This window comes from Paenibacillus sp. 79R4 (genome assembly GCF_013393165.1).
Classification (GTDB): Bacteria; Bacillota; Bacilli; order Paenibacillales; family Paenibacillaceae; genus Fontibacillus.
In genome coordinates this window covers 1-112,719 of record NZ_QJOT01000014.1, presented here as the reverse complement: position 1 = coordinate 112,719, position 112,719 = coordinate 1, and the positions used below count along the sequence as shown (strand labels likewise).

Below are 112,719 nucleotides of genomic sequence, written 5' to 3'. Positions count from 1 at the left end.
GGACCAAGGAACCGTGGTGGCGTATGCAAACCAATCATCAGTGGCGGCTTCTGTTGCTAATGATGTTAAGGGTGGAGCTGCTGACTCTGGATTGTTAATTACAGATGGCGTGGCGAAGTGGAAGGGGACAGAGAGCCAATGGGCATCGGATTCAGCAAGCGACGAGGCCTTTCAGCAGACGATCCGCGAAGCTGTATTCCCCTTGCTGCTGCCCAAGCTGCCTTTTGAGGCAACTCATCGCGCCGTAAACAAGATTGCCGCCCCCTTCGATTTATATCAGATGGTGTATGCCAATGAACAGCTGGGAATACAGCTGGTGCTAGGGCAGTCCAATTCGAAGGTAACTTCCGAACCGGAAGGGAAGAAGGGGCCTAAGCTTGAGAATGGTGCCCGCGCCTGGATTCAAGGAAATGACGGATTCAGTGCCATTTACTGGCGGCATGACGGGTATACGTATAGCTTGCTATCCTATAAAACGGATGGTAGCAAGCTCGTCCCATTGTATGATACTGATAAGCTGGTGGAAATTGCCAATAGCCTTCAATAAAATAAACAGTGTGATTTAGCGGTTAATTCGCGGATCACACTGTTTTTTATTTGTACCCTATTATGGTGTTTATTGCGCCATATATTTAGCCATATTGCGCAGGCTTGGCCATATCGCCGGAAATTCTCCGCCGATATGCCAGTAGGCAAATCCAGCGATTCCCCGCTCTGAAGCCATTTTATATTTCTGAGAAAGTGAACGGGTCTCCTCTAGCCATAGCTGATGGGCAATCCCATTGGCCTGATAAACCGCCTTATACTGTCCCAAATCCTCTTTCCAATTTAACCCGGCACCGTACTTCTGAATCCGTGTATTCTGCTCCGTTAGTGTTACATCCTCCGATGTAACTCCTCCGTTCTTGCTGTTGACGGTCCAATCCCGGTTGTACAGCGGCACTGCCAGAATGACCTTGGCAGCAGGGACCTTCTTCAATAAGGTATCAAGCCCATGCTCCAGCCAAGGCAGGGAGGACACAGATCCAGGGATAGGCGACCCCGACCAATGCTCGTCATAGCCCATCAGAACGATGTAGTCTGCGCTGCTGCCCAGGCTGGCGTAATCAAAAGCTTCCGTCCAGTCTGTATTCCAATCCGGGGAGACGTTGACAGACAGCTTGGCGCCAATGCTGTGCAATTGCATGGCCAGTTCGGACGTGAAAGCGGTCATTGCTTCCCGGTCCTGCGGAGCTACATTTTCAAAATCAAGATTGATGCCTTCCAAGCCGTAATTCACAACAGCCGCCTTAAGCTGGGCAATGAAATTTGTGGCCTCCTGCTTTGAGCTCAGCATCGCATGCGTGTTCTCTTGCAGAGAGCGATTGCCGACCATCGCCCATATCTGTTTGTTGTTCTGTTTTGCCCAGCTGATCAGAGAGGTATCAACATGACTCGCCATCGAACCGTCCTGGTTAAGGAAGAACCAGCGGGGCGAGAGAACATTAATGTTGGACTTGCTAATCGAGCGCTCATATTCTTCCGTAGTCTGACCGTATTGCCAGCCAAGCTGGATCGAAGCGGGGACTTTCGAATGAATGATTTGCTGCCACTTTTCATTCTGGAGGACTCGGTACAGCAGCATGGCCGCTTCCTGCCGGGTCAGTGCTTGCTTAGGGTGGAATGCCCCATCGCTACCTTCCATTAGGCCAAGCCCTGCTGCAGTGGCCACGTAGGGTTGCGCCCATTCGGCGATAGAGGAACGGTCTTTGAAACCGCTAAGTCCATAGGCTCCCGTTTGTTCCTTCAAGGCGCGTATAAGCAGGGCTGCCGCTTCCTGTCTGGTGATTGAATGTGCCGGAGAGAATGTGCCATTTCCGTTCCCGGTAACGAGGCCAAGCTCGCTAGCAGCCTGGATGGTTTCATAATACCAGGCTTGCTTCTTCACATCTGTATAGGTTGGTACGGCCGGAGTAACCGGCTCCATATGTAGCAGGCGAACAAGTGTGGTGGCGAATTCAGCACGGGTCATCACTTGTCGCGGTGAGAAGTGCCCGGCGCTTGTGCTGTTCATTATGTTTTTCTCGTGTAGATAGAGAATGGCTTCCTTGGCATAGCTCTGGTCAATATCCTGGAACGTCAGCGCGTCGCCCTTGGCAAACGTAAGTGGTTCTACCATGAACAGGCAAATGAGCAGGAGAAGAGTAAGTCTAGTAATTTTCATGTTGTAAATCCTCTTTTCCGGTAGATAATAGAAACCTCTGCTATACTATCAGAAAAGAAGCGGTCTATCAGCATTTAAATTTTGGCAATAGAGGCATATAGTCTCTCTAAGGTGACGAGGCATCGCTATTTAAGCAAGATGGCTTTTTCATATTTAAACGAAAGGGGGAACATCCTTGTCTCGAATTGAGGGGTTAAAGTCTATATTTTTTCCGCATCACAATATGGTTTCATTGGAATTCATTCGCCGCCGGATTTAGGAAAATCACGATCTGCAATTTCGTTAGATGAAAAAAACTTATGAAACTTATGCCTAAATATATCTCATTTTAGTAAAAAATCTTGTAACTTTTTGCCATGTGTTTTCGTTTATAATGCATAACGTATGGGATAACTGGGCCAAGCGGCGGAACGAGGCGTTATCCCCTGACGTTAAATCACAAAAATAGATCAATATAGGAGACCGATACAAGATGATGCGATGGCTTCGCAAACCAGTAAAATCCTCTGAACCCGGCGGGGAAGAAGTCGTAGACGCTGTGGCAGCGGACAATACGGAAGAGCAACCCGCTCCAGAGGCTTCGGCAGATGAACATGTTGTTCTTTCAGGCGAGGCTGCAACGGAGCAAGCTGCGACTATTGCAGCTGAATCAGAGCAGGAACATGCCCCGGCAGACCCTTCTTCTGTTCACCAAGAACAGGTAGAAGAGCCTAAGGGGCCGATTCTGACGGTTAAAGACGTTCACCGCTCCTTTCCTGTTGGAGGGGGTGAACTTCATGTGCTTAAAGGGATCAATATGGAGGTTCGCAGCGGCCAGCTCGTTATGCTGAAAGGCAGATCCGGTTCAGGTAAAACGACGCTGCTCAATATGCTGGGAGGGCTGGACCAGCCTTCTTCTGGCGAGATATTTTTTCAGGATCATCCTTTGCATTCCTTAAGCGATAATGAGCGTACGAAGCTGCGCAGGGATCGAATTGGCTTTATCTTTCAGGCTTATGCCCTGCTTCCGCTTCTATCCGCTTGGGAGAATGTCGAATTATCGCTGCGGATGGCAAATGTACCCTCCAGTGAGTGGAAAGCACGCGTCACCCACTGCCTGGAATTAGTCGGACTCGGCAAACGGATGTTTCATAGACCGTTCGAGATGTCCGGCGGGGAGCAACAACGTGTGGCGATTGCCAAGGCGATAGCACACCGTCCGAAGCTGCTGCTGGCGGACGAACCCACGGCGAACCTGGATACACAGATGGGTGCTCAGGTTATGGCCGTATTCAAAAATATAATACATACAGAACAAGTGACAATATGCATGACAACACATGACCCAACAATTTTGGAGGTAGCAGACCATGTCTATGAAATGGTGGATGGAAGATTCATTAACTAAAAGAAAGGGGAGGGTAATCAGATCGCTGGGGCTTTTGTCCATTTGCACTGCGCTTCTTCTATCAACGGGGTGCTCATTGCTTCCTAATGAAGATGAGGAAGAAGTACTGCCGGTCATTACCCCGCCTACAATTTCAAAGAAACCGGAATATGAGGTTCGTTCGGAACCGATTGAGCAGTCCGTGAGCGCTGTCGGCAAAATTATGAGCCAGCGTGAAGAACCGCTCTATTTTACTGAGGATGGACTTCATATTAAAAATGTCCTGGTCAAGGCCGGAGATAAAGTCAAAAAAGGCGATGTCCTGATCGAGCTTGAAGTTAAAGATATGGAGAAGGAACTGCGCAAGAAACGTCTGGATTTCCGCCAGCAGGAATTAACGATGAAGGAAACGCTGCGGAAGAAGGATGAAATGGATGATATTGAATTCGAGAAGGCTTCTATTGTATTTGAAGAACAACGTCAGGAATTGGTCGACCTGGAGCAGAAAATTGCCGACGGATCGTTAACGGCTCCTTTCTCAGGCACGATTGTCTCGATTAACGCTCAGAAGGGGGGAACGATTAAAGCCTATGATTCGTTAGGTGTGATTTCGGATACTTCTTCCCTCGTTGTCGCTGCTTCCTTTGGCAAGGAGGAACTTCAGAAGTTGGCTGTTGGCATGAAAGCCGAAGTTGATATTAACGCGATAGGCGTCATCAATGGAAAAATCAAGGCGATGCCGGCTCCTACGGATTCGTCGAATAATGGAAACAACGGGAACAATGGCAATAATGGCGCGCCGGAAAAGGACTCCATCGATAAATATCTGATTGTCGAGCTGGATAAATGGCCAAAGGATCTGGAGAGAGGACGCCAGCTAAGTGTCAAAGTCGTAACCAATCGTAAGGAGAAGGCAACACTCATTCCGATATCCGCCCTTCGCACCATCGGCTCTCGTACTTATGTGCAGGTTGTTGAAGCGGATGGCTCCAAGCGTGAAGTCGATGTAGAAGTAGGCATGCAGACCTCTACGGATATTGAGATTCTTAAAGGCCTCACACCTGGACAGAAAGTAGTGGGTCGTTAATGGGAGTGCCGATGTTACGTTTGCTATTCCGTAAAATGTGGAACACGAAATGGTTAACGCTGAGCACCTTGATCGGTTTGATCGTGGCGGTCTCCTTTACGGTAAGCATACCGATGTATTCCGACGGAGCGCTTAAGCGCGTTGTTTCTAATACCCTGAAGGAACAAAGTGAAGGTCTTCCGGCCGGTTCTCTGATTATGAGCTATCAGGCAGCCGGAGGGGCGAAGACAGACTTGGCAGGACTTGAAGCTGTTAATAAATATATTGCTGAGGAAGTTCCGGGGGAAATTAATTTTCCGTTCAAGGCTTATGTGAATGCCCGTTCTTTGAGAAGCGCGGAGGTATATCCGCAGGACCCGACGAAGGTCGATGCGAGCCGCATGCGGACGATGTCGATCAATTCCATGAGCGGCTTGCAGGATCATATCTCGGTGTCGGGCGGGAATATTACTTCCGATAGCTATGACGGAAATGTTCTGGAAGCACTGATGCTGGAAGAAGCGATGTATCGGCAGGATCTTCATGTCGGCGATGTGATGGAATATCCCGTCTCCGGCGGTGCGGGTATCGTTCTGAAGGTTAAGATTGTCGGTACATTCCAGCCGACAGATGAGACGGATCCTTATTGGTATCAAGGGTTCGAAGGAATGATGAACAGCTTCTATGTTAATGAAAAAGTATTTAATGAGGCTCTTCTTAAGAAATTATCGATTCCGATTCATGGTTCCAGCTGGTATTATGCTTTTGATCTACGTGAGATCAAGACGAGTCAACTGTCGCCATTATCGACCACGCTTGACCGATTGAACGTGGAGCTATATCAGAAGCTGAAGGATACGAAGGTGGATCTCTCTTTTGGTGATTTGTTAAATGATTTCCGGAAGCAGAGCCTGCAGATGCAGACCTTGCTCTTCACGCTGGCTGCCCCGATGATCGCCATGGTCTTCTACTATATTGTGATGAATGCTAAGCAGTCCTTGGATAAACAGCAGAGCGATATCGCTGTGCTGCGCAGTCGGGGGGCATCTACCAAGCAGATTATATTCATTTATTTGCTGGAAGGGATTATGTTAGGTGCGGCTGCTATGATATTCGGCCCCTTGCTCGGCTGGTTTATGTCAAAGAGCATCGGTTCCGCGGACGGCTTCCTGACCTTTGTCAATCGGAAGTCCATCCCTGTTGGGTTCAATGCGGATGCGCTGCTTCTTGGAGGATTGGCGGTTCTTATCGCGATCCTGGCTACGGTGCTTCCAGCGGTATCTTATGCTCGCGCCTCCATTGTCAATGCGAAGCGCAAACAGGCTCGCAACGATCGCATGCCGACCTGGCAGCGCTGGTGTCTGGATATTGTGCTGATGGGGGTCGCCGGATACGGCTATTACCTGTTTTATGAGCGCCAAATGTTAACGTTCCAGACGGGGATGACGACGGATGAGCTGCAGGTGCAACCTTTCTTGTTCTTCGTTCCGGCGCTGGCTATTTTCTCGATCGGGCTGTTTTTCCTGCGGATTTTCCCGTGGATTCTTAAGCTGATCGGTTGGATTGGCAAGAAGTGGCTGCCGGTTCCATATTATTTAAGTCTAACCCAGCTGTCACGTTCAGCCTCTTCCTATTATCCGCTGATGATTTTGCTGGTTCTAACATTAGGGCTGGGTGTATATAATGCTTCTGCCGCTCGCACGATTGATCTGAACTCGACGGAGCGTACGCTATATAAATATGGGGCGGACGTTATCATGCAAACCGTGTGGGAAGAGACGCCTGAAACGCCCACCAAACCGCCAACAGGCCAAGGACAGGGAGGTACCGGTGGTGGAGGCAACCCAGGCGGCGGTAATCCGGGAGGAGGCAATCCTGGCGGGGGGAACCCGGGGGGAGGGCCTGGGAATGGTCAAGGCAATAAGCCGACCAAGATGAATTATATCGAACCGCCGTTTGAAGTATTTCGCAAGCTGGAAGGTGTAGAGCATGCGGCCAGGGTACTGCAGACCAAGGGCAATCTTATCATCTCTGGACGTTCAGCAGGCCAAGGGAACATTATGGGGATTGATAACGCTGATTTCTATCAGGTGGCCTGGTTCCGCGATGACTTGTTCCCGGCGGCTCCGCATCAATATTTGAATTTACTCGGGATGAACGAGAGCGCTGCGCTTGTTCCGTCCAATCTGGCGGAGAAGTATCAGCTGAAGCCCGGTGACATTATTACGGTGTCTTTAGCGGAGCGATCTGTAGATTTTATTGTGTACGGAATTTTGCCGTACTGGCCTAGTATGTATCCGGATGAATCTCCGTTCCTCATTGCTAACCTGGATTATATTTATGACCAGGCCAAGATTCTTCCTTATGAAGTGTGGCTAAAGATGAAGCCGGATGCCAAGGTTGGGCCGATCGTCACGAAGCTGACCAGCGAGAATATCGATCTTTATTCGGTCAAGGATGTGCGCAGCGAGCTGGCGACGCAGAAGAAACATCCTACCCGAGGCGGGGTATTCGGGATTTTGAGTATGGGCTTCCTGGTCTCGGTAATCGTATCCTTAATCGGTTATGTGATGTATTGGTTCTTTAACTTATCAAGCCGGGTTGTACAATTTGGTATTTTGCGGGCCATGGGCTTATCGCGCAGACAGCTGACGCTTATGCTGCTGGCGGAGCAGCTGCTAACCGCAGGGTTATCGATCGTGCTTGGGATCGTGATCGGCAAAGTGGCCGGTAAGTTGTATCTGCCGTTCTTGCAGACGGCGGACAATGTCACTTCACAGGTTCCTCCGTTCAGAATTATTTTCAATTCCTCGGATACGATGCAGTTATATGTTGTCGTTCTAGTTATGCTGCTGCTCGGTGCCGGACTTCTGCTATGGCAGATCCGCCGCTTGCGTGTACATCAGGCAGTCAAGATGGGAGAGGAGCGGTAATATGAACGAAATGATCTATTGTGAAGGACTCGTTAAAATCTTTAAATCGGAGGATATCGAAGTTGTCGCTTTGCAGGGCTTGAACCTGACGGTAAATCAGGGTGAGATGATGGCGATTATCGGCAATAGCGGCAGCGGCAAATCAACTCTGCTGAATATGCTGGGCGGTCTTGACCGCCCTTCCGCGGGTCAAGTGAATGTAGGCGGCTGGGATTTGCTGAAGATTCGCGACGATCAGCTGGTAGAATACAAGCGGAACACCGTTGGCTTTGTATGGCAGAACAACGGACGCAACCTGCTTCCGTATCTATCTGCTTTGGAGAATGTAGAAATGCCGATGCTGTTAAGCGGCAAGCTGGATCGGGTCTATGCCAAGCAGCTGCTTGAATGGGTCGGTCTGAAGGATCGCATGCACAGCAAGCTGCATCAGCTCTCCGGCGGAGAGCAGCAGCGCGTAGCCATCGCCATCTCGCTATCGAATCGCCCCAAGCTGCTATTGGCGGATGAGCCGACCGGCTCGGTTGATACGGCAACCGCTGACCAGATCATGAATATTTTCCGCAATGTGAATCGTGAACTTGGAATTACGATCGTTATCGTTACGCATGATTTAACGCTGGCCGGCAAGGTTGACCGGGTTGTTGCCATTCGCGACGGTTTAACGAGTACAGAGTTTCTCAAGCGTAATCCGAATCTGGATCTGGCAACGATGGAGAACGGTGGTTTCCATCAAGGCGGGCTTCAGGAAGTACACGAAGCATTTGTGGTTGTCGATCGGGTTGGGAGATTGCAGGTTCCTAAGGAATATCTTGAAGCGGTCGGGATTCAGGGGAGAGCCAGCATGGAGTTTGATGGTGACAAGATTGTGATTACGGCGCCGAAATCATTAGAGGAGGAGAACGCATGAAGCTTAAGAACGGAAAAATGCGTAAAATGATGACAGTATCCCTGGCGGCCACAATGGCCCTGGGAATGCTTGCTGGATGCAGCGGAGCAAAGGCTCCGGATAGCAACCAAGAGAAAGTACTCCGCATCGGCGTCCTGTATGGCGGCAATATGGATGACTCTTATTTCCGTCAACAGTACACAGATATTTATGAATTTGACAGAAAAAATGTAAAGATCGAAATAGTGCCTGCTATTAATCAGAGCGATTGGCGTTATAATGATGGATCAGAGCCTTATAAAGAGCCGGATTACATGGACGGCATGAAGAAAATTATGACCGGCAGCAATCCCGTTGATGTCGTCGTTACAGACGTTAGTGTGCTAAAGCAATTGATCCAGGAAAATATGCTGAAGCAGCTTGACCCATTAGTCCAGGAGGACAAATTTGATACAAGTGATTTTGTTCCAGCCGTCATCGATGGCATTAAGGATTTGGGAGAGGGAAATCTTTATGCGTTAACTCCTTCATTCTCTTCATCGGCATTGTTCTATAACAAGAAGCTGTTATCCGATGCCGGGGTTGAGCCTCCGACGGATAAAATGACTTGGGACGATGTATTTAATTTGGCGAAGAGAGTGGCGAAGGGTTCAGGCAAGGATCGCGTCTATGGATTCTCTTTCAATCGTTATTTGGGCAATGATCCATTCTGGGATATGCAATATACCTACATGGCTCCGCTGCAGCTAAGGTTGTATGATGAAAAGGCTGAGACCATGACGGTGGATTCGCCGCAGTGGATTAAAGCATGGGATACGATCAGCAACCTTGTTAAAGAAGAAGTTATCCCCAATAACAATAATGTCAACTATGATGAGAAATGGACTCCGATATCCAATGATTTGTTCTTATCTGGCAAAGTCGCGATGATGATCGCCGAGAGCTATTATATTAACGATATTGCTGACGCCAATACGAATGCAGCCAAGATCAAGGATTACACTCCAGTTGATTGGGATGTAGTTACGCTTCCGACACATCCGGAGAAGCCGGATATTGGCGGCAACATTTATCTTAACAATACGTTTGCGATTAACACCAATGCGCCTAATCCGGAATCGGCCTGGGACTATATTAAGTTCATTGCCGGTGAAGACTGGGCGAAGCTGAAGTCACGGAGCAATTCGTATGAGATGGTTGCCCGGAAGTCTTATATCCAACCACGGCAGGGTCAATCTTATAATATCGGGGCCTTCTATAATATCAAGCCGGTACCTCCGACAAATCCGAAGGATGATAAGCTGAAGCAGGAGAAGCGAGGATTGTATTACGTTGAAAATATCGGCCGAAATTATTTCCAAGAGGTATTAGATAAGAAGAAGTCAGCATCAGAAGCCCTGAAGGAATGGTCGGAGAAGGGGAACAAAATGCTGCAGGAGATCAAGCTTAATCCTAAGACCGAATTCCAGGAAGACGGCACGCCTTTTATTCCTGAAGATAATGTGGATGCAGCTGCTGGATTATCGAGTAGAGGATAATTGAATTATAAAAAAAGTCGCTGGAAATTATTTCGGCGGCTTTTTTTGTACAATTCTGGGTAATCTATATAGCGATGAATCAAATCTGTATGGAGGAGATTATGAATGCATTGGGTGTATTTCAATAAGTTGTATCGTACGAAATTTCAAGCCGGCTGCCTGGCAAAGAGATTAGAACAAGATGGCTGGATTTACGGCTTTGATCGCATGAATGAAATTGAAATCTTCCGATCCAAGCGTGGAAAGTACGGCGTCAGGTTCATTCCTTGAAATTTTATCCGAGACGATTATCCGTTTCATTTCTATAGATAAGAGCAAAGGTTTACACAATCCCTTAAAGTAACACTTGACAAACTATGGCATACTCATGTATATTATTACTTGTCGCTATTTATTGTCGCGGGGTGGAGCAGTCCGGTAGCTCGTCGGGCTCATAACCCGAAGGTCGTAGGTTCAAATCCTGCCCCCGCAATACTTATTTTAGTCATTTGTCGCAAGGGCCCTTAGCTCAGTTGGTTAGAGCGGTCGGCTCATAACCGATTGGTCGGGGGTTCGAGTCCCTCAGGGCCCATTTATGCGAGAACCCTTGCTATGCAAGGGTTTTTTGCTGTTTATAGGCATAATAGATTAGTAGATTTCAGGGGTAGAATAGAGCGGGGATTTGAGTTTGCTAACGCATTTGCTAACGGCAGCCTAATTATCCACAGGTTCGAGTGGTTTTTCGGAGTATTTATTTAGTTCAGCTTCAATCCGATCGACAGCTTCGTCTTGCATCGTCGGAAGTAAATGTGAGTAGCGTTCGTTAAACATTGCAGGAGTCATCCCAAGACGTTCGGCTGCTACTTTTGGATTTATCCCTATCTTAAGTAAGAATGATGCATGAGTATGCCGAAGATCATGAAACCGTATTTTCTTAATCTCGGCTTTTTTTGTTAAAACTCCATATCCCTCTGTTATCCGTTTCGGCTTAATGTAACCGCCGTAAGGATAGCAGCAAACAAGATCATTATCTTCGTACTTGTCTCCGTATTCTTCCTTGAGCTTCTGAACCTGCTCATATCGCTCCTGTAGGTCGTCTATGACAGCCTGGAATAGTTTTACCCTACGTATGGAGTCAACAGTCTTTGGACGCTGTACAACCAGGCCTGAGCGTGTCCAGTTTACTGTTTGAATAACTTTGAGCTCTCTATTATCAAAATCAATATCTCGCCAACGTAGACCTAGTATTTCTCCCCGGCGCATTCCTGTATATATGGCCAGTGAAAAAACGATGTAATGTACGTGGTGTTTTGATGACTTTAGAAAATGAGTAAACTCTTCAACGGTCCAGAATTGCATTTCTTTTTGCTCGTTAGCATTTACTTTACTTCGCATAGATACTTTGCTCATTATATCTTCTGATAGTAGACCTGATTCGCTGTAAGCCAGTCTTAGGGCGCGCTTAAGAACGCCGTGAATTCCTTTGACATATTCTTTTGAATATTTTTTCCTTAGTTCTGCATAAAAGGTTTTTATAGTACGCGGCGTAAGTGCTTGCAGTTTTATTTTCCCAAGTACAGGTATGATGCGAGCTTCAATAATGGTTTTCTCTGTATCATAAGATGTTGGTTTGAAATTAGGTTCGGCGTGTGTTTCTAGATATTCTTCGAGATATTCCTTTACTGTAATTTTTGAATCATCAACATGCATCCCTTTTTCGATTTCAGCAATTTTGATGTGACATGCTGACCAGGCTTCCTTTTCTGTTTTAAACCCACCTTTAGATTTTTGCCGGCGCCCACTAGTTAACGAATCCGATGGCAAATCAATTACATAAGTATAAGTTTTTCCTCTTTGGTATACATGTCCTTTCATAATGTCCTCCTACCAAACATATTTCATTACTTCTTCAACATCAGCCATTTCAAGCCATAGCAGTTCCGGATCCGGACCATGCCGATCTACGATGGCGGGCATATTGATGCCTATTTTCCCTAGATCGACGTACAAGGTCCGAGATTAGAACAGAAGCCCCTGAAACATACTCAAATTCGTAAGTGTCGACAGGTTCAAATGGGCCGGAAATCGGGATGTAAAGAATCTGCGACCAGTCGAAACCTTCGCGGCCGGATTGTACGATTAATTTCATGGGCCGAACGGAATCAGTGTAAAAATCAAATAAGGCCTTTATCTTCATAGCCTGGTAACCCCTTTGCGATTAATTGGCGATCAAGTTGTTGTAAAATACGCTCTGTCTCAGCTGACCAACATGGTACTTGGTAGCTTTGTTCCGCTGACAAATCGTTAAAGACGGCTGTCATCCTACCTTGATTTATCCTACGATTGATTTGTTCGACCCTAAGCTTGGCCAACTGTAACGGCACTCGGAAAGTCTCAGCTAAAAAGGCTGTGGCCAGATTGTTTTCCGAGGGAATGATCAGCTTTGATATCATTGATATAGGCATAGCAGCGTATATGACAAACTGCTCAGCTTCTAGTTCCTGCATTTGAGTAAAGGTCTCAGGCATTGTTATTTGATTTCCAGCATGTCGGAGTAGGTGGCAGAGCTCATGGAGGAAATCCAAACGCTGTTGATCTTGTGGCAACTGGTTGTTGATAAACATGCTATACATGCCGCTGACTGCTTCCAGGGCTCGGCTTCCGACCTCTGCATAATGCACCCATACGTTTAATCGCATGGACAGCTCGTCGACAGTAATTTGATGGGGGGATGTAATGCCGGCACTTGAGTATGTGTTTTCTAAAAATTCTTCCAAAATAGTCATTTGATAATGTTTAATCATGGTGATAACCTCCAGGACAGGAATGTATGTTCGGTTTTAATGTGAAAATAAAAGCCGTTGCCGGCTTGATCAAATAATTGGAATTTTAGTTTGCTTTAAGATGGCGAATATCAGTTTCTTGCTCCAAGGATCGGACAGCGAGCGTTTCCAGAATTTTATCTTGTCGTTGCTGACTCTTGTTTAGTTCGTCAATATTTTCTTTGATGGCCACTACAACTCCGTGCAGCTGGTGAACATCCATCGAAAGAGCTTCAAGCTTTGCGTCTGTCTCTTCTTGGCGATCGCGAATAGCGCTTGTAATCTGCTGCAGCTCAGCTTGCCCAGATTCGAGGGACTCTAGCTTTTGCAAGATTAAGTCTAGCTTTTGATCGTTCATGATTTAGCCCCCTATACTTATACATCGTTCATCCATTTGTTGGCATAAATATGTGCTCCGCCAGAAGCTAATGCTGCAATAATTGCAATTACAACAGATGCCCCCAAACTTCCAAACCACTGGCCAATAATCCATCCAACAGCTCCACAGCCTAAAGAAAGAAGTACAAGCAAAAAATAACGAACCGGCTTTATCATCAATAATATGATTGATCCTAACAGTACTCCTCCAAATACCCACCAAGAAGAAAAGTAAACTCCTGTGATTATAGAAATCGCGAATATTTCGAAGAATAGCCAGTTAGCTCCGTTCTCGCTTTCTTTCGATTGGGTCATACCCTTTCTAATTTCATCGGTCATTCAGATCACCTACATTATCTGGATTAGCTACTTTGTTTTTGTCTGAATATCTATTCTGACCTTGTACCCTTGTTGATTAAATAAATGCAAGAGGTTCGGTCCATCTATGAGAGTAATAGGTTTATCTTTAACAAATTCTCGGGAATCATTTCCAAAATGACTAGTCGTTACAAGTATCCCTTTTACAGCTCCTTCATTAATCATAGTCCCATATAAATCGCGAACGGCAGACACACCTACAACGTTGTTATATCTTTTAGCTTGAATAACAAACTTTCCACCACGTATTGGATCTGGGTCAAAAGCAATAGCATCTACTCCACCATCTCGGCTTGCTCTTGTAACGTTAACTTCTCCACCGTCTGAAGAGAAGATTTTTGAAAATAGTTCTCTTATGAGATGCTCAAAATCCTCCCAAGGCATTTCCGCTAAGTTGTGCGTATCGTTGATTTCGGCTAATATTTCTTTTGATTCAATAAACCGATTGTCTTCTTTATTAAGTTGCATAATTGGTTTAACAGGAGCCATCTGAGATAATGCACCTGCTGTAAGACCTTTAAAGCTACGAAAACACTCTTTGGGATCAACACGTTCTAAATTAACTTCTTCAAAAGCATCTCTATTTACTTGGACTGATAAAATACATGAAGTAAAATCGTGCCCAGTTGATAAATCTATACCATTTATCCACCCATTGAATACTACCATTTGCAATTGAGGAATATAAACTGATTCAAAAATCTCGTGAATCGTTCTAAGTGATATTTGATAAATGGTATCTTCGTAAAATGAAGCCAGGTCCTTTGGTTTCATTTCTATAGAATCAATACTTTTACGCGAAGCAACGTACTTATAGCCAATCACTTTTGGAACCTCATTAATATTTGGTAAACGATATTCTACTACCAACGTGCCGGTTACTTCATCATAGAAAATTTCATACTCACGATAAAGTGAATCAGGATATATGGATCTCTCTAACACAATATCAACATATTTAATAACAGCTTCTTTATTATTGGATTCAAATTCTTTCCTGAATTCAAGTATTTCCTGATTTTGAGTAACGATCGTTTCTTCGAATGTCTTTTTATCTTTTTCATATCTTTCGATAGCTGCTGTTTTTCTATCAATATAACTTTGTAAAGCATCCTCATATTTCTTTCTAGCAAGTTGTTTGTTTTTTTCATACTCTGTAACGGCAGTTTGAAATACGTTATTGGCAAGTTCGAATCTCTTTTGGTAAATATTTTTAAGTATAGGGAGGTTTTTATTAATCCAATTATCCTTAGGAACATTTAAATGTTCACGCAACTGATCCATACTCGGGTAAATGCCAGAATATTCATATGTGCTTGGACTGGGTTCTTGCTCTTCAAATTTAAAAGGCTTAAACTGATCATGATTCATTAAACTATCCCATTGTAATTTGTCATCTTTGTAAATTGTTGAAAGTAGAATATTCCTGTAGTCTTCAATGGTGTTCTTACAATCAATTGAATCAAGCTCTGCTTTTAGTTTTAGATCATGAAGATGTTCTCTTTGACGTGCCTTTTTCTCCTGTTCTTTCCACTTAGTTTTTTGCATCTCAGCTTTTATAAGCACTTCATTTGAACTGTTTCCTTTAATAGTTTTAGAAACACCTAAATACTCATTTACAATATATTGTTCATAGAAGTATTTAACCATAAGTATAACTCCTAATATCTCCTCATCGGCTGAGGTACTTGCTCTATCTTATGTCTCCTTGACGATCCCCAGGCTTACGCCCCTTTTCTTTCTCCCTCAAGATACTCCATATTTTCCGCATTTCCTCACGACGTTCTTCGGGAGCGCTCAAGTAGTCTTTAAAGAAGATCCCGTATTCTGGATTATTGATGAAGGCTTCGAATTCTGCCTGTTCTTTTTCGTCAATTTTACTTTGTTTAATGGGATCAGGGTTATCCGTGCGTCCATGAAGATAATCTGTAGTTACTTTGAAATGATCGGCTACCTCATTTGTAAATTTAAAAGGTGGTTCCCGCTCATCTCTTTCATACATACCAATAGCACTTTCGCTTACTTTAAACATTTGTGCAAATTGTTTTTGAGTCAAATTATTATTCGTGCGAATTTCTCGCAACCTTTGTCCAAAAGTAGCCATAGTATCATCACCTAATGACATATTAACACATAACGTGTTGATTTAATCTAAAAACCACAAAACGTGTTGACAGCACGAAACGTGTGGTGTATATTGGATTCAACAACACAAAACGTGGTCATTACGAGAGGTGGTGTTCAAGAACATGAAAGAACTAATTGCCAAAAGATTGATAGAACTTCGGGGTGAAGTTAGTAGAGAAGAGACTGCGACTGCTATCGGAATTAGCGTAAGCGCTCTTCAAATGTATGAAAATGCACAACGAATTCCTAAAGACTCAATAAAAATTCGTATAGCAGCTCATTTTCAAAAAACTGTACAAGAAATTTTTTTTGATCAAGAAGACCACAAAATGTGTTCTTTTGATATTGAATCATCCAATTCCACACGAAAGGAGGTGGGGTAGGTGGAGCAGGTTAAGGAACTCAAACAAACAAATGACATGTTCGAGGTGCTGGCTCTTTTAAAGGAGGGGTGGCTGCTTAATCGAATTGCAAGCCACCAAGACAATTTTAAATTCCTTATGATTCGGGTTTAAATTGCACAACGTTTTTGTTTTTCTCTTTTTCTTGTTGGTCCCATTCTTGAGCCCGTTCTTTTAATTGCATCAAGGCTGTTTTGCCAAGAAGAAAGAAAAACATGGTTTCATCGTTTTCAACTCTGCTGCCAGTCTCTAATAAAACCCAGCCGAGTTTGATCATTTCGTTAGCTTCATCGATGTTTTCGACTTGCTTCACTTCTTTAATATCTTTCTCAAATAACATTCTATAACCTCCTTTCTGCGATGCGATCTGGACAATCCCATTTTAGCAGATATTAGGAGGCTCAACATAAAAGGAGGTCATCTAATTGGACCACAATACGCAAGACATCAAAGAGGTTCGAGAAACACGTGATCCAGGAGAGGTCAATCAGTTGCTTGATGCTGGTTGGGTGATCAGTTATCTCAGCCACGAGCCAAGTCGCAGCCGTTACGTGCTAGTAAGATTTGCATAGGGGAGGGTAGTTTATGGCCAGAGCACTAGCAACACCATCTACTCTAGCAGAAGCTTTACGTTTGGCTGCTGATCTGGCTGAGCGTAATGAGGAGTTGGAGAAGCAGCTAAAGAAACTCCAACAATCACAATATCCGGAAGTGCTTCAATCCAAACACATCATTGAGTTAATGGGGTGGTCAAAGGCGACGCTAACCTTCGCAGCTAACGATCCGACATTCCCTCATCTTGATGGTTCTAGAAAGAAAGGAGAAGCTATTCGCTGCTTAAAATGGGAGTTTTACGAGTGGCTCAAATCACGGAGGTGATGGAATGCGATTCCGCTGGATAAAGCAAACGTCACGATTGGCTTGCATTTCGGCGATTGTCATCAGGGCTTTGTTAAAGGGAATGAATCTGGAAGAGGCTGTGAAAGCTTCGCTTCCGCATTATTCGGTCAATCCAGAATCAATCTCTCAACTGGAATATAGAAGGTTACTTAAGGATGCAAAGATTGAATTAAAGAGGGTAGAGGAAAGCCGCCGGAGTTGTACGGACTACCAGCGGCAAAGGGGATAAGGGAAGGGGTACAACTAGTTCTAAAAACAGAATACAGCTAAATGCCTTCCCTGTCTGTTCGAATTCCGATCAGAGAGGAGGTATTAAATGAAGATGGGGCTTGGATTTGGTGTGATTGTAAAAGCGTTACGAACCAGGAAGGGGTGGAGTCAAGAAGAATTGGCTGAAAAAGTCAATATGTCACGTAGCGCTATATCGAAGCTTGAAACAGACAAGCAAATACTAGATGTCCCAACACTTATGCAACTAATACAGGTCACAAATGCCCCAGAAGTTGTTGTGGCAATACTTTGCGGTATGGATGGGATCAATTTAATGCAACAATTAATGACTTTAGTAGGAGGGTGAAGGATTTGGATATTAAGCAACTGGAAGCTGAAGCGAGGTTCGTCGCAAAGCATGCTAAACACAATCTAAACTTGATTCAGGGAAATCCAGATATGGTGTTACCAGAAAGTAGAGAAAAAATCATTGCGGATTTAAAGAATATGGACGGGCTTCACCAAGTGTTTGAGCAGCAAAATAAAAAAGACCGCCGGCCAGGGCAGTCTCGTTTGAGAACTCATCTTAAGAATCTCGTTGTGTCTATTTTACGTGACGATAGCCAGAAGGGCAAGGGGGAAATAGCCTGATGGATGAACTATGGAGCAATAACGCCTGTCTTGGCTATGCCATTATTGCTGCCAAGAATCTGGAATATACAGAAGATCAAATTAAAAGATTGATTCGAACAATGTATAGCGAATTCGACTTTGTTTCTGTTGAAGAAGCACGTAACACTTACAACAAATCAAATTATTAAAAGGAGCAATTATCTAATGAATATAAAATCGACTGGAATTGTTAGAAATGTGGACGAGCTTGGACGAGTGGTAATCCCAGTGGAACTGCGTAAGACATTAGGGATCGGTGAGAAGGATCCACTTGAGATTTTTACCAACGGCGATCAGATTATCCTTCGTAAGTATGCACCGGGTTGTGTTCTTACTGGCGAGACGGAAGACCTCATTACTTTCAAGGGTAAGTTGGTAAGCAAGGCAGCCATTCGAGAGATGGCAGCTGCAGCAGGACTTCGTTAGTAGACAAGGCTTCGGCCCTGTCTCCCGGCGTCGGACGGTTTCATAACCTTTTCTCCGTTCGGTGTCGAGAGATGCGGCTGACGCATCAGAGTGGTGGCGGAATGGGTAGACGCTATCGATCATCCTTAGAGGGGCGGAAATCGCATTAAGATGAATTAGGCACGGGCGGCCCGGTAAATACGTCCAGTGGCGCACAAAAGGCCAAGATACCCTCATGCAAGGTTCAAATCCTTGCCCACTCTATAACAAATGAGAGGAGGATTCATGTGAGCTTAACAAAACGAATTCAGGAAGCGGTTGAGAAACTTAGAGGCTTCCAGGACGATGCGGATGACGCGAAACATACAACAGGGGAAATCTTGGTTAGTATTTCTGATTTCATCGATGACGATCTGGACGGATTGATTAATGAAATTGATGAAGTGGCAGATGAAGTTGAGTCTTTGGAAGAAAAGGTGGCCGAGCTTGAAGAGGAATTGAAAGAGCTCCAGGAAGGAGAATAGCCATGCAAGTGATTCAAAAGCTGACAGTGGTCAGTAATCCGACACGGGTGTTCGAGGTTGGAACAGAGGTCGACGGGCGAGAAGTCATTGAGATTAAACAGGTCGGATATGAGCATGACAACGGGGTATTTTCCGAGTTTCATGTGCGGGACGAAAATGACGATCTGATCGCGAGCGTTGAGAACTGTCCAGTGGTACTGGATTGGAAAACGATCGTAGAACATGGCGAGGTAGTGAAATGCTTCTATTGTGAAGAGCAACCGGCAACGGGAATCAAATTTGGAAAGTCATGTTGTTGTGGATGCGAATCTCATGAGATTCGTTCTACAGCTCCATTACACAAGATGACTGATGAACAGAAAGCTAATCATTTGAAGATGGGCGTAAGGGCATTCAAACTAGCTTTCGGCATAAACGAAAAATGACCCGCTGCAACGGGTCGTCACTGGAACTTAATTAATTATCTTGCCCCTATCGTAGCAGATGGGGGCGCATCATACAAGAGGGAGGGGTTAATTTGGGAACGGCCTATTCTGTTGATTTAAGCAATCAACATACTGAGGTGGAGGTTTTACCGGAGAACCATTATTCATTACCGACCTTGAGCCTTCGTGGAAGCTTTGGAACCATTCAAATTTTTGCAGCTAACGAACAGTTGGCCGAAATCGAGTATGCTCTGCGGACTCATTTGAACGGGATCCGGTACCCGGAGACACCGGATCAACAAGCTATCTTAAATCATGAAATCAACCAATCTATAGAGGAGGAAATTGCATGACAAAGCAAGAGATTGTTAATCGGTTGTTGGAGCTGCCTGGGCAGATCGCATCTGTGGAATACACAGTTCTTGAAGCAAATAGACAGGTGGTACTAGCTAAGGAGTTTCTGCAGCAAAAAGAAGATGACTTGCTACTCGGTAATGTGATCGATGGGAAAAACGCTGAGATTCGTGCTGCTCAAATGCGTCAGCATACTGAATATGAGCGACAGAATCTCGATAATGCAGAGCTGCACTTGAAAAATAATGTCACCAGACTCGTTAGATTGCGTGACGAGTTCAAGGCGCTGCAGGCTGTCGCTAGTTTGCTCCAGGGGGGTGCAGCATGAAAAAAATCATCTTAGAGCGTTTGACGCTCCGTAATTTTAAGGGGTTCCGTGAATTTACCCTTTCTACCAACGGCGGGAACATAGACGCCTTTGGCGATAACGGTACAGGTAAGACGACTCTATTCGATGGATTCACCTGGCTTCTGTTCGGGAAGGACAGTGCCAATCGTTCAGAGCAGTTGTTCGAAATCAAAGAACTGGATTCTCTTGGAAAGGTCTTACGGCATAAATTGGAGCATGAAGTGGAGGCGGACCTCCTGGTCAATGGGCGACGCCGGACGTTCCGTCGGGTTTATTCTGAGAAATGGACCAAGAAGCGTGGATCTGCTACCGATTCGTTCGAAGGACACACGACGGATTATTACATTGACAGTGTGCCTGTTAAAAAATCGGAGTACGATTCCGAGGTTGATTCTCTCATTAAAGAGGACTTATTCAGACTTTTAACTAGTCCAGGATTCTTCAATGAACAGCTTAAAAAGGAAGAACGTCGCAAGGTTTTACTTGAAATCTGCGGAGATATAACAGATGCAGAGGTCATTCATTCAAATCCCAATCTGAGCCGGCTACCGGCTATTCTCTGTGATAGGGACGTAGAGAGTCACCGTAGAACCGTTTCTGCTCGTTGCAAGCTAATTAACAAGGAGATCGATGGATTACCGATCCGGATCAGCGAGGTACAGAGAAGCCAGTCAGACATTTCGGGACTGGACGAAGAGTTGCTCCAGGAAGATATCGATGATCTTCGTTCTCGTATTAAGGCTAAGAATGAAGAATTAATCCGGATCCAGAACGGTAGTGAGTCTTCTGTTAAAGAGAAGCGGATACGTGAGATAGAAAGTGAATTGCTTACTATTCAAGGCCGAATCCAGTCGAACGTTTTGGACAAGGTTTCTATTAAACGGGATGAGGTTAACCGGCTTCAATCCGAATTTGATTCGATTCGTCGGAAGATTGATGACAATCAGCATCGTGTCAGACAAAACGAACGTACTATTGAATCGCGTAATCAGGAAGCTGAGCGTTTAAAGGCCAAATGGAACGAAGTCAATGCTCAGGAATTTGCACATTATCATGACGAAAATTGCCCTGCATGCGGTCAGGCCCTACCTACTGAACAGATTCAGGAAGCTCATGTCAAAGCAATGTCTGCCTTTAATCTTGGGAAAGCCCATCGCCTGGAGCAAATTAGTGCCGAAGGCAAGGCGGCAAAGGATGAGGTACGTCATTTTGAACATGATAACGCCCGTTTAATGGATGAGATTCAGAAGCTCAGCAGCCAATCTACAAATTTACAGGAACGTCTATTAAATGCTGAAGCAGAGCTATCCGCACTTAGGTCTGGCATACAGGATCCAAAGTCAGATCCAGATTATCAACGCTTACTGACAGAGAAAGATACTGTACGGGATGAACTTGCTCAACTTAACGATTCACTGAAGTACGATGTTTCCCGTGTTCAGCTTGAAATTCGGGAGTTACAAGCGAATCTCGAAGCAATGGAAGAGGAAAAGGCGAAGTTCGCCCAGGTTCGAAAGACTGAAGAACGTATCACTGAATTAGAGAAGCAAGAGCGGGATTTGGCTGCCGAGTATGAGCGTCTACAGGAGGAACTGTTTCTTACGGAAGAGTTTACCCGTTCCAAGGTCGCATTGCTGGATTCGAAGATCAATTCCAAATTCAAGTATGCTCGATTCCGACTCTTTGAGGATCAGCTTAATGGAGGGGTAAAAGAGGTCTGTGACACGCTCTACAATGGTGTTCCTTATGATGGTGGGCTAAACAATGCCGCCCGGATCAATGTAGGGTTGGACATTATCAACACTCTTTCTGAACACTATGGGTTCTCAGCTCCGATCTTTATCGATAATGCTGAAGCAGTGACACAACTGATCGAAACGGATGCACAGGTGATCCGATTGGTTGTTAGTGAGAAGGATAAGAAGCTACGGATCCATACTAAAAATAGCAACATGCAGGAGGCGATCTAATTGACAGCACAACAACAGGCTGCCGTAGCAAAGAAGGAACCTACTCAGTCAGAGCGGTTCATGGCGAAAGTTGTTTCAGAATACGGATCAAATGTTGGAGAAGTTGCCCTAACGAGTTTCCAGAAACGACTTGCTCAGAATTACTTTATTGCCCTGGATTCAGTCCTTAAGACAACAGAGGAAAAGCGCCTTAAAAAGTCCGAGAAATACCGTGATGCTCTACCTGTTACGTGGGCGAATGTCAATATGGATAAGCTTGCCCGGGATGTGGTGGCATATGCCAGGATCGGATTTGACCCTTCACAGCCTAATCATATCAACCTGATTCCGTTCAAAAACAACAACACGAATAAATACGATATTGGATTTATTGAAGGATATCGGGGTCTTGAGCTCAAGTCTGTGAAATATGGTCTGGACGTTCCGGATCATGTGACGGTTGAACTTGTTTACTCGAATGATTACTTCGCACCTATCAAAAAAGATGCGAATCATCCGTATGAAGGATATGAGTTTGAAATCAAAAATCCTTTCGATCGAGGAACCATCCTGGGAGGCTTTTACTTTCACTCTTATGTAAAGACTCCTGAGAAAAACAAATTGGTCATGATGACGATTAAAGAGATCGAGAAGCGTAAGCCTGATCACGCCAGTCCAGAATTTTGGGGTGGTGAGAAAGATAAGTGGAAATGGGACGAAAAAGCCAAAAAGAATGTCAAGGATGGTACTGAGCAAGTTGAGGGCTGGTATGAAAAGATGTGTTGGAAAACCGTTTATCGCGCCGCCCACAGTGATATTACGATCGATAGCCAGAAGATCGATGACGACTATCTACGTTTGAAACAGATGGAGAGCGATTTCGCCGAAGCAGAGGTCGAACGTGAGATTAGCACTAACGCTAATAGGGATATTATTGATATAACGCCACCAGCAGGAAATGAAGGTGATTCCAATAAGGATGAATCTCCTACTCGCACGACTACTGGGCAGCATGAAATGGATTTTGAGATAGATTCAGATGATATCCCTCCATTAGATGGAGAGGGGCCAGAAAACTGGTGATAGATATCCAATGTCTTGGTTCCAGCAGTGCGGGAAATGCCTATCGGGTTACCGATGGGCAGACATCCCTCCTACTGGAGGCGGGATTTCCTTTCAAGTCGTTACAACAGGCTCTTAATTTTAGAATGTCTGACATATCCGGTTGCTTGATCAGTCATGAGCATGGTGATCATAGCAAGGCGGCAAAAGATGTAATGAAAGCAGGCATTCCTATTTATACAAGTCAGGGAACAGCTGACGCCCTGGGGCTCTCAGGACATAGATTGAAGCCTATTAAAGCGCATAGGCAATTCGAGATTGGCACATGGATCATCAAGCCATTTGAGATCGAACACGATGCTGCGGAGCCGCTTGGGTTCGTCCTGGCCAATCGATCGGGCGATAAGTTGGTATTTTTGACGGATACCTACTATTGCAGGTACCGATTCGCAGGACTGACTCACATCATGGTTGAGTGTAATTATTCGATTGATATCGTTAACCGGCGGGTAACTGCCGGAGAACTACTTCCAGGGCAAAAGAAACGGCTGCTACGCTCTCACTTCGGGCTGGAGCATGTAAAAGGATTCCTCAGAGCTAATGACATCAGTAAGGTGCAAGAGATTTGGCTGCTGCATCTATCAGACGGTAATAGCGATGCAGATAGATTTAAGCGAGAGATTATGGAGACAACCGGCAAGGTGGTCCGGGTGGCTGACCGATGATTCAGGACGACAAGCCACTCTTGCGCAGCATGATGGGCAAGCAAATTTGGAAACAAATGCGGATTGATGAGGAGGAGTTTAAACGGGAGACTCGGGCATATTTCGCCCTTAGATATCCTGGTTGGACGGTAGTTAAGGTTAAGTATCCGTTTGTGCTTCTAAGAGACGATAGGGGGCAGCGTAAACATGGATGATGTTGTTGTTCAGATGGATTTGTTCGATATTGAGCATCGGGTTGAGAAGTCTTTCAAACAGTCAATATACAGCCCCCTTCTAAATGGAATGTATTATGAGCGCAGTTCAAACAGATTTGTTTCATTCGTCCAGGGGCGTCGGCACTTCGAAGTTACTCCAAGTCGCTGCCTGGGAGACAAAGCCTGGAAGGAAAAAATAATGAGGGAGCGTGTGATATGAGCGTAATGACGAAGGAAGAAAAATTAGCACAAACAACAGAAATCGTTAAATTTCTTACCGAAAAGAACGAGGAGGCAAAGAAGGCGGGCATTGAACAACATGCCCACTTTATAACATCTATTGCTTACACCCTTGGATCGTTAATTGGTTTTGACCTCAAGCCTATGGGATATGGCCCGATGTTAAGCACAGTAATTGAATCCCTTACGGATGGGATTCAAATGGCAGCCATCGAAAAAGGTGTAAAAGGGACTTTCGTAAAAATCGTTCGAGATTGATGTAAGGGGATGAAGCATATGCCCGAAGGCAGTTACCCTTTTCCGATGTACTCCGGATTACTCGAGCCAGAACACTACAAGAAAATAGGCAGCGCGATATGGCTTTTCCTCTGGTGCATCAGTTCCACTACAAAGGAGCTTCAGGAGGAGGGAACGGTCTGGGGCATTGTCCTCGGCGGTCAGCCAATGAAACTGTCTGAGATAGCTGGGTATTTCGGGGTTAATGACAAGACCGTTAGTCGCTGGTTGGACACCTTAGAGCAACACGAGTACATACGAGTTACCAGGGCTGCACGCGGATTGATCTTATCGGTTCGAAATTCGAAGAAATGGACGGACAAAAATGTCCGATCACATGAAAGTGAACAGACAAAAATGTCTGATCATGAAGTTAGTGATAAGACATATATGTCCGATCAGTCGAGCAGTGAACAGACAAAAATGTCCGATCATGAGCAGAAATTAGCCAGTGATCGGACAAAAATGTCTGATCTAAAAGATATTAAAGATCTTACTACTACTCCTACTACTGATACGGATTGGCCTGAGGAAGAAAATCCTGATTCTCAAGCTAACGGAATGATCGAGCTATTAAACGCTTATTGCAAACTGCATGGGAAATTCGATATCCACGTTTCCCCAAACGAACGCATAGCCATGGGTAAGATGGTCGCCGGAGGTACGCCTAACCCTTTTACCATCCGAACTATGGAGAGCCTTCTGGAGGCAAAGCGACTTCGTGAGGGGGCAAGGTTCAAACTGCCTAAGAGCTTTTTATACTACGTGGACGGCATCGAGGAGGCCTGGCAGAACCATCTGACTGCTTTAGACAAGCCAGATGATATGAAGCCAGCTCATACGCCGCCTGAACAGCCCAAACGAATGACCAAGCAACAACGCGAGCTAGAGGATTTACGCAGAAGAGCAGAGGAGGCGCGGAAACGTGGACAGGGCAGAGGTTATTGAATTGCTCATAGTCATCAAAGAGAATTACCCGAACTTCGATGTCAGCGACAATAATATCGATCGACACATGAAATACCTTCATGATTTTCCTTTTGACGTGGCCATGCGAAACGTGGATGAACATATCCGGACGAGTAAGTATTCGCCGATCATCGCGGAGATCCGCGGTAGTCTTGGTGAACAGATCGAGCGGGACCGGATGAAGGCTGCTACGGATGAATATTTCAGAGCACGGGAGAAGGCACAGAAACAGGCATGTCCTCCACCGCCTGGCTGGAAGGAGGATATCTTTGCAAAACTTAGACGATCATCTTGATGTGATTATGCCGTATGATCTAGCAGCTGAGTGCTCGGTGATCGGAGCGATTTTGGTAGATTCAGAGGTTTATGATCAGGCTGAATTGTTAATGCCGCAAGCTTTTTATAACGATGCTAATAAGCTTGTTTTTAATCGCATTACTGAGCTTGCCGATGAAGGGGAGCCCATTGATTTAGTCACTTTGACATCGCGCCTGCAGGATCGGGGCGAATTGGAGAAGATCGGTGGAGTCAGTTACTTATCCAAGTTGGCACATGCGGTCCCGAAGACGGAGAATATCGAGTCGTATGTTTCTGCAGTTCAAAACAAGTTCTTGTTAAGAGAAATCATTCAGTCGGCACAATCTCAAATTGCCGCAGCTGCATCCGGTGGAAATATTCAAACACTTCTGACTGACATGCAGGCGTCGGCTGCTAAATTAACGGATAAGGCTGCACCACCGCAGGATTTCAAGCGAATCGACAATGTGTTGATGGAAGTGATTGAGGCTACAGAAACCAAGTCGGAAGTCTTTAAGACTGGAGAAGTAACAGGCCTTCAAACGGGATATAAGGATCTGGATGCAATCACTGCTGGGCTTCAAAGGAGCGATCTTATCATCGTCGCAGCTCGTCCATCAGTCGGTAAGACGGCCTTCGCGTTGAATGTTGCACAGAACGTGGCTGCACGATCTTCAGAGCCGGTTGCAATATTCAGCTTGGAAATGTCTGCAGCTCAACTTGTGACCCGAATGGTTAGTGCGGAGGGAAATATCGATGCTAGCCGGCTCAGGATGGGAGATATGGGCGCGGATGATTGGATGAAGATGGCCGAAGCGGCAGGAGTCCTGGGTAGGGCTAATATCCGTATTGATGATTCAGCAGTTATTACGGTTCATGATATTCGGGCAAAATGCCGTCGCCTGAAAAAGCAGGAAGGGTTGGGAATGATCGTTATCGACTACCTGCAACTGATCTCTGGACCCGGCAAAGGGCGGGGAGCGGAGAACCGGCAGCAGGAGGTTTCCGAGATCTCACGAACTTTGAAGCAGATCGCCCGAGAACTGGAAGTGCCGGTTATCGCATTATCTCAGCTCAGCCGCGGCGTCGAGCAGCGCCAGGACAAACGGCCAATGATGTCTGATCTTCGAGAATCGGGCTCAATCGAGCAGGACGCGGATATTGTGGCATTTTTATACCGGGACGATTACTACAACCAGGATGCTGAGAAGAAGAACATTATCGAGATAATAATCGCCAAGCAACGGAACGGCCCGGTTGGAACGGTCGAACTCGTCTTCTTGAAGCAATTTAATAAATTCGCTAACTATGATCGGATTCATACTGATCCGGGGCCGCAGCCACCACCTCAGAAGAAGGTAACGGATATTAATAAGCGCCGCTGGGCGTAGGGGAGGAAAGGATATGGGGAAGCAAACGCGACCAATAAGACCTACACGTAAACAAAAGACAGAAATGAAAGCCTGGAAGCTTGTACCTGAAAATTGGTTAGTTGTACAGGACATACCGACAGAGATGATATTGGTTAGCAAAGGTGGTCTCAAAAAACGAGTCATCAGGCGGGGAGCATAATGAGTAGTCCGTGGAGCAAATGGAGTGTGTACGAGTATATGAGGCACACATACATGCGATCTGGGCGCTGGCCAGACTTGCCAGAGTTGGTGGACAAGTTTCCAACGTTACCGCCGGCAGAGATTAAAGAGGGCATGGAAGAATTCGAACTTACCCTCACGATCGGGGGCAATCGAATTGCGAAATGAAGAACTCATTGATCCATTCTTTCAAGACACTCCATGGGAATTGATTCATGATGACAATGGGCGTTTGGTGGGTGAAGTATATGTACTGGATTTATATATGCTTCCTGCAGCATTCATGAAGGAAGAGGGGAAACGGAATGATTCAATTCACAGTGTACGGCGAACCAGTAGCACAAGGAAGGCCGAAGTTCAGCACCGCAGGAGGGTTCGCCAAAGCTTATGATCCGGCTAAGTCTCGGGACTATAAAGATTACGTCCGTCTGGCTGCAACGGAGCACGCTCCAGAGGTGCCACTAGAGGGACCGGTTGGGATGGTGCTAACAGTTTACCGATCAACTCCAAAGAGCTTTAGCAAAAAGCGGGCGGCAATGGCTGAGGCAGGACAAATTCAGCCGACATCTAAGCCGGACGTCGACAACTATCTAAAAGGTGTAAAGGATGCATTGAAAGGAATCATCTGGAGAGATGACAGTCAGGTTGTTGAAGTGTTTGCTCGGAAGAGATACAGTGCGAGACCGCGTATTGAAGTAAAAATTAAGGAATTATCATAAAAATCATGAGGGGAAAGTGATTGGGTATGGTAAAGAATTTCGCTAAATTTACAGCAACAATGGGCAAAGGTATCAAAGTTGGTGATTCAGATGTGGAAATTAAGCTGACACTTCCGTTAAAAGTAGTTCAAGAGAATTTTATGTTTCTTAGTACTAACCAAGGTGAAAAGGTTAATGTTTTCTTAGGTGATCCACAAATGGCCTGGGATTTTAATGAAGAGGAAGAAGATATGTATAAGACTTATACTGGCGGTCGCCAAGTTACTGCAGATGCTTCAGGAGTAGTGACTTCTGTTCAGCAGCCTGATGAGGAAAAGGATGAGAATCAGGCAGAATTATTCACTGAGGATGGTCAAGTACCTGAAACTGATTCGGAAGAGGATAATGGCCAAAATGGTAAGCAACCAGAGGAGCCGGATAGCGTGAACTCTGTAGAAGACGAACCGGATGATTATGAACGAGAGATTCTCGGTGAGATGGATAAATACAAGGAGTCAGGGGAAATGACATTCGAAGAAGGCCATTCTTCAGATGATAATGGATCCGATCAGAGCGATGTCATCTCAGAGGATGTTCAATCAGATGGTGAAGAGGTCGAGATCAGCAAGGAACAACTCGAGGAGTTCATTCTCCAGCAGCGCCCAACCTTCCCGGAATTTGATCTTGATTTCGCAGACTTATTGAAGAAGCGCCGTGATGGTTCGACATGGCTAGGTTTGTCTAAGGAACTAGGTATTCCGAGCAGCCAACTCAATACCAAGTATCGGAAGTATAAAGACAAGGTTAAACAGATGATGAAGGATAACGGGGCTGCTTAACGGTGGGATAGTAAAAATCGAAGGGCCCTTTGCAGCCCTTTAACCGAACATATGATCTTGTGGGGGATGGGAAATGAAAAACACTTTGGGAGATTTGAACAATCATTTATTTGCTCAACTTGAGCGATTGAGTGATGAGGAGTTGGCCGGTGAAAAACTGGCCGATGAAATCAACAGAGCGAAGGCAGTAACGAGCGTAGCCTCACAAATTATTGCCAATGGAACGCTTGTGCTCGAGGCAAGAAGGCTTGCCGATGATCGTATGAACGCGGACACTAAGATTCCTAAAATGCTTGAGGGTGGCAGTTAATGCATCGCTGGACGGATGAGCAGAAACAGTATATTTGCGAAATAGCCCAAGGTAGGTACAACTCTGAGATTGCTGATGTGTTTAATGCTAGGTTTGGAACAGAAGTCTCTGAAGGCCAAATTAAGAGCTTTAAGGCCAATCATAAGATAAAAAGTAATGTCCCAAGGAAACGGATAACTGGTGATGAGGGATTGTTCACACAAGAACAAAAAGATTTTATTAAACGAAATGTCAGTGGCCGCTTAAACGAAGAACTTGCGAAACTAGTCAATAAAAAGTTTAATCTTCAAATCACAGCTAGGCAAATGAATACTTATAAAAATAATCATGGTTTGGTGAGTGGGTTGGATTGTCGCTTCTCGAAAGGATCTACTCCGGCAAATAAAGGTACAAAAGGATTGTACAACGTCGGTGGCAATCGCACATCATTCAAAAAAGGACAGCGGTCACAGAATTACAAACCTGTGGGAAGTGAGCGTATCGATCGGGATGGTTACACACTGATCAAAGTGTCGGATTTGGGTCCTTGGCATAAACGGTGGAGACATAAGCACAAGGTCATTTGGGAAGAAAAGCACGGTCCAATTCCGAAAGGCCATGTAATTCTTTTTGCAGATCAGAACAGACGCAATATTGATTTGGATAATTTAATTATGATCAAACAAAGCCAACTTTCGGTTTTGAATAAAAAGGGCTTGCTCCATGATGATGCTGAGCTAACTAAGACCGGCATAATTATGGCAGACATATATCTAAAAATTGGTGAAAGAAAGAAACTGAGGAAATAGTCCTTCGAAGGAGGATTGCTGACAATGAACAATCATAATAAACCACTAACTCGGCGCCAAGGTGAGGCGTTGCAATTCATAAAATCATTTGTTTCTAATAATGGCTATCCACCTACGGTCCGAGAGATCGCCGATCATATGCATTATCAGTCAGCTTCGACGGCATTTCAGCTTTTGGAGCAGTTGGTTAAGAAGGGATATGTCAATAAAGGGGATAGGCCACGAATGATACAGCTTACCCAGCAAGCGGAAGCACTAACTCGAAAGATATATCTGGCATCATCTTGGAAAAATGCCGACAAGGTAAAATACATCAAAGGCTTGTTAGTATCCAGCGGTTTCGAAGTGGATGCTTTCTGTGATCCAGACGATGGTCGTTTCGTTTTTAGTTTTGACCTGCTGCCTGATGTGGAGAATAAGGATGCGAGAACGGTTCTAAAGGAACCGGTAGTGCAGAGGGCGTTTATTGAAGACAAGAAGTGGTTAGATTGGGCCGATACTGTTCTTCTAATTCTACCCGCTGGAAAGTCGGCTCATTTAGAAGCGGGTTATGCTGCAGGAACGGGTAAAAGACTAGTAATCTATCAAGAAGAGTTTCCTGCAGGTGAGTTCGATGTAATGTATGGATTTGCTGATTTAGTATCAAGTGACCTTCAAGAAATAATCTGCTTCATGAGAGGTGATATCATTGCTGGACAAGGGGCTTAAAACGGAGCATTGGACGCCTGAGCAGATTACTGAGCATTTGCGCAATATTGGGGCAGACAAGCCGCCGGCACTGAAGAACCAGCTTGCATTTGAAATTATTGCCCCTAAGCAGGGAAGTTGGGGAAAGTATCTTAAATAAATAGAAAGACCCCCAAAACCTGGCCGGGTGCGGGGGTCAATCGGTAAATGTTTCCTTCATCCTCATTCAAATATAGCATACAAAGGGGAATGAGGGGAATGGCGATGGCATGGGAACAAGGGGAACTTTTCCCGAAGGCATCTGAGCAGGAGATCCAGCGCACTAAATTCCTGCTCGGCAAATATACGAAAATGATCGCGTCAATGAGAGACTATGAAAATCATGAGGATGAACTGAAACAAGTGGCTATCGATGGGGAAGTTGCGCGTCGCATTGATCAGGAAGACCTTCATGCAGATAAAACAGCAAATGCAACGATTATGATCGAAAAGCAGCGCTGGGTGTATCAGCAATACAGTTTCTATACCAAACAATTAATTAGAGCGTGGGGGCTTATCAAAGACTTTGATGAAAAGCGGGCTGTAGATTATCGTTACATTCAAGGATACACGCCTAAGGAGACAGTATTGTTCTTCCGTCACAGCATGAGTGATAGCACAATTAGGCGAAAGATAGATGATGGCACGAAGAGTATAGCCAACTCGCTAAAGTTGATGGGTTTTTTTGAACAGGACAATGCGAAGTTTTAAAGATGGGGAAGGTAATAAGGAATGTTCAAGTGGATTAAGCAATTGTTTTGTTTACACGAATACGTATATTGGGCTGGTGGGTGGACGTGTAAAGAGTGCGGTAGAACTCAAAAGAAAAGAAAATAGTATTGTGTAGTTCGAAAAAAGTATGCACTAGGCCGAAGGCCATCGATTGATTGAATAACCCAGCAGGGCTTAAGAAAAAAATGAGCGAATTATGACTACAACCTGACCATAACTTGAACATAAGTTGAGCACCACATGACGGATTTTCCGTGTTAGTATGAGAGCATAGAAAAAGGCGGGATGACACGCACGGCTGCTGAATGCGGCATCTTACCGGGGCGTACCTCTCTCGCCTTTTCTGTTTTTGGAAGGAAAAGAGTCCTTGTTGTCGAATATTGGAAATATATCAATTCGATGGAGGTCTTGTTTTATGGCAAGGAGAAAGAGCAAAGCTAAGCAACAAGAGGAGTTTATCCAGGGGCTTTTTGGGTTGGTGTTTTTTGCTTCAATATTCGGGACGTTAGGACTAACTAAGTCGTTTAAGGCGACCATTATTGTTACGGTGTTGGCCGTTGCTGCATTTAGCGCTATATGGACTATGATTGGTATCAAGAGAACAGAGCGTTTAAAACGATCCGGAATCGCTGACATCGACAAAATGGAGGGCGTACAGTTTGAACAGTATCTAGGCCATTTATTTCGGGCTCAAGGGTATAAAGCTGAAGTGACAAAAGCCGCGGGGGACTACGGTGCGGATCTGCTCCTCCAGAAGGATGGGAAGAAGACCGTCGTTCAGGCGAAACGATACAGTAAAAACGTTGGGATTAAAGCGGTACAAGAGGCACAGGCGGCCATCGCTCATTATGGAGCTTCGGAGGCTTGGGTCGTCACAAATAGCGATTTCACTTCAGCAGCATATGATTTGGCCAAGTCAAACCGGGTTCGTTTGATCAACCGTGAAGCGTTGGTCGAAATGATTCTTGCAATGAATCCAGGGACAGCGCCAGCGCCAAAAGCCGTAATGGCCGCGACACCAGTGAACGAATTGACTTGCCCGAGATGTGGGAATAAACTGGTGCTTCGGAACAGTGCAAAGGGCCAATTTTACGGATGCAGCAGTTTTCCGAAATGCCGGTATATAAAGAAGAGTCAGGTTGGTTAGTAAAATAGTGAGGAATTATTAGAAAACGAAAGATGTTCAAGGGTTTGAAGGAATAATTAAGCAAAGATGGCTTTGACTTAAAAACCTACAGCTCTTTAAAATGGTCTTGTACTACATATCTAGTTACAAAGTACGTATTCTTTTAAGCAAAGAGCGAAGCGTTTTTGCGGCGGCCGTTTCGGACGCGATGATCAAGCGGATCTCTTTGCACAATTGAACTACATATATAATTCGAAGTCGTTCCTTACAGGGAGCGGCTTTTTTATTTCCGTGGGAGCGTGATTGTATGAAAATCCTCCGTTGGCTGGTCAATGTGACATATGGTCGAATTGACGCACCTAGTAATCGAGGTGAGCGAAGAAATGTCCAGAAAATGTAATAAGCTGCAGCGGCCACGATCGGAACCGAAGCAGCCGAGGAAGTGTAATAGGTGTATATGGGGTTCTTGGACCGGAACGAAACAGTTTTGCAGCAAGCAGCGGTGTGTTAATAGGAGGGATTCTTAATGTTGGTAGATTTTGAAACGGGTAAGTCTAAGAAACTGACTACTGATAAATGTACAATATGTAATGCGCCCGATCCTGAGATTCCGACAACCCTAGGAGCATCATTTTGCGAAACATGCTGGATATTGATGGCTGCTGGGGATGAGGATGAATTGGATAAGAGAATGGTTTGGGATTAAGCAGGGAAATCCTTCCTGATGTCGAAATATGATTTTTAGGAGGGATTTAACTTGGATATTGTTAAACAACAAATACTCTGTGATTTAATAGATGGTGCAAAAATACATCATTCGAGGTATGAACTAGGCGACAGAGATATTAGATTAAGACAATCGGAATTAGCAATGCATTTAATTGAGTTAAAGAAAATTGAATTAATAAATTTCGTTGATTCGAGGGTGTTTGTACCAGGAGGACAACTAACAAAATATAGGAATAATTTTCATGTAATGTGGCCAGAAGAGATTATCATCGAACCAAAAGGCCGGGAATATGTGGAATCATTAAGAACCAGTTCCGCAGTCAAGAAATCCAGAAAAGCAAGAACTGCTATAAAAGGATTCATTAATGACTTATTTAAGGAGACTAGAGAGCAGGTTATTAAGAAAGTGGCTGCCGTTCTAGCTCTCCTAATAATAGCAATTATTTTATTCATTGTTTTTTGGCCAACACCTTAACGGGTGTTTTTCTTATGCCATATGACAGAATAGGCTTCTTGGCGTCCCGATTACAGCAACAACATCTTAAAACGTCAGGAGAGGGCCGTAGCTTTGCTGTACGGCCCTATTTTGCATGTGCGTATACGAAAACCAACTCAACATAAAGGGAACCACATTTTTTTGTCGAAATAGTACTGATAAAAAAGGAGGCGGTATGATGGCGACTGTTTGGATAACTTACTCTTGGCTTGATAATCAAAGCGGAGATATTGATTTTCTAGCGCAAGAATTAAGGGATGCTGGTTTAATCGTTAAATTGGATCGCTGGACAATAACTGCTGGTAAAAGACTATGGGAACAAATAGAAAATTTTATACAGAATAAGGATTCAAGTGATGCATGGTTAATGTATGCTACCCAGAATAGTTTAGGTAGTGAACCCTGTAAAGAAGAATATGCATATGCACTAGATAGGGCTCTAAATAGTAGAGGAGATAAATTCCCTATCATCGCATTATTCCCAGCATCAGTAGATAACGCACTTATTCCAGCAGGAATAAGAACAAGGCTCTATGTTAGTTTGCAAGATTCCGAATGGAAAGAGAGGATTGTCGCTTCTGTTGAAGGGCGTTCGTTAAGTTTTGAGCATAAACGTATAGAACCATTTGATTTGCAAGTAAGACATGATCAAGGAGAAAATCATAATTATGTTATTGAGGTAAGACCTAGAGCAGGATCATGGTGTCCTTTTTGCGCTGCCATACCGCTTAAAGAAAAAGAAGAAGTATCGATGCATATTATGCATGGCCCTAGAGGAAGAGTGACACCGTCCGGGGTGTTAATTGGTTCAGGCCAAGGCGTGAGTAATGATGGTAACTATTGGGTAGCTAAAGCCGCAAATGAAGCTACGCCAAGTCAAAGCTATGGAATTTTTGTTAAAAAACTACCTTCAGTTTTGCTGTTTGGAGTTGAAGGAGGAGATCCTCAATATTCTGTGGAGTTTGATCCTAGTTTTTATTTAAAAACTAAGTGAAAGTAATTGAAATTATTATTTCAATTCAAGGTGACTGAGCTAGAGGTCACCTTTTTTTGTTGGGGGTGGTGATAATGTAATGGCCAGAGAGCGCAGTCCTGATCGGGACAAGGCTAAGCAAATGTGGCTAGAGAGCGGTGGGACGATGAAGCTAAAGGACATCGCCGCCGCTCTTTCTGTTGGTGATAGCAAGATCCGAAAATGGAAGTCCTTAGACAATTGGGAAGCTGAACTGAAAGGGAGCGCTCCATCTGAATCGAAAGGGAACGCTCCACGTCGTGGCGCCCCTAAGGGGAACAAGAACGCGGTTGGTAATCGCGGTGGCGCACCGCCTGGCAATCAGAATGCGATGGGGAACAAGGGGGGGCAGGGTGGACCGCCTGGGAATAAGAAGGCGGTTACCACTGGGGAACATGAATCTATTTTACTGGACACGCTCGATGATGATGAGCGTGTCCTTTTTGATGCCGTTCGAACCGAACCACTTGAGCAAATCAACAACGATATCCGAATATGTGACATTCGCATTCGTCGGATGATGCTCCGGCTGCAGCGGGTTCGTTCGGGTGAAGAATCGAAGAGTACAGACCGGAAGTATCAGATGGTGGAAGGCTCCGAAGGAAAGCCGCCGGAGCTACGGGAAGTCGAACGTGTGGAAAAGGAACGAGCCAAGCTTGAGCGGGAGCTGGCCATTGAGGATGCGTTGACTCGGGTGCTCGATAAAAAAACGAAACTCCTTGAACTCAAACATAAGATGCTCGTCGATGAGGCCCCACCGGAAGAAACTGAAGATGATGGCTTCATGGATGCTCTGAAGGGAATGACAAGTGAGGTGTGGGCAGATGTCGGCAACAGCAGCGAAACGTAAGCCCGCCTCTTTCAAATGGCAGCCTTTTAGCCCGAAGCAACTGAAGGTGCTCACTTGGTGGATGTCTGGTAGCCCGTATTGGGATTACGATGCGCTGATCTGTGACGGAGCTGTCCGTTCAGGCAAAACTGCCTCTATGTCTTTCTCCTTCATCTCTTGGGCAATGGATTGCTTCCAGGATGAGCAGTTCGGTATGGCCGGCAAAACCATCGGCGCACTTCGACGTAACGTAATCGTCCCACTCAAGCGGATGCTTAAGAGTCGTGGATACCACGTCAAGGAGAACCGTTCTGAGAACTTTCTGACCGTTACATACAAAGGAAAGTCAAACGTGTTCTACCTATTCGGCGGTCGCGACGAGCGAAGCCAGGACTTGATTCAGGGTTTAACGTTGGCTGGCATGTTCTTCGATGAAGTTGCAATCATGCCTAAATCCTTTGTTGACCAGGCCATAGCTCGGTGTTCTGTGGAGGGCCGAAAATTCTGGTTTAACTGCAACCCCGGAGGGCCGACGCACTGGTTCAAGCTTGAATGGATTGATAAGGCCAAAGAAAAGCTAGCTCTTCATCTTCATTTCACAATGGACGACAACCTATCCTTATCTGAAAAGGTTAAGGAAGGCTATCGCCGAATGTTCTCCGGTGTTTTCTACCAACGCTTCATTTTGGGTTTATGGGTTTTGGCTGAAGGGATTATTTACGACATGTTTAGTAAAGAAAAACATGTCGTGCCTGTGGTGGAGCGTTACTATACCCGTTATTATGTGTCCTGTGACTATGGTACGAAGAACCCAACGACATTCGGGTTGTGGGGACTTTTTGACGGTGTTTGGTACAAGGTCAAAGAATACCATTACGACGGTCGTAAGACCACAATTCAAAAGACAGATGAACAGTATTGCGATGATCTTGAGACATTTGTAGGTGACCTCAGAATCGAATCAGTAATCATTGACCCTTCGGCTGCTAGCTTCATTACGGCGATCAGAAAGCGCGGGAAGTTATCAGTCATAGAAGCAGACAATGCTGTCATCGATGGTATCCGGAATGTCGCTTCGGCGCTGGGCCAGGGGCTGATTAAATATAATGACTGCTGCGTGGAGACATTCCGAGAGTTCAGTTCTTATGTATGGGATGAGAAAGCAGCGGCCCGAGGTGAAGACAAGCCGGTTAAAGATAATGACCACCAAATGGACGGCGACCGCTACTTTGTTAATACGATTCTGTTTGGATCGGATATTGATCCTATTGGTGCAGCTTTGTTGAGAGGAGGGAGAATATATGGCTAATATATGGGGTAAGATCAGCGGCGAGATGTCCAGGCTGCGGGGCGGGATTGTAAACTTGATGAATGGCCTAGGCTGGAGCCTAACCGGCGGTACTATTGGCGGGACATATACGCTAAATACGACTCGGGTTGACTATAAGTTCGCTCGGCAGCTTTATCACAACGAAGCTGAAGATTATAAGCTTGGCGCTGGTTTTGCGAAGAAAATCGTTAATTCAACGGTCGGATTCATGGGCTTGCCGGATATTAAGAGTTCGGATGCAGACGCCCAGGAGCGCCTGCAGGAGTTTTTTAAACAGAACCGAAGTCGAATGCAGCGAACACATCTGAACGCGATCCGAGAAGCGGACTGCTTTGTCTGGTTGACTCGAGAGGACAATAACAACCCTCTCTATCCGGAAGAGCGCAAGCGGATTGTCTATAACATTATTCCGCCGGAACAAGTTAAGGGGATTAACCTGGATCCGATCACGGGCGAACCGATAGAGTATATCCTCGAATCAACTAGCACCTGGACAGATGATTCTGGGGCAAAGCGACAAGCCGTTATCAAACAAAGGATCAGTAAGGATGGCAGGCTGATCGAAATCGAAGGTGATCAACCACCGAATCTGGAAGCAGGGGAGATTCCCAATCCATGGGGCTTCATTCCAATCGTTCATTTTAAAAATGAAGCAGACGAAACGATGGCCTTCGGCAAGTCTGAATTGGAAGCCGTCGAGCCGTTTTTCAAGGTGTATCATGACGTGTTTCTCCACGCGATTCAAGGCTCTAAGATGCACAGCACGCCACGGCTTAAGCTGAAGCTTAAGAATGTAGCTGCTTTCCTTCGTAATAATTTGGGAATTAGCGATGTTGAGAAATTTGCTAGAGAGGGCGGGTCAATCAACCTCAATGGCCATGAAATAATCCTTTTGGCCGCAGATGAGGAAGCTGAATTTGTCGAAGCCAAATCAGCAACTGGTGATGCTACCGCGTTGCTGGAATTCGTGTTCTATTGCATCATTAGCGCTTCGGAGACGCCTGAATTTGTCTTTGGCGTTCATACGCCTTCATCACTGGCTTCTACCCAGGAGCAAATGCCGGTCTTTATTCAAAAGATCGAGCGGAAGCGCTTGGCCTTTACAGATAGTTGGCAACTCATGTGTCGGATGGTGTTGGCCATGATTTCGCAGGCAGAGAACATCTCATTTTCTACGTATGAGACGGAACTGATCTGGGAAACGATCGATCCTCGGGATAGCAAAGACGTAGCCACCGAGATCAAGACGATCGTCGAAGCACTTGATAAAGCTCTCGCAGGTCGCTTCATCAGCTTAGAAGCTGCTGTTGATTTCCTGAAGCTTTGGATTGACACCATGCAAGATTATGAATCAGATGACAAAGCCGTAGAAGGTGAAAAGCAGCGGATTACCAGAAGCGCGGCCTTTTTAGCGCGTCTTGAGGATGCTATGGATCTCGATGACGAGCAGAAGGAACTGGAGGTGTAAGCCATGGCTGATTTGCCTGCCGCACAGCAGATTCTGGAGCAGTTAAAGTTAATCGCAGGTCCTTACGCCAAGTTCGCGCTTGCCGGCCGTAAAAAATATGTGGATCTTCGATTGAGACAAGATCAGGCAGTACGAAGTATATACATCCGTGCTGCAGATAAGGTGGCCAAGGAGATTCGACGGCTGAAGCGTCTCGGTTTGGGCAGCCAGATGAACATAAGGTACTTGACTGCTGTGAGCCAATCATTACGAGAAAGTGGCATAGGTGAAGCTCTATCTGACCTCTTAACAGGTGATATCGTTAAAGCTGTCGACGCTGGATCTACTTACAGCATGGAAGTTACATTGTCACATATCGGTAAGACTAAACTTGCAAAGCAGCCGGTTAAAAGAGCATTCTTCCGTGCTAATAAGCAGGCGGTTGAAGCCTGCTGGTCGCGAACCGAGCGCGGACTGTACTTATCTGACCGGATATGGGATAAAGATGAAAAATATCGGAAGGCCATGACAGAGATCATTCAGGACGGTGTAGCAACTGGAGAGGACCCCGTCGAAACGGCTCGGCAGCTCGAAAAGTACGTGCGTCGTGGTAAGAAGACTTTAGCTGTCGATTATCCTGAGATGATGGAACGTATGGGTAACCGGATTCCGCAGGATATCTCCTACGAAGCCCTCCGACTCGTCCGGACGGAGACAGCTGCGGCATTCGGAGAGGGCACGATAGCCGCCGCCAGTGTCAGCCCGAGTTACAAGGGCATGAAGTGGGTTATATCTGGATCTCATCCGGTACCAGATATCTGTGATGACTTGGCCAACGCTGACCATGGACTTGGTAAGGGAGTTTGGCCGCCTGGTCAAGAGCCGCCTATGCCGGCACATCCGAACTGTTTGTGCGTACTCATTTCCGTCCATGAGGACACGGACGACTTCATGAGACGTCTCAACGAATGGACCAAGGATCCGCAGTCACATGCGGATCTAGAAGACTGGTACACGAACGTATATTCCGAAGTGGCATAGATTCCCTAATGATAGTGATATATGATAGATTCGTAGATTGCTATTTAGGGGGGGTTAGCCATGGATGGTGGTATCGAAATTGAGGTTCCGTTAATGCCGACAGAAGATGAACTTCGAGAAATGCGCAAAGAGCAGACCAGGGAAAAGCTTCAGGTAATCGACGGAGGCAAGGAATCAATAGAAAATGAGGAAGAGTAGGCGCCTAAATAAGGCGTCTTTTCTTTTGTCTGAAAGGGGTGAGGTGATTGCAGGAAGTTATTTTAACCGAGGATGAGCTGCGTACAAAATGCACAGAGTGGCAGAAGATTCTCAGGCTGCAGGATTGGATTGTCATACCTAAGATTAAGCGGGGGCGGGATATGCCGATTCCTGATGTTTGTGGATCATGTTGTTGGGATCTAACACAGCGAATGGCGGCTATTAACATTCTGGATCCGATCGATTATCCTCCGGATGCAATTGTACCGAATGATATGGAGTTAACGCTTGTTCACGAATTGCTCCATCTACACTTTGCAGCAGTGGAGCCTGAAGGAGCTAGTATTGCTGGGGAACAGGCCATTGAATCTATTAGTTGGGGCGTAATTGCTCTAGCACGGAGAGGGGGTGAGACGAGAAATGAAGATTCTGATTTGCGGAGAGATGGCTGAGTCGAAGGATAGCCTCTTCCGCTTGTTTGCTGGTATCGCTGGTGAAATGAGTGTTGAGGACATTCCCCTTGCTCCTGGTGTGGACATTAACGTGTTGAAGCAGGGAGATAATGACCCTCTTGAAGTAGTTGTGGAGGTCCCTGTCGGCAAATCAAAGCGTGGGTGGAACTACACCCATAAGGCATTGAAGGACATTGTGGATGCAGTGAACACTCGGACACTTGCCGGATTTAAGGGTCACCAGAAACCGGAGGACGTATCCAATCAGTTTATTGATCCGGCGACTCACTGGATCGGGGCCAAGATGACCGATACTGCCGCTTATTTTCGTGGTGTCGTGGATAAAAAGGAAGAGGATTTGAAGCGCTGGATCAAGGGCAAACGCATCAAACAGGTGAGCATCTACGGCCGCCCAGCTTTGAAAAATGTTTCCGGCGAGACGCAGGTCGTAGGTTATGATCCGTTGTCGATCGACTGGACGCCGCTTGATCGCATGGGAATGCCGACGCGCATCGTGGCAGCCAGTGGCGAGATGTGGGATTTAGATGGGACAGGACCCGAAGGAGAAATGAAAGGAGATGATGAGCAAGTGGAATGGGCTCAAGTAATAGCTGAATTGAAGAAACGTTATGAGAATAAGACAATTACAGTTGGAATGCTCGCTGGGGAGATGGGCCTTAGCAATGACCAAGTAATTGCAGAGTTGACTCCGGAGTTTGCCAAGGAGGTTCAACGGGCGTTGGAGATCAGCACAAAGGCTACTAAAATCCTGGGTGTCACCGGAGAAATGGATGTCGAGGCCATGTTTAAGTCATTGAAAGATGCTGCTGACAAAGAGGCAGACGTTGGCCGGGATAAGATTGTTGGCGAGATGATGGATAATAAGGTGACATCGGAAGCTGTCCGGAAGGAGCTCAAGAACTCGGAAACAGCTCTAGGCAAGTTATGGGCTTACCATTCTAAGGCTATCGGCGCTGATGCAACCAAGGAGCAGATCGCTGGTGAGATGGATACATTCCTGGCTGATCCAGTTGTTAAAGGCTTGGTTGATACGATCCATACGGATAGACCAGCAGGTACAAGCGGTTCCGGCGGATCTTCTAGCGCACCAAGAAATATGAAAGTAAAACGCACAGGAATTTAAGGGAGGGGTAAACATGCCTTACAAAGGTCAACCAGTACCAACAACTGTCCATCATTCTTACCGTGCAAAGGTTTCTGACGGTAAATCCGTTAGAGTGCCAGTGCCAGAGAAAACAAAGATTGAATCACAAAAGCTGTACTTGCTTAGTGGTTATTTCGGAGCCGCCACAGAATCGGTAACCACCGGAGCAGGTGAGACGTCTGAGCTTATTCTGACTATTGAACAGGCGGAGTACGAAACAGATCAGATCGATAAGACACAGGCATTCGAGGTTGGAATTACGGTTTATTGGGACGGCACTAAGTCTCAATTAACAGAAACAGATACCGGTAATCGTCTTGTTGGCCGTGTGTCTGCGGCTAAGGATGCAAGCAATGTAATCTGGTTCATTCTTGGCCCACAAGTATAAGGAGGGAACATAAAATATGGCAAAGTTTATTAGTGCTGAATCTATCAAGGCAGAACGCCGCAAAGGGACCGTTGAAACCACGGTTCCTTTTTTATTAAACGGTAGGCAAGAAGAAGTAACGAAGAAGATCGTCAACGGTGAAATGGAGACTTATGAGCTTGACCAGCCAATTGGAGAAATGCTGACGAGCGAGAACAGTCGTAAGGAACTACTTCAGAAGGTCGTGCTTGATGTTGAGCTTGGCCGCGAAGAGGTTCCTTTGCTTTTTGGACCGATCTACGACAGTATTTCTGATTCTAATTTCCCGAAGGAGTTCGAAGCCAAATGGGCTCAGTACGGTTCTGTTATTTTTCTTGAACACCTGGAAGGCGAAGAAGTTAAGTTCGGCAGCCTGTTGGCTGAACAGGGACCTATCGCTCGAATCAAGGGTTACACCGCTGGCTTTGAATACACAAAAGAGATTGAAATGTTCAACCAGACGTTTAATTTTGAAGTGTTGAACAAGGCATTCGGTGAAGCACATAACGCCCTTTTGAACCACCTACACTTGGCTCCGATCATCAAGTTTGGTTATAAGGCTGCGAATAAGACAGGGCCTGTCTATTTGAACGAGCTTGGCAAGACACTTGCCAATTCCACAGGAGCTCACTACATTCTCAGTTTACGTGAAACCCTCCGTCAGGCGCTGACGGATACCAGGACTGCCAAACGACCAGGGAATATCCTGCTGGCCAATTCTGCAAACCAAGAGGATATTAAGGACGCTTTAAGCAGCTTCACGATTCAAGCGACACCATACAGTGCGCTTGAAGGGATCAGCACAATTATTTTTTACGACGGTTGGGAAACCCAAGTAAGCAAGAAGTCTTACTCCTATGAAGGTGTGCCTGCAGGTAAGGCTTACCTCATCCGTCCGAAACGCGGGTTTAAGGAGCTCATCAAGCAGGCTCTGCAGATCCAGGCGACCATGGGCGACCTGACACGTTTGGTCGAAGCTCAAATCGTTGGAGACGTATGGCGCGGTGTCTTTGCAGCTGTCGAAGAAAACGTCCAGGAGATCACTTTCCCGGGCAAGGCCTAAGGCGGTGAACTGAATGGAACCGAGTGTTGCGCTTCGTGCCCGGCTGAGGAAGCTTCTGAATGAAGTAATCCCAGCCGGCGGTACCGAAGCAGATACCAATTTCCTTGACGCCGAGATCGATCTATTGCTGACGGAAGCGGAAAGCCTAAACGGAGCCGCTTCTGTCGGTTGGATGGAGAAAGCAGGGCTCCTGCAGGGCGACATTGAGGGCTATAGCAGCGGTACGGAGAAATACGACCTGACATCATTAAAAGACCGGCTCAGTCATGCACTTGCTATGGCCAAACAATACGCTGACATGGAGTATGCTGCAGCTGGTAAGGATGCATCAGGGTTTATGATCCGCGTCTGCCCTCCAGAGGTGTTGTGATGTTAATAACGGACTTCGCTGCTACGCGACGCAAGCACATTGCCTGGAATATCTCGCAGAACCCGACGACTATCACCATCCACCGTAAGGAGAAGATCCGGAATGGTGGCGGGTACGAGGAGAACGAAAAGGATCTTCCTCCCGTTACCGTCCGGATTTTTGTCTCTCGTTCCCAGATCCCACAGACCGTTTCCAATTTAGCCGGCACGAAACAGACGGATAAGATGTACAGCTTACTGGCTGACGAACATGCCGACATTAAAGCGGGTCCCAATGTAATGGATCGTTTCGAAGCTTTAGGCGAGACGTTCGAAGTCATTTCTGTGCAACCACAGGTTGTGCAGGGTGTGACTGTTGGTTTTCAAGCGGATCTCGAAAGGGTGAAGTGATATGGGCGACTTTGGTCAAGGCGCAATCGAGTATATGAAGCGGAAGCAGGCGGGAACTTATGCTTTAATGGACAACTTGAGTCGGAAAGCCGAAGGTGATATGAAGCTTGCCGCGCCGTGGAAAGATAGGACTACAACCGCTAGGAGATCGTTACACTCTGGAGTCGAACAAGTAGGGAATGACAGGGTAATGATGTATCTTGCTCACGGTGTCCGATACGGCGGCATCCTGGAGGAGGGCTCCAAACCACATATCATACGGCCCAAGAACAAAAAGGCGCTGTATTGGAAAGGAGCTGCGCATCCAGTTAAGGCAGTTAAGCACCCAGGAACGAAGCCGAGGGCAGTTGTTTTACCAACGGCAAAGAAGTATAAAGTCAAGGTACGCGATACTCTTGTGAAGTGGTGGTCAATGTGAGAAATGCAATACGTGAAAGGCTGCTTGCCAATATTCCTGAGATGAAGGACATTTACGAACCGCACGCTGCAGAAGAGAAAAGCCCGAAGCCGTATGCTGTAATTCTTCAAGGAGAGGACAGCGACGAGTCACCATGGGTTGGCTTCCGTCGGATCGTAGAGATCTGGCCATATGTATCACGGTCGACCTTTGAACGAGTAGACGTACTGGAAATGAAGATCATTACCGCTCTAGACAAGCAGATGCTCACCACAGAGACCGGCGAAGTATTCTCCTGTGTTTACCTTGGATCTTCTGGCCAGGATGTGGTTGATGCGGAATGGGATGCGATTACACGTGGCATGCAGTTTGCTGTCATGGCCTTGCAGCCGGTTGGGACCGATGGCCAGATCACAAGTGACCCTTGGGTGCCGGCTTTGGCCGATTTTACAGAGCAAGCTTTAGGGGCCGACTGGACCGTCTATAACGGCTATTGGCCATTAGGCTACCTACGCCCCGCAGTGATGTGGCGTGTGACCGACATTGACGTTAAGCTGCTAGGATATTCATCTTATCGTGTAACCAAGCGATTTACTGCCCATGTCCTTGGTAATGATCAACAGCCAGAACATTCGGCTGTATTTACCTTGGTTGGAGCGCTAGGCAGCGCTATTAAGATTCCGTTTGATCTTGCTGATCGACGTTATCTAACAGTAACGAATCCCAAGGCGAACATTGGGGCCGATGCGCTTCGAGAAGGGCAGATTACTGTGACGCTATCCCGGATGGTTGCTCGTCCTCAGGAAGAAGTTCCTTTAATAAGGTCCGTGAGTTACAAACCAAATATTAAGTAGGTGATGAATATGGCTGAAAAGCCTGAAAAGAAAATAGAATCGAAGTACCCCGTTGTAGAGCTTCTGGCAAATGCCGAGGCTCTTTTTTCTGTTCGCCCGGAAGTATTGGTTGGGGCTTTACATGGTTATAACGAGACAGAATTTACGGTCGGCGAAGTGAAACGGCTTGTTGACCAGTTTTTGAAAAGGAAGGTGAACTAAGTGGCAGGAGGAAATTGGAGTCCGACGGATATGCCGGTATTACCCGGCTTGTATATGAATTTTGTAGCTGCAGCCGGAACTGCTATCCAACCTGGTGCAAGGGGAATTGTGGTTGTTCCAGTAAAGTCGCATTGGGGGCCAGTAGGGCAATTTGTAGAAATCTCGGACGAAGCAGCCATTAAGGATACATTCTCCGAGGATGAGAGTGGTGGGGCAACAGCTTTTACAACGTTGTATCTTACTCTTTTGGGTGGTCCAAGGGCAATGCTTGCTTACCGGATTGCTTCGGATTCAGCAGCTGTGGCGACTGTTTTGATTAACAATACAGATTCGGCCCCTGCATTGAAGATGACAGCTAAGTATCCTGGCGCTCGAGGTAATGGTTTTAACATCACGATCGCTGATAGTTTAGCGGTGGCTGGGACCAAAGAATTGAAACTATATGAAGGAACGAAGTTGCTTCGTACCTTTGCAATCGGTGATGGCAGCATTGTTGCTGCAGTACAGGCAATCAATGAAGATGTCGATAACAAATGGATCGTTGCTACCAAATTGGCTGATGGCACGTTGGCGGACGTTTCCGGTACAGCTCTCAGTGGCGGAGATAGCGGAATTACTGGTATTACCAATGCCGATTATGTGGCTGCTCTTGCTGCCTTCGAAGGACAGGAGTTTCACGTTCTGACACTCGACGGCGTATCTGAACCAGCATTGAGATCCAGCGTTGTTGCCTGGGTTAAACGTGTTCGAAACGAAGGCAAGGGAATAATTGCTGTATTAGGCGGCGCGGCAGCTGATGATACGGCAACTGATGCAGTTAGCAAGGCTGTGAACCGCAGTGCTGGCTGTAATCACGAAGGTATCGTAAATGTGGGCTCCGGCGCCATCTTGGCTGATAAGGAGTATAGTTCATCGCAGGTAGCTGCTTGGGTCACTGGATTGATCGCAGGACAATCTCTTAGCCAATCTACCACATATGCTGAGTCTCCTTTCGATGATGTAACCCGGCGCTGGACACGCTCCGAGCAAGAGAAGGCCATTCGTGGTGGTGTATTCTTACTTATCCATGATGGCCGCAAGGTTAAGGTACTCCGCGGTATGAACACATTGACTACCTTGCAGGTGGATCAGAATAACAGTTGGAAGAAGATTCGGACTATTCGAGTCATGGATGCTATCAACGGTGATCTGCAGCGGACGGCAGAAGATGTCTATATCGGTAAAGTCAACAACACAGAAGAAGGACGTCTTGCTTTGATCGGTGCCTGCAAGGAGTACATGCGAACATTGGCCCAGAGCAACGTGATTGAGGGGACGGGGTATGACGTACTTCTCGATCCGGATTACTATGGTTCTTCGCCGGCTAAAAGACCGGACCCAGATCAAGTATTCTTACGCTGGAACGCTCGTCTGACCGATGTAATGGAACAAATCTTCGGGACATTTTACGTTGAATAGAAGGGAGTGAGGCATAATGGCAGAAATGACAGGAATGGATCCTACCAGGGCGATACTCGGTACGTTTGCCCAGGCTTTTATCGACGGTGAGTGGCAAACGAACATCAACCATCTGGAAGCTAATGTGGAGATTGATAAGCGAGAGCTTAACCTGGTTGGTCATGGCTGGGTGCAGTTTAAAATTGGCGCTAAACGGGGAACCGGTACAATCAGCGGGTATAAAGTATCATCGAAAATGATTCAGCGTGATTTTGGTAAATTTGATATTATTTCTAAGCTCGACGACCCCGAAGCGTATGGTTTTGAGCGAGTTCGATTAATTCGGTGCATGCCAGATAGAGTGCAACTCGCAAACTGGACAGCCGGTGAAGAAGTAACAGAGGAAACGGCATTTACTTTCGAGGACTATGAACTCTTAGATCCAATTGAAATTTAATTTATTGAGAGGATGAACATATACAATGGCTAATCAACAATTGAATGAACAAGAAATCCTGGACAGTCTCTTCGAGACGGCGACGAATCTGCCGGAAGAGACTGTTTTTATTAAACGGCTCTCATTACGGATTACATTGCGCGGATTAACCTCCAGTAAGGTAGATGCTATCCGTGAACGCTGCACGGTCCGGAAGAGTTCCAAGGGGCAAACTACCGAGAAGGTTGATAGTGAACTGTTCAACGCTGCTTTGATAAAAGAAGCTACTGCAAACCTTGAAGTACAGGGCTTGAAGCTTAGCGGCTGGGGCGATGATCGCCTGACCAGTCGACTGAAGCTTTCCGGCGGTGAGGAAGTTGTTCGGCGCATGCTATTGGCTGGTGAGCTCGATGCAGTAGGCGACAAGGTTCTTGAAATCTCTGGTTTTGGTGTTGACATTGAAGATGTAAAAAACTAATACGCTCCGGGGGCACGACGACGATGCTGTACCACATTTGGGTACGGCATCATTTGCGTCCCGGGGCTTTTTGGTCTTTACCAAAGGGTGAACGTACCTTGTTGACTGCTTTTACGTTACACGAGATCGATGTTTTAACTAAACCGACGCCCAGCTCGCTGAGCACCAGTAAAGGTAAGGGAAGAAGGGTGATCCGTGGCAGATAACAAAGAGTTTTATCGCCTAGACCTTGTCATCGGCACTGATGGAGTCGAAGAGACGGAAAAGGCAGTTAAAGCTATGGACAAGCTGCTGGAGCAGACTCAACGTCGAGCATCAGCTCTTGGGAAAACAAAAATAACACCTTCCGTCTCTCTGACTGACAGGGCTACTTCATCTGCAGATAAAGTAACTAGGACAATTAATAAGGTTGACCGTCTAGTCGCGAAACCTGAAACTCGTCTGGTCGATAAAGTCAGCGGAGCTGCGAATAAGGTGTCTAGTACACTAAACAGCCTGGCGCGTAAGCCATATAACTTGGTCATCAGAGCTAAGGATATGGCGTCCGGAGTAATTAAGAAAACCATGAAAGCTTTGACCAGTCCGCTAGCAATGCTTGGTGTGGGTGGTGGCATCGCGGGTGTAAACACAGTTGCCTTGAACATGGTTATGCAGGAGCAAAGCATTACGTCAGCATTTAAGGTCATGTTGGGGAGCAAAGATGCCGCACAAAAACGTGTTGAGGAATTGACCGCCTTCGCAGGCAAAACGCCTTACAAACGGGAGGAAATATATGAATCTTCCCGTGTGCTTCAGGTTTTTACTGGTAACGCACTTTCTACCGGCGAGGGCCTTAAAATGGTCGGTGACATTGCTGCAGGGACGAAGCAAGAATTCGGAGATGTCGCTCTTTGGGTTGGCCGACTCTATGACGCTCTTAAGTCAGGTCGTCCAGTGGGTGAAATGACATCACGTTTGCAGGAGATGGGGGCAATCGGTGGGGATGCTAGAGCCGGCATAGAAGCCTTGGCCGATTCTGGTTTAAAAATCGACAAGACCTGGCCGCTCGTTACTCAAGCGTTCGGAAAGTTTGACGGCATGATGGAAGAGATGTCTGGGAATTTGGAAAATCTTCTACTTGGGACGAGAACATTCTTTACGCAGAGGATATTTAAGCAGTGGGGGTATGGTATTGCCGATGCAATTACTCCTGCACTAAAAAAATTCAAGGCATGGAGAGATGCAAACACTGGATTGCTAGATCAAATGTCCGCCCAAGTTAAAGACTTTGGTAAGAAAGTCGGGACACATGTAGTTGATGGAATTGAAAAATTGATTGTTAAAGTGAATGATTTAGCTAATGATCCATCTTTCAAGAATGCCGACTTTTTTGGAAAGGTAAAAATCGCCTGGAATAAGATCATTACAGAACCATTGGGAGAATGGCTTGCTAGCGAAGGTGCTAACAAGTTGACTGAGATGGCGTCGAAAATCGGCGACATTTTAGGCGGTGGAGCCCACGGCCTGATTATGGGAGGACTTGAGGTCTTTTCGCCAAGTGATGAGAAGATTGTTAATGAGAACCCTTATATTGAAGCTGGGAAGCGAGCGGGTGAGGCATTCTTCAGTGCGTTTATCGATTCATTTGATCCCGGCGCAGTATTAAAAAAACTTATTAATACTGCTTGGAATGTGAACAGCGATGTTGTTACTGATCCTTCAGCCGGTAACATTATAAAAGCTGGTATATTTGACTGGATTTTATGGACACTTGGCGGTGGAGCATTGGTAAAAGGTTTATTTAAAGGAGGGTCTTTTCTTTGGAAGGGGGGATCTGCACTACTCGGTAGCGGAGCGGCGACTGCAGCAACTACTGCCGCAGCAGGAACAGCGGCTTCAACTGCCGCCAGCACTGCAGCAAGTACAGCAACCGCAACTGCAGCGGCAGAAACAGCTGCAGGAGCTCTTGGGTTATCAGCCTTAACCATATACGGTGGTGCTGCTCTTTTATCTGCTGGGGCCGGAATCGCCGCTGGAGAGGTAATGAACCAGGGTTTGGACAAAGTCGCTGAATTACGAGAACAGAACACTCAACGTAAGGAGTCTATAGCTTCTAACATTCCTAAACCGGAGGAAACTACTGATTGGGCCTGGGTAGAGAATGATAAACCAAAATGGTATGACTTCAAGAAGAAGTTTTGGAACTGGGTTGTTAACACTGATATCGCCGGAGTAGAGGGGACAGATATTTTTGGGCAACCTAAATCGTTGACGAAGCAGCCGACTATCAGTGACTTTGCAAATTCTAAGTTCAATAAGTATCCAGATGTATTCCAGCCTGTTCCCAAATACGACAAGAGCTTGCTTCCTAATCTACAGGCGTTTCCTTCAGCTACGAATGAACCTCAGCCTATTCAAATTCCAGAGGAACAGATCTCTCAGATCGTCAATCCTCTCAGTGAGTTGAAGCAGCAGGTTACAGTTAATGTGACTATGTCGCCCGGCTTGGTCAATATGAATGTTACTAAAGAAGAAGTCTTACCAGTTGAACAAGTCGTAAACGAAGTAGGGCATAAAGTTAGAATGGCTTTGTTTAATGCAGAAATTAACCTTAAATAGGAGGTCGAACCACTGATGGAGATCCATTTGATTGATTCGGCGGGTAACAATTTTCTGTTCCCCGTAAATCCAGAGGAAATAAAAATAACTCGTAGTAGGGGAATCGAAACAGTCAACATCCTCTCTTTGGGTGAGTTCGATTTTCCAAGTGGGGAGAGGGTGAAGGAAATCACCTTTTCCTCTTTTTTTCCTCTTGAATACGATCCGGGATTTTGCAACAGCCCAGATATCCCTGATCCGATTGATGCAATGCAGATGCTGACAAAGATGACGGCCAGTAAGCAACCGGTTAGGCTCATCATCACGGATACCCCAGTTAATGTACTCGTGCTTATCTCGGCACATGATACGACCTATAAGGGCGGGGAGCCTGGCGATATTTACTTTGACTTTACTGCACGTACATGGCGACAGATGAAGGTGCATACCAAGCTTGCTGCAACATCGAAAACAACAGCTGCTAAGAAATCGACGACGTCTCGCACCGATACCAAAAAGACTCCTAAGACATACACAGTTAAATCCGGAGATAGCCTATCGAAGATCGCTAAGATGGAGCTCGGCAGCAGTGCAAAGTGGCAGGCGATCTATAACTTGAATAAGAAGACGATTGGTAAGGATCCGAACAAGATCAAGCCGGGACAAAAGCTGGTGATGCCAACATGAGCTACGAGGTAGTTTATAAGGATAAATACTATTTACGGGAGTTGATCGAGAGCATCTCTCTGAAAGATTCCCTGGATCAAATTTCGTACCAGGCTGACATACGACTAAAGGTTACATCCGACTTTCCGGATCTTCAGCCTGGCCAACCTATTCGCGTAAGTGGAATTCCGTTTGGTAAGAGCGGCATGGTTTATCTACTTAATCCCGGAGTGGTTTGGGATTGTGATAGTACCAACAGAGAGACTAAGCACATGACAGTGACCGTGTACGACCGCACCATTTACTTAGCGAAGTCTGAGGATGAGTATCTACTACCTGCAGGGCAAACGGCAAGCCAACGGCTTAAGAAGTATGCTTCTGACTGGGGGATTAAGCTTTCGACGGTGCCGGATACCAAGACGAAGCTTAAGAAGGCCGTATACCGTGCTCGCCCGATCTACAATATGCTTAATGCCGATCTGCAGGAGACAGTTAAATCCGGAGGGGATATGTACATTCCACGGATGACTCCGGGAGGTCTCGAGCTATTTAAGGTAGGAAGTAATAAGGATGTTTATGTCTTGGAGGCCATTGAGGAGACTACTCAAAGCCGTACTCTTGATGGGACGATCACAAAGGTTAAGGTGATTGGGACAGAGGACCGGAAAGAGAAGAAGAAATCTAAAAAGAAAGGTAGCAGTGGTAATGTTGAAATTCCTGAGGGAATGACGCTCGAAGAGATCGGCAGGCTGTATGGCGGCAAGGTAGATAAGAAGTCGAAGAAAAAAGGGAAGAAGCCGAAGGTCAAAGCAGATTCGAAGGTTGAACTTCCAAGTAAAATACTGGCCATTACAACTGGCCAGACTGATAAATTTGGTACTCTGCAGCGCATGGTTCAGGATGAAGACGTTAAAACTGCCGCAGCTGCCAAAAAGCTCGGGGAATCTATGCTAAGTGGAGTGCAGGAGACATTCACCGTTTCTGGCCCTGATCTCAATATCATTCGTGCCGGCGACGCTGTGATCTATAACAAAATGAATTTGATCGTAACAAGCGTTATTCACGACCTGGGTGAACCAGGTCATATGTCGCTCAATTTGGCATCACAAGATTACGTGAGAAGGAGGTATTTCCTGAACTATGGCTGATATCGATCCGTTTCAAGCAATCGCAAGAGGACTAAGAGATCAGATAACGAAAGGCGCTGGCGATGCCCTTTCTGGTGTTCCGGCAGAGCTTGGAACAATAACAGAGACCGGGCTGAAACTCGATAATTTTAAAGATGAGATCCAGGACTATCTCGTTGCTGATTTTCTCACAACACTTCATTTACCTGAATTTTGGTTGATAGGGACAACTGTCCAGCCCGACGCGGAGGATGAGCCTGTCGGTACCCCTTCGCCACGTACCAGATTTGATTTTGAGCCTACTTTGATTGAAGAGGTTCGGGTCAATCTAGCGGATGGCTTGATGCCTGGCGAACGAGTGTTGGTGATCCCGACTAATGGCGGTGCTGACTTCGTGGTTATGTGTAGGGTGGTGAACGGTGGTGGCTAATCTATTTCCAGATGATGCTGAGGGCGATTGGACCGAGGCACAAGCAGAAGAAGAATCGAGTGAAGAAGGCCCTTTCGGAAGGAGCTGGCGTTTTGATTTTACTACCGGTGATTTTGTTATGACACCGACTCGCAAGGTAGCCGCGGCTGATGAAACAGCAGCTTGGGTAATGTGGTGTCAGAAGGCCATACTGACGCCACGTTATCGGCATTTGATCTATTCACGTAATCACGGTGAAGAATTCGACAATCTGATTGGAAAGGGATACAGCCGAGCTATCATTGAGAGCGAGATCCAGCGGATCGTGACCGAGACATTAACTGTGGATCCGCGCACGGCCACCGTAGATGGGTTTGCATTTGCCTGGTCTGGCGATGGTTGTCATTTCAGTTGCCGAATACAGAATGTCCGAGAAGAGACGGAGACTATCGAAGGGAGGGTTGAAACCTAATGGCGGATCTTCCACTATTTTTGCAGGAGCAGACAGAAGATGAAATCATGCAGCGCATGCTGGATCGAGTGCCCGCGGATATTGACAAATCCGAGGGCTCTTTTATTTGGGATGCCCAGGCACCGGTTGCATTTCTCCTATCCGAGGCTGCCATTTGGGGGCAGCAGGTGTTAGAGCGTGGGTTTGCGAGTACTGCCTTTGGAGAATATCTCGATCTTCGGGTAGAAGAACATGGGTTAACTAGGCGGACTGCCGTGGCCGCTGTCGGAACTGTACAGTTTATAGGGACGCCAGGTAAGATCGTGCCTTCGGGAACGGGAGTGGCCACGCCTGCAGATGAAGTGTCTGGTGAATCGTCGATAGAGTATGTAACAACTGCCGAGGTTACTTTGAATGATGAGGGGGAAGGAACAGCACCTATACGGGCATCCACCCCCGGGAAATATGGGAATGTTCCTGCTGGGGTGATTGATGTCATGTTAACTCCTATCAGTGGTATTTCGGCCGTGACGAACCCGGCAGCCACTTCTGGAGGAGCAGACATCGAATCAGATGAATCGCTTCTTGAGCGTTTCTATTCTCGAGTTCGCAATCAAGGGACGAGCGGTAATAAGGCACAGTATATCCAATGGGCAAATGAGGTACCCGGCGTAGGTGGTGTTCAAGTCTCGTCACTCTGGAAAGGTCCCGGCACTGTTGGCATTTACTTGTTAGACATGGATAAGCGTGCTGCAAGTCCTGAAATCGTCCAGAATGCACAAGAATACATTGATCCTACGATGGATGGCCAAGGGGAAGGGCAAGCTCCTGCCGGCCCGGTCGTGACGATCATGGCTGCAGAAGAAGTGCCTATTAATATAGCTGTGCAGCTCACGCTTGCAGCTGGAGCAACACTCAACGATGTGAAAGCGCAGATCGAGAGCGGAATCACTGCCTATTTGAAACAACTTGCTTTTGCGGATCCGCTTGTTCGATATACTCGGATAGCTGCTGTACTGCTAGATATCCCACCAATCATTGACTATACCGACTTAAAGGTTAACGGGGCGGTTGATACTAACATTCAGATCGTTGCCGGAAAGGTCGCTGTTCTTGGGGCGGTGAAAGTACATGAATGATTTTCAAATTACCAGCCCTATGGGCAAAGAAATGTTCTCTTATATGCCCGCTTATTACGAGAACTCACGGGTTATTCGTGCAGATCTAAATGCTAAGGGCGCGGAGCTAGACGGACTATACAAAGCGCTTAATGAAACACTAGATCAATTCTTCATCCGAACAGCGACTTGGGGATTGGACAGATGGGAAATGGAACTCGGCATCGCTACTGAGAAGAGTAAACCCATAGAGCAGCGCCGTGCAGTTGTTGAATCAAAGCTTCGTGGCGCTGGGAAGTTTTCTGGCCGGCTAGTAAAGAACGTGGCCGAGGCATATGATGGCGGAACTGTTGATGTTACATTTCAACCTGCAGAGTGGAGCTTCACGGTGAAGTTTATTGATACAATCGGTATTCCACCGAATCTTGATGATCTGAAAACGGTGATCGAGGAAATTAAGCCGGCGCATTTGAAGGTTGAATATGAATTCAGTTATCTTCTCATTCGAGACATTCATGGTGTAATGACCATCAGCCAGATTGAAGAGATACCATTGAGTAAATTTGCAGGAGGTGGTCCAATTGGCAAGTGAAACTCCTAACCTTGGGTTGCTAAAAAAAGACCCAAATGTAGACGGAAACGACACATTTAATATAAAGACCATGCTTAATGACAACTGGGATAAGATTGATGCCGCCATGGGCCAAGTTGATATTCCTGACGCTTCACTGACCATCAAAGGAAAGGTGCAACTCTCCAGCGAAACGGACAGCGCTGCTGAGGATCGGGCGGCGACCCCGAAGGCGGTCAAAGATGCTGCCCTACAGGCGAAGTCCTACACCGATCAACAGATTAGCCTGGTCACGGAGACAGGCATCCCGAAGCTGGTCAGCTACCCGCTGCTGGTGACGGCCACAGCGGATAATCAGAAGGTGTTTGAGATTCCACTCGATCTGTTCGACGCCAACACTGACACTTTGCTTGTAGCGATTAACCGGGCGGTCTTGGACGCTACTCAGTACACCGTGACCAATACCATTCGAGATGGAGCTGGACAAGTTACGCAGCGGGCAAAGATTAATCTTCTGTCCGGTGTGGCCGCTACGTCTGAGGTGACCATGGTCGTCCTTAAAAACGTACCGATCGGCCCGGATGGCGCGATCAATGGCGCAGTGTTGGCCGTGGACTCCGTACCTGTAAACCGGATCAGCGGATTGCAAGATGAATTAGACACTATTAGAAGATGGGGGGCGTTATAGATGGAAGACGTAAGTAAGAGGTTTGGTAAGGGTACATTTGGTACAGCCAGCACTACTATTTACACGGTTCCTGAAGGAAAAACGGCCTTTTTAAAGGCTCTAACTGTTTGTAATAAAACCACTGCGGATGCTACATTTACGATTTTGCTTGCTGGTACTGAGATAATTTATCAGCACACACTAAAGGCCAAGGACACATTAACTATCCCGTTTTTAGATCAAATTATTGAATCGGGTGAAGCCGTGGCAGGCCTGGCATCCGCTGCTAGTGCTATTAACTATTACATTTCCGGCAGAGAGGTAGATATATAATGCCTCTATTGGATGCTTATAAGCTTGGGAACTATTCGCTTGCCGGAGTAACTGACTATATCAGCGGTTCGAAAGAATATACCTCTCCCGGAACGAATACGTTTATCGTTCCCGCAGGAGTATATTCTATATCTGTTCTTGCAACCGGTGCAGGAGGCGGTGGCGGTGGCGGACATTCTACGCGTGGCGGCGGTGGTGGTGGCAGTGGTGGAACCGCAATAAATGTTATAGATGTTCAACCAGGACAGTCGATCAGTGTAACCATTGGTTCTGGCGGTGCTGGAGGAGGTTATTATGAGGACGGATCAGCGGGCGGGAGTTCATCCGTTATCAATGTTAAAGCTGAAGGTGGTACAGGTGGGCGAGCCGGTCTTTCATCGCAAGGTAATGGTATAGGAGGTAATCCAGGCAGTGGTGGCGGTTTTGGTCAGTACGGCGGTTACGGAGGCAACGGAGACACCTATAATGGTGGAGGAGGTGCAGCAGGTTTTGGAGGATATGGAGCAGGCGGACGCGGTGGAGAAGCCACAACAACGTCAACTGCAAATGGTAGTCGCGGGACGTCTGGAAGGGTAGTTATTATGTGGTAGAAAGGGTTGGTTGGAATGATTATAGTTAGCGACAAAAACGGCCGTGTGCTGAGTACACATGCAGAAGGAACGGCAGATATCAGCGAAGTTAACGTGGCGGAGATTCCTAAAGCAGAAGAGTTACCCGGAAAAGTAGCCGAGCTATGTATAAAAGATGGAGAGTTGTACTATTCGTATTACGACGTTCCTTTGACTAATGGTGAAAAGCTTTTGTTAGATAAGCTTACTAACATGGAAGCTGAGAACACCAATCTTAAACAAGCCGTCGCAGAGCTTACCATGATGCTCGCTTCGTCGTAGAAAGGAGTTGAACACATATGGCAAAGGGAATCACCTTGCAAGAGCTAGATTCAACGGCTACCGACCGCCTTGTTATCAAGGACAGTGCCGGACGAGCTAAGGTTTCCGACCCTTCAGCAGCGGACGACATCGCGCTCAAAAGAACAGTTGATAATGCTGTAGGTAATCTCTCGACCTTGCAAACAACCGATAAGAGCAACGTAGTAAAGGCTATCAATGAGCTTTTTACAAATGTCAGTGATGGAAAAAATGCGGTCGCTGCCGCTATTACTGGCAAAGGGGTACCAGCATCAGGCAGCGATACATTTTCGCAATTATCTTCAAAAATCGGACAGATTGTTACAGGGAGTTACGCGGCTATAAACTATGAAGTTAACTTGCTTATAGATAAACCTCCTCTTAATACAACTACACTCTATGATGTATTTACTTTACCAACTGGAACGACTAAATTTGCATTTTATAGTGATGGTTCGAGTACAAATATATATTCTGGTTATAGTACAAATTACGGTGCGGTGAAGATAAACCTTGAGATCAGGGACGCGGCAGGAAAACAATTTGTATTGCCTACTATTGATGGAAGTATTGATGGAAGTCAAGGCGGTATGAAAAGTCTAGCGATATATTTCTTTGCTTATGATAAGAGCGCTAATAAATATTACTTTGCAGTTTCACGTCCTAGCGGAACTAATCCATATATGGCTTACGATGCTTCTACGTTTGATAACTCAGGCCCTATAAAAATTGGTTTCCGTGTTACGACAGGTTCTGGCGTGAATGGAACACTATTATTAAAAGGAACCGTATCATACTTTTAGGAGGTATAGTTATGTATATCATTTACAACAATAAGCTTGTAGTTACAACAATAATCTCTAACCCATCATCAGAGCAGATGGTCGAGAATGGATTTTTTGTCGATGACATACCACGGGCAAATGCTCCAGATGGTATGCGCCCTGTACCGATGGTAAACATTGAGACAAGTGAACTTTACTATGATTACGAAGTTATACCAGATATCACATTACCAGAGAATGCACTGGCCTTAAAAATAGCTGAACTTGAGCAATCAGACATCGAGAACAAGCAAGCAATCGCAGAACTCACAATGATGATCGCAGCCCCGGTGGGAGGTGATGGACGATGACGTTTGATAAGAACAGCGGACTGGTTAAGGTTTGGGTCAGCCTGGTCATGGTAGGAACATATAAGATTGAACAAGTGCCAGCACTATATAATCTTAAGACAGTAGTAGCGGAAGTCGTTAACGGAACATCAGCTTAAAGCACGCCCACATGGAGCGTGCTGTTTTTATGTCAAAAAATCAACTAAATAGAGTAATTAATTTACAACATTTAGGAGGTAGTTGTATAATAGAGTCGAATCGGCCGATTCTAAAAATCTTGAAGGGTGGAAGAATATTGAAACTCAAAAAGGTTTTAGCGGTTTTATTTACTTGTGTGATGATACTTACGATGTCGCCATCTGCCTTTGCTTCGGAAACAAAAACTGCTGATTTAACAGAAGTTACACCGTATATTATAGGTATAGGGGATACACAGGATAAGGCTCTTACTCTTATACCTAATCAGAATTACACGTTATTCCTTGATGAAAATAAAGACGATAAAGATTGGTTTAAGTGGACAAATGATACAGGAGAAAATAAGTTTGTTTCTATTGACGTTATTCTTGATGGCAGCAGGCGTGATTTCAGACTAGGTTTCATTATAGACTATGGTAATGGTAGAAAAACTGATATTGTTTATACTGATTCCGAAACGTCAGGAAATTGGATGCCTTTATCTAATCTTTATTTGCCTCCTGGCGCTACAGTATACGCAGTTGTTGACCATGCACCAGGCAAATATGTTAGAGCGCAGTATACATTAGTTTGGTATTTACATGACGTTTAATTAAATTAAGTATAAGCACCCATTTGGGTGCTTTTTCTTATGCCCTCTGAGCCAATCAGGGGGCTATTTATATTGAGAGGTGGGTGGCGTATGGATGATTTACAGGCAAAGATGCTGGAGCGAGTTACGAGAGTTGAGGAAAAGGTCGATGGCATGAATGAAAAGCTGGATAGAGCGATCGCGGCCAATGAAACGGCGGTAGCAGCTCAAGCATCAGCGAAGTCAGCACACTATCGTATCGACAAAATTGAAAATAGCCTAACTTGGCTCTGGCGTACATTCGCCGGAGCTTTTATTTTGGCAATTGCCGCTTTTATCATTGCTGGCGGACTTAAATAGAAGGAGGAGTTTAATATGCAAACGCGTAAGGTAGGCAACGCACAGGGGATAGACGTATCACACTGGAATGGAGTTATAGACTGGCCTAAGGTAGCGGCGAGCGGCATATCATTTGCTTTTATTAAGGCGACACAGAATAGTGTGGACAAGCGATTCATCGATAACGTCAAAGGAGCTAAAGCAGCCGGTCTTTTGATCGGAGCTTATCATTATCTAGACGAAAAGGTTACCACGGCAGAGGCTGCTAAGGCAGCAGCCAAGGCGTTTTATAATGCGATCCAGTCAGCAGGAGTGAAGTTTGACCTTCCGCCTGTGCTGGATTACGAATCGAAATTAGGCAGTTTAAGCACGTCGGGAGCTACTGCAGTAGCGAAAGCATTCCTAAGTGAAATCGAACGGTTAACTGGCTTTACTCCGATCCTTTATACCTATCCAGCATTCATTAGTAACTTCAGCGGATTGAGCCAGTACCCACTCTGGATTGCACGGTATAGCACTCAGACGCCAGCTGATGCATCAGGATGGAAGCGCTGGGAGTTCTGGCAGTACAGTGACGGACAAGCCGGAGGATACCTGCCGAGCGGATCACGTAAGGTAAACGGGATTAATGGGAAAGTGGATCTGAATGAATTCGAGGGCACCACGGCTGAATTAAGGATTAAATACGGACCTAAAAAGGAGGAACCAAAGGTGAGCGAACGTGATGTTAATCAAGTAAGCCCTTGGGCCGCTGATGACTGGGCAGAAGCCAAGGCGAACGGTTACTTTGATGGAAAGCGACCAGGGGCCGTGATAACAAGGGAAGAAACGTCTATCGTCATTAACCGGCTGCGGAATAACTTTCTGAAGCTTATTGCTGGCAATACGACCAGGATCACAGAGTTGGAAAGACAGTTACAAAAAATCGAAGCCGGAGGGGATCTACAATGATTAATAAGAAAAGATGGCGTAACTATGCTTTATGGGTCAGTATCGTATCCCAGGTGCTGCTCTTGCTTCAGCTTCTTGGGCATTTAACGGGATTGTTTGACTTAACCGAAGTAATGAAGAATGATATCTTGGCTGTAACGGATGTGCTGCTTGGATTGCTCGCAACCCTCGGGATTATCAGTAATCCAACTAAGCCCAACGGCCAGGGATACAACTTGTAATATTTTGGAACCATAGTATACTTTAATTGCGTATGCGGACGCGCCGCTGCGTAAAGGAGCCTACCAACCAATTAAGGTTAGTAGGCTCCTTTATTTTTATTGCAGGTAACTAGCTGAGATAGCTGTACTATACTCATTTACTTCAAATGAAAGAATGTTCTTGAATATTACATAGTCAATTCTTTTGCTAAATGGTCCTTTATTGTTATTATGCTTGTCTAAACCGTATCTTGCAGGTCCTACGTCATTTTCTTTGGCATCGTACCAGTTTATAAAGGCGTTTACTTCCTCAATAGATAGATCAAATTCCTTGTCTAAACCTGTTGTCATTGTGATTGTAAGAATTGCACGATTACCTGATGGTTCTGGCTCAGGTTTTGGTTCTGGTTCAGGGCTTTTGATTGTGTACATTTCCACAGTTTTTAAAGCCTGATTATTAGTATCATTAGTTCCACCAATAACATACAAGTCATTTCCTATTGATACGGAAACATTTTGAGTTCTTGAGAAAGTTAAACTTAACATGCTACTTACTGTATTAGTTAATGGATCATAGATCTCTACAGTATCAAAGATATCAACTAAACCGTTATTGGCTCCTCCAAGCAAATATACCTTATCATTTATTACTGCTATACCATTACCATTTCTAACAGTACTATTCATTTTAAAAGACCATTTGTCCTGTTCTGGATTATACTCATAGATCGATCCGTATCCTGTAGAATAATCCGAACCCCCAAAGATATACACTTTATTCTGTACCACAGCGGCTACAGCTCCATTACCAGTAAAAGGCATATCTTTTTTTGTCGTCCATTCATTAGTGTTTGGATCATAACATTCTACTGTGGCAAGGGCTGTATTTTGAGTTCCATTTGAATTTGCGTTTTTTCCGCCACCGAATACATAAATTTTATCATTGAATGTTACAGCGCTTGCCCATGACCTAGCTGTTGGCATATTGGCGACTTCTGTCCATGTATCAGTAGATGGATCATAGACTTCGACTTTATTTGTTCTTTGCAAAGTCGTTCCTACATCTAAATATCCACCAATGACATATACTTTATTGTTATAAACTACTGCTGATAGTCCAGCCCTAGCTGTTGGCATATCAGTTTTTTTTACCCATATATTGGTTGAAGGGTCATATTCATATGTATTTTTTTGTTTTTTTCCTTTAAAAGCTTGATTTGAGTCTGAGGCTCCGCCAAAAACATAAATTTTTCCATTGACTGTAACTGCTGCAGCTCCCATACGTGGTTCAGGTAAGTCTGCTCTAGGTGTCCATTCCTCAGTGCTAGCCGCTGAAGCAGGGAGACAATAAAGTGTTGATGATAAAACAACCATTAATAAAGCGATTGTAATTAAGAATTTTCTTTTCAAGTTGCCATCTCCTTAAGTTTTGTTTGCAAAACTAAGGTTACAGATAAATACATGGGTTGTCTAAACAATAATGTCTATATATGTGATTAAATGTTGCAAGACATATATTTGTAAAGATTCACTCAGTAAGAGTGGTCTTTTTTTCTTGTTGATAAAAATCACATGCCAAGCATATAATACAAACATATGTTCTTATTGGAGATGATGTCATGTTAAGTGATCTCGAACGAAAAGTGCTTCGTATTCTACTCAACTTCTCATCACAGAGGCACCGTATGCCGACAAAGCCTGAATTAGAGTGCACGACAGGCCGACGATACGAGGATATTAAATCCGCTCTGGATGTGTTGGTGCAGCAACATTATATTTTCTGGCCGGATAACCCACGACTTGATACCATTGTGATTCTGGAGGGGTGGGAGCGGGATACATCATTGCCTACACCAAAGCCGACGATATCAAGCAACATTGACTATTGGACTAAGTATTAAGGGGGCGGTGTGTATGGCAGGGTTACTTGATGACGGTGGGGTATGGGAGCGAAGTTTTATACTGCCTGAACACAAGGAAGCGATGGCGCGCCAAGGCCGGGAGGCAACAAAGAAGACAAGGCCGATCCTGGATGCTCAGGAGCTGGAGCAAATTCAGCTGATGCTGTCAGAATCTTTTCATCAGCACAAACGAATTACACTTCGCTTATTTGGTGAATTTGACGATGTTGAATTCGAAGGCATAGTAACAGCTATTCATACTTATCGTAGAGAGATAAAGTTGGCTATAAGTCGGGATGAATGGCAATGGATCCGGATTGGAGATATTTTGAACGTATATTAAGGATTGAAAATAGAAAATTTATTGATTATGCTTATAGGAAATGTAATGTTTTGATACTGGTTTGTAGGATCTCTTACCATAATATTTGCTAACATATTTGCTAACCAACTGATAATAACTGATAAAAACAAATCGTTCATAAAAGCCATTGATAATGGATTCTTTAAACGGACAATAACACATACAAACGTTTGCCTTAGCTCAGTTGGTTAGAGCGGTCGGCTCATAACCGATTGGTCGGGGGTTCGAGTCCCTCAGGGCCCATTTATGCGAGAACCCTTGCTATGCAAGGGTTTTTTGCTGTTTATAGGAGATAGAATCCTAGATTTTAGGATTTGATAGCTTGTTGCTAACGCCTGTGCTAGCGGCGATAGTGCTTGGCGCAGTGGATGAATATCTTGCAGTACAAGCATCACCTAAAATAGACTATTAATGAGGGAAAGGTGTCCAATCTTTTTCGATAAAATAGAATAGGATAGTGTGTACTCTATATAAAAGGAGGAATCACACATGAGTGAAGTGGTTGGCGGCGGATTATGGGGTTCAACGGGGGCTATTTTGGTTCTCTTCATTTTGCTTGTTATTATTTCCAGAGCATTCATTTATTAATGGAATGCTTTAAGGACTAATGTATAAGATTCAACTCCCTCAGTTCAACGAAATGAACTGAGGGCTTTATTTATTTCAGCCAATAGGTTGTTGTGGTATATTAATAGGCGAACAAAGCCAGGCCTCCGAGCAGAGAGACCTGGCTTACTTACATCATGGAATACAAGGCATTATTTGATGGAACAAAGGGAATTCGTATTTGGTATAGCTATTATTGTAGATGTTGCTGTATGAAGGTGTGATTAACGGCCGCGCTTTTTGCCTCTCACTTCAGGTCCGCCGCAAAACACGTCTTTTACAGAATAGCAGAATTGATGGTTTGGCACGGGTACACAATGATGTCGTCTGATGATTTCAACGGGATGCACTACGTTTACCACTTGTGGATGGAAGTAATCTTGATACACTGCAGCTGGCGGGTCAAATACGGTTTGTTCTGGACATTTGTTATGGCATTCTGACATTTTTCTTCAGCTCCTTTGTTTTAGGTTCACATCATTATACGCGTGTAACTACTGAATGACTGTATGTTTGTCTATCTATATCTACATCAATGAGTCCATAATATCAGCAAATAACAGGGGGTTCTTTATGAAGGTAATCACGATCAGGCAGCCATGGGCGACCCTGGTGGCTCTGGGGGAGAAGCAGTTTGAGACCCGCAGCTGGAAGACGGAATACAGGGGGGAACTGGCCATTCACGCAGGAAAAGCGATAGATAAGACAATCTGTCAACTGGAGCCTTATCGTTCTGTTCTTCAAAGGCATGGGTATAGCACGGAACAATTGCCGCTTGGAGCGGTGATTGCGGTGGGAAGACTGGAACAATGCCATTATGTTGGAACGGATCTGGGAACTGCGGCAATCCTGGGAGATGACAGCTATATCGTGGAGGGAACGGAATATGCCTTCGGGGACTACACTGAAGGGAGATTTGCCTGGAAAATAGGCGGTATGAGATTGTTAGAGAGACCGCTGTCTGCAACAGGGAGACTTGGGCTCTGGAACCTTCCGGATAATCAGCTATTGAAAATGGATGAAGTGCAGCATACCTGGTCGAAATAATTATTCAACCAGGTAATGCTCCAGCAGCTATTTATTCCTCTTTGTTCTTCTCGTAGGCAATCAGGGTGACTTCATGCCCGGCGATTTGGGTTAACTGATTTTCGGCCTCTTTAATAATGGTGACTGCATGAGCTGTATCGTTCAGAGAGGCTATTTTGTAATGATCGTCTGAATTTTTCAACTTGGGACCCTCCAATGTGTAATGTATAGAATTTCAAGCTTAAGCAGTTCTAAGTTTGCCCATGACAAAAGCAGCTTATGAGAAAAACTTGATTATCTCAGAAGTTACATGCTATAATAACAAACGCAGGATTTTTCTTGTACATAGAAAAGCTGCCCGATAAGACGCATCGTATTTGCGTCGACAGTTAGCCGGGATGGCGGAATCGGCAGACGCACAGGACTTAAAATCCTGGGGTGGGTGACCACCGTGCGGGTTCAAGTCCCGCTCTCGGCATTTGTGCTTACAAGGTCCGTGAAGGATCGCATGCCCCTCATTTTGATGAAGGGACTTGCGATCCTTTCTAATCCTTGCTGAGCAGATGAAGCTTCAAAAAGATGTTGCAAAACCTGAGTGGCTATGTTATTATGTAAAAGTTGATTAATGACATTAACAATTTGGATCGTTAGCTCAGTTGGTAGAGCACGTGACTCTTAATCATGTGGTCCAGGGTTCGAGTCCCTGACGATCCATTCTTTAGAAACGGGCAGAGCTCCCGTTTCTTTACTCCTTATAAGACACTGAAAGACATCAGTGGTTGCTGTCAGGCAGCAAATAAGTATTGCAACACTCAAGTCACTATGTTATTATATAAGAGTTGATAGTGACATTCATAATTTGGATCGTTAGCTCAGTTGGTAGAGCACGTGACTCTTAATCATGTGGTCCAGGGTTCGAGCCCCTGACGATCCATCCTTTAGAAACGGCAGAGATGCCGTTTCTTTGTTGTTTGGGGAGATGCGCGGTAATCGGGATCAATTATCGCACATCTCTTTTTGTTTATAGGACAAAGGTATTATTTTCTGGTCTAGGGTAACGAAATTATTCCTGCTTGTCGATATATTACCTATAGGCCTGAATATGGATTCCGGCAGACATGACAACCAAAGGAGAGAAATGAATGACTGGAAACAGGAAACTGACAGGATGGCTCCTTACAGTGGCGCTGCTCCTGGCTGTCGTATTTCCTACTGGCGCCTTTGCCGCCACAGGAGATGTAGTCTCGATTGATATTGAAGGTTCCGGATCACCGATTGAGCTGACGGTAGGAAAGTCTACCAAGCAATTGAAGGTGTGGGGAACTGTAGAAGGCTCGTCAGTCAAACGCGACTTGACCCGAGCAGTGGATTGGTCCTCCGACCACCCGGAGATCATTAGTGTGAACAACGGATTTGTAACTCCGCTGAAGAGCGGCAGTGCAATAATTACAGCTGTTTATAACAACTCTGCTGTGTCCACGATAGAAATCAAGGCAGTAGACACGTACAAAGATCTGACGCTGGAATATTCAGCGAAAGGGAAGTACAAGCTGGGAACCAATGAGAAGAACTTGACGGTTACTGCTTTAGCGGCTGTCGAAGGAAGTCAAGGGGATACCAAGGATGTTACGGCTGATACCGATTGGTCTACCTCGAACTCCATGGTGCTTACGATTGAGAAGGGGAAAATCACCCTGGTCGGAGAAGGGGAAGCTACGATTACAGCCAAATATAAAGGACTGACGGCTTCTTTTAAAGCGACGGTAAGCTCGCCGTATTCTGAACTAAATATTCTTCGTGCAGGAACAAGCGTAACGGATGAAGATGTAGAGCTCTTGATCGGTGACGACGAAGTAGCACTAACAGCTCAATCGACATTGACCAGTGATAAATCCACCTTGGATGTCACTGCGAAGGCGAAATGGACTTCTTCGGATAGTAATATAGCAACGATTGAAGAAGGTAAACTGAAGGCTAAGGCTGCTGGTAAAACGACGATTACGGCTGAATATCTCGGCGTTAAAGCCAAGATCGATGTATATGTGCGTGCTCCATATGAAGTGATTTTGCTTAAGCCTGCAGAGGATCAGTTGATATTTATCGGTGAAAGGCTGCAGCTTGAAGCAGAGATGAGAAGTCGCGCAAACTCAACAGATTCCGTAACAGGAGCTGCTGAGTGGAATTCATCGAGCCCGTTGTCGGCTACCATATCTCAAGGGTTAGTTACAGGCATGACCGCAGGCTCTTCGACGATTAAGGTTAGTCATCTTGGAGTTAGCAAGAGCATTAAAATAACCGTTGCTCCGACAATTACGGATCTAACTGTAGAGAAGACAGAGCTGGAAATGTATAAGAACGATAAGCTGAGTCTTCCTAAAGTTACGGCTACAAAGCTGGACGATGATAAGATGGATTTCAGCAGCAATGTGAAATGGACTTCGGATAATGAAGATATCGCCAAGATTGAAGACGATAAAATTATTGCCAAGGATTCAGGTAAAGTAACGCTTACGGCGAAGCTGCCTGATTCAGAAGTTAGTTCTCCGCTTAGCATTCGCGGGAAGAGCGTAAGCATTGAGCTTACCGTAAAAGAAAAAGTACTCACTTTCATCATGCCGGATGAAAAAATGAGTCTTGTAATCGGTGAAGAGATATTGCTTCCTAAGGTTACGGCTGTATATGAAGATGGCGGAGAAGGTGACGTATCCGAGGATATTGAATGGACAGTTACCGGTGCAAATGCAGTGGTGAAGACGACATCTGCTGGTAAAGTTGTAAAAGGTCTGAATAAAGGCTCAGCTACTTTAAAGGGAACTTATTCTAATAAAATGATCAGCGTTCCAATGACGATTGAACCTAAAATCACGAAGATCGTCGTTGAGCCTACGAGCATCGAATTGAATGTGAAAAAGAGCAAATCGATTAAAGTTACAGGTTACTATGCGGATGGCAAGAAAGTAACTCTGTCCAGCAAGGTAGGCTGGCAATCTTCCAACGACCAGGTGGCAACGATCTCCTCTACCTCGGTGAAGGCTATTGCAGAAGGAACAGCCACTTTGACAGGCTCCTATCAAGGACAAGCCATTAGTGTGAAGGTGAGCGTAGTTCCGAAGCTGACCAAGCTTACGGTGGACGAGAAGAGCCTGAAGCTCGCACCGGGTTATGTAAAGACCGTGAAGCTTACTGCAGAATATGATACAGGTGCATCGGTATCTGTGAATGATAACGCAGTATGGACGACTTCCAAAGCGTCCGTAGCGAAAGTAACAAACGGGAAGATTGAAGCGGTCGGTAAAGGTTCAGCTACAATCAAAGCGAAGTACGGTGATAAGACAGTGTCCGTTCGCGTCACAGTAAAGTAATTAATTTATTTACAGAGCCGCCTTGGAAAATTCCAGGGCGGTTCTTTTACATTCCTGGTTGATTCAGGTTTGACCTTGGCATATAATTAAGGAACAAATGTTCTATTTCATAACATGAACACAATAACGAACTATGTAAAGCAAAGGAATTGTACAACAATGGCAAAACGCACTACAAAAGGCAAGTCCAGAAGCAAGTCAAAAAGCAGCACACCAAGAAATAGCGTCATCGTGGTTCTGCTGGCTGTCTTTATCGGGTTTTATTTGCTGGAGGGCGGCTGGCAGGATTGGCTTGGTCCGACGGACTCATCTTCCGTATCGACGCAGGCGGGGGAGAATGAAGGGCGCCTGCGGGTCATATTCCTAGATGTAGGGCAGGGAGCTTCGCAGCTCCTGATTAGTCCAAGCGGCAAGACGATGCTGATTGATGCGGGGAATAATGACCGTGAACAGCAAATGGTTGATAGCCTGCACACCTATGGGATTGATCATCTGGATATCGTGATCGGAACGCACCCGGATGCGGACCACATTGGCGGCCTTGATCGAGTGATTGACAATTTCGAAGTTGGCGCCGTCTATATGCCAAAGATTCAGTCCAATACAAAAACCTATGAATCGCTTCTTAGATCAATCAAAAATAAGGGGCTGAAGGTGAAGACGGCCAAGGCTGGCGTGAACCTCGACTGGGACGAAGAAGTAAGCAGCGAGATGGTGGCACCCGTAACAATCAGTGATGATACGAACAACATGAGTGCAGTAGTTCGCATTACATACGGCAATAGCTCCTACCTGCTTACCGGCGATGCCGAGCGGGAGAGTGAGCAGGCTATGCTGTCATCCGGAAGAGAACTGCAGGCAGATGTCATGCTGGTCGGTCATCATGGTTCCAAGTCCTCGACGACGCTGGCCTTCTTGAAGCGGGTCAAGCCGAAGTATGCCGTAATCCAGGTAGGAGCAGACAACAGCTATGGTCATCCGAAGCAAGCGATACTGGACCGTCTGGCAAAGCAGAAGGTAGACGTATATCGCAACGATTTACAAGGGAATATCGAGATAGCCTCCGATGGAATGAAGTATTATATTACGACGGAAAGGTGACACGGTCATGATTGGGATCGTTGAAGGCTTTGAGGAAGACGTATGCCGGATTGAAGTAGAGGGGCAAATGAGGAATGTTCCGTGCAGCCAGGTCGGCAAGGAAGTGAAGCCGGGAGACGTTGTAGAATGGAAGGATGGCTTATGGCTGACGAATAGGCAGAAGACCGAGGCAAGAAGCAAGGAGATCCAGAGATTAATGGATGATGTCTGGGAAGATTAAAGAATGAATTAAAGGGAGGATTACCGTATGTTGTCGAGACCCAAATCTGAGGAATTTTTACCCCATTTTCAGGTGTATGTGAATCTGGTACCGGAAGGTAATCTATTGGAATTATTAAAGGAACAGAGCTCGCAAATCGTCGATCAGCTTGCTTCCGTTACTGAGGAGCAGGGAGCATATCGCTATGCTGAAGGCAAATGGAGTCTTAAGGAAGTGATCGGGCATATGGCCGATACCGAACGCATTATGAGCTACCGGCTGCTTCGGATCGCCAGAGGCGACACAACGCCGCTGCCGGGCTTTGAGGAGCAGCTATTTGTAAGTAATGCTGGCTTCGATCGATTCACGCTGGGGGAACTGCTAGAGGACTTTCAGAACGTCAGAAAGGCTACCTTGTCGCTGATACGCGGGCTGGATGAGACAGCCTGGCAGCGTATGGGTCATTATGGCGGAGGAGAAGGCTCGGCACGTTCGCTAGGCTATATTATTGCCGGCCATGCGATCCATCATCTGAATATCATTAACGAACGATATCTTGCTTAGAGCTTCATTTATTCCCACTTGCAAAAAGAAGAACGGCCAAGCTAATCCGGGGACGGAAGGCTTGGCCGTTTGTGCTGTTTTTAGAACTGCGTGCCCCAATTACTCGTGAGAGATAATCAGCTCAAGCTTGCCATTCAATTGAAAGTCACCTGAAGAGATAGGAAGAATGAAATGATCTCCCTTGGCCAAAGGATAACTTTGTCCGTTGATGGACAACTCGCCATGACCATCAATTACACTGCAGATCGTATATTGCTTGGCTTCCGGGAAGCTGGCTTTGCCGTCAACATTCCATTTCTCTACGGTGAAGAAGGAGTTGGAAACAAAGGTTGTAATGACGCCATTTTCGATTTCCTTCGTGTCATAGGATACGGCTTGGTAGGCTTGTGGGACAGTAGTTACGTCGATAGCCTTCTCCAGATGAAGCTCACGGGTGTTGCCATCCTTATCTTTACGGTCATAGTCATAGACGCGATAGGTTGTATCCGAGCTTTGCTGTGTCTCCAGCACGACAATGCCTTTGCCTAATGCATGGATTGTACCGCTAGGTACATAGAAGAAGTCGCCGGCTTTTACAGGGACCTTAGTCAAGAGAGCATCCCAATTCCCTGCTGTGATCATCGACTCCAGCTCCTGCTTCGTCTTCGCTTCATGACCGTAAATGATGCATGCGCCCGGCTCAGCAGCGACAATATACCAGCATTCTGTCTTGCCAAGTTCTCCATTTTCATGAACGCCTGCATAGGCATCGTTAGGGTGAACCTGAACAGAAAGATCGTCAGAAGCGTCCAACAGCTTTGTGAGCAGCGGGAAGACGGTGGAAGAGGAATTGAACAGCTCCGGATGGGAGGTCCACAACTCACCAAGTGTCATCCCTTGGTAAGGGCCGCTGTTTACGATACTCTGGCCATTGGGATGAGCGGAGACTGCCCAGCATTCACCAGTGCGTTCATAAGGGATGTCATAGCCGAACAATTGCTTCAGCTTCTGGCCTCCCCAAATCCGTTCTTGAAATACCGGTTGAAGAAAAATAGGTTCATTCATCGTGTTATGCTCTCCTTTTTAGCTATGATTGAAATGGTGAAGCAATGATATTTATTTGTAATCAACATGGATCAGGGCTGCGGCTCCGATCAATCCGGCATCCTGCAGCAAAGCGGCAGGGACAATCGGAGTACTGCGTCCTGATGGGTTCAGCGCATATTTGGACACATAATCTCTGACGGCGTTAAAGAGCGGCTCGCCGATTTGCGAGACCCCTCCGCCGATGACCAGCTTCTCCGGATCGAGCGTGTTGATCAGGGTGACACAGCCAATTCCGATATAACGGAATACTCGATTGACTAGCGCCTTCATCTCTGGATGTCCCTCTGCGGCGAGCGCAAACACTTCTTTGGAAGTGATCTCGCGTCCCAGCAACGCTGAAGCCTGTCTGGCAATGGCCGTGCCGGAGGCTACATATTCCCAGCAGCCTTGCTGGCCGCATACACATGTTCCTGCCGAAGGGTCAATGACAAAGTGACCAACATCACCGGCATTCCCGGTAGCTCCGGTAATCAGTCTGCCATGGCTAAAGATACCCGCGCCGATGCCTGTGCTAATCGTGATAAATACGAAATGCTCAGCATCCTTAGCAGCACCGAGCCATTTCTCCGCTAGAGCTGCTGCAGTCGCATCATTCTCAAAGGCCATCTTGCAGCTAAAATGGCGCTGTAACGATGCTACGATCGGGAAGTCCCACCAGCCCTTCAGATTAGGCGGAGCGGTAATTTCACCTTTTTGCGTATTCAAAGGGCCTGGGGCGCCTATGCCAATTCCAAGAATATTCGACTCTTCCACTTGATGCTCCATCAGCAGCTGCTTGATGGCTGCCGCCATTCTGTCCACCATGACATGAGGCGTTACCGAGTGATCGGTAGGAAGGGAAGTCTTTGCAAGAACCTGGCCTGACGGATCGATAATTCCGAGAGCGGTCTTGGTTCCACCAATGTCGATACCAATTGCGTAATCCAAAGCTATTCCTCCATTAGATGAAATGATAACTTGACAAACTTGACAAACTGTAATTTTGTAAAGTATATTTAGGTTTAGTTTAGCATGTTTCGAAAGGAATGAAAACAATTGGCCAGAAAAAAGAAAATATCGATGCAGGATATTGCGGATAAGCTTAATATATCCAAAAATGCAGTATCTCTGGCCTTGATGAATAAGAAGGGAATAAGCGATGCGACGCGTTATAAAGTGCTGCAGGCCGCAAAGGAGCTTGGCTACGGTCAATTTGCCGCCGAAGAGGCGGGCAATAATATAATAGTGCTTGTTCCCGAACGGATTATGAGCTATCAGGACAACGATCATTTTCAATTTTTTCACGATATGATCTGGGGCCTGGAGAAGAGCATCCGCAGCAGGGGATATAATGCGATCGTAGCTCCGATCGATGAAGAGATGGAGGCCGGTCTGAAGTTGCCGAGGCTGGTATCGGAAATTTCTTATCGCGGCATTATTTTGTTCGGAATCGTGGAGAAGAACTATGCACGTCTCGTATGGGATATGGAGGTCCCATTAGTGATGCTGGACTCCTATTACCGGGATCTGCCCTGCCCAACAGTCACATCGGCTAATATCGAGGGGGCCTACGAAGCGACCTCCGTATTGATTGCCGCCGGGCATCGCGAGATTGGCTTCATCGGTCCGACTAATCTGACGACGAGTCACGAAGAACGCTGGTTTGGTTATTGGAAGGCGATGCGAGATCACAGGCTATCTGTGAGTAGCGAATATTGTCTGACAGAGTCTCAAGGATATGACGAGACAAGGCGCGAAATCGCGGATTGGCTGGATGGGCTGGACCGGGTGCCCAGTGGATTCTTCTGCGGCAATGATCGGATCGCTTATATATTGGCGGGACTTCTACAGGAGCGTGGAATCTCTGTCCCTGAGCAGATCTCCATTGTCGGATACGACGACCTGCAATACCCGGCGATGCCGGAGCTGCAGGTGACAACCGTGCATGTGGAGAAGGAGAAGATGTGCCAAGCAGCTGCTGAACTTCTGTTATCTGTTTCTGGACGAAATCGGGAGATGATGCGAGTCTTCGTCCCGTCTACCCTTGTAATTCGTAAATCTGTCAGAGAACTGAATTGAATAAAAAATAACCGTTCAGGGAAAATCCATCTGACGGTTATTTTTTATTCTAATCAGAAATTAAGAATGTAAAATTTTTCACAAATATAGAGATGGGTTCGCTATTTTATCCCTTTCATATAGCTTTGAATCTTGGGAGTCAGCATGAACAATAAGAGGCTTAATACTAACGCAGCTCCACCAATGACACCAAAGTACATCATTTCAGTCTCGGGTGTATAGAATTTGACGATCTGAGCGTTGATCGCTTGCGCAGCTGCATTTGACAGGAACCATAAGCTCATCGTTTGCGCTGAGAACGCAGCAGGTGCCAGCTTTGTAGTTGCGGACAGGCCAACCGGTGACAAGCATAATTCGCCGATAACGACGACGAAGTAGCTAAGTACTAGCCACAGCGGGTTTACCAAGGAATTGGCTCCGCCGAAGTAAGCTGGCAGTAAGATGATTAAGAACGATAAACCAGCAAATAGCAATCCCAGAGAAAATTTTTGCGGAATCGTGGGTTGACGTTGACCAAGCTTCATCCAGATCCATGCAAATACCGGGGCTAACGTAATAATAAAAAGTGGATTCAGTGATTGGAACCAAGCAGGTGAGATATGGATGCCTGCAAAATCCAGCTGTGTACGCTTGTCCGCATAATTTGCCAGGATGGTTGCCCCTTGCTCTTGAATTGCCCAGAACATAATCGATGCAATAAACAACGGAATATAAGCGATGAGCCGCAAACGCTCCACATTTGTTGTCTTCGGACTACGATACATAAATACAAAGTAAAGGGTAGGTATAAGGATACCCAAGATACCAACCAGTTTGATAAACGTAGCAAATGTGAGAATGCCTAGCGGGATTGTAACAGCAATCAAGATGCCAACAACGACGATGCCAATGCCGCTCCTGGTGAACACTTTCTTTCTTCCTTTGGAGGATAAGGGGTTAACAACGCTTGTACCAGCCAGCCCCAGGTTTTTCTTGCGAGTTGTCACATACAGGATCAGACCGATGAACATCCCTACCCCTGCAAGGCCGAAGCCAAGATGGAAGTTCTTCATTCCAACGGTACCTATAATGAGCGGGGACAAGAAGCTTCCCAGATTAATTCCCATATAGAAAATACTAAAACCTGCATCACGACGGTTATCCTGCTCACTATAAATTTCTCCGACCTGACTGGATACGTTAGGTTTTAACATACCTGTACCTAATACGATCAGAACCATGGCAATAAAGAACAGTGCTATATTTCCCGGTATAGCCAGCAGGATATGGCCCATCATGATGAATACTCCGCCATAGAACACGGCCTTGGAGGTACCGATCACCTGGTCGGCGAGCCAGCCTCCGATAATTCCGGACATGTAAACAAGCGATCCGTAGATGGACATAATCGCCAGGGCAATATCTTGTGGAAGCCCTAATCCACCTGCAGTAACTTCATAGTACATAAAATACACCAGGATTGCTCTCATCCCATAATACGAGAAACGCTCCCAAAATTCGGTGAAGAAAAGGGTGAAGAGGCCTTTAGGATGTCCGAAAAATCCTGTTTGAGGGACACTCTGCACTACCTTCTCTTTATCCATGTTCGACATAACAACTCTCCTCTATGATGTTTGTAAAGCGGATAAAAATGAAGTCGTAATGTTTATTATAAACTTTAACCAGAATGGACTTCAATTGACGAAAATAGGAAGATTGTAAATTTGGTGCCCGCTGTGAATTCAAGGGAGCCTTGTGATCGAATGAGGCCAATCTCTTTTTTTTATGAAATGGGGGATACGAAAAGGGTGCCCTTAGTCAATTTTATGACTTAAGGACACCCTATGATTAAAGCTATTTTACGCTGAAAAGTTATTATTTGTTCAAAGCAGCTTCGTAACGTTTTTCAACTTCTGCCCAGTTGATGACGTTGAAGAAAGCAGAGATGTAATCAGGACGTTTGTTCTGATATTTCAAATAGTAAGCATGCTCCCATACATCAAGGCCAAGAATCGGAGTCTTGCCTTCCATGATTGGGGAGTCTTGGTTAGGCAGGCTGTACACGGACAATTTGCCGTTATCTACAGCAAGGAAAGCCCAGCCACTGCCAAAACGAGTTGTGGCCGCTTTGGAGAAGTCTTCCTTGAATTTGTCAAAGCCGCCCAATTCGTTGTTGATTGCGTCAGCGAGCTTGCCGGAAGGCTGGCCGCCGCCGTTAGGGCCGATGACTTCCCAGAATAGGGAGTGGTTAGCATGGCCGCCGCCGTTGTTACGAACTGCAGTACGTATGCTCTCAGGTACGCTATCCAGATCCGCGATCAATTCTTCAACGGATTTGGATTGAAGCTCAGGAGCAGATTCCAGAGCAGCGTTCAGGTTAGTTACATACGTATTATGGTGACGATCATGGTGAATCATCATAGTCTGTTCATCGATATGAGGCTCGAGTGCATTGTTTGCATAAGGAAGTGCAGGTAATTGATGTGCCATGGGTAAATCATCCTCTCTAGTTAATATGTAGCGTCATTGTCATTTCCGACAGTTCTTATTATATAGCTACTTAGATACTTAGTCAACATATATGTATGGTAAGTATATTAATTCATCGCCTTCCATTGACAAAGAGGGATTCGTTCCTCATAATGATTGGTCGAACAGGCATTTTCATCATCGTCATTCATCTATGTATTATGCTCGTTCAAGGTAATCTTATAAGCAGGGGTGAAAAAAAGTGGGAATGGGCATCGTTGTCGTAGAGGTATGCAGCAATAATCTGCTCAGTATGCTGGATTTGGAGCAGTTGGAGGAAGAGTATCCGGAGATCGCCGTTATGCGAACGGATTGCCTCAATTTCTGCGGAATGTGCCGAGCAAGACCTTATGCGATGGTAAATGGGAGCAAGGTGTTTGCCAGGACATCGGAGGAATGCCTCCTGCTGATCAAACAAGCGATAGAGGCCGAGCTTAAAACATTCTATGAAATATAAACTTGTGGGTTAACAAGGACAAACAGCTGCATAGCGTAGATAAATAAGCCTTCGAAAGCATTTGCTTTCGAAGGCTTTTAGGTATAACCAAGACCGATATTATTGTTTATGAATAACATAGACGCAGCGTTTGCCCTGCTGCACCAGACATTCCGTTCTTTCGACCTTCGTATCCAGCAAGGTCTCGAACAGCTTCAACTCACAGTCGCAGGCATGATTGTACTGATCAGCGATTTTTGAGATCGGGCAATTATGCTCCTTCAAGACGAAGCTGCCGTCCTCTCGGGCCGTGCATTCCGTCATATATCCGTTCTCGTTCTGAATTTCGGCCAAGCGGCGGACCTTCTCGTTGAAATCCTTGCCTTGCATCTCGGATTCATATCTACTGGTCAGCTTCTCCTTACGTCGCTCAAATAGCTGGTTAACCAGGTCCTCGCCAGTCTCTTCTGCCAGGGCATTGAGTAGATCGAGCGTCAAGGTATGATAGCTCTTGGGGAACATGCCTTCCGCTGTATCTGTCAGACCGTAAACCGCGGTTGGGCGGCCCATCGTCTGACGGATCATCTTCGATTCAATTAACCCGTCGCGTTCCATAGAGCTAAGATGTCGGCGAACCGCCATTTCCGTAATTTGCAGCTCGTTGGTAATTTCTTTGGCGCTAAGGGGACCGGCTGTTTTCATCATATGCAGAATCCGCTCTCGGGTGGATAAATGTTGTTCCTGACTCATAACAGACCCTCCCTTGGGTGAATAGTCGCCTTGTTATAGAACCTCCACGGCGTCCTTGCAGGCATCTGAACAGAAACCGTGATGCACCTCTTCACAATCCTCACAGCAAATATGTTGTAAATTACATACCGGACAATTAATATAACGATCGTGAGTGGTTCCGCAGTGATAGCATTTGCCGATGACAATGTCCTCATCTGTCCGGTTGATTGGAACGGAGATCCGTTCGTCAAATACATAGCATTTGCCATCCCATAACCGGCCCTGAACCTCGGGGTCCTTGCCATAGGTGACGATGCCGCCTTCCAGTTGGGAGACATCCTTGAAGCCTTCGTTCAGCAGGAAGCCAGTCAGCTTCTCGCAGCGTATTCCACCAGTACAATAGGTAAGAATGGTTTTGTCCTTATAATCGCTCAGATTGTCGCGAATCCATTCGGGGAATTCGCGGAAGGAACCGACCTCGGGGCGAATCGCGCCGCGGAAGTGTCCGATGTCATATTCGTAATCGTTGCGACCGTCAATGACGAGGACATCCTCGCTCTGCAGCTTCTCGTAGAACTCGGCAGGGGACAGGCGCTTGCCGCTCAGCTTATTAGGATCAAGCTCATGCTCATAACGGAAAGTGACCAGTTCCTTTTTGTGCCGGACGAACATCTTCTTGAAAGCATGCTGGTCGGTTTCATCGATCTTGAAGTATATGTCTTCAAATCCAGCGATGGCACGGAGATCATTCATATATTTCTCTGTCTGCTCCACGGTGCCGGATACAGTCCCGTTAATCCCTTCGCTCGCGATCAGAATACGCCCCTTCAGCCCAAGCTCTTTGCAGTATTGCAGATGCTCTGCCGTAAAAATTTCAGGCGAATCAATCGGTGTGAATTTATAGTATAGTAAGATGCGGTAGTTTGTCGTTGAACTCATATATTTCATCACCTATTTAAGATTTTAGATTATAATTAAGATTCTACTGCATTGTAGAGAATTTTGCCGACTTAGTCAATATTAAAGTATAGTAAGTATGTTAAGAGGTTTTTGATATGGAGGAGGAACTGGGATGAATAAAAACGTTGGCTTCGTATATGCACATCCGGATGATGAGACTTTTGGCTGCTCCTTTCTGATCCGGCAAATTGCAGATGAAGGGGGGAATCCCGTGCTGCTCACGGCTACACCCGGTAATGCGGGCAAGACAGGGCGTCTTGGGCCGATGACGCAGGAGGAGCTGGCGGCGAAGCGTAGAATCGAGCTGCAGCAAGCCGCAGATATTATCGGTATTTCCGAGGTCGTTCATCTGGACTTGGGGGACGGTAAATTGAAGGAAATAGATCAGGATGTTCTAGCTGCCCATGTGGCGAATTTCCTGCGTGAGCATCAAATCGAGGTGGTCATCACTTTCCCTGAGGATGGAATGTCCGGACATGCTGACCATATCGCGATACATCACGCTGTAAATAAAGTGGTGTTTGCCGGGCAAGTTCCTTCTGTACAGAAGTTGTATTATAACTGTTTGCCCTCGAAGCATAATGAAGATGGTACAGCGAGTGTGCTGAGTGTAGGTGCGAATGGGAACTGGCAAATGAAGCGCGATGCGCTGGCGGCACATGAATCGCAAATCTGGTCGATTGAAAGAGTATTTGGGGATTTGCAACAGGTGAAGCCAGAATCCTTTGGTCCGGAATACTTCCAGCTCGTCTGGGAACGGGGAGTACATCATCCGCAAAAGCAAGAACAATCGATCTTTGATGATCTGGCATAAAATTGACATAACTTAAAGGCCGGCCTCCCGATCAGGAGGCCGGCCTTTGTTTATGCTTCATACGAGAGGAGCGATTAATGGGCCAAATGTTTTACTTTCATCTTGTTGTTTGGAGCCTCATTGATTGTCTTGTCCTGCCCTTTCTTGTGGAACAAACCGCGCAAGTAAGGCATAAGGTAGTAGTCGAGTCCGATTTTGCCTGCATTAGCGGCAGCTACGACAACCAGTACTTCAAGCAGGAGCATCTGTGCGTTGGTGCTTACGGTTCCCGAGAAGAGGAAGGCTGCGTTCATGACGAGTCCCATCAGGGCTGCGAAGGTTGTGAATGTACCGAGAATAAGTCCGAGACCCACTAGGAATTCGCCTAAAGGAATGACGATGTTAAAGGCGTTAACTCCTGGAAGAGCTATATGCTGCAGGAAGGTTGCCCACCAAGCTTGAACGGTGGGGTGGTCACCTACGCTGTTTGCGATCGCCCCATTCAGGAAGCCGGCTGCATCGAAGCCGCCTGTAAGTTTATGCCACCCGGCTGTAATCCATTGGTAGCCGAGATAAATACGGATTACGGTTAATAACCACATTGCCACTTTGTTTGTTCTCAAGAAATTGTTAAACATAAGAACCACTCCTTATTTGTCTTTGTCATTGTTTGGATGATCATCTTTGATGACTTTATTATAAGTGATATTTTTCACAATACATGTGATTTAAATCACAATTAATAAAATTTGAATAAATAAATTTTGAAGTGTTATTTTAGGCATTAAAATAGCCCGATGTTTGGAATGATCATCGGGCTTGCTTAGATCTCGAATAAGCGGACTATCTGGCAGCTACATCCGTACGGACGACGCCGACATCGGAAGCATTAATCGCGAAGGCATTGCCTCCTTGCCCCGTTCTGGCGCGGGAAGATTGATTTACTTTAACGACATTTTTTCCATCCTTGCTATGATGGCGATTTCTCTTTGTCTTGGCGCGCATTTTAACTCACCTCCTTTAATGAAGTTAGGAGGGACTGCGGCCATCATGATTTGCGAGAGGACCTCTTCTTGCGAGTTTTGTCGATTTTGACGTTTACGGCATTGCTAGCCAGAGCATTTCCCAAATGGGTCTCTGCGTGTGCGGATTGAGTTATTTTAATGACAAGGTATTGATTTTTGCCGATTTTGTATTTATAAGATTTGATGCTGGAATGAACCATTTTGCCAGACTCCTTTCTCGTGGCTGAACTGATCTATATTTATGCCATGGGGAAAGGAGCCGTGGCGGCGAATCACCGGGAAGATTTGTCCCGATCCTAGCGGCTGGTCTAATGGTTTACTTCGATATGCTGTTTAGGTGAAGCTTTATGGGTAAGCAGTTCAGAGACGGTCACGAAGGAGAATCCCCTTTTTTTCAACTCAGGTAAAATTACCTTTAACGCTTCAGGGGTCTGAGAACCGTGGTAGACAAAGTCATGCATAAGCACAATATCCCCATTGCGGGCATTATTCAGCACCTTGCGCACAATTTTGTTCACACCGGGAGAGGCCCAATCTTTCGTATCCTGATGCCAGGACCATAAAATTAACTGCATATGATTCTGCTTGGTCAATTGAATGATGTTCTCATTGTAGACACCCCCAGGCGGGCGGAATAACACGGCTTTATGGCCGGTCGTCTGATAAATAACTTGCTGGGTCTGGTCCAATTCGCTTTTAATGGTATTATATGACAAGGTTTCGAAGGCGGGGTGGCGGAACGAGTGATTGCCGATTTCATGACCGGCGGCCAGCTCTTTCTTAACCAGTTCAGGATAACGCTTGACGCGTTCGCCAACGACGAAGAAGGTTGCCTTCGCATCATATTGTTCCAGCAGCTCGAGAATTTTCGGTGTCAGTTTTGCATCGGGGCCATCATCGAAAGTCAGAGCGATAAACTTGTCTTGGGTAGGGACCTCCCATACGATGTCACCTCGCGACTCATAGTAAGCTCTGTCTTTGGGGACAGAGCGGGCTTCCGCTGAACCGGGAAGATGAACTAATGCCGCGGATAAGATGAGCAGCAAGAGCAGTTTGGGTTTAAGCATGTTCGTAAAGTTCCTCCCTCTACATTTTTTCACAGGATCTTATCATACAGGCCAGGTGTGGCATTCAATTATTGTGGTTGATTTCTTGAAAAAATATCCCTTATCTGAGCGAGGCCCGCTAAAAGGAGGATTTTTGAGATGAGTTATACCTCTCCGCATTGGAGCCGGTCTGTGTTGTTAACGATCGATACGCAAAATGATTTTACACTGCCAGAAGCGGTGGCAGAGGTTCCTGGAACCTTTGCAGTATTGCCAAAAATGGAGCAAATACTTGCCGTTTACCGGGCGCTGAACCTGCCGATTCTTCATGTCGTCCGACTGTATCAAGCGGATGGATCCAATGTGGACCTATGCCGGAGACAGGCTGTTGAGCAAGGCCTGCGAGTCGTTGTCCCGGATACAGAGGGAGCGGAGCTGGCCAGTTCAATTCGCTCGCCTGATTATTGCGGACTGGATTCCGAACGACTGCTTCAAGGGGAATTTCAAGTGATAGATGAGCGGGAATGGATCATGTACAAGCCGCGTTGGGGCGCCTTTTATAACACTTCCCTTGAGCAATTTCTCAGGGAGCGGGGGATCGACACGATTCTTTTTACAGGCTGCAATTTCCCCAATTGTCCGAGAACTTCGATGTATGAAGCTAGCGAACGGGATTTTCGCGTCGTTATGGTAGCTGATGCGATGTCCCAGGTCTATGAGCAGGGAATAAAGGAGATGAGGAATATCGGCGTATATGTATGCAGCCTGGATGAAGCCGTAATGGAAGTGGAACAGGCGGTAGGGAGGGTAAGTACTTAAGGATAATGCGAATTAAAAACACACCGTATCAAAAATCCTGTGATGACACGGTGTGACGTGAAGCAAACGTAGAGAATATACCCATTAGAGGCGGGCATGGCTGATTCGTTCTTCCAGCATCTGGCCCGAATCCACATGCCCTGTATTAATCGCTTCCCACAGATAGATCGAAGCAATGGAGCCGTAAGGCTCCCAAATATGCGCAACCTGTTGCAGGTACTTGCGGTCTGACCGTTCTTCCAGATTATGCAGCCATCTGGCGGCACGTTGCAGCCCGGCATCGCCAATAGAGACAATATTCTCACGCCCAAGTCCGAAGATCAGGAACATTTCCGCCGTCCATTTGCCGATCCCTTTGATCGAGACGAGCTTAGCTGTAGCTTCTTCATCACTGAGATCCTGAAGCCGTTCCAGGTCGACCTCTCCGGTTAATACCTTATCGCATAGATCGCGGATATACGCGACTTTGGCGGTAGAGAGTCCAGCGGCACGAAGTTCCTTATCGCTTGGAGCTGAGAGGGCGGCCGGGGACAATTCCCCGGCCAGCTCGATCACCCGGCTGCGGATCGTTGCAGCTGCTTTGACAGAAATTTGCTGACTGATGATCGATCGAGCTATCGAGGCAAAATGCGGCTCCTGGGTGTTCGTCTTTACCTCGCCAATCAAAGTAATTAAAGCACCCATACGGGAATCCGCCTTTGATAGCGATTGGACCCGCGGGTCATCGGCATGTAAGTGGAATGCGATTGAACTCATTTGTATAACAACCTCTCAATTTGATCCGATTTATTCACCGTTTTCAAACATGGCAATATAATTTTCGATTAACCCATCCAAAATCTGCTGAATCTCATTTTGCCGAGTCTGAAGGTCGGATAGTTGATCGGCATCGCAAGCCGTTTCCGGTTCCAGCATTGCTGCATGGATGAACTGCAGTGTCTGTTCCAGTTCGGCGATATCACGCTCCATCTTTTGAATCGTGGACGGATTAGGTCTTGACGAAGTTTCCATCGCTTTGGCTGGCAGCTTCGATTGCTGTAGCTTTGCTGTCGAATTCGGGATTGGGCTTGCGGCTTTCGTTTCAGCAGGTTCAGTTGTTGAAGCATAGTTGAGGGTCAAAGATTTTTTTCTTTCCAGTTCACTTTTGTAGTCCTCAAAGTTCCCAAGCGTCACGGTCATTCGTCCGTTATCAAGAGCCCAAACCTGCCTTGCGATTTTGTTAATGAAATAGCGGTCATGGGATACGGCCAGCACAGTGCCAGGGAATTCTTCCAGAGCATCCTCCAACGCTTCTCGCGAGTCGATATCAAGATGGTTCGTCGGTTCATCAAGCAGCAGCAGATTAGGCTTGCGATACATTAAAATAGCTAGTCGTAGCCGCGTCCACTCTCCGCCGGATAGATTACAAACTTGCTTGAATACATCGGCCCCGTAGAAGAGGAAGCGGGATAGCTGGTTTCTGGCTTCCCCTGTTTCCATTCCAATCTCGGAGCGGAAGTAATCCAGCACGGTCAGCTTCAGATCGGATGGAGCGGACTCCTGAGCTAAATAACCTGTCTCAGTTCTTGAGCCGAGGCGTATCTCGCCTGTATCAGACTCAGTCATACCGAGAATAGATTTAAGCAAAGTACTTTTACCTGAACCATTGCTGCCGATAAGCGCTGCTGTCTCTCCATAGCGAAGCGTATGCGTTATTTCGCTGTACAATTGCCGATCTTCGATGGATTTGCCAACCCCGGTTAATACGAGTGCATCCTTGCCGGAACGGTCGGATTGCTGCAACTGCAGATCAATGCGTTTACGTTCCAGAATAGGTCTTTTCAGCTTGATCATCCGGTCCAACGCCTTTTGCATCGAGGCGGCCCGGCGATGGAAGCCGGGGTTTGGCGGATTGGAGCGGTTGCCCCATTCAATTAACTGCTTGATCGTTTCCTTCATTTTTTGGATTTTCTTCTGTTGCTCCTGGTATTCTGCAAATTGCAGCAGCAGTCTTGCTTCTTTCTCTTCCTTATACTTGCTATAATTGCAATGATAAGTGATAGCTTCGCCATCTTCAATCTCAATGATCTTGGCGGCAACCGCATCGAGAAAATAACGGTCGTGCGAAGTGATGATGGCTGTACCGTTATAAGTGACAAGGAATGATTCCAACCATTCAATAGCCGCCATATCCAGATGGTTGGTGGGTTCATCGAGCAGCAGAATATCCGGATTCTGCAGCAAGATTACGGCCAGGCCAATCTTTGTCTTCTCGCCGCCGGATAAGGTAGAGAAGGGACGGTGATATTGCTCCACCGGGATACCCAGGCCAGCGGTGACCCGATCGATTGAAGCTTCTATTTCGTAACCGCGGCCACGTTCGAACTCATCCTGCTTTTGCCCATATTGCTCTAGCAGGGCCTCAAGTCTGGAGGGCTGCCTGACTGCGTCTGAGGCGGACATCTCGGCTTCCAGCCGCTGCATTTCATCCTTTATCTCCAACAAGCTATGAAAAGCTGACTGAAGTATATGATAGACCGTCTCGCCATTCCCGTAATCCGGGATTTGCGCCAAGGCGCCGATTCGGGCATTTCTACGAATCGACAGGGTGCCTTGATCCGGCGCATCACTTCCGGAGATCAGCTTCATCAGCGTTGTCTTGCCGCTTCCGTTACGGCCAATCAAGCCTACTTTCTCGCCTTCTTTGATCTCAAAGGATACATCGATAAGCACCAGTTCGGCACCGTAATATTTTTGAATATGTTGACTTTGAATCATCATGATTAAGTTCTCCTTCGACCTATGCCGCTGCTGCCTGCCGAAGTAAAAAAGAAGGCTGCAGGAAAAACCTGCAGCCTTCTTAGAAACACACACGTATTACAAGTCCGTGAGGTTAAGGGAGGAGCGGCATTTCGCAATTTGTAATGGATATCGAGTTTCTAAAAATGGACAGACGTATCCCGTTGCGAAATGACTCATGAGTAATGCCAAAAACTGCCATTGGCAGCAGGCTCAATTGATTCCACGCAAATTTGCGATCCACTCTCCCCACCTCCTTTCAAAAACACAATTATTGTAAGTATATGATGGGGGAATCGAAAAATCAAGTAGTGTCTCCCCCAAGTGTCCCCCAATGAGGCTTTCGTAGTTATGTTAGAAAAACAGAAGAGCCCTTGCTGCGCAAGGACTCTCAGTGATGATCTGTAGTGGGCTCGAACCACTGACCCCTACCCTGTCAAGATAGTGCTCTCCCAGCTGAGCTAACAGATCATATTATAAGTGAAGACAAAATTTATCTTATCAGGAAGGGCCAATGATGTCAAACTATTTTTGTATGAATAATGAAGCAAAGTTCTACAATTCCCAACTAGAATAAGCTGCTATTTTTTGATAAAATATGTGCTAGCATGGCGTGAGGGGGACGAGGGTTTGGATAAAGATATGAAGGAAATGCTGGAAGTTCTTATGAATCAGTTTGGGAAGCGATTTGATTCTGTCGATCAAACCCTTGTTGGTATTCATCAACGCCTGTCAGGGATTGAAGAAGACCAAGCGCTCATGAAGCAAGACATACGAGGTATCAAAGATGAACAAAGCCTCATGAAGCAAGACATACGAGGTATCAAAGATGAACAAAGCCTCATGAAGCAAGATATTCGAGGCATCAAGGACGAACAAAGCTTCATGAAGCAAGATATACAAAGCATCAAGGACGATCAAAGCCTCATGAAGCAAGATATACAGGGCATCAAAGAAGATCAAGCGCTCATGAAGCAAGACATAACCGGAATCAAGCAAGACATAATTGGCATCAAACAGGATGTTAAAGAAATCAAAGAGGATCAGCAATTAATTAAACGCGCGGTGCTGGACACCAATGAACGCGTTATGAAAATGGAAACTGTCCTGGAGAATCAGCATAATATCATCGAACTGCTCTCTGCACGCTCAATCCAGCAGGAAGCTGAACTGAAACGAATCAAATAAGCTCATCCGGTGCATTAGCGCCGGTTTTTTTGTTGCATCAAAACTCCTTGCAGCTTGGAATAGTCATTTCAGAGGTTTAATCATTATATAATCTCCATTTATTGGAGATTATATAGATATGACTATAATCCGAACGGGGGTAGTGTACAAATGAAATGCAATCAATCGTGGCTTAAGTTTCACTGGAGCAAACTGCTTAGGATGGTTTTATTGACGGCAATCCCTTTGACCCTAACGGGCTGTGGCCTGTCAGCCAGCCAGAAGACGATGGATAGGCAAGCCAAGGCTCCATGGTGGTCCAGCTCTTCTATATCTGACGGTGTCTACGCTCCAGCTGTTCAGAAAGAGGTATACTCCACGGAACCCTGACTTGGACCTGCTTACTCATCTTCCCATCTGCGCGAATACCCCTTCTTGGTAACATAGAACATCGGGACAATCAGAAGAACAGAAATGAGAATTGCCGCCCCAATCGTTAGTCCGTACACTGATTTAACAGCTCCTTCTCTCCAAGTATTACCCCAACTATACATTAAAATAAAATTTTTGTATAATGATGCAAGTTTTTATTTTAATTACGCACAATAGAGATTTATGAATATGGGAGGGATAGGAATGGCTGCTGTAATTGTACCCGTAAAGACAGAAGAACAGTTGGAAGAAGCCTGCAATATTCGAAAAGAGGTATTCGTGCAGGAGCAGAAGGTTCCGGAGGAACTGGAAATTGATGAATATGATGTAATTGGACCGGATGCTCACCACATTCTTATCGATGTTGACGGAGTATATGCCGCTACAGGTCGTCTCATTTATTACAAGGATAATGCGGCAAAAATGCAGCGGATCGCAGTTCGTAAAGACTTCCGTTCACAAGGAATTGGCAGGGTGCTGCTGCTTGCTATGGAGGAACTGGCCCGTGAACTGGGATTGACGAGATCTGTGCTGGATGCACAGTGTCAGGCAGAAGCCTTCTATCAGAAGCTGGGTTATGTGACGACCTCTACGGAGACGTTCCTTGATGCGAACATACCTCATGTCAGAATGGAGAAATCGTTGGAGCTCTAATTCTCATACATTCCGCAATTTGGGACAAACTATACACATCCCTCTCACGGGAGCCCTGTGAAGGGAAACAATGAAGAGGAGATGTGAGTGTACCATGGAAATGAATACACGCGAGACCTTTATTGCAGTTCAGAAAAATGGAGACGGTGATCTTACCGCCTTCAAAACCTCCAGCGGCCGGGTTCTTGATTATGAGCAGGCGCTGCAGGAAGTGAAAGCCGGAGCTATTGCAGGGGTCAATGTATTCAAAGGAAGGGACGGAGAAATGTACATTCGCGGAGACGCGGATGGCGACCCGACCAACAATTTGGACGCATTGCCAAGGTTCGAATAAATCAATTCCACGATGAAACGATGACAGCCGCAGGCATATGCCTGCGGCTGCTTATATTTATAATGAATAGATCTCATGTTGTCGCAGAAATTGCATTGCGCCTGTATGACCAGCGTGGTTCTCCATATCATCCGCATAATGCATCAGATATATCATCTGCTGAATGTCCTCAGGCAGGCTGCGCAGCTCATCCAGCGTCGTATGCACCGCCCCAGGCGAGATAAACTGAACCTCATGCAAAATGGTGCGGCAGCCCCGCTCGCGAACTAGCTTCCTTAATAACTCTGGTTGGAACGTCATATCCGCGCTATAGAAAATTTCTTGATTGATGTATAGCGAATAACTATCTTTTCCGGGAATGTGTGGCGTCTGAATCAATTCAACAGTTAGATCTGGCGACAAAGGATACGGGATTCCTTCTTTTAGTGTATGTACCTCAAATGCATCCACCAACGAAGAGATGCCTTCCTGAGTTAATCCGCCCTTAAGTGTATTTTCCCAAAGAGGTTGAACCAGCTTCTCACTGATATAGAGGACCGGCTTACGCCCGTATTGAAATTTCATCCGGAAAGCGAGCTCTTCCAGGCCACCGACATGATCTCCATGGATATGGGTGATTAGAATCGCGTCGATCTCATCCGGTGTCTTGCCTATTTGATGCAGGGACATGGGAGCGGTAATTCCGCAATCGATCAGCAGCGTAAACTCCTCGGTACTGAGAAGCGCGTTATTGTTGAAATATTGCTTGGCAAAGGCGCCGCCTGTTCCTAGCATTTGCAAGCTTAATGACATATTTATTCACCTCTTTATTTTGATGCTGCGCTATGTACTAATATATCATTTTCTAATGCCTGCTCGAAATTAATTTCAAAAAAATAAAAACCTTTCATGAAAACAGCGCAACTTGGTTCATAATTTGGAGTATAAATTTACATCAACATGAATCTTATGGAGGGGTAACATTTATGAAATGGAGAAGAGTTGCAATACTCGTTACTATATTCTCCCTGATGGGAGGTTCACTGCTGTTCGCTGATTCAGCTTCTCAGAAAGTTCGTTTGCTGATGAATGGACGTGAGCTTGATGATGGCAGCTATATCATTGATGGGAAGACTTATATTCCGCTTCGTGAATTAGAAGGGTTGATTTATTATGACGACTCTGCGAAGACGGTCTATTATTATAAACCGAATGTACATATCTCTCTGGTTCAAACGTCCGATGGCAAGGTCTTCGGCGATATCAACAAGAGCGGGAAGCTGAAGTTCAATGTATTCACCCAGGTCGACAATTTAAAGACCGATATATCGGCAGTTCGCGTATCTATCACTTCTCCGGACGGCAATACCACTGTCATTCAAACGAGTGAAATTCCTAATCATAAGGACAACTTCTGGTTCCGAACTGAGGATTTTAACTATGACTTCAAAAATGCCGGAAAATATAAAATCGGCTTTTACATGAAATCGGCAGGTGGAGGGGACTTCACCTTAGTCTCTGAGAAGAACGTTAATGTGCTCAAATGACTTGCCGGTAATCTAAATTGACCTGTCCGCTGTAAAGTGTTACGATACCACAAGGTTGATAACTTTAAACTAAAAGCGAGGTATTTTGAATGAGCGAGCATAATCACGAGCACGGCGAAGCATGCGGTTGCGGACATGATCATGACCATGACCACGAGCATGAAGAGTTCGTGTTGACTCTAACGGATGAGAATGGGAATGACGTGGACATGGTTCTCGTTGAGACATTTGACGTAGGCGAGAAGCTGTATGCCCTGCTGCTTGAACGCAACAATCCGGGAGCCGACGGCATCATTCTGCGTATGGAAGAAGAGAATGAAGAAATGGTGCTGTACAATATCGAGGACGAAGATGAGTGGAGTCAAGTAGAAGAAGCTTACAATCAGCTCGTATCCGAATTGGACGAAGCATAATTTTAAGATAAATAAGAGTTGTCTTTGGCATTTATTTTGCCCGGGGCAGCTCTTTTTTTGAATGATAAAAAAAGGACCCTGAAGGCTGCCTCCACAGCCTTCAAGTCCTGCCCAAGCTTTTATTTAGAAAATCGGATCAGCTTCGACAATCACTTTAACGTTCTTGATATAACGGTCTTCAGGCCCTTTTACAGGCAATCCGACCGAGACGTGATCCTGAATATAATCGATATTGTCCTGGGAGATCACCTCACCAGGCAAGAGGATCGGTATTCCAGGAGGATAGACATATATAAATTCGGCAATAATTCGGCCAGCTGACTCCGCAAACGGAACCACCTCGGTATCAGCATAGAAAGCGTCGCGAGGAATAAGCGATAATTGCGGAATTTCCGGTATTTTAACGATCAATTCGTTGGCGTTGCCTTCTTTATAATATAAACTGGACAGCTCGCGCAGAGCGATCAGTAACGTATCAACCGTCTCCTGACTGTCTCCAGGCGTAATCAGACACAGAATATTGTACATATCGCTAAGCTCGACTTCTATCTTGTAATGTTGTCTGAGCCAGTTTTCCGTCTCGTAGCCGGTGATTCCCAAATGGCGGACATGAATCGTCACCTTGGTAGGATCGAGGTCGTAGGTGGCTTCACTGCCGAGAATTTCGCGACCGAAGCTGTACAGGCCTTCAATGTCGTTCACGCTGCGGCGAACATATTCAGCTAATCGAATCGATTCTTCGGCCAAATCGTGACCATGAAGGGCCAGGGTTCTTCTCGCTGTGTCCAGCGAAGCCAGCAACACATAAGAAGTCGAGGTAGTGGTCAGCATGCTCATAATCGTCTGGACACGCTGAGGGTTCACATAGCCATTCTTCGTGTTCAGATTGAGCACAGAGCTCTGGGTCATAGATCCGCCCAGCTTGTGAACGCTGGTTGCAGCCATATCCGCTCCAGCTTGCATGGCAGACATCGGCAAATCCTCATGGAAATGAATATGAACGCCATGCGCTTCATCCACGAGAACGGGAACATGATAGCTGTGAGCCAGGTCAACAATTTCCTTCAGATGGGCGCAGACCCCATAGTAGGTCGGATTAATAACCAATACCGCCTTGGCGTCAGGGTGCCTCTGCAGCGCTCTGCGTACCGATGAAGTCGTAATTCCGTGATCGATTCCGAGATTGGCATCCTGAGCCGGGGATACGAAGACAGGCTTTGCTCCGGAGAAAATAATCGCCGACATGATCGATTTATGGATGTTTCTTGGTACGATAATCTTATCCCCAGGTGAGCAAACAGACAAAATCATAGTTATGATGGCTCCACTGGTTCCTTGCACCGAGAAAAAGGTATAATCGGCCCCAAAGGCATCGGCTGCAAGGTTTTGGGCTTCTTCAATTACGCCCGACGGCTGATGGAGATCATCAAGCGGGGCAATATTGATCAAGTCAATAGACAGAGCATTATCGCCAATAAAATCATGAAACTCTTTATCCATACCCTGGCCTTTCTTATGTCCGGGAATATGGAATTGTACAGGGTTAGTGGCCGCATGCTGCTTAAGTGCAGTAAATAACGGCGTACGTTGATGATCCATTTCGTCGTCTTCCGCCTTTCTTAAAAAATTAACAAGCTTGAGTATAGCAAAAAGCGACCGGAATGCAAGAAAAGATTCCGCCGCAAAGAGGAATTCTGTGATTCAGCAGGTAAAAGCAGCCAAAAAATTGGGCAAACTGATATCAATCAAGAAAGGGAGATTACTTCCCGGGGAGGGGTGAGCAGATGAAACTGACATCAAAGCTGGTTAACAAATCATTGTTAACTCCGACCTTTGTTTGTCTGTGGATTATTATGTTTCTGGTCGAGTTCGTCAAAGGTTCTTTGCTGGTATCGGTGCTTCCGGTCTATATGGGGGATGTGCTGAAGCTTAGCGCTTTCCTGATCGGACTTTCCTTCTCGCTTCAGTATATCGGGGATAACCTGTTTCGAAGCCCAGCGGGCTGGCTTGTAGAACGACTCGGGTTCCGCGTGACGATGGCGGTTGGACTATTGATCACACTAGGGGCGGTGCTGATTCTCAGCTTCATTAAGACGGTAGGCTTTATTGTGCTCGGCTGCGCACTGCTTGGGATTGGTACGGCCCCTTTATGGCCTTGTGTAATGATGGGGATCTCCGCAGTGACGAAGGAGAAGAAAAACTTTGGCACAGCGATGGGAGTTATCCAAATTTCCAGTCTTGGCGGAACAGGGCTTGGGCCGATTATTATTAACTTCCTCGTCAGCAGGTCTTACACGCTGGTATTTTGGTTCCTGCTTGCCTGCATGGCCGTGGTGGTCATCATCTCGCTATTCTTGCCTGGCAAAGGAAATAAGCAAATGTACGCCGCAACCAGGGGTGAAGGGCAGAAGGGAAAAATGCGCGCACTGCTGCAAAATATTCGTCATACGCTGCATCACATCCGCCATAATTTGAAGGTAAGCCCGTTCCTCTACCCGGCGCTCTTCCTCCAGACCTTTGCAATCGGATTATTGACACCGGTCATAACGTTATATGTTAGAACGGAACTGGGACTGTCGCCTGAAGCTTACAGCGCTATGTTAATTGTTGGCGGGGGGATCGCCGTCGCCGGATTGATTCCGGTCGGCAAATTAGTGGATCGTTACGGGACAAGCCTGTTTTTGAACGTTGGCTTTGCCTCCGCCGCTATCTCAATCTGTCTATTTGCCCTTACCCGCTCGATTCCAATCGTCTGGGTTCTAGTTATCCTGATCGGGCTTAGCTATACCTGCATTCTGCCAACCTGGGATACGATGCTGTCGCATTTGATTCCGGAGAGGGAGAAGGGAACGGTCTGGGGATTTTTCTTGACGATACAGGGCTTCGGCATGATTATCGGCCCGATCGTCTCGGGGAAATTATGGGATTGGCTGGGCCCATCCGCCCCATTTTTGGCCAGTGGCTGTTCGATGGGTTTGCTGTTCTTCGTGCATCTCATCCTCTCCCGGCCTAGCTACCGTCTGCGCACCGAATAAGTACGGAGGTTGATTATACGGATAACGCCTGATCCGGAAATCCGGGAGAAGGAGGACAGCACACTTATATCTTTTTAAAAAGAGGCTTTGTACAGTGGCAGCAAGGTGGCAATGGTTTCTTCGATCTTAGCCAGCAGCTTCTCACCATCGAGCAGAATGGGGTCATCGCGTTCGATCCGCAAGCCGCACATCATTTCCGCCTTTTTGACGTTTTTGAGCCGCTCAGCCATCTTCTTCAGCTCAGCGGGGGTAACTTCGGCATGTGGGGTACCTACCGGATTAAAGTGATCCATGGACCAGAAGAAATGTTCGGGCACCATCTTCTTCACCTTGGCCGCATGCTTGTCCAGAAAATCGGCGAATATAAGCTTGTTCGGGCTCTCATAAATCACGGCAAAAATAATGAACAGATGGGTAGAGAACAGTCCCACTTCGAAATGGGGCAAAGCCTTATATCCGCGTTTGGCGCTTGCCAGGGCTACCCAGGTATCAATCGGCGGATTGACCTTTCTCCGGGCATGCTTGGCAACATGGGGGTACATCTCTTCGCCGCATAATGCGGACAGATAGGTGGATAGTGTCTGGCCCAGCTCCTCCAGCTTGGGTCTGACCTGGGCAATAATCGCTCCCATCCTGCCTTCCAGACCAGGTACCGTGAATGCATCGAAATCCTGCGCGGTGAAACCATTGAAATTCGTCATCATGATTAACCTCCATATCCGGTGCTTTAATCAAGCACATTATGTCTAATTTAACTGTATTAGAAGTAATTCAAAACGTTATTTGAACCTATATTTTAGTATAGCATAAACATCGTTATAGCTAGGTTGTCCATTCAACAATACTAATAGGCGTAAACTTTCCTGCGGGGGCCTTTTGCGGCCCTTTTGTTACAGATCGGGCTTAGAGATGGGGAAAATTAATCAATAATCCAAGTTCCGTTACATAATATGAAGTATAAGATAAAGTAAGCCGCAATCGGGAGATGAAGGTGAGAGCTAAACGCAGACAACATCGGCTTTTAGCACTCTCACAAATGATGAGGAGGGAGTGCCGTGAATAAAAGTTATGAGGTGGAATACTGCAACCTGGAACTCCGATTCGACCGTCGGCACATTCAGCAATTGATCCGTGATCTGATCCAAGACGGGTATTCTTTATACTGGAGCGAGAATGAGACGACTTTCATCATCTCAGTCCGCACAGGCCGCAAGCTAACGAAGCTGCGTTTTCAGCGTATAGCGAATGGATACAAGCTGGTTGGCGATTATGTCATTAAGGATGCCAAGCTGGCCGAGTGGCTGGAGAAATTGATCGGCGATCTACGCGGGCATGCTGTCGTAAAACGGTTCAAAGATCGGCAGATCGTGGTCGAGAACATTCTGTTCGGAGAACTTATTCGACAGGTAGAAATCAACGGAGTGGAACATAAGGTGATTTACCAAAAAGGGCCTGTGGTTGATGTGAAGAAAATGGCTGAATTATATATGGCTCAGCTCGCGGAGAAGCAGCTTGAGAGCCTTCAGAAGGAGCTTGATGCAGAACTTGAGAAACTGTATGATGCTCTGCAAAAGGGAGATCAGGAGAGTGCCGAGGCTTGCAAGGAGAAGCTTCGCAATATCCGGCTCGAATTAATTCGCCTGGAGTGGTAATGAATAGCCTTATCAAGGATGATTGACCGCCCTTTTGAAAATGAACTAAATACGAACAATATAATTTTTGCAATTTGTGCAAAATATTATTGCAGGCCCCCTGACTACCTGGGGCTTATTTTATGAGGATATGATGAAGGTATTCACTTCTATTCACAAAAGAGTTAAAATGATAGTATTGAAAAAAATAAACAGTGAGTAAAGGATGGAGACCATGTCAAAACAACAAATTGGCGTTATTGGCCTTGCCGTTATGGGCAAGAATTTAGCCTTGAATATCGAAAGCAGAGGTTTCACCGTATCGGTGTTTAACCGCTCTCCGCAAAAAACTCATGATTTGCTCGAAAACGAAGGCAAAGGCAAAAAGCTTGTCGGCACCTTCTCCATTGAAGAGTTCGTTCAATCTCTGGAAACTCCACGTAAAATTTTAATTATGGTACAAGCCGGTGCAGCTACCGACTCTACGATTGAGAGCCTGCTCCCTCATCTGGATCAAGGCGATATTATTATCGATGGTGGCAATGCCTACTTCCCGGATACTCAGCGCCGCAGCAAAGAACTCGAAGCCAAAGGATTCCGCTTCATCGGTACTGGCGTATCCGGCGGGGAAGAGGGCGCGCTTAAGGGGCCTTCCATCATGCCAGGCGGACCAGAAAGCGCCTATAAACTGGTAGAACCTATCCTGACGGCCATTTCTGCAAAAGTGAACGGCGATCCTTGCTGTACATATATTGGACCGGATGGTGCCGGACATTATGTGAAGATGGTGCATAATGGTATCGAATACGGAGATATGCAGCTTATTGGCGAAGCTTATCATTTGCTGAAGGATGTCCTCGGCACGGATGCCAAGGAACTGCATGAAATTTTCAGCGAGTGGAACAAAGGCGAGCTTGACAGCTACCTGATCGAGATTACAGCCGATATCTTCTCGCAATACGATGAAGAAACCGGCAAACCTATGGTTGACGTTATTCTTGACGCAGCCGGACAGAAGGGTACGGGCAAATGGACAAGCCAAAGCGCACTCGATCTTGGAGTTCCGTTGTCCATGATCACTGAATCCGTGTTCTCCCGCTTCTTGTCTGCGATGAAGGAAGAACGCGTGGCTGCAAGCAAAATTCTGAGCGGCCCGGCTCAGAAGGAATTCCAAGGCGACAAGCAGGAATTCATTGAAAATGTACGTAAAGCTCTGTTTGCGAGCAAAATCGTCTCCTATGCTCAAGGTTTTGCGCAAATGCGTGCAGCATCCGATGAGTATGGCTGGGATTTGAAATACGGCAATATCGCTATGATTTTCCGCGGCGGCTGCATCATTCGTTCGCAGTTCCTGCAAAATATTAAGGATGCTTATGATCGCGATGCTGCGCTTAAGAACCTGCTGCTTGATCCTTACTTCAAGAATATCGTTGAGAGTTATCAAGAGGCTTGGCGCAAAGTCATTGCCGCAGCCGTCGAGAACGGTATTCCGGTGCCTGGCTTCTCCAGCGCTTTGGCTTACTATGACAGCTACCGTACAGACCGCTTGCCGGCGAACCTGCTGCAAGCGCAACGTGATTACTTCGGCGCCCACACCTTCAAGCGTGTAGACAAAGAAGGCGTATTCCACCATCATTGGTTCTAAGCCTGACGGAGCAGCCGGGCAGACAAGCCTGTATCTCAACAGAGGCTTCATTAGATAGAGTTAAAATAAGACGTCGCACCCAGCGGATTACCGCGGCTGCGGCGTCTTTTTGGAATCAGCGGCTTATTTCCTGATGGACTGACGGATAGGCAGTGCCACAGTAGCATGCTCTGTGTTATGATATGAAAAAAGTTGCTGCCAAAGTGGAATTAAAGTAGGTGAGATGTTGAGTAGTCCCAAGGATAATATTATACTTGTCGGCATGATGGGGACTGGCAAATCAACAGTAGGGGCGCATTTAGCTGATAAGCTTGGCTACCGTCTGATTGATCTTGACCAGCAGATCGTGCAGCAGGCCGGCTGCGCTATTCCGGAGATTTTTGCAGAGAAAGGTGAAGCTTATTTCCGCGATTTGGAATCGGATGTGCTTGATCGGGTCCTGCAAGAGGAAGGGATCGTTCTGGCCACTGGTGGAGGGGCTGTGCTGCGGGAGAGCAATTGCAAGTGCATGCTCGGACGCGGTCAGGTTGTGGCCCTTGCGGCTACGGTAGAGGAGATTCTAAGCCGGGTTGGCGAGGATAAGAATCGCCCCTTACTGGCCGGGGGCGCGAAGCAGCGGATAGAGACCCTGCTGGATGAACGCAAGCAGGCTTACCGGTTCGCACATCATCATGTGAATACGACAGGCAAGAGTGTTGAACAGGTGTCAGATGAAATTTTAATGCTTTGCCGCGGTTAATCATCAATCATAAAGGAGAACTCATAGTATGGATGTTATCGTTAGACCAACGCCTGAGTTAAGGGGAGAGATCGGAGCGTTATCGTCAAAGAATTACACAACACGTTATTTGCTGGTTGCCGCGCTGGCGGAAGGTACAAGCACGATTTATTATCCGGCCCACAGCGAGGACAGCGATGCGATGCGCCGTTGTATAGCTGATCTTGGCGCTGTGTTGGAAGAGGATGAGGAGAAAATCGTCATCACTGGTTTTGGGCGGCATCCGAAGGATATCAAGGAATTGAACGTAGGCAATGCAGGAGCTGTGCTGCGTTTTCTATTAGCAATTGCCGCCTTGTCTCCTGATATAACCTTTGTAAATACGTATCCTGATTCATTGGGCAAGCGTCCGCATGATGACTTAATCGAATCCTTGCAGAGCATGGGGGTTGAAATTGAGCATCGGGATGGCAAGCTCCCAATTACTGTTCATGGAGGCGGGCCAAAGGGTGGCAAGATTAAAGTATCCGGTGCGGTCAGCTCGCAGTTCCTGAGCGCTTTATTGTTCCTCACGCCATTGCTTGAAGAGGACAGTGAGATTGAGGTGGTTAATGACCTGAAATCGAAGGTCGTTATCGGACAAACGCTGGAGGTGCTGGAACAGGCGGGCATCGTTATCCAGGCCAGCGAGGACTTGATGAATTATAAAGTGCCGGGTCGTCAATCCTACCAAGCGAGGGATTATACGGTGCAGGGAGACTATCCAGGGTCGGCGGCGATCTTGGCCGCTGCGGCGGTGACAAATTCGGATGTGAAGGTGCATCGTCTGATGGAACAGAGCAAGCAAGGGGAGCGGGCAATCGTTGATGTGTTGCGGATGATGGAAGTTCCTTTAGCCCATGAGAACGGAGTCGTTCATGTCCGCGGCAATGGCCGCTTGCAGCCGATTGAGTTCGATGGCGACGCAGCGACGGATGCCGTACTCGCCATGGTAGCTGCTGCGGTCTTCGCCGACGGCACATCCCGTTTTTATAATGTGGAGAATTTGCGGTACAAAGAGTGTGACCGCATTACTGATTACTTGAACGAGCTCCGCAAAGCCGGTGCTGATGTGGAAGAACGCCAGGCGGAGATTATCGTGCACGGTCGTCCAGGTGAACTGCCAGGCGGCGTTACAATTAATGCGCATTATGATCATCGCGTTATTATGGCTTTGACTGTTGCAGGTCTTCGTTGCCAGCAGCCGCTGATCATTAAGGATGCGCATCATGTTGCCAAATCGTATCCCGAATTTTTCGACCATATTACCGCACTTGGGGGTAATGTGGAGTGGGTTGAAAACGGGACTTTGTGAACATACATTTAGAGAGGAGCAAGTGAAATGGCATTTGAAAATCCAGGCAGAGAGACAATCAAAGACATTCTAGAGAAGGCCGGAAATATCGCGATTGTGGGTTTATCCGATAAGCCGGATCGCACTTCTTACATGATTGCTGAGGCATTGCAGAGCAACGGATACCGGATTATCCCGGTCAACCCTGTCGTCTCGGGTGAAATTCTCGGCGAGAAGGTCTATCCCTCGCTTAAGGATATTCCTGAGCCTGTAGATATCGTCAACGTCTTCCGGCGCAGCGAATATACGCCTGAGATCGCCAAGGAGGCGGTTGAGATCGGTGCTAACGTATTGTGGCTGCAGCAGGGCATTATTAGCGAGGAAGCGGCTGACATCGCCGCTAAAGGCGGGCTCACCGTCATTATGGACCGCTGTATTAAGGTGGAGGATAGCCTCCTGATCGGCAAACGCCACGGTTAAGAGCATCGATCCGAGCCAATATGATCTTGAATATCGTCCGGTATAATGTATGCCGGGCGATTTTCACTTGTCTGCATGCATAAGTTAAATTCTGGAAGCTTTAAAACGTTCCGCAAGTTAGCTGGGACAAGGCTTCAGGGCATATTTTTTTGCACTATTTCCTTTGACAAAAGAATGAGGCTGGGCTTACCATTAAGAAATAGAGAGAGACTATCCTATAAATGCGTGTTCAATAGTCAGGCTTAAGCCGTGGCTGGTTGAACAACCTCTATAAGGGTTTTAAATAGGTTTAGGGGGTCGAAACATGATACAAGGTATTGGTGCAGCGGCTGGTGTTGCCATCGGCAAGGCATTTGTGCTGCCCACCTGGGAATGGGATGTTCCGGATCGGCGAATGGAAAGTGTGGATTTGGCCAAGGAGTTCGAAAGGCTGTATGAAGGCATTAGAACATCCAAGACCGAAATCGAGTTCATGAAGAACGAGATTAAAGAGACGGTTGGAGTAGCAGAATCTAACATTTTTGATGCACATATCGCGATACTGGAAGATCCTGTTTTTATGAGTGAAATTCGCGGGATTATAGAGCGTCAATACAAAGCGGCCGAAGTGGCTGTTAAAGAAGCGATCGATCATTTTGTAACGATGTTTGATCTGTTGGATGATGAGTATATGAAGGAGCGGGCGCTTGATATTAAGGATGTCGGCAACCGGCTGCTTAAGCATTTGCTCGGAACCCCGGATATTACACTGCCTTCTGATACGCAGCCATATATCCTGGTAGCCCGGGAATTGTCCCCCTCACAGCTTGTCCACTTGAACCCGCAGCATGTGCTGGGGATGGTAACGATAGCTGGGGGCAAAACCTCGCATTCGGCAATTATGGCACGAGCGCTTGGAATTCCACTCGTCTCAGGCCTGGAGGATTCCTTGACAGAGATATTTAAGACAGGCGATCTTCTGGTGATTGACGGGGATGAAGGAGCTATTTTCTTAAACCCGGATCATGTCATTATCGATCAATATACAGCGATTGCCGAGAGACAGCGGCGCCGGAAGGAACAACTGCAGCTGCTCGCTTCGGTGGACCCTGTAACGAAGGATAATGTGCGGATGAAGCTGGCCGGCAATATTAGCTCGGTGAAGGATCTGGAACTGGCCTTCAAATATGGAGCGGAGGGAGTTGGCCTGTTCCGGACGGAATTCCTGTATATGGATCGGCTGGGCTTCCCAAGCGAAGAGGAGCAGTTTGAGGTCTATCGCCAGATCGCCGAGAAAATGGGGGAGCATTCGGTTGTAATCCGGACGCTGGACATCGGCGGGGATAAGCAGCTGGAATACTTTACAATACCTGAAGAGGAGAACCCGGTTCTGGGATTCCGGGCCATTCGTATAAGCCTCGATAATAAAGATATTTTCAAAACGCAGTTAATGGCTATTCTGCGGGCAAGTGCTTACGGTAATGTAAAAATTCTCTATCCGATGATCTCCTCGCTGGAGGAGGTTCGCAAAGCGAAGGAAATTTTGCAGGAAGCCAAGCAAGAACTTACCGCTAGAGGAATTGCCTATGACGACAATATACCGATCGGGGCGATGATCGAGGTTCCAGCCGCCGTAGCGATAGCGGATCTTCTGGCTCAGGAAGTGGATTTCTTCAGCATAGGCACGAATGATCTGGTTCAGTATGTACTTGCTGTGGATCGGATGAATGAGAAGATTGCCCAGATGTATCATCCTTTTCACCCGGCGGTGCTGCGCATGCTTCGCCAGACCGTGATGGCGGCGAAGGAAGCGGGAATTCCAATCAGCGTATGCGGCGAGCTGGCCAGCGATGAGAGGGCGCTTCCGATTTGGCTCTATCTCGGGGTAAGCAATCTGAGCATGTCATCGCAATCCCTTCTTCGCGTCAAACACCGGATACTGAATATTTACGCCAGTGAGAGTCGTGAATTAGGCGCCCTTTGCTACCGTCTATCAACAAGCACCGAGGTGGAAGCGGAGCTAATTCGTTACTTGGGTAGCGAAGCACGTTAATTCTGGTCTGATATAGAACGAGCTATGTAAAACAACAGCACCGGAGGATTAACCTCTGGTGCTGTTGTTTTCTCTAAACTTACTTAGCGGCGAGCGCATCAACATAAGCCTTGCCGTAAGGCGGCAAATCCGGCGGACGGCGTGCAGAGATGATATGTCCATCGACAACAACAGGCTCATCCTTCCAGATTGCTCCGGCATTCTCCATATCGTCGCGGATGCCTGGTGTCGAGGTGACCGTGATGCCTTTCAGGATCCCGGCCGAGATCAATACCCAACCGGCGTGGCAAATCTGTCCGATCGGCTTCTGGGCCACATGCAGCTCGCGGATCATCTCCAGTACCTTGGGATAGCGGCGGAGCTTGTCCGGCGCCCAGCCTCCGGGTACAAGGATGCCGTCATATTGCTTTGCAGATATTTCCTCGAAGGAGAATTCAGCTTCTGCGGGAACCCCATATTTACCGATGTATTTTTTGCCTTTCTCCGGGCCGACGAGATGAACTTCGGCTCCCTCTTCGCGGACGCGGTAAATCGGATACCACAGCTCCAAATCCTCGAACTCTTCATCTACCAACGCGATCAATTTTTTTCCAGTTAGTCTCAATATAGTCTCCTCCTGTCTGAAATGAGTCTTGACGAAAATCGATTTCAATATTTTAATTGTATCAAATATAATTAAAGTTTACATACAGCACAGATGTGATTATTGAGGTGATACCGTGCATTTATTTTGCCGTTGCGGCCAGTCCATGACTCTTAGCTTTCGGATGCTAGTTTTCGAAAATATGTATCAAATCGATTTGGTTCCTATTCTGGAATGTGAAGATTGCTCTTATTATGAATTAATTCCATCAATTAAGCAGGATGTAACCAGGCTGCTGGCCGAACTGAAGGAACAGCGCCGAGAAGGAAGAGTTGTTTTTACGAGTGTAAATGAGCTTGCTTCCGTATTGTACGACATTTACAAGTCGGGGCAGGAATTATTGGAGGTGTCCTCATTTAATACTTTTTTGGTGGAGAAATGCGAGGAGCGCATTAATCTCCTACTGGATTTGTACGGGTATGCGAGTAGAGCGGGAGACGCTGACTGGATGGAAGAAATCTCATTTCGCTTATCGGCTTTATCCTCATTTGTGAAAAAACGCCAATTTTTAGAAACGAAGTAAATGAATTTAAAAGAAATGACGAATAAAGTTGTTTTTCAGTGGCGCATTTTGTTAATATAACATATGGCAAGGTACAGATACTTAAAGTGCGTGTTCAAAAAGACCAGTTTTCAGCCCTAAGAAGGTGATGAAGCTTGAATTACACTTTTTGAATTACCTCTAAATGAAGAAGGGATGGATATGTCATGTATAATTTGCTAAGAATAACATCCATAGAAGACCTTCATAGCGCTTTGCAGCAATCCACTAGTCAGCCGCTTTTGTTGTTCAAACACAGTACTCGTTGCCCGATCAGCGCCGGGGCGCATCGAGAGTTTACAGCATATTTGAATGCGGCTCCCAATGAGGGAGTTATATATGGTTTGATTTATGTGATTGAAGATCGAGAGGTATCTAATGCTGCTGCCGAGCTGCTTGGCGTAAAGCATGAATCCCCTCAGGCAATACTCGTCAAGAATGAGCAAGCGGTATGGAATACTTCCCATTCACAGATTACTTCCGAAGCTCTACAAGGAATTCTGGGATAAGTGAAGCGTTATCATTGCACAAAGTAATATTTTGTCGTATCATTAAACTAATTGGGGTACTGGACCTTACCGGATGAACGAGTGAAAATCTATTGGCAATGGAGAGAAGAATGTGACGGTTACCATTTACGATGTGGCACGTGAAGCGGGCGTTTCGATGGCGACGGTTTCTCGGGTTGTAAACAACAATCCGAATGTCAAGCCGCAGACCAGGAAGAAAGTATACGAAGCGATTGAACGTTTGGGATATCGTCCAAATGCGGTGGCAAGAGGTCTTGCCAGCAAGAAGACGACCACGGTCGGAGTGGTCATCCCAGACATCTCAAATTCAATTTTTGCAGAGATTGCGCGAGGTATCGAAGACATCGCCAACATGTACCACTATAACATTATCCTATGTAACGCAGACAAGAAGAAGGAGAAGGAGATTCGTGTCGTAAATACCTTGCTTGAGAAGCAGGTGGACGGACTTCTTTTCATGGGCGGAGTAGTAACAGAAGAGCATGTTCAGGCATTCCAGACTTCGTCTGTTCCGATCGTACTTTGTGCGACGAGCGACGAGAAGGGCATGTTCCCATCCGTGGATATTGACCACGAGGCTGCTGCATTTGATGCAGTGAGTACGCTGATTCGTCATGGTCATCGCAATATTGCTATGATCAGCGGTACTTTGCAAGACCCGGCGAACGGTTATGCACGTTTTCAGGGCTATAAACGCGCTCTCGAGACGGCTGGAATCGAGTATCAAGAGGATTTGGTGCGGATTGGCAACTACCGCTACGAATCCGGTGTCGAGGCTATGAAGTATTTCCTCGGTCTCAAGAAACGGCCGACGGCTATATTCTCAGCGACCGACGAAATGGCTATTGGAGCTATTCACAGCATTCAGGATGAAGGTCTCAAAGTTCCTGACGACTTCTCCATTATCAGCGTGGACAATATTCGCATGGCATCGATGGTACGTCCGCAATTGACGACGGTGGCCCAGCCGATGTATGACCTGGGTGCGGTCGCTATGCGCTTGTTAACGAAGCTGATGAAGAAGGAAGCGGTGGACAACCCGCATGTGATTTTGCCTCATGAGACGATTTTACGTCTCTCTGTCAGTCATGTGTAATGCTTAACTGGGCCTTAGCTATGCTGATGGCCATCAGATAGAAGATAGACACAAACAAATATATGAAAAAGGTTATCGGGAAAAAAGCTCCTTCTCTGGAAGGGGCTTTTTTAGGGTTTAATGAGCTTAATGAGCTATACATACGAACTGAAGGAGTCGTGGAACTATGAGTAGAATTGGTCTTATCGGAGCGATGGATGAAGAAATCACCCTGCTCCTGCAAGGGATGGATGACAAGGAGGAAGTGAAGCGGGCCGGCATCTCTTTCGTTCAAGGTTTGCTCCATGGCAAGAGCGTTGTCGTGTGCAAATCGGGAGTTGGTAAAGTGAATGCAGCGATGACAACACAGGTGCTGATCGACTGCTTTGGCGTAAATATGATCTGGTTTACCGGAGTTGCCGGGGCTGTCCATCCAACGCTTGATATTGGCGATATCGTCATTTCTTCGTCTTGCCAGCAGCACGATATGGATGTAACACCGCTCGGATATGAGCGCGGAATAATACCTTATCAAGAAATCTCCGATTTTCCTGCGGATGAGGATTTGATCCAACTGGCCCAAGAGGCCTGTGCCAAGCTGTGTACAGACCATAAATTCATCGTAGGCAGAGTGCTCTCAGGGGACCAATTCGTCGCCGACCGTGATCTCGTCAGTGATCTATATGAGACTATGTCCGGAGCTTGCGTAGAAATGGAAGGCTCTGCTGTTGCCCAGGTTTGCTATATGAATAAGATTCCTTATGTAGTACTTCGCTCAATGTCTGATAAGGCGGACGGAACAGCGGATGTGAATTATGCCGAGTTCACAGAGAAGGCGGCGAACCGATCGTTTGAGATTGTAAATGATATGCTGCAGAGAGTTGTCTGAATCAAATTTCAGGATAATCCTGCAAGGCGATCGCGAGAATATCGCGGTTTTTGGCTGTGATCTCCTCCCGGCGCGGGATGCCTTCCCAATGAGACAGATCATCCAGCCAGGTCGCAGGCAGCCGAACCTCGGCCTGATCCTGCCAACGATCGACCCAGGCTTGCGGAAGATGAAGGGAGGGATCAGTATCAAGCCGCCGCTTCAGCGGATGATCGCTCATCTCCAGCCAGAGCAGGCTCCATGCCCGGGGAACAACGCGCCACAGGTCATAACCGCCGCCTCCGACAGCTACCCAGCGTCCCTCGCAGTACATATGGGCCAGCTGGTGCAGGATCGCAGGCATTTCCTGATAGATTCTCATACTGCATTGCATGTGGGACAATGGATCGAGAGCGTGGGCATCGCAGCCGTGCAGACTGAAGATCATATCCGGCTTGTAGTAATCGATGAGTCTGCGGACCGACGCTTCGAAGCACTCCATCCAGGAATCATCCTCGGTATAAGGCTGCAAGGGGATATTCATGCATGCTCCATATCCGTGATGCTCTCCGCGTTCGTGGACGAAGCCTGTACCGGGAAACAGATATTTGCCAGTCTCATGAATTGAGTAGGTGCAAACCTCTGGTTCTGAATAGAAGCTCCATTGTACTCCATCTCCATGGTGAACATCGGTATCAATATAGAGTACACGGGCCCCGTATTGACGCCTGGCATATTCAATAGCCACCGCAGCATCATTGTAGACGCAAAAACCGGCTGCTTTGCCTGAGAGTGCGTGGTGCAGTCCGCCGCCTAAATGCAGGGCATGCGTTGTCTGTCCGGAGAGGACGGCTTCAACCGCTGTGATAGAACCGCCCACCACATACGTTGCAGCATCATGCATTCCGCTAAAAAAAGGGGTATCCTCGTCCATCAACCCGTACTGTTCCGCTCGTGTCGTCCAGGAGGAATCTGGCGAATTCTTGCTCAATTGCTGAACGGCCTCCACATACGCAGGCTGGTGAACCCATTCCAGTTCGCCGGGGACGGCTGGGCGTGATTGCAGTATATGCTCGGGCGCCAGAGCTTGAATCTCCCTCAATAGATCCAATGTCAATTGCAGACGAATCGGATGAAAGGGATGATTGTTATGAAAACAATAATTAAACAGCTCTTCATGATGAACAAATAAAGCGTTTCCAGACATAGCCTCACTTTCCTTCCTTATGGCCCTTAGTTGCAGCTTGCAGCCCATATTAATAAATGCGAGATCAAAAAGGCCAGTTTTCAGCACTGAAGCTTATGCTTCCGATGTGCGTTTCTTCAAAAACGCTTCAGTTGGATGAAGCAGGGACGAAAGGAGCGAAGCGTACGTAATTTGTACGTGAACACCTGAGAGGTTTTCCGCAGGAAATAGGATTTTGTCAGCATTCTCTTAGGCCCGGCTGAATCTAAATTCGAAGTGGAACATGCTTGGTTTGCGTCGTAATCCAAGGTGGAATTTTTAAATATCCTCTAATACATAAAGCGCTGCTGGAAACGAATCCGATCAAACTGCTCTTCCGATTCAATAGGCACTTCTTTGCCGATACGTACCATCAAGCAGTTGGCCGGATGGGAGCAAATCTCCGGATCGTCGGTCGCATACCAGACCATATCTACGGTTTGCATCAGCCGCTCCATCATTTTGCGGTAGTCCCAGACGCTGAGTCCACTGCTCTTTAAATCCCAGTGCCAATAATATTCGGTCGTGAATACAATATATTTCTCCATCTGACTGTCTTCAAAGGCGGTATTAATCATTCTTGACCCCAGCTTCATCGAACGATAGGCATTGGCCACTTCGATGGCGCCCAGCTCGATCAAATCGGGCATTTGCCCTTGTGACCAACGCTCCATTTCATCCGGGTAGTGGAAGGTCACATAACCAACAATCACTTCGTTCACTCTCGCCAGAATGATCCGCCCTTCCGGCAAGCCGGCAATTTCGACCAAGGCCTCATGCTGGTCCTTCGGCCTGCGAAAAGCATCCAGCTCGGGATGCATCTGCAAGGTCTGCAGGTGGGAAGGCGAGACAGGACCTTCGATGACGATCTCATTATCCTGGTAGGGTATCGTATGGCGGATATACGTTTTACGGTGTTCCATGGGACCGCCTCCTTAGCTCTTTCCTCTCACTTATAACAGAAAAATGAAAATTTGAAAAGTATAGCCGTGTCGTAATAACGTGTGCTATAATGATATCCGACACAAAAAGATCACAATTATACATTGACAATGTGATGTTATTTACAAACTTCTCTCCTCTTTTTTGCTTCTTCATAGAACGGATACCATCCTACTCTTTATTAAACTAAATTACCCTTCTATTCATCCCATTTTTGTATCCGTTTTCATATCTTCATCTTTTATTTTCATTTATTTCAATCTTACAGATTCAAGGAGGATGGAACAATGAGTCAACTGCAAGGAGAAATTATTTGGGCGGAGGCCGCCTCATCCCATCTGGGCAGCTATGAAGAAGCGTATGCGAATTTTAATTGGGAGGAAGTAGAGAAGCAATTTTCCTGGTATGAGACAGGTAAGGTGAATATGGCCTATGAGGCGATAGATCGCCATGTTGATGCTGGCAAAGGGGATCGCGTTGCGCTGCGGTTCAGTGATGCAAGCCGCAATGAATCGTATACCTTTCAGGATCTGAAGGACCAGACCAACCGCTTTGCCAATGTGCTGCGCAGTCGTGGAATAGCAAAAGGGGATCGTGTATTTATTTTCATGCCACGCAGTCCTGAGCTATATATTACACTTCTCGGCACGCTTAAGGTTGGTGCGGTCGTTGGGCCATTGTTCGAAGCTTTTATGGAAACGGCAGTCAAAGATAGACTTGAGGATAGCGGAGCCACCGCGATCATTACGACTCCGGCATTGCTGCCGCGAATAAAGCGGGATGAGCTGCCGCTGCTGAAGACGGTATTCGTCGTGGGCGAGAACGTCGCCGAGGATGAGAATACGCTTGATTACCATGCCAAGATGAAGCAGGCCTCCCCTGAAGCGGAGATTGAATGGCTTAATCGTGAGGACGGAATGATCCTTCATTATACTTCCGGTTCAACGGGGAGACCGAAGGGAGTGTACCATGTCCACAATGCAATGGTTCAGCATTATCACACGGGCAGAGTCGTCCTGGATTTGCGCGAAGGGGATGTATATTGGTGCACGGCCGACCCGGGCTGGGTCACGGGAACCTCATACGGGATATTCGCACCTTGGCTGCATGGGGTTACTAACGTAGTCCGCGGGGGCAGATTTGGCCCTGGCGACTGGTATGAGACGATTGCTAACAACCAGGTGACAATATGGTACAGCGCACCAACGGCTTTCCGTATGCTTATGGGAGCTGGTGAGGATATCGTGAAGCAGTATGATCTCTCCTCGTTAAGGCATGTCCTATCTGTGGGCGAGCCGCTTAACCCGGAGGTGGTTCGCTGGGGACATAGAGTCTATGGCCATCGAATTCATGATACCTGGTGGATGACGGAGACAGGCGGGCAATTGATCTGCAACTATCCGTCGATGCCGATCAAGCCGGGCTCCATGGGCAAGCCGGTGCCAGGTATAGAGGCGGCGATTATCGATGATAACGGCAAGGAGCTCCCACCAAACCGGATGGGGAATCTGGCGATTCGTACGCCATGGCCGTCCATGATGCGCCTGATCTGGAACAATGCACCGAAGTATGAGGAGTACTTCCGCATCCCGGGCTGGTATATTTCCGGTGATACGGCTTATATGGATGAGGACGGGTACTTTTGGTTCCAAGGCCGGATCGATGACGTAATCAACTCTTCAGGCGGGCGCATCGGACCGTTTGAGGTCGAGAGCAAGCTGGTGGAGCATCCGGCTGTAGCCGAGGCGGGAGTTATCGGCAAGCCGGATCCGGTTCGCGGTGAGATTATCAAGGCCTTTGTCTCTCTGCGGGAAGGGTATGTGGCTACCGATGAGCTTAAGGCGGAGATTTCCCGTTTCGTCAAGGAAGGCTTGTCTGCGCACGCGGCTCCACGCGAGATTGAATTCAAGGATAAGCTGCCTAAGACCCGTTCCGGTAAAATCATGCGCCGGGTACTGAAAGCCTGGGAGTTGAATCTTCCAACCGGTGATTTGTCCACAATTGAGGATTAGAGGGCTGAGTACGCTGTGAACTGCAGATCCAGCTTCATTCAACCGCAGCGCATTGAAGAACTGCATCCGGAAGCTTGAGCTTGGGTGCCGAAAACCGTACTTTTTATCACGTTGGATGTGACATAAATAAAGAGGGTTCCAGGAAAATCTTCCTGGAACCCTCTGTTTGTGTTATATCCGCTTAGCTGCCAAACTTCACTGGGGATGACGGGATAGATTCGCCTTTACTGTTAAAGGCGGTAACCTTGATCCAGCCATTTGAGGCATCGCTCTGGAAGCTGAACTGCGTTCCTGGCGTAGAGCCTATATTGGAGTAGGAGCCGTCCGAACGATCGGAGAAGTAGATGCCGTAGCTTGTTACCTGGTCATCGTGGGCATTGGCAGCCCAACTCACCGTGTACTGTCCGTTATCTCCCTGAATATTTACTTGAACGGGAGCCGCCGGGAGTGACTGACCATTGGATGAGTCATCCGGATCGTTTGGCCATGGAAGTTCCTCTCCAGGGAAAGGCTGCTCAGGAGTCCATGCGCTGCTAACGATGGCGCTCGGCTCGGATTCCTTGCCAGCAACATCAACCGCCGTCACATAATAACTGAACGCTGCTCCGCCTGAATCAGAGAACTGCGTAGTCTCGCCGACGAGTATTACCTTCCCCGTATTCTGATAATTTATGCCATCCGTAGAACGATACAAGCGATAGCCTACAACATCCTTCTCACTATTTTTATTAAAGGTAATGCTGCCTTCGCCAGTCAGTCTGATATTGCTAGGCGCCGCTGGAGCTGCTCCGTCATCCACCCGCGGGTCGATCTTGTTCGGAGCGTCTTCCCCTGCATCTTTCGGCATATAGTAATCGAGTGAGCGATGGCCGCCCTTCATAACAGAGAAGGCATGCTGCAATTCTTCAATCAATTCTTTGATCGGTTTAGCCCGCTTTACAACAACCTTCTCCCGAACCATATCGGAAGGAGTCGCTTCTTGCGGAATGTAGTTGACACCGTCATAAGTGATATATTTCATTCTTACCAATACGTCATCAGGTTCGGTAGGGACATATTTAGCATTGAAAATATCGGTAACCAGCTTGCCGGCCTCTCTCGTTAATTCAGTCGGCAGCTTGCCGCTATAGCCGGAGACCGTCTTGGAGACGATACCGTCAGGCTTTGTAAAACTTGGTGTGACGAACAGTTCTTTCTCGTTCTCGGTCACTTCATTCATAACAGAGGCCCAGATCGAGCGAGCCCGGGATTTACCGGCATCGGATAAGGTGTTGGCCGGTTCCTTGTACCCGATCCATATTCCTAGTGTTACGTCCGGGGTATATCCCATAAACCACACGTCGGCATAATTTTGCGTTGTTCCGGTCTTGCCGACAATCGGAATTTTGCCATAATTCTTGAAGGAAGACTTGATCGATTTGCCGGTACCGTCTGTAATAACGGTGCGCAGCATATCGGTCATCAGATAAGCGGTTTGCTCCGAGAATACTCGCTCCGGCTTAACCTCATGCTTATAGACGATCTTGCCTTTGGAATCGGTGATCTTCTCAATCATGTAGGAGTCCGTAAAATTACCGCCGTTAGCGATGGAACTGTAAGCATTCGTCAGCTCTTCAACGGTTACTCCGCGTGTGAGGCCACCCAGTACACCTGTTGTTGCTCCGTTATCTTTTTCATCCAGGGTAGTGATTCCGAGCTTTCGGGAGAAGTCCCAGGCCTTCTCGATGCCAACCACATCGTTAAACACCCTTAGCGCCGGAATATTCCGAGATTCATTCAAGGCGGTGCGGGCTGTAACCAGACCTTTATAGCCGCCGCTGGAGTTGACCGGAATATGGTAACCCTTCTGATAGTCGCGCAGGATGATCGGCGAATCGTCAATAATGCTGGCTGGCTGGATTAACCCGGCTTCCATAGCTGGCAAATAGGCGGCGATCGGTTTCATCGTTGAACCCGGCTGGCGAACCATCTGCGTTGCATAATTCATTTGCTCGGTGTAGAAATCGCGACCTTCGATCATGCCGAGAATAGCGCCTGTACGATTATCAAGCATGATTCCGGCAACTTGCTCAAGCCCTTTGGTCTTGCTGAGAGGCGAGAAGTTATCGGCATTGTCGGATACCTTATGCATCGAGTTGTATACTTTCTTGTCAATCGTCGTATAGACCCGATAACCCCCGGTCAACAATTCCTGACGCGCTTCCTCAATCATTTGCGGATTTTTGGAAACTTCCTCTTTGGTCATGTTCGGGTTATTCAACATTGCAATAACGATGGCGGCCTGCCGCTCGGTCTCCAGCATAAGATATGGGAAAGTCTCATAGGCTTTCTTCGTCTGCGGAGCGAGCACTCCTTTGATATCAAACGCCAGAGCCTCCTGGTACTGCTCATTCGTAATTTTGCTCTCTTCAAGCATTCTCTGCAGCACAAGACGCTGTCTCTTCAGCGCTCGTTCAAACGCTTCTTCGTTAAACTCCCCTTTGCCGTTGTATGCGGAGTAAGAAGAAGGGAGCTGCGGCAGCCCTGCCAGATAAGCCGATTCAGCAATATTGAGATCACTCAGATTAGAAATATTGAAAATGCCCTTTGCTGCTGCCTTGATTCCATACACTTGATAGCCGTTAGAACCGTTGCCGAACGGTACCTTATTGAGATAAGCGGTCAAAATTTCCGGCTTGGACAGAAAGCGTTCCAACCGCAAAGCGAGCAGCATTTCCTTGATTTTGCGATCGCTTGTACGATCCAGATTTAAAAAGACGCGGCGTGCCAACTGTTGAGTCAGTGTACTGCCGCCGGTCTGCACGTTTTCATTCAGCAGTTTCTGTTTGACAGCGCGCAGCGTCCCTTTGAAGTCGATCCCTTTATGATCATAAAAATGATTGTCCTCGATGGCGAGTAATGCATCGACTACAGAATTGGGGATCTCCTCGGTGCTGATTGGCCGTCGATCTTCTTCGGTACGAAGCTGGCCGATAGGATCACCATTGCGGAAATAGGCAAATCCGGTGATTTCGTTATATGCGATTTTCTGCTCGATATCTTCCCGTGAACGTACAGGGTCATCTTTTACGATAGAGGTTACATAGCCGAAGACGGCCCCTCCTGCAAAGAGAACTCCGGCAATAATAAGCATGATGAGGACGCTGAGAGACGTCCAGACCCAACGCCACTTGCTGCGCTTACGGGGAGGTTTCTTGCTTTTCTCGCTTTTCTCGTTTTTATTGCTCCGGGAGATGCCTTGACCTGACGGCCGTCCGGAGCTTTTATCGTTCTCATGAACCATGCAGTATCCTCCTTTATAACAAGCAACATTATAGCATAAAAAATGAGGAAAATGACCGCTTTTTCGCCTTTATTGACGATTTTAAGATTTAAACCAAGCATAAGGGGAATCTTTGATCTTTGAATATTCTCTATTATATACAAAACGAAATGAGGGAATGAGTTGCCGGAAGGGGGAAATAAAGGCAGGGTCTGAACCAGGGGAAACTCCATCATGAAAAAAGCTGCCCCAAGGCTCTAAAAACCTTGGAAGCAGCTCGATCAGCGAACAGATATTAACGGTTGTAGAATTCGACGATTTGCTTCTCGTCGATATCTTGGGACAACTCAGGGCGTTCTGGCAAGCGAATGAATTTGCCTTCCATAGCGTTGTCGTTGTATTCAAGATAGGCTGGAAGATGCGAACGGTTTTCCAAAGCTTCTTTGACAGAAGATTGACCGCGGCTTCTTTCGCGAAGGCTGATTACATCACCCAAGCTTACGCGGAAGGATGGAATGTTTACCTTCTTGCCGTTAACAGTGATATGTCCGTGGGATACCAATTGACGTGCGCCTGCACGGGAATTAGCAAAACCAAGACGATATACAAGGTTGTCCAAACGGCTTTCCAGCAAGATCATGAAGTTTTCACCAGCAATACCTTGCATTTTTTGTGCTTTTTCAAACAAAGTACGGAATTGTTTTTCGCCCAAGCCGTACATATGACGCAGTTTTTGCTTCTCCATCAACTGCATGCCATAGTTGCTGATTTTTCTCCGTTGGTTAGGACCATGTTGTCCAGGAGGGAAAGGGCGTTTCAAATCTTTGCCAGTACCGCTCAAAGAGATGCCAAGGCGGCGGCTGAGTTTAAATTTAGGACCAGTGTAACGTGCCATTGTATAATAGACTCCTTTTTTTACGTTTATTATTGTAGGGTTCTATTTTGCGCGGATTTTGTTTAGTTGTGCGGTGGATAGAAGAATACCGCTCTCTGACAAGAAAGTTCAGCCGCTGTCCTGTCAGCAACAAAATCCGAGAGGGTGCTCGCAATGGTTATGCCCTAAGTAAGACTCTATCCAGTCTTAATCAACAATAAATATTATATGAAATGGGTATATAATGTCAAGTATGAGTTTTTGTTTGAAAAGCGAGAAAATTGTCGATAGGGCATTGGTCCTAAAAATATGGGACAAAATGAAGGATTTTTAATGCAAAATAGTAAAATTGATAGTAAAATAATCATTGATAGCAAACTTCGGGAAATTAATTTTTTTGAAACAACTATTATAATTAAGCACATATGTGATATTTTATACTCCGGGCAGAGTCATTATAGCTTCGCTGTATATTAAGTCGCTGCTGAATGGGCAGTGAAAAGGAGCTTTTATTATGGCAGAACAATCACGAACAGACGTGACGATGACGTTCAGAGCAAATTCAGATTTGCCTTTGCCGCTGAGAATAGAAGAGGAAGGTCAAGCCGAGCAGAAGAACTGGCTGGAACAACTCGATATCAATGATTTCGATTTCCCGTATCTGGACTCGCTTTTGCTGGCATCTTACTCGGACTGGCTGCCGCAGCAACCCTCTTTTCCCGACTCGCATCAAGCCGGGTGGTTTCTCGCCAATTACCTCGGAGAAATTCTCATCTCTCAGTCGCTAATACAGGTTGATATCTCAGATCAACATATAATTTCCAACAACTTAAGAGAGGTTCTTGAACAAAAAGGCACTCTGTCCGTCAAAGACCAGATGGGCGCCTATGTTCTGTCGCCGGTCAAGACACGTCATCACCATGAGGTTTTTGCCGTGTTGGGCTGCCATATTAATAACGTGAATGAGAGTCAGTTCCCATTTGCAGAGATGATCGTGAACACGGCCGCTCAGCATTTGTTGGCTTGCTTCTATAAACGGTTCGAGGCTTTATTTGTGGAAGACTTGCTGAATGCCCAGAATCAGGCGAAGCGGGAGGAGCAGCGCCGTGCCATGCTGTTTCAAGTCATCCAGCGCCTCTCTGACAAGATTGATGTGGACTCTGTTTTGAAGGAAGTATTTGAACGCATCGCGGGCATGTATCCAGACGCGAAGGTAGAACTGTTAATGTCCCAGGATCATCCGAGCCGCGATCCGCGGATTAGAACGCTGCAGCTTCAGGGAGAACAAGACGGCATGTGTGTCCGGGCGTTTATGGACGGGGTTATGCTGTGGGAGGACAAGCGGAAGGAAGATGGAAGCAGCTATGCTGAGATTGCCGTTCCGTTAATTGGCAAGCAGGGCGCTTACGGAGTGTTGCACCTGTTCCTCTCTGATGAGATCGAGGAGGCGGACCTGCAGCTGATCGGCATTCTCGGGGATACGGCAGGAACTGCTTTTGAGAATGCCAAGCTGTACGAGCAGTCAAATCTGCTGATCAGCGAGCTTCGTCTGATTAACGAGTTGGTCAAACGGCTGAATCAGAGCTTGCGTCTGAAGGAAGTATTTAAATTTGCGACAGAAGAACTGCTCTCGATTTTCAAGGCGGAATATTGCTGTATCTCACAATTGGATAAAGAGAGCGACTGCTTCGAGATTATGTCCTCCAATTTTCCAAGAATATTCAAAGAGTTCTTCCCTAAAGATTATGGATTCAACGGGCTTGTCTACTCTACAAGAGAGCCCATTATTTTGTCGGATTACCAGGCTTACGGGAAAATCTCTTCCAAATTCATGGAGGAAACCAAGTCGCGTTCGCTGATCGCAGCGCCGATCATCGTGCGCGGTGAAGTGAATGGGGCGATCATGCTCGCTCACCGGGAGGAACGTTTCTTCTCCTATGATAATTACAAGCTGCTGCAAATCCTGTCGCAGCATATCGGGCTTGCGATTGCTAACGCCTCGCTGCATGCTGAAGTGCGCAGAATGGCGAATCGTGATATGCTGACCGAGCTGTACGCACGCCATTATCTGGACGAGTCGGTGCAGAAGCATCAGCGCAAAGATGAAGGCGGGTCATTGATTATCGTCGATATCGATCAGTTCAAAGGGATCAATGATACTTATGGCCATCAGATCGGGGACAAAATATTGCGCGAGGTTAGCTCCATCGTCAGAAGCGCGATTCGCAAGACGGATATCGCAGCCCGTTGGGGAGGCGAGGAACTGGCCATCTACTTACCGGGTGCCGATGTCGAGAGCGGATATCAGATCGCTGAGACGATCCGATTGCGGGTAGCCAGCGAGACCGACCCGAAGGTAACCGTCTCCTGCGGCATTGCCGAATGGACGCGGGACAGCGAGAAGATCAGTGTGGAATCCTTGTTTTATTATGCCGATATGGCTTTGTACAAGGCGAAGAACAATGGTAGAAATCAGACGCATATCGGTTTGAACCCCGAGCTGTAGCGTTATTTCAAGAGGGTGTCCCAAAAGTCATCATAGATGACTGAGGGGGCACCCTCTTACATTTCATCAAACAAAAAGAAACCGCTCTTTGGTAAAATGGAAGTACGA

134 protein-coding genes and 7 tRNA genes (1 of these 141 only partly in view) are annotated in these 112,719 nt (G+C 46.5%); 110 read left to right on the top strand and 31 right to left on the bottom strand.

Features of this window, described 5'->3' with window-relative positions; all coding sequences use genetic code 11:
* Positions 1-547 carry the 3' portion of a hypothetical protein gene (locus tag DMN77_RS18795; protein WP_179015998.1) on the top strand. Its footprint begins 515 nt before the window's first position, so only the last 547 of its 1,062 coding nucleotides appear in the window; its start codon lies off the left edge, out of view; it ends in the stop codon at positions 545-547.
* A gap of 69 nt (positions 548-616) precedes the next feature.
* Here the strand turns inward: DMN77_RS18795 and DMN77_RS18790 are convergent, their stop codons facing one another.
* Positions 617-2,203: an S-layer homology domain-containing protein gene (locus DMN77_RS18790; protein WP_179015997.1), complete on the bottom strand. Its 1,587-nt coding sequence runs from the start codon at positions 2,201-2,203 to the stop codon at positions 617-619.
* A 472-nt stretch (positions 2,204-2,675) separates the two neighbouring features.
* Here DMN77_RS18790 and DMN77_RS18785 point away from each other — a divergent pair, with 472 nt between their 5' ends.
* The 8 genes from DMN77_RS18785 (at position 2,676) to DMN77_RS18750 (ending at position 10,563) form a co-directional block, all read left to right on the top strand.
* Positions 2,676-3,590 carry an ABC transporter ATP-binding protein gene (locus tag DMN77_RS18785; protein WP_229521075.1) on the top strand — a complete coding sequence of 305 codons (915 nt, stop codon included), beginning with the start codon at positions 2,676-2,678 and terminating at the stop codon, positions 3,588-3,590.
* Positions 3,553-4,656, top strand: coding sequence for a permuted SH3 domain-containing protein (locus DMN77_RS18780; protein WP_068782015.1), 1,104 nt, complete (start codon positions 3,553-3,555; stop codon positions 4,654-4,656). The genes DMN77_RS18785 and DMN77_RS18780 overlap by 38 nt, the downstream gene beginning before the upstream one ends.
* Positions 4,656-7,568 carry an ABC transporter permease gene (locus DMN77_RS18775; RefSeq protein WP_068782014.1) on the top strand — a complete coding sequence of 971 codons (2,913 nt, stop codon included), beginning with the start codon at positions 4,656-4,658 and terminating at the stop codon, positions 7,566-7,568. Before DMN77_RS18780 ends, DMN77_RS18775 begins: the two co-directional genes overlap by 1 nt.
* Positions 7,569-7,578: 10 nt before the next feature.
* Complete coding sequence (locus DMN77_RS18770; RefSeq protein ID WP_068782519.1) at positions 7,579-8,475, top strand: ABC transporter ATP-binding protein; 897 nt, start codon at positions 7,579-7,581, stop codon at positions 8,473-8,475.
* Positions 8,472-9,992: an ABC transporter substrate-binding protein gene (locus tag DMN77_RS18765; protein WP_179015996.1), complete on the top strand. Its 1,521-nt coding sequence runs from the start codon at positions 8,472-8,474 to the stop codon at positions 9,990-9,992. The genes DMN77_RS18770 and DMN77_RS18765 overlap by 4 nt, the downstream gene beginning before the upstream one ends.
* 105 nt (positions 9,993-10,097) lie before the next feature.
* Positions 10,098-10,262 (top strand): hypothetical protein, encoded by a 165-nt coding sequence (locus tag DMN77_RS18760; RefSeq protein ID WP_179015995.1) that lies wholly within the window; start codon positions 10,098-10,100, stop codon positions 10,260-10,262.
* Positions 10,263-10,390: 128 nt separating this feature from the next.
* Positions 10,391-10,464, top strand: a tRNA-Met gene (locus tag DMN77_RS18755).
* Between the two features lie 25 nt (positions 10,465-10,489).
* A tRNA-Ile gene (locus DMN77_RS18750) sits at positions 10,490-10,563 on the top strand.
* Positions 10,564-10,685: 122 nt separating this feature from the next.
* Here the strand turns inward: DMN77_RS18750 and DMN77_RS18745 are convergent.
* From DMN77_RS18745 to DMN77_RS18720, 6 genes are all read right to left on the bottom strand, one after another.
* Positions 10,686-11,846, bottom strand: coding sequence for a site-specific integrase (locus tag DMN77_RS18745; protein ID WP_179015994.1), 1,161 nt, complete (start codon positions 11,844-11,846; stop codon positions 10,686-10,688).
* A gap of 299 nt (positions 11,847-12,145) precedes the next feature.
* Positions 12,146-12,775, bottom strand: a complete 630-nt coding sequence (locus tag DMN77_RS18740; RefSeq protein WP_179015993.1) for an ImmA/IrrE family metallo-endopeptidase — start codon at positions 12,773-12,775, stop codon at positions 12,146-12,148.
* 85 nt (positions 12,776-12,860) lie between these two features.
* A complete protein-coding gene (locus tag DMN77_RS18735) occupies positions 12,861-13,151 on the bottom strand; it encodes a hypothetical protein (RefSeq protein ID WP_179015992.1) in 291 nt (96 codons plus the stop codon).
* A gap of 17 nt (positions 13,152-13,168) precedes the next feature.
* Positions 13,169-13,510 carry a hypothetical protein gene (locus DMN77_RS18730; RefSeq protein WP_179015991.1) on the bottom strand — a complete coding sequence of 114 codons (342 nt, stop codon included), beginning with the start codon at positions 13,508-13,510 and terminating at the stop codon, positions 13,169-13,171.
* Between the two features lie 27 nt (positions 13,511-13,537).
* Complete coding sequence (locus tag DMN77_RS18725) at positions 13,538-15,199, bottom strand: restriction endonuclease (protein WP_179015990.1); 1,662 nt, start codon at positions 15,197-15,199, stop codon at positions 13,538-13,540.
* 43 nt (positions 15,200-15,242) lie between these two features.
* The gene (locus tag DMN77_RS18720) at positions 15,243-15,653 is read right to left on the bottom strand and encodes a helix-turn-helix domain-containing protein (protein ID WP_256872487.1); all 411 of its coding nucleotides are present in this window, start codon (positions 15,651-15,653) and stop codon (positions 15,243-15,245) included.
* 145 nt (positions 15,654-15,798) lie between these two features.
* On the opposite strand from DMN77_RS18720, the gene DMN77_RS18715 reads away from it, so the two are divergent.
* On the top strand, positions 15,799-16,059 hold the full coding sequence (locus DMN77_RS18715; protein WP_179015988.1) for a helix-turn-helix transcriptional regulator: 261 nt from the start codon (positions 15,799-15,801) through the stop codon (positions 16,057-16,059).
* Between the two features lie 115 nt (positions 16,060-16,174).
* Here the strand turns inward: DMN77_RS18715 and DMN77_RS18710 are convergent, their stop codons facing one another.
* The gene (locus DMN77_RS18710; protein WP_179015987.1) at positions 16,175-16,417 is read right to left on the bottom strand and encodes a hypothetical protein; all 243 of its coding nucleotides are present in this window, start codon (positions 16,415-16,417) and stop codon (positions 16,175-16,177) included.
* Between the two features lie 85 nt (positions 16,418-16,502).
* Between DMN77_RS18710 and DMN77_RS18705 the strand changes: the two genes are divergently transcribed.
* From DMN77_RS18705 to DMN77_RS18390, 66 genes are all read left to right on the top strand, one after another.
* Positions 16,503-16,649, top strand: coding sequence for a hypothetical protein (locus DMN77_RS18705; RefSeq protein ID WP_179015986.1), 147 nt, complete (start codon positions 16,503-16,505; stop codon positions 16,647-16,649).
* Positions 16,650-16,662: 13 nt separating this feature from the next.
* Positions 16,663-16,956 carry a hypothetical protein gene (locus tag DMN77_RS18700; protein ID WP_179015985.1) on the top strand — a complete coding sequence of 98 codons (294 nt, stop codon included), beginning with the start codon at positions 16,663-16,665 and terminating at the stop codon, positions 16,954-16,956.
* A 337-nt stretch (positions 16,957-17,293) separates the two neighbouring features.
* Entirely contained in the window at positions 17,294-17,554 is a 261-nt protein-coding gene (locus tag DMN77_RS18695; RefSeq protein WP_179015984.1) for a helix-turn-helix domain-containing protein, read from the top strand.
* Positions 17,555-17,559: 5 nt separating this feature from the next.
* Positions 17,560-17,838 (top strand): hypothetical protein, encoded by a 279-nt coding sequence (locus tag DMN77_RS18690; RefSeq protein WP_179015983.1) that lies wholly within the window; start codon positions 17,560-17,562, stop codon positions 17,836-17,838.
* Positions 17,838-18,008 carry a hypothetical protein gene (locus DMN77_RS18685; RefSeq protein ID WP_179015982.1) on the top strand — a complete coding sequence of 57 codons (171 nt, stop codon included), beginning with the start codon at positions 17,838-17,840 and terminating at the stop codon, positions 18,006-18,008. Before DMN77_RS18690 ends, DMN77_RS18685 begins: the two co-directional genes overlap by 1 nt.
* Positions 18,009-18,030: 22 nt before the next feature.
* Positions 18,031-18,285, top strand: coding sequence for an AbrB/MazE/SpoVT family DNA-binding domain-containing protein (locus tag DMN77_RS18680; RefSeq protein ID WP_372776199.1), 255 nt, complete (start codon positions 18,031-18,033; stop codon positions 18,283-18,285).
* 266 nt (positions 18,286-18,551) lie between these two features.
* On the top strand, positions 18,552-18,788 hold the full coding sequence (locus DMN77_RS18675) for a hypothetical protein (protein WP_179015980.1): 237 nt from the start codon (positions 18,552-18,554) through the stop codon (positions 18,786-18,788).
* A gap of 2 nt (positions 18,789-18,790) precedes the next feature.
* On the top strand, positions 18,791-19,213 hold the full coding sequence (locus DMN77_RS24025) for a hypothetical protein (protein ID WP_256872486.1): 423 nt from the start codon (positions 18,791-18,793) through the stop codon (positions 19,211-19,213).
* A 92-nt stretch (positions 19,214-19,305) separates the two neighbouring features.
* Positions 19,306-19,566, top strand: coding sequence for a hypothetical protein (locus tag DMN77_RS18665; RefSeq protein WP_179015979.1), 261 nt, complete (start codon positions 19,306-19,308; stop codon positions 19,564-19,566).
* A complete protein-coding gene (locus DMN77_RS18660; protein WP_179015978.1) occupies positions 19,563-19,895 on the top strand; it encodes a hypothetical protein in 333 nt (110 codons plus the stop codon). Before DMN77_RS18665 ends, DMN77_RS18660 begins: the two co-directional genes overlap by 4 nt.
* Positions 19,892-21,886 carry an AAA family ATPase gene (locus DMN77_RS18655; protein WP_179015977.1) on the top strand — a complete coding sequence of 665 codons (1,995 nt, stop codon included), beginning with the start codon at positions 19,892-19,894 and terminating at the stop codon, positions 21,884-21,886. The genes DMN77_RS18660 and DMN77_RS18655 overlap by 4 nt, the downstream gene beginning before the upstream one ends.
* Positions 21,887-22,948 (top strand): recombinational DNA repair protein (RecE pathway), encoded by a 1,062-nt coding sequence (locus tag DMN77_RS18650; RefSeq protein WP_179015976.1) that lies wholly within the window; start codon positions 21,887-21,889, stop codon positions 22,946-22,948.
* Entirely contained in the window at positions 22,945-23,652 is a 708-nt protein-coding gene (locus DMN77_RS18645) for an MBL fold metallo-hydrolase (RefSeq protein ID WP_179015975.1), read from the top strand. The genes DMN77_RS18650 and DMN77_RS18645 overlap by 4 nt, the downstream gene beginning before the upstream one ends.
* Complete coding sequence (locus DMN77_RS18640) at positions 23,649-23,846, top strand: hypothetical protein (RefSeq protein WP_218653035.1); 198 nt, start codon at positions 23,649-23,651, stop codon at positions 23,844-23,846. The genes DMN77_RS18645 and DMN77_RS18640 overlap by 4 nt, the downstream gene beginning before the upstream one ends.
* A gap of 216 nt (positions 23,847-24,062) precedes the next feature.
* Positions 24,063-24,344 (top strand): hypothetical protein, encoded by a 282-nt coding sequence (locus tag DMN77_RS18635; RefSeq protein WP_179015974.1) that lies wholly within the window; start codon positions 24,063-24,065, stop codon positions 24,342-24,344.
* 18 nt (positions 24,345-24,362) lie between these two features.
* The gene (locus DMN77_RS18630; protein WP_372776183.1) at positions 24,363-25,310 is read left to right on the top strand and encodes a MarR family transcriptional regulator; all 948 of its coding nucleotides are present in this window, start codon (positions 24,363-24,365) and stop codon (positions 25,308-25,310) included.
* Positions 25,288-25,626: a replicative helicase loader/inhibitor gene (locus DMN77_RS18625; protein ID WP_179015972.1), complete on the top strand. Its 339-nt coding sequence runs from the start codon at positions 25,288-25,290 to the stop codon at positions 25,624-25,626. The genes DMN77_RS18630 and DMN77_RS18625 overlap by 23 nt, the downstream gene beginning before the upstream one ends.
* A gap of 7 nt (positions 25,627-25,633) precedes the next feature.
* Positions 25,634-27,019, top strand: coding sequence for a replicative DNA helicase (gene dnaB, locus DMN77_RS18620; protein ID WP_256872489.1), 1,386 nt, complete (start codon positions 25,634-25,636; stop codon positions 27,017-27,019).
* 13 nt (positions 27,020-27,032) lie between these two features.
* The gene (locus tag DMN77_RS24310; protein ID WP_372776181.1) at positions 27,033-27,200 is read left to right on the top strand and encodes a DUF6906 family protein; all 168 of its coding nucleotides are present in this window, start codon (positions 27,033-27,035) and stop codon (positions 27,198-27,200) included.
* A 325-nt stretch (positions 27,201-27,525) separates the two neighbouring features.
* Positions 27,526-27,939 (top strand): RusA family crossover junction endodeoxyribonuclease, encoded by a 414-nt coding sequence (locus DMN77_RS18615; protein ID WP_179015970.1) that lies wholly within the window; start codon positions 27,526-27,528, stop codon positions 27,937-27,939.
* Between the two features lie 20 nt (positions 27,940-27,959).
* The gene (locus DMN77_RS18610; RefSeq protein ID WP_179015969.1) at positions 27,960-28,757 is read left to right on the top strand and encodes a hypothetical protein; all 798 of its coding nucleotides are present in this window, start codon (positions 27,960-27,962) and stop codon (positions 28,755-28,757) included.
* A 73-nt stretch (positions 28,758-28,830) separates the two neighbouring features.
* The gene (locus DMN77_RS18605) at positions 28,831-29,067 is read left to right on the top strand and encodes a hypothetical protein (protein WP_179015968.1); all 237 of its coding nucleotides are present in this window, start codon (positions 28,831-28,833) and stop codon (positions 29,065-29,067) included.
* Complete coding sequence (locus tag DMN77_RS18600; protein ID WP_179015967.1) at positions 29,067-29,855, top strand: HNH endonuclease signature motif containing protein; 789 nt, start codon at positions 29,067-29,069, stop codon at positions 29,853-29,855. The genes DMN77_RS18605 and DMN77_RS18600 overlap by 1 nt, the downstream gene beginning before the upstream one ends.
* Positions 29,856-29,879: 24 nt before the next feature.
* Positions 29,880-30,563 carry a LexA family protein gene (locus tag DMN77_RS18595; protein ID WP_179015966.1) on the top strand — a complete coding sequence of 228 codons (684 nt, stop codon included), beginning with the start codon at positions 29,880-29,882 and terminating at the stop codon, positions 30,561-30,563.
* Positions 30,544-30,702, top strand: coding sequence for a hypothetical protein (locus tag DMN77_RS18590; protein WP_179015965.1), 159 nt, complete (start codon positions 30,544-30,546; stop codon positions 30,700-30,702). Before DMN77_RS18595 ends, DMN77_RS18590 begins: the two co-directional genes overlap by 20 nt.
* A 98-nt stretch (positions 30,703-30,800) precedes the next feature.
* Complete coding sequence (locus DMN77_RS18585) at positions 30,801-31,292, top strand: hypothetical protein (protein WP_179015964.1); 492 nt, start codon at positions 30,801-30,803, stop codon at positions 31,290-31,292.
* 436 nt (positions 31,293-31,728) lie between these two features.
* Positions 31,729-32,460, top strand: a complete 732-nt coding sequence (locus DMN77_RS18580; protein ID WP_179015963.1) for a restriction endonuclease — start codon at positions 31,729-31,731, stop codon at positions 32,458-32,460.
* A gap of 505 nt (positions 32,461-32,965) precedes the next feature.
* The gene (locus DMN77_RS18575) at positions 32,966-33,145 is read left to right on the top strand and encodes a hypothetical protein (protein ID WP_179015962.1); all 180 of its coding nucleotides are present in this window, start codon (positions 32,966-32,968) and stop codon (positions 33,143-33,145) included.
* Positions 33,146-33,196: 51 nt separating this feature from the next.
* Positions 33,197-33,643 (top strand): hypothetical protein, encoded by a 447-nt coding sequence (locus tag DMN77_RS18570; protein ID WP_179015961.1) that lies wholly within the window; start codon positions 33,197-33,199, stop codon positions 33,641-33,643.
* A 196-nt stretch (positions 33,644-33,839) separates the two neighbouring features.
* On the top strand, positions 33,840-34,658 hold the full coding sequence (locus DMN77_RS18565; RefSeq protein ID WP_179015960.1) for a toll/interleukin-1 receptor domain-containing protein: 819 nt from the start codon (positions 33,840-33,842) through the stop codon (positions 34,656-34,658).
* Positions 34,659-34,737: 79 nt separating this feature from the next.
* Positions 34,738-35,526 (top strand): phage terminase small subunit-related protein, encoded by a 789-nt coding sequence (locus tag DMN77_RS18560; RefSeq protein WP_179015959.1) that lies wholly within the window; start codon positions 34,738-34,740, stop codon positions 35,524-35,526.
* Positions 35,501-36,814, top strand: a complete 1,314-nt coding sequence (locus DMN77_RS18555) for a PBSX family phage terminase large subunit (protein ID WP_179015958.1) — start codon at positions 35,501-35,503, stop codon at positions 36,812-36,814. The genes DMN77_RS18560 and DMN77_RS18555 overlap by 26 nt, the downstream gene beginning before the upstream one ends.
* Positions 36,807-38,303, top strand: a complete 1,497-nt coding sequence (locus DMN77_RS18550; RefSeq protein ID WP_179015957.1) for a phage portal protein — start codon at positions 36,807-36,809, stop codon at positions 38,301-38,303. Before DMN77_RS18555 ends, DMN77_RS18550 begins: the two co-directional genes overlap by 8 nt.
* A 3-nt stretch (positions 38,304-38,306) precedes the next feature.
* Complete coding sequence (locus DMN77_RS18545; protein ID WP_179015956.1) at positions 38,307-39,323, top strand: hypothetical protein; 1,017 nt, start codon at positions 38,307-38,309, stop codon at positions 39,321-39,323.
* 60 nt (positions 39,324-39,383) lie between these two features.
* The gene (locus DMN77_RS18540) at positions 39,384-39,521 is read left to right on the top strand and encodes a hypothetical protein (RefSeq protein ID WP_179015955.1); all 138 of its coding nucleotides are present in this window, start codon (positions 39,384-39,386) and stop codon (positions 39,519-39,521) included.
* 47 nt (positions 39,522-39,568) lie between these two features.
* Positions 39,569-39,973 carry a hypothetical protein gene (locus DMN77_RS18535; RefSeq protein WP_179015954.1) on the top strand — a complete coding sequence of 135 codons (405 nt, stop codon included), beginning with the start codon at positions 39,569-39,571 and terminating at the stop codon, positions 39,971-39,973.
* A complete protein-coding gene (locus DMN77_RS18530) occupies positions 39,942-41,117 on the top strand; it encodes a hypothetical protein (RefSeq protein WP_179015953.1) in 1,176 nt (391 codons plus the stop codon). The genes DMN77_RS18535 and DMN77_RS18530 overlap by 32 nt, the downstream gene beginning before the upstream one ends.
* A 13-nt stretch (positions 41,118-41,130) precedes the next feature.
* On the top strand, positions 41,131-41,526 hold the full coding sequence (locus DMN77_RS18525; protein WP_179015952.1) for a DUF2190 family protein: 396 nt from the start codon (positions 41,131-41,133) through the stop codon (positions 41,524-41,526).
* A gap of 16 nt (positions 41,527-41,542) precedes the next feature.
* On the top strand, positions 41,543-42,607 hold the full coding sequence (locus DMN77_RS18520) for a hypothetical protein (protein WP_179015951.1): 1,065 nt from the start codon (positions 41,543-41,545) through the stop codon (positions 42,605-42,607).
* A 13-nt stretch (positions 42,608-42,620) separates the two neighbouring features.
* Complete coding sequence (locus tag DMN77_RS18515; RefSeq protein WP_179015950.1) at positions 42,621-42,977, top strand: hypothetical protein; 357 nt, start codon at positions 42,621-42,623, stop codon at positions 42,975-42,977.
* Complete coding sequence (locus DMN77_RS18510) at positions 42,977-43,366, top strand: hypothetical protein (RefSeq protein ID WP_179015949.1); 390 nt, start codon at positions 42,977-42,979, stop codon at positions 43,364-43,366. The genes DMN77_RS18515 and DMN77_RS18510 overlap by 1 nt, the downstream gene beginning before the upstream one ends.
* Position 43,367: 1 nt before the next feature.
* Positions 43,368-43,784: a hypothetical protein gene (locus DMN77_RS18505; protein ID WP_179015948.1), complete on the top strand. Its 417-nt coding sequence runs from the start codon at positions 43,368-43,370 to the stop codon at positions 43,782-43,784.
* Complete coding sequence (locus DMN77_RS18500; protein WP_179015947.1) at positions 43,781-44,617, top strand: hypothetical protein; 837 nt, start codon at positions 43,781-43,783, stop codon at positions 44,615-44,617. Before DMN77_RS18505 ends, DMN77_RS18500 begins: the two co-directional genes overlap by 4 nt.
* 9 nt (positions 44,618-44,626) lie before the next feature.
* A complete protein-coding gene (locus DMN77_RS18495; protein WP_179015946.1) occupies positions 44,627-44,818 on the top strand; it encodes a YqzN/YkzM domain-containing protein in 192 nt (63 codons plus the stop codon).
* Positions 44,819-46,276 carry a phage tail sheath family protein gene (locus DMN77_RS18490; RefSeq protein WP_179015945.1) on the top strand — a complete coding sequence of 486 codons (1,458 nt, stop codon included), beginning with the start codon at positions 44,819-44,821 and terminating at the stop codon, positions 46,274-46,276.
* Positions 46,277-46,301: 25 nt separating this feature from the next.
* Complete coding sequence (locus DMN77_RS18485) at positions 46,302-46,712, top strand: phage tail tube protein (protein ID WP_372776197.1); 411 nt, start codon at positions 46,302-46,304, stop codon at positions 46,710-46,712.
* A gap of 25 nt (positions 46,713-46,737) precedes the next feature.
* On the top strand, positions 46,738-47,169 hold the full coding sequence (locus DMN77_RS18480; RefSeq protein ID WP_179015943.1) for a phage tail assembly chaperone: 432 nt from the start codon (positions 46,738-46,740) through the stop codon (positions 47,167-47,169).
* A gap of 23 nt (positions 47,170-47,192) precedes the next feature.
* Entirely contained in the window at positions 47,193-47,375 is a 183-nt protein-coding gene (locus DMN77_RS24020) for a hypothetical protein (RefSeq protein WP_256872485.1), read from the top strand.
* The gene (locus tag DMN77_RS18475) at positions 47,365-49,767 is read left to right on the top strand and encodes a tape measure protein (RefSeq protein WP_179015942.1); all 2,403 of its coding nucleotides are present in this window, start codon (positions 47,365-47,367) and stop codon (positions 49,765-49,767) included. The genes DMN77_RS24020 and DMN77_RS18475 overlap by 11 nt, the downstream gene beginning before the upstream one ends.
* Positions 49,768-49,782: 15 nt before the next feature.
* Positions 49,783-50,433 carry a LysM peptidoglycan-binding domain-containing protein gene (locus DMN77_RS18470; protein ID WP_179015941.1) on the top strand — a complete coding sequence of 217 codons (651 nt, stop codon included), beginning with the start codon at positions 49,783-49,785 and terminating at the stop codon, positions 50,431-50,433.
* On the top strand, positions 50,430-51,560 hold the full coding sequence (locus DMN77_RS18465) for an XkdQ/YqbQ family protein (protein ID WP_179015940.1): 1,131 nt from the start codon (positions 50,430-50,432) through the stop codon (positions 51,558-51,560). The genes DMN77_RS18470 and DMN77_RS18465 overlap by 4 nt, the downstream gene beginning before the upstream one ends.
* The gene (locus tag DMN77_RS18460) at positions 51,553-51,969 is read left to right on the top strand and encodes a hypothetical protein (protein WP_179015939.1); all 417 of its coding nucleotides are present in this window, start codon (positions 51,553-51,555) and stop codon (positions 51,967-51,969) included. The genes DMN77_RS18465 and DMN77_RS18460 overlap by 8 nt, the downstream gene beginning before the upstream one ends.
* A complete protein-coding gene (locus tag DMN77_RS18455) occupies positions 51,962-52,420 on the top strand; it encodes a DUF2634 domain-containing protein (RefSeq protein WP_179015938.1) in 459 nt (152 codons plus the stop codon). The genes DMN77_RS18460 and DMN77_RS18455 overlap by 8 nt, the downstream gene beginning before the upstream one ends.
* Positions 52,420-53,538 (top strand): baseplate J/gp47 family protein, encoded by a 1,119-nt coding sequence (locus DMN77_RS18450; protein WP_179015937.1) that lies wholly within the window; start codon positions 52,420-52,422, stop codon positions 53,536-53,538. The genes DMN77_RS18455 and DMN77_RS18450 overlap by 1 nt, the downstream gene beginning before the upstream one ends.
* The gene (locus tag DMN77_RS18445) at positions 53,531-54,109 is read left to right on the top strand and encodes a YmfQ family protein (protein ID WP_179015936.1); all 579 of its coding nucleotides are present in this window, start codon (positions 53,531-53,533) and stop codon (positions 54,107-54,109) included. Before DMN77_RS18450 ends, DMN77_RS18445 begins: the two co-directional genes overlap by 8 nt.
* Before the next feature lie 106 nt (positions 54,110-54,215).
* A complete protein-coding gene (locus DMN77_RS18440; protein ID WP_256872484.1) occupies positions 54,216-54,776 on the top strand; it encodes a phage tail protein in 561 nt (186 codons plus the stop codon).
* Positions 54,777-55,088, top strand: coding sequence for a hypothetical protein (locus DMN77_RS18435; protein ID WP_179015934.1), 312 nt, complete (start codon positions 54,777-54,779; stop codon positions 55,086-55,088).
* Positions 55,088-55,678 (top strand): glycine-rich domain-containing protein, encoded by a 591-nt coding sequence (locus tag DMN77_RS18430; RefSeq protein ID WP_179015933.1) that lies wholly within the window; start codon positions 55,088-55,090, stop codon positions 55,676-55,678. The genes DMN77_RS18435 and DMN77_RS18430 overlap by 1 nt, the downstream gene beginning before the upstream one ends.
* 15 nt (positions 55,679-55,693) lie before the next feature.
* On the top strand, positions 55,694-55,978 hold the full coding sequence (locus DMN77_RS18425) for a hypothetical protein (protein WP_179015932.1): 285 nt from the start codon (positions 55,694-55,696) through the stop codon (positions 55,976-55,978).
* A gap of 17 nt (positions 55,979-55,995) precedes the next feature.
* Positions 55,996-56,799, top strand: a complete 804-nt coding sequence (locus DMN77_RS23665; protein WP_218653034.1) for a hypothetical protein — start codon at positions 55,996-55,998, stop codon at positions 56,797-56,799.
* 11 nt (positions 56,800-56,810) lie between these two features.
* Entirely contained in the window at positions 56,811-57,131 is a 321-nt protein-coding gene (locus DMN77_RS18415; RefSeq protein ID WP_179015931.1) for a hypothetical protein, read from the top strand.
* On the top strand, positions 57,128-57,268 hold the full coding sequence (locus tag DMN77_RS18410) for a hypothetical protein (RefSeq protein ID WP_179015930.1): 141 nt from the start codon (positions 57,128-57,130) through the stop codon (positions 57,266-57,268). The genes DMN77_RS18415 and DMN77_RS18410 overlap by 4 nt, the downstream gene beginning before the upstream one ends.
* A gap of 137 nt (positions 57,269-57,405) precedes the next feature.
* Positions 57,406-57,900 carry a hypothetical protein gene (locus DMN77_RS18405; protein ID WP_179015929.1) on the top strand — a complete coding sequence of 165 codons (495 nt, stop codon included), beginning with the start codon at positions 57,406-57,408 and terminating at the stop codon, positions 57,898-57,900.
* 90 nt (positions 57,901-57,990) lie between these two features.
* On the top strand, positions 57,991-58,239 hold the full coding sequence (locus DMN77_RS18400) for a hemolysin XhlA family protein (RefSeq protein WP_179015928.1): 249 nt from the start codon (positions 57,991-57,993) through the stop codon (positions 58,237-58,239).
* 15 nt (positions 58,240-58,254) lie between these two features.
* On the top strand, positions 58,255-59,169 hold the full coding sequence (locus DMN77_RS18395; RefSeq protein ID WP_179015927.1) for a glycoside hydrolase family 25 protein: 915 nt from the start codon (positions 58,255-58,257) through the stop codon (positions 59,167-59,169).
* Positions 59,166-59,390, top strand: coding sequence for a phage holin (locus tag DMN77_RS18390; protein ID WP_179015926.1), 225 nt, complete (start codon positions 59,166-59,168; stop codon positions 59,388-59,390). Before DMN77_RS18395 ends, DMN77_RS18390 begins: the two co-directional genes overlap by 4 nt.
* A 96-nt stretch (positions 59,391-59,486) precedes the next feature.
* On the opposite strand, the gene DMN77_RS18385 is transcribed toward DMN77_RS18390, so the two are convergent.
* Entirely contained in the window at positions 59,487-60,779 is a 1,293-nt protein-coding gene (locus tag DMN77_RS18385) for a Kelch repeat-containing protein (protein ID WP_179015925.1), read from the bottom strand.
* 209 nt (positions 60,780-60,988) lie between these two features.
* Here DMN77_RS18385 and DMN77_RS18380 point away from each other — a divergent pair, with 209 nt between their 5' ends.
* The 5 genes from DMN77_RS18380 to DMN77_RS18365 all read left to right on the top strand — a co-directional run bounded on the left by DMN77_RS18380 (position 60,989) and on the right by DMN77_RS18365 (position 63,287).
* Complete coding sequence (locus DMN77_RS18380; protein WP_068781998.1) at positions 60,989-61,270, top strand: hypothetical protein; 282 nt, start codon at positions 60,989-60,991, stop codon at positions 61,268-61,270.
* Positions 61,271-61,283: 13 nt separating this feature from the next.
* Positions 61,284-61,613, top strand: a complete 330-nt coding sequence (locus tag DMN77_RS18375) for a YolD-like family protein (RefSeq protein ID WP_179015924.1) — start codon at positions 61,284-61,286, stop codon at positions 61,611-61,613.
* A gap of 193 nt (positions 61,614-61,806) precedes the next feature.
* Positions 61,807-61,877, top strand: a tRNA-Ile gene (locus DMN77_RS18370).
* A gap of 246 nt (positions 61,878-62,123) precedes the next feature.
* Positions 62,124-62,222 (top strand): YjcZ family sporulation protein, encoded by a 99-nt coding sequence (locus DMN77_RS23660; protein ID WP_218653033.1) that lies wholly within the window; start codon positions 62,124-62,126, stop codon positions 62,220-62,222.
* A gap of 591 nt (positions 62,223-62,813) precedes the next feature.
* Positions 62,814-63,287 carry an ASCH domain-containing protein gene (locus DMN77_RS18365; RefSeq protein ID WP_068781996.1) on the top strand — a complete coding sequence of 158 codons (474 nt, stop codon included), beginning with the start codon at positions 62,814-62,816 and terminating at the stop codon, positions 63,285-63,287.
* A gap of 31 nt (positions 63,288-63,318) precedes the next feature.
* Here the strand turns inward: DMN77_RS18365 and DMN77_RS18360 are convergent, their stop codons facing one another.
* Positions 63,319-63,468, bottom strand: a complete 150-nt coding sequence (locus DMN77_RS18360; RefSeq protein ID WP_157259358.1) for a hypothetical protein — start codon at positions 63,466-63,468, stop codon at positions 63,319-63,321.
* 190 nt (positions 63,469-63,658) lie between these two features.
* On the opposite strand from DMN77_RS18360, the gene DMN77_RS18355 reads away from it, so the two are divergent.
* From DMN77_RS18355 to DMN77_RS18325, 7 genes are all read left to right on the top strand, one after another.
* Positions 63,659-63,744 (top strand) — tRNA-Leu (locus tag DMN77_RS18355).
* A gap of 163 nt (positions 63,745-63,907) precedes the next feature.
* Positions 63,908-63,980 (top strand) — tRNA-Lys (locus tag DMN77_RS18350).
* Between the two features lie 147 nt (positions 63,981-64,127).
* A tRNA-Lys gene (locus DMN77_RS18345) sits at positions 64,128-64,200 on the top strand.
* A gap of 208 nt (positions 64,201-64,408) precedes the next feature.
* Complete coding sequence (locus DMN77_RS18340) at positions 64,409-66,628, top strand: Ig-like domain-containing protein (protein ID WP_068781995.1); 2,220 nt, start codon at positions 64,409-64,411, stop codon at positions 66,626-66,628.
* A gap of 159 nt (positions 66,629-66,787) precedes the next feature.
* Positions 66,788-67,729 (top strand): ComEC/Rec2 family competence protein, encoded by a 942-nt coding sequence (locus DMN77_RS18335; protein WP_082790166.1) that lies wholly within the window; start codon positions 66,788-66,790, stop codon positions 67,727-67,729.
* 7 nt (positions 67,730-67,736) lie between these two features.
* A complete protein-coding gene (locus DMN77_RS18330; protein ID WP_068781994.1) occupies positions 67,737-67,949 on the top strand; it encodes a DUF3006 domain-containing protein in 213 nt (70 codons plus the stop codon).
* Between the two features lie 27 nt (positions 67,950-67,976).
* Positions 67,977-68,492 carry a DinB family protein gene (locus DMN77_RS18325; RefSeq protein ID WP_179015923.1) on the top strand — a complete coding sequence of 172 codons (516 nt, stop codon included), beginning with the start codon at positions 67,977-67,979 and terminating at the stop codon, positions 68,490-68,492.
* Between the two features lie 99 nt (positions 68,493-68,591).
* Here DMN77_RS18325 and manA read toward each other — a convergent pair whose 3' ends face one another.
* Together manA and DMN77_RS18315 are read right to left on the bottom strand one after the other, a co-directional pair.
* On the bottom strand, positions 68,592-69,536 hold the full coding sequence (gene manA, locus DMN77_RS18320; RefSeq protein ID WP_179015922.1) for a mannose-6-phosphate isomerase, class I: 945 nt from the start codon (positions 69,534-69,536) through the stop codon (positions 68,592-68,594).
* 51 nt (positions 69,537-69,587) lie between these two features.
* Positions 69,588-70,505, bottom strand: coding sequence for an ROK family protein (locus DMN77_RS18315; RefSeq protein WP_179015921.1), 918 nt, complete (start codon positions 70,503-70,505; stop codon positions 69,588-69,590).
* Between the two features lie 108 nt (positions 70,506-70,613).
* Here DMN77_RS18315 and DMN77_RS18310 point away from each other — a divergent pair, with 108 nt between their 5' ends.
* Entirely contained in the window at positions 70,614-71,636 is a 1,023-nt protein-coding gene (locus DMN77_RS18310) for a LacI family DNA-binding transcriptional regulator (RefSeq protein ID WP_179015920.1), read from the top strand.
* A gap of 101 nt (positions 71,637-71,737) precedes the next feature.
* On the opposite strand, the gene DMN77_RS18305 is transcribed toward DMN77_RS18310, so the two are convergent.
* Positions 71,738-73,228, bottom strand: coding sequence for a peptide MFS transporter (locus tag DMN77_RS18305; protein ID WP_179015919.1), 1,491 nt, complete (start codon positions 73,226-73,228; stop codon positions 71,738-71,740).
* Positions 73,229-73,490: 262 nt separating this feature from the next.
* Complete coding sequence (locus DMN77_RS18300; RefSeq protein WP_068781988.1) at positions 73,491-74,105, bottom strand: superoxide dismutase; 615 nt, start codon at positions 74,103-74,105, stop codon at positions 73,491-73,493.
* Positions 74,106-74,352: 247 nt separating this feature from the next.
* Between DMN77_RS18300 and DMN77_RS18295 the strand changes: the two genes are divergently transcribed.
* Positions 74,353-74,601 carry a YuzB family protein gene (locus DMN77_RS18295; RefSeq protein WP_068782517.1) on the top strand — a complete coding sequence of 83 codons (249 nt, stop codon included), beginning with the start codon at positions 74,353-74,355 and terminating at the stop codon, positions 74,599-74,601.
* Between the two features lie 99 nt (positions 74,602-74,700).
* Here DMN77_RS18295 and DMN77_RS18290 read toward each other — a convergent pair whose 3' ends face one another.
* Together DMN77_RS18290 and trhO are read right to left on the bottom strand one after the other, a co-directional pair.
* Entirely contained in the window at positions 74,701-75,330 is a 630-nt protein-coding gene (locus tag DMN77_RS18290; RefSeq protein ID WP_068781987.1) for a helix-turn-helix transcriptional regulator, read from the bottom strand.
* 33 nt (positions 75,331-75,363) lie between these two features.
* Positions 75,364-76,251, bottom strand: a complete 888-nt coding sequence (trhO, locus tag DMN77_RS18285; protein ID WP_068781986.1) for an oxygen-dependent tRNA uridine(34) hydroxylase TrhO — start codon at positions 76,249-76,251, stop codon at positions 75,364-75,366.
* A gap of 133 nt (positions 76,252-76,384) precedes the next feature.
* Between trhO and DMN77_RS18280 the strand changes: the two genes are divergently transcribed.
* Entirely contained in the window at positions 76,385-77,086 is a 702-nt protein-coding gene (locus tag DMN77_RS18280; RefSeq protein ID WP_068781985.1) for a PIG-L deacetylase family protein, read from the top strand.
* Positions 77,087-77,160: 74 nt separating this feature from the next.
* Here the strand turns inward: DMN77_RS18280 and DMN77_RS18275 are convergent, their stop codons facing one another.
* The 3 genes from DMN77_RS18275 to DMN77_RS18265 form a co-directional block, all read right to left on the bottom strand.
* A complete protein-coding gene (locus DMN77_RS18275) occupies positions 77,161-77,703 on the bottom strand; it encodes a DoxX family protein (protein ID WP_068781984.1) in 543 nt (180 codons plus the stop codon).
* Positions 77,704-77,908: 205 nt separating this feature from the next.
* A complete protein-coding gene (locus DMN77_RS18270) occupies positions 77,909-78,070 on the bottom strand; it encodes a hypothetical protein (protein ID WP_179015918.1) in 162 nt (53 codons plus the stop codon).
* A gap of 328 nt (positions 78,071-78,398) precedes the next feature.
* On the bottom strand, positions 78,399-79,157 hold the full coding sequence (locus DMN77_RS18265; RefSeq protein WP_068781983.1) for a polysaccharide deacetylase family protein: 759 nt from the start codon (positions 79,155-79,157) through the stop codon (positions 78,399-78,401).
* Between the two features lie 138 nt (positions 79,158-79,295).
* On the opposite strand from DMN77_RS18265, the gene DMN77_RS18260 reads away from it, so the two are divergent.
* Entirely contained in the window at positions 79,296-79,955 is a 660-nt protein-coding gene (locus DMN77_RS18260; RefSeq protein WP_179015917.1) for a cysteine hydrolase family protein, read from the top strand.
* 84 nt (positions 79,956-80,039) lie between these two features.
* Here DMN77_RS18260 and DMN77_RS18255 read toward each other — a convergent pair whose 3' ends face one another.
* The 4 genes from DMN77_RS18255 to DMN77_RS18245 form a co-directional block, all read right to left on the bottom strand.
* On the bottom strand, positions 80,040-80,711 hold the full coding sequence (locus DMN77_RS18255; protein WP_068781981.1) for a DNA-3-methyladenine glycosylase family protein: 672 nt from the start codon (positions 80,709-80,711) through the stop codon (positions 80,040-80,042).
* A 30-nt stretch (positions 80,712-80,741) separates the two neighbouring features.
* A complete protein-coding gene (gene abc-f, locus DMN77_RS18250) occupies positions 80,742-82,808 on the bottom strand; it encodes a ribosomal protection-like ABC-F family protein (RefSeq protein ID WP_483874239.1) in 2,067 nt (688 codons plus the stop codon).
* Positions 82,809-82,827: 19 nt separating this feature from the next.
* Entirely contained in the window at positions 82,828-82,935 is a 108-nt protein-coding gene (locus DMN77_RS24305; RefSeq protein ID WP_372776195.1) for an RAxF-45 family protein, read from the bottom strand.
* Positions 82,936-83,131: 196 nt separating this feature from the next.
* Positions 83,132-83,204 (bottom strand) — tRNA-Val (locus DMN77_RS18245).
* Between the two features lie 159 nt (positions 83,205-83,363).
* Between DMN77_RS18245 and DMN77_RS24015 the strand changes: the two genes are divergently transcribed.
* The 3 genes from DMN77_RS24015 (at position 83,364) to DMN77_RS18230 (ending at position 85,320) form a co-directional block, all read left to right on the top strand.
* Entirely contained in the window at positions 83,364-83,921 is a 558-nt protein-coding gene (locus DMN77_RS24015; protein WP_082790165.1) for a hypothetical protein, read from the top strand.
* 615 nt (positions 83,922-84,536) lie between these two features.
* Positions 84,537-84,986, top strand: coding sequence for a GNAT family N-acetyltransferase (locus DMN77_RS18235; RefSeq protein WP_068781978.1), 450 nt, complete (start codon positions 84,537-84,539; stop codon positions 84,984-84,986).
* 94 nt (positions 84,987-85,080) lie between these two features.
* Positions 85,081-85,320, top strand: coding sequence for a DUF3892 domain-containing protein (locus tag DMN77_RS18230; RefSeq protein ID WP_068781977.1), 240 nt, complete (start codon positions 85,081-85,083; stop codon positions 85,318-85,320).
* Positions 85,321-85,377: 57 nt separating this feature from the next.
* Here DMN77_RS18230 and DMN77_RS18225 read toward each other — a convergent pair whose 3' ends face one another.
* Entirely contained in the window at positions 85,378-86,112 is a 735-nt protein-coding gene (locus DMN77_RS18225) for an MBL fold metallo-hydrolase (protein WP_068781976.1), read from the bottom strand.
* Positions 86,113-86,285: 173 nt separating this feature from the next.
* Between DMN77_RS18225 and DMN77_RS18220 the strand changes: the two genes are divergently transcribed.
* The gene (locus DMN77_RS18220; protein WP_068781975.1) at positions 86,286-86,846 is read left to right on the top strand and encodes a copper amine oxidase; all 561 of its coding nucleotides are present in this window, start codon (positions 86,286-86,288) and stop codon (positions 86,844-86,846) included.
* 89 nt (positions 86,847-86,935) lie between these two features.
* Positions 86,936-87,259 carry a DUF1292 domain-containing protein gene (locus DMN77_RS18215; RefSeq protein WP_068781974.1) on the top strand — a complete coding sequence of 108 codons (324 nt, stop codon included), beginning with the start codon at positions 86,936-86,938 and terminating at the stop codon, positions 87,257-87,259.
* 123 nt (positions 87,260-87,382) lie between these two features.
* Here the strand turns inward: DMN77_RS18215 and DMN77_RS18210 are convergent, their stop codons facing one another.
* Positions 87,383-88,858, bottom strand: a complete 1,476-nt coding sequence (locus DMN77_RS18210) for an aminotransferase class I/II-fold pyridoxal phosphate-dependent enzyme (protein ID WP_068781973.1) — start codon at positions 88,856-88,858, stop codon at positions 87,383-87,385.
* 185 nt (positions 88,859-89,043) lie between these two features.
* Between DMN77_RS18210 and DMN77_RS18205 the strand changes: the two genes are divergently transcribed.
* The gene (locus tag DMN77_RS18205) at positions 89,044-90,294 is read left to right on the top strand and encodes an MFS transporter (protein ID WP_068781972.1); all 1,251 of its coding nucleotides are present in this window, start codon (positions 89,044-89,046) and stop codon (positions 90,292-90,294) included.
* Between the two features lie 74 nt (positions 90,295-90,368).
* Here the strand turns inward: DMN77_RS18205 and DMN77_RS18200 are convergent, their stop codons facing one another.
* Positions 90,369-90,998, bottom strand: a complete 630-nt coding sequence (locus tag DMN77_RS18200) for a YktB family protein (RefSeq protein WP_179015916.1) — start codon at positions 90,996-90,998, stop codon at positions 90,369-90,371.
* Between the two features lie 351 nt (positions 90,999-91,349).
* Between DMN77_RS18200 and DMN77_RS18195 the strand changes: the two genes are divergently transcribed.
* The 6 genes from DMN77_RS18195 (at position 91,350) to ptsP (ending at position 98,133) form a co-directional block, all read left to right on the top strand.
* Positions 91,350-91,946 (top strand): hypothetical protein, encoded by a 597-nt coding sequence (locus DMN77_RS18195; RefSeq protein ID WP_179015915.1) that lies wholly within the window; start codon positions 91,350-91,352, stop codon positions 91,944-91,946.
* Between the two features lie 214 nt (positions 91,947-92,160).
* On the top strand, positions 92,161-93,570 hold the full coding sequence (gene gndA / locus DMN77_RS18190; protein ID WP_179015914.1) for an NADP-dependent phosphogluconate dehydrogenase: 1,410 nt from the start codon (positions 92,161-92,163) through the stop codon (positions 93,568-93,570).
* Positions 93,571-93,793: 223 nt separating this feature from the next.
* Positions 93,794-94,309 carry a shikimate kinase gene (locus tag DMN77_RS18185; RefSeq protein WP_179015913.1) on the top strand — a complete coding sequence of 172 codons (516 nt, stop codon included), beginning with the start codon at positions 93,794-93,796 and terminating at the stop codon, positions 94,307-94,309.
* A gap of 28 nt (positions 94,310-94,337) precedes the next feature.
* Positions 94,338-95,642, top strand: a complete 1,305-nt coding sequence (gene aroA / locus DMN77_RS18180; protein WP_179015912.1) for a 3-phosphoshikimate 1-carboxyvinyltransferase — start codon at positions 94,338-94,340, stop codon at positions 95,640-95,642.
* A 27-nt stretch (positions 95,643-95,669) separates the two neighbouring features.
* On the top strand, positions 95,670-96,101 hold the full coding sequence (locus tag DMN77_RS18175; RefSeq protein WP_179015911.1) for a CoA-binding protein: 432 nt from the start codon (positions 95,670-95,672) through the stop codon (positions 96,099-96,101).
* Positions 96,102-96,405: 304 nt separating this feature from the next.
* The gene (gene ptsP, locus DMN77_RS18170) at positions 96,406-98,133 is read left to right on the top strand and encodes a phosphoenolpyruvate--protein phosphotransferase (protein ID WP_179015910.1); all 1,728 of its coding nucleotides are present in this window, start codon (positions 96,406-96,408) and stop codon (positions 98,131-98,133) included.
* A gap of 79 nt (positions 98,134-98,212) precedes the next feature.
* On the opposite strand, the gene DMN77_RS18165 is transcribed toward ptsP, so the two are convergent.
* The gene (locus DMN77_RS18165) at positions 98,213-98,740 is read right to left on the bottom strand and encodes a type 1 glutamine amidotransferase domain-containing protein (protein WP_179016006.1); all 528 of its coding nucleotides are present in this window, start codon (positions 98,738-98,740) and stop codon (positions 98,213-98,215) included.
* A gap of 142 nt (positions 98,741-98,882) precedes the next feature.
* Here DMN77_RS18165 and DMN77_RS18160 point away from each other — a divergent pair, with 142 nt between their 5' ends.
* The 4 genes from DMN77_RS18160 to DMN77_RS18145 all read left to right on the top strand — a co-directional run bounded on the left by DMN77_RS18160 (position 98,883) and on the right by DMN77_RS18145 (position 101,811).
* A complete protein-coding gene (locus DMN77_RS18160; protein WP_218653031.1) occupies positions 98,883-99,299 on the top strand; it encodes a hypothetical protein in 417 nt (138 codons plus the stop codon).
* Positions 99,300-99,484: 185 nt separating this feature from the next.
* A complete protein-coding gene (ytxJ, locus tag DMN77_RS18155; RefSeq protein ID WP_179015908.1) occupies positions 99,485-99,826 on the top strand; it encodes a bacillithiol system redox-active protein YtxJ in 342 nt (113 codons plus the stop codon).
* A 112-nt stretch (positions 99,827-99,938) separates the two neighbouring features.
* Positions 99,939-100,943, top strand: a complete 1,005-nt coding sequence (gene ccpA, locus DMN77_RS18150) for a catabolite control protein A (protein WP_068781962.1) — start codon at positions 99,939-99,941, stop codon at positions 100,941-100,943.
* Between the two features lie 166 nt (positions 100,944-101,109).
* Positions 101,110-101,811 carry a 5'-methylthioadenosine/adenosylhomocysteine nucleosidase gene (locus DMN77_RS18145; protein ID WP_068781961.1) on the top strand — a complete coding sequence of 234 codons (702 nt, stop codon included), beginning with the start codon at positions 101,110-101,112 and terminating at the stop codon, positions 101,809-101,811.
* 1 nt (position 101,812) lies between these two features.
* Here the strand turns inward: DMN77_RS18145 and DMN77_RS18140 are convergent, their stop codons facing one another.
* Both DMN77_RS18140 and DMN77_RS18135 read right to left on the bottom strand, forming a co-directional pair.
* A complete protein-coding gene (locus tag DMN77_RS18140) occupies positions 101,813-102,997 on the bottom strand; it encodes an acetoin utilization protein AcuC (RefSeq protein WP_068781960.1) in 1,185 nt (394 codons plus the stop codon).
* 308 nt (positions 102,998-103,305) lie between these two features.
* A complete protein-coding gene (locus DMN77_RS18135) occupies positions 103,306-103,938 on the bottom strand; it encodes a GNAT family N-acetyltransferase (protein ID WP_068781959.1) in 633 nt (210 codons plus the stop codon).
* A 306-nt stretch (positions 103,939-104,244) separates the two neighbouring features.
* Here DMN77_RS18135 and acsA point away from each other — a divergent pair, with 306 nt between their 5' ends.
* On the top strand, positions 104,245-105,969 hold the full coding sequence (gene acsA, locus DMN77_RS18130) for an acetate--CoA ligase (protein WP_179015907.1): 1,725 nt from the start codon (positions 104,245-104,247) through the stop codon (positions 105,967-105,969).
* A 181-nt stretch (positions 105,970-106,150) separates the two neighbouring features.
* Here acsA and DMN77_RS18125 read toward each other — a convergent pair whose 3' ends face one another.
* Positions 106,151-109,252: a transglycosylase domain-containing protein gene (locus DMN77_RS18125; RefSeq protein ID WP_179015906.1), complete on the bottom strand. Its 3,102-nt coding sequence runs from the start codon at positions 109,250-109,252 to the stop codon at positions 106,151-106,153.
* Between the two features lie 274 nt (positions 109,253-109,526).
* Positions 109,527-110,126: a 30S ribosomal protein S4 gene (rpsD, locus tag DMN77_RS18120; protein WP_179015905.1), complete on the bottom strand. Its 600-nt coding sequence runs from the start codon at positions 110,124-110,126 to the stop codon at positions 109,527-109,529.
* A 493-nt stretch (positions 110,127-110,619) separates the two neighbouring features.
* Between rpsD and DMN77_RS18115 the strand changes: the two genes are divergently transcribed.
* The gene (locus DMN77_RS18115) at positions 110,620-112,611 is read left to right on the top strand and encodes a sensor domain-containing diguanylate cyclase (RefSeq protein ID WP_179015904.1); all 1,992 of its coding nucleotides are present in this window, start codon (positions 110,620-110,622) and stop codon (positions 112,609-112,611) included.
* Positions 112,612-112,719 lie beyond the last annotated feature (108 nt).

Coding starts and splice junctions, on each gene's coding strand:
- DMN77_RS18790 (WP_179015997.1), bottom strand. CDS start 2,203: ATGAAAATTACTAGACTTACTCTTCTCCTGCTCATTTGCCTGTTCATG.
- DMN77_RS18785 (WP_229521075.1), top strand. CDS start 2,676: ATGATGCGATGGCTTCGCAAACCAGTAAAATCCTCTGAACCCGGCGGG.
- DMN77_RS18780 (WP_068782015.1), top strand. CDS start 3,553: ATGTCTATGAAATGGTGGATGGAAGATTCATTAACTAAAAGAAAGGGG.
- DMN77_RS18775 (WP_068782014.1), top strand. CDS start 4,656: ATGGGAGTGCCGATGTTACGTTTGCTATTCCGTAAAATGTGGAACACG.
- DMN77_RS18770 (WP_068782519.1), top strand. CDS start 7,579: ATGATCTATTGTGAAGGACTCGTTAAAATCTTTAAATCGGAGGATATC.
- DMN77_RS18765 (WP_179015996.1), top strand. CDS start 8,472: ATGAAGCTTAAGAACGGAAAAATGCGTAAAATGATGACAGTATCCCTG.
- DMN77_RS18760 (WP_179015995.1), top strand. CDS start 10,098: ATGCATTGGGTGTATTTCAATAAGTTGTATCGTACGAAATTTCAAGCC.
- DMN77_RS18745 (WP_179015994.1), bottom strand. CDS start 11,846: ATGAAAGGACATGTATACCAAAGAGGAAAAACTTATACTTATGTAATT.
- DMN77_RS18740 (WP_179015993.1), bottom strand. CDS start 12,775: ATGATTAAACATTATCAAATGACTATTTTGGAAGAATTTTTAGAAAAC.
- DMN77_RS18735 (WP_179015992.1), bottom strand. CDS start 13,151: ATGAACGATCAAAAGCTAGACTTAATCTTGCAAAAGCTAGAGTCCCTC.
- DMN77_RS18730 (WP_179015991.1), bottom strand. CDS start 13,510: ATGACCGATGAAATTAGAAAGGGTATGACCCAATCGAAAGAAAGCGAG.
- DMN77_RS18725 (WP_179015990.1), bottom strand. CDS start 15,199: ATGGTTAAATACTTCTATGAACAATATATTGTAAATGAGTATTTAGGT.
- DMN77_RS18720 (WP_256872487.1), bottom strand. CDS start 15,653: ATGGCTACTTTTGGACAAAGGTTGCGAGAAATTCGCACGAATAATAAT.
- DMN77_RS18715 (WP_179015988.1), top strand. CDS start 15,799: ATGAAAGAACTAATTGCCAAAAGATTGATAGAACTTCGGGGTGAAGTT.
- DMN77_RS18710 (WP_179015987.1), bottom strand. CDS start 16,417: ATGTTATTTGAGAAAGATATTAAAGAAGTGAAGCAAGTCGAAAACATC.
- DMN77_RS18700 (WP_179015985.1), top strand. CDS start 16,663: ATGGCCAGAGCACTAGCAACACCATCTACTCTAGCAGAAGCTTTACGT.
- DMN77_RS18695 (WP_179015984.1), top strand. CDS start 17,294: ATGAAGATGGGGCTTGGATTTGGTGTGATTGTAAAAGCGTTACGAACC.
- DMN77_RS18685 (WP_179015982.1), top strand. CDS start 17,838: ATGGATGAACTATGGAGCAATAACGCCTGTCTTGGCTATGCCATTATT.
- DMN77_RS24025 (WP_256872486.1), top strand. CDS start 18,791: ATGCAAGTGATTCAAAAGCTGACAGTGGTCAGTAATCCGACACGGGTG.
- DMN77_RS18660 (WP_179015978.1), top strand. CDS start 19,563: ATGACAAAGCAAGAGATTGTTAATCGGTTGTTGGAGCTGCCTGGGCAG.
- DMN77_RS18655 (WP_179015977.1), top strand. CDS start 19,892: ATGAAAAAAATCATCTTAGAGCGTTTGACGCTCCGTAATTTTAAGGGG.
- DMN77_RS18640 (WP_218653035.1), top strand. CDS start 23,649: ATGATTCAGGACGACAAGCCACTCTTGCGCAGCATGATGGGCAAGCAA.
- DMN77_RS18635 (WP_179015974.1), top strand. CDS start 24,063: ATGAGCGTAATGACGAAGGAAGAAAAATTAGCACAAACAACAGAAATC.
- DMN77_RS18630 (WP_372776183.1), top strand. CDS start 24,363: ATGCCCGAAGGCAGTTACCCTTTTCCGATGTACTCCGGATTACTCGAG.
- dnaB (WP_256872489.1), top strand. CDS start 25,634: ATGCCGTATGATCTAGCAGCTGAGTGCTCGGTGATCGGAGCGATTTTG.
- DMN77_RS24310 (WP_372776181.1), top strand. CDS start 27,033: ATGGGGAAGCAAACGCGACCAATAAGACCTACACGTAAACAAAAGACA.
- DMN77_RS18615 (WP_179015970.1), top strand. CDS start 27,526: ATGATTCAATTCACAGTGTACGGCGAACCAGTAGCACAAGGAAGGCCG.
- DMN77_RS18605 (WP_179015968.1), top strand. CDS start 28,831: ATGAAAAACACTTTGGGAGATTTGAACAATCATTTATTTGCTCAACTT.
- DMN77_RS18600 (WP_179015967.1), top strand. CDS start 29,067: ATGCATCGCTGGACGGATGAGCAGAAACAGTATATTTGCGAAATAGCC.
- DMN77_RS18595 (WP_179015966.1), top strand. CDS start 29,880: ATGAACAATCATAATAAACCACTAACTCGGCGCCAAGGTGAGGCGTTG.
- DMN77_RS18585 (WP_179015964.1), top strand. CDS start 30,801: ATGGCGATGGCATGGGAACAAGGGGAACTTTTCCCGAAGGCATCTGAG.
- DMN77_RS18580 (WP_179015963.1), top strand. CDS start 31,729: ATGGCAAGGAGAAAGAGCAAAGCTAAGCAACAAGAGGAGTTTATCCAG.
- DMN77_RS18575 (WP_179015962.1), top strand. CDS start 32,966: ATGTTGGTAGATTTTGAAACGGGTAAGTCTAAGAAACTGACTACTGAT.
- DMN77_RS18565 (WP_179015960.1), top strand. CDS start 33,840: ATGATGGCGACTGTTTGGATAACTTACTCTTGGCTTGATAATCAAAGC.
- DMN77_RS18560 (WP_179015959.1), top strand. CDS start 34,738: ATGGCCAGAGAGCGCAGTCCTGATCGGGACAAGGCTAAGCAAATGTGG.
- DMN77_RS18555 (WP_179015958.1), top strand. CDS start 35,501: ATGTCGGCAACAGCAGCGAAACGTAAGCCCGCCTCTTTCAAATGGCAG.
- DMN77_RS18550 (WP_179015957.1), top strand. CDS start 36,807: ATGGCTAATATATGGGGTAAGATCAGCGGCGAGATGTCCAGGCTGCGG.
- DMN77_RS18545 (WP_179015956.1), top strand. CDS start 38,307: ATGGCTGATTTGCCTGCCGCACAGCAGATTCTGGAGCAGTTAAAGTTA.
- DMN77_RS18540 (WP_179015955.1), top strand. CDS start 39,384: ATGGATGGTGGTATCGAAATTGAGGTTCCGTTAATGCCGACAGAAGAT.
- DMN77_RS18530 (WP_179015953.1), top strand. CDS start 39,942: ATGAAGATTCTGATTTGCGGAGAGATGGCTGAGTCGAAGGATAGCCTC.
- DMN77_RS18525 (WP_179015952.1), top strand. CDS start 41,131: ATGCCTTACAAAGGTCAACCAGTACCAACAACTGTCCATCATTCTTAC.
- DMN77_RS18520 (WP_179015951.1), top strand. CDS start 41,543: ATGGCAAAGTTTATTAGTGCTGAATCTATCAAGGCAGAACGCCGCAAA.
- DMN77_RS18515 (WP_179015950.1), top strand. CDS start 42,621: ATGGAACCGAGTGTTGCGCTTCGTGCCCGGCTGAGGAAGCTTCTGAAT.
- DMN77_RS18510 (WP_179015949.1), top strand. CDS start 42,977: ATGTTAATAACGGACTTCGCTGCTACGCGACGCAAGCACATTGCCTGG.
- DMN77_RS18505 (WP_179015948.1), top strand. CDS start 43,368: ATGGGCGACTTTGGTCAAGGCGCAATCGAGTATATGAAGCGGAAGCAG.
- DMN77_RS18495 (WP_179015946.1), top strand. CDS start 44,627: ATGGCTGAAAAGCCTGAAAAGAAAATAGAATCGAAGTACCCCGTTGTA.
- DMN77_RS18485 (WP_372776197.1), top strand. CDS start 46,302: ATGACAGGAATGGATCCTACCAGGGCGATACTCGGTACGTTTGCCCAG.
- DMN77_RS18480 (WP_179015943.1), top strand. CDS start 46,738: ATGGCTAATCAACAATTGAATGAACAAGAAATCCTGGACAGTCTCTTC.
- DMN77_RS24020 (WP_256872485.1), top strand. CDS start 47,193: ATGCTGTACCACATTTGGGTACGGCATCATTTGCGTCCCGGGGCTTTT.
- DMN77_RS18470 (WP_179015941.1), top strand. CDS start 49,783: ATGGAGATCCATTTGATTGATTCGGCGGGTAACAATTTTCTGTTCCCC.
- DMN77_RS18465 (WP_179015940.1), top strand. CDS start 50,430: ATGAGCTACGAGGTAGTTTATAAGGATAAATACTATTTACGGGAGTTG.
- DMN77_RS18460 (WP_179015939.1), top strand. CDS start 51,553: ATGGCTGATATCGATCCGTTTCAAGCAATCGCAAGAGGACTAAGAGAT.
- DMN77_RS18450 (WP_179015937.1), top strand. CDS start 52,420: ATGGCGGATCTTCCACTATTTTTGCAGGAGCAGACAGAAGATGAAATC.
- DMN77_RS18445 (WP_179015936.1), top strand. CDS start 53,531: ATGAATGATTTTCAAATTACCAGCCCTATGGGCAAAGAAATGTTCTCT.
- DMN77_RS18440 (WP_256872484.1), top strand. CDS start 54,216: ATGGGCCAAGTTGATATTCCTGACGCTTCACTGACCATCAAAGGAAAG.
- DMN77_RS18435 (WP_179015934.1), top strand. CDS start 54,777: ATGGAAGACGTAAGTAAGAGGTTTGGTAAGGGTACATTTGGTACAGCC.
- DMN77_RS18430 (WP_179015933.1), top strand. CDS start 55,088: ATGCCTCTATTGGATGCTTATAAGCTTGGGAACTATTCGCTTGCCGGA.
- DMN77_RS18425 (WP_179015932.1), top strand. CDS start 55,694: ATGATTATAGTTAGCGACAAAAACGGCCGTGTGCTGAGTACACATGCA.
- DMN77_RS23665 (WP_218653034.1), top strand. CDS start 55,996: ATGGCAAAGGGAATCACCTTGCAAGAGCTAGATTCAACGGCTACCGAC.
- DMN77_RS18415 (WP_179015931.1), top strand. CDS start 56,811: ATGTATATCATTTACAACAATAAGCTTGTAGTTACAACAATAATCTCT.
- DMN77_RS18410 (WP_179015930.1), top strand. CDS start 57,128: ATGACGTTTGATAAGAACAGCGGACTGGTTAAGGTTTGGGTCAGCCTG.
- DMN77_RS18400 (WP_179015928.1), top strand. CDS start 57,991: ATGGATGATTTACAGGCAAAGATGCTGGAGCGAGTTACGAGAGTTGAG.
- DMN77_RS18395 (WP_179015927.1), top strand. CDS start 58,255: ATGCAAACGCGTAAGGTAGGCAACGCACAGGGGATAGACGTATCACAC.
- DMN77_RS18390 (WP_179015926.1), top strand. CDS start 59,166: ATGATTAATAAGAAAAGATGGCGTAACTATGCTTTATGGGTCAGTATC.
- DMN77_RS18380 (WP_068781998.1), top strand. CDS start 60,989: ATGTTAAGTGATCTCGAACGAAAAGTGCTTCGTATTCTACTCAACTTC.
- DMN77_RS18375 (WP_179015924.1), top strand. CDS start 61,284: ATGGCAGGGTTACTTGATGACGGTGGGGTATGGGAGCGAAGTTTTATA.
- DMN77_RS23660 (WP_218653033.1), top strand. CDS start 62,124: ATGAGTGAAGTGGTTGGCGGCGGATTATGGGGTTCAACGGGGGCTATT.
- DMN77_RS18365 (WP_068781996.1), top strand. CDS start 62,814: ATGAAGGTAATCACGATCAGGCAGCCATGGGCGACCCTGGTGGCTCTG.
- DMN77_RS18340 (WP_068781995.1), top strand. CDS start 64,409: ATGACTGGAAACAGGAAACTGACAGGATGGCTCCTTACAGTGGCGCTG.
- DMN77_RS18335 (WP_082790166.1), top strand. CDS start 66,788: ATGGCAAAACGCACTACAAAAGGCAAGTCCAGAAGCAAGTCAAAAAGC.
- DMN77_RS18330 (WP_068781994.1), top strand. CDS start 67,737: ATGATTGGGATCGTTGAAGGCTTTGAGGAAGACGTATGCCGGATTGAA.
- DMN77_RS18325 (WP_179015923.1), top strand. CDS start 67,977: ATGTTGTCGAGACCCAAATCTGAGGAATTTTTACCCCATTTTCAGGTG.
- manA (WP_179015922.1), bottom strand. CDS start 69,536: ATGAATGAACCTATTTTTCTTCAACCGGTATTTCAAGAACGGATTTGG.
- DMN77_RS18305 (WP_179015919.1), bottom strand. CDS start 73,228: ATGTCGAACATGGATAAAGAGAAGGTAGTGCAGAGTGTCCCTCAAACA.
- DMN77_RS18300 (WP_068781988.1), bottom strand. CDS start 74,105: ATGGCACATCAATTACCTGCACTTCCTTATGCAAACAATGCACTCGAG.
- DMN77_RS18295 (WP_068782517.1), top strand. CDS start 74,353: ATGGGCATCGTTGTCGTAGAGGTATGCAGCAATAATCTGCTCAGTATG.
- DMN77_RS18290 (WP_068781987.1), bottom strand. CDS start 75,330: ATGAGTCAGGAACAACATTTATCCACCCGAGAGCGGATTCTGCATATG.
- trhO (WP_068781986.1), bottom strand. CDS start 76,251: ATGAGTTCAACGACAAACTACCGCATCTTACTATACTATAAATTCACA.
- DMN77_RS18280 (WP_068781985.1), top strand. CDS start 76,385: ATGAATAAAAACGTTGGCTTCGTATATGCACATCCGGATGATGAGACT.
- DMN77_RS18275 (WP_068781984.1), bottom strand. CDS start 77,703: ATGTTTAACAATTTCTTGAGAACAAACAAAGTGGCAATGTGGTTATTA.
- DMN77_RS18270 (WP_179015918.1), bottom strand. CDS start 78,070: ATGCGCGCCAAGACAAAGAGAAATCGCCATCATAGCAAGGATGGAAAA.
- DMN77_RS18265 (WP_068781983.1), bottom strand. CDS start 79,157: ATGCTTAAACCCAAACTGCTCTTGCTGCTCATCTTATCCGCGGCATTA.
- DMN77_RS18260 (WP_179015917.1), top strand. CDS start 79,296: ATGAGTTATACCTCTCCGCATTGGAGCCGGTCTGTGTTGTTAACGATC.
- DMN77_RS18255 (WP_068781981.1), bottom strand. CDS start 80,711: ATGAGTTCAATCGCATTCCACTTACATGCCGATGACCCGCGGGTCCAA.
- DMN77_RS24305 (WP_372776195.1), bottom strand. CDS start 82,935: ATGGCAGTTTTTGGCATTACTCATGAGTCATTTCGCAACGGGATACGT.
- DMN77_RS18235 (WP_068781978.1), top strand. CDS start 84,537: ATGGCTGCTGTAATTGTACCCGTAAAGACAGAAGAACAGTTGGAAGAA.
- DMN77_RS18230 (WP_068781977.1), top strand. CDS start 85,081: ATGGAAATGAATACACGCGAGACCTTTATTGCAGTTCAGAAAAATGGA.
- DMN77_RS18225 (WP_068781976.1), bottom strand. CDS start 86,112: ATGTCATTAAGCTTGCAAATGCTAGGAACAGGCGGCGCCTTTGCCAAG.
- DMN77_RS18220 (WP_068781975.1), top strand. CDS start 86,286: ATGAAATGGAGAAGAGTTGCAATACTCGTTACTATATTCTCCCTGATG.
- DMN77_RS18215 (WP_068781974.1), top strand. CDS start 86,936: ATGAGCGAGCATAATCACGAGCACGGCGAAGCATGCGGTTGCGGACAT.
- DMN77_RS18210 (WP_068781973.1), bottom strand. CDS start 88,858: ATGGATCATCAACGTACGCCGTTATTTACTGCACTTAAGCAGCATGCG.
- DMN77_RS18205 (WP_068781972.1), top strand. CDS start 89,044: ATGAAACTGACATCAAAGCTGGTTAACAAATCATTGTTAACTCCGACC.
- DMN77_RS18200 (WP_179015916.1), bottom strand. CDS start 90,998: ATGATGACGAATTTCAATGGTTTCACCGCGCAGGATTTCGATGCATTC.
- gndA (WP_179015914.1), top strand. CDS start 92,161: ATGTCAAAACAACAAATTGGCGTTATTGGCCTTGCCGTTATGGGCAAG.
- DMN77_RS18185 (WP_179015913.1), top strand. CDS start 93,794: ATGTTGAGTAGTCCCAAGGATAATATTATACTTGTCGGCATGATGGGG.
- aroA (WP_179015912.1), top strand. CDS start 94,338: ATGGATGTTATCGTTAGACCAACGCCTGAGTTAAGGGGAGAGATCGGA.
- DMN77_RS18175 (WP_179015911.1), top strand. CDS start 95,670: ATGGCATTTGAAAATCCAGGCAGAGAGACAATCAAAGACATTCTAGAG.
- ptsP (WP_179015910.1), top strand. CDS start 96,406: ATGATACAAGGTATTGGTGCAGCGGCTGGTGTTGCCATCGGCAAGGCA.
- DMN77_RS18160 (WP_218653031.1), top strand. CDS start 98,883: ATGACTCTTAGCTTTCGGATGCTAGTTTTCGAAAATATGTATCAAATC.
- ytxJ (WP_179015908.1), top strand. CDS start 99,485: ATGTATAATTTGCTAAGAATAACATCCATAGAAGACCTTCATAGCGCT.
- DMN77_RS18145 (WP_068781961.1), top strand. CDS start 101,110: ATGAGTAGAATTGGTCTTATCGGAGCGATGGATGAAGAAATCACCCTG.
- DMN77_RS18140 (WP_068781960.1), bottom strand. CDS start 102,997: ATGTCTGGAAACGCTTTATTTGTTCATCATGAAGAGCTGTTTAATTAT.
- DMN77_RS18135 (WP_068781959.1), bottom strand. CDS start 103,938: ATGGAACACCGTAAAACGTATATCCGCCATACGATACCCTACCAGGAT.
- acsA (WP_179015907.1), top strand. CDS start 104,245: ATGAGTCAACTGCAAGGAGAAATTATTTGGGCGGAGGCCGCCTCATCC.
- DMN77_RS18125 (WP_179015906.1), bottom strand. CDS start 109,252: ATGGTTCATGAGAACGATAAAAGCTCCGGACGGCCGTCAGGTCAAGGC.
- rpsD (WP_179015905.1), bottom strand. CDS start 110,126: ATGGCACGTTACACTGGTCCTAAATTTAAACTCAGCCGCCGCCTTGGC.
- DMN77_RS18115 (WP_179015904.1), top strand. CDS start 110,620: ATGGCAGAACAATCACGAACAGACGTGACGATGACGTTCAGAGCAAAT.